At 46.2% G+C, this 115,343-nt stretch carries 87 protein-coding genes, 1 tRNA gene, 3 pseudogenes and 1 riboswitch (1 of these 92 running past the window's edge); of the genes and pseudogenes, 43 read left to right on the top strand and 48 right to left on the bottom strand.

Annotation, left to right across the window (positions count from 1 at the left end):
* On the top strand, nucleotides 1-294 hold the final stretch of the coding sequence (locus tag T411_RS0106560) for a substrate-binding periplasmic protein (protein WP_000464739.1). Its footprint begins 438 nt before the window's first position; only the last 294 of its 732 coding nucleotides appear in the window; its start codon lies beyond the left edge, outside the window; the stop codon is at nucleotides 292-294.
* A 3-nt stretch (nucleotides 295-297) separates the two neighbouring features.
* Here T411_RS0106560 and T411_RS0106555 read toward each other — a convergent pair whose 3' ends face one another.
* The 5 genes from T411_RS0106555 to focA form a co-directional block, all read right to left on the bottom strand.
* Nucleotides 298-2,034 carry a glycoside hydrolase family 36 protein gene (locus tag T411_RS0106555; RefSeq protein ID WP_000018991.1) on the bottom strand — a complete coding sequence of 579 codons (1,737 nt, stop codon included), beginning with the start codon at nucleotides 2,032-2,034 and terminating at the stop codon, nucleotides 298-300.
* Nucleotides 2,035-2,232: 198 nt separating this feature from the next.
* Entirely contained in the window at nucleotides 2,233-4,695 is a 2,463-nt protein-coding gene (torA, locus tag T411_RS0106550) for a trimethylamine-N-oxide reductase TorA (RefSeq protein WP_001018813.1), read from the bottom strand.
* A 23-nt stretch (nucleotides 4,696-4,718) separates the two neighbouring features.
* Complete coding sequence (gene torC / locus T411_RS0106545; protein WP_000838520.1) at nucleotides 4,719-5,903, bottom strand: pentaheme c-type cytochrome TorC; 1,185 nt, start codon at nucleotides 5,901-5,903, stop codon at nucleotides 4,719-4,721.
* Between the two features lie 46 nt (nucleotides 5,904-5,949).
* Entirely contained in the window at nucleotides 5,950-6,132 is a 183-nt protein-coding gene (torE, locus tag T411_RS0106540) for a trimethylamine N-oxide reductase system protein TorE (protein WP_001286267.1), read from the bottom strand.
* Between the two features lie 679 nt (nucleotides 6,133-6,811).
* Nucleotides 6,812-7,654, bottom strand: a complete 843-nt coding sequence (focA, locus tag T411_RS0106530; protein WP_000400843.1) for a formate transporter FocA — start codon at nucleotides 7,652-7,654, stop codon at nucleotides 6,812-6,814.
* A 351-nt stretch (nucleotides 7,655-8,005) separates the two neighbouring features.
* On the opposite strand from focA, the gene T411_RS0106525 reads away from it, so the two are divergent.
* From T411_RS0106525 to T411_RS0106490, 8 genes are all read left to right on the top strand, one after another.
* Complete coding sequence (locus T411_RS0106525) at nucleotides 8,006-8,239, top strand: TIGR02647 family protein (RefSeq protein ID WP_000673327.1); 234 nt, start codon at nucleotides 8,006-8,008, stop codon at nucleotides 8,237-8,239.
* Between the two features lie 103 nt (nucleotides 8,240-8,342).
* Complete coding sequence (locus tag T411_RS0106520; protein ID WP_000832744.1) at nucleotides 8,343-9,173, top strand: NAD(P)H-binding protein; 831 nt, start codon at nucleotides 8,343-8,345, stop codon at nucleotides 9,171-9,173.
* A complete protein-coding gene (locus T411_RS0106515) occupies nucleotides 9,166-9,813 on the top strand; it encodes a YdcF family protein (protein WP_000044450.1) in 648 nt (215 codons plus the stop codon). Before T411_RS0106520 ends, T411_RS0106515 begins: the two co-directional genes overlap by 8 nt.
* Nucleotides 9,814-10,010: 197 nt before the next feature.
* A complete protein-coding gene (locus T411_RS0106510; RefSeq protein WP_000422989.1) occupies nucleotides 10,011-10,235 on the top strand; it encodes a hypothetical protein in 225 nt (74 codons plus the stop codon).
* 232 nt (nucleotides 10,236-10,467) lie between these two features.
* Entirely contained in the window at nucleotides 10,468-11,013 is a 546-nt protein-coding gene (locus T411_RS0106505) for a septation protein A (RefSeq protein WP_000811594.1), read from the top strand.
* A gap of 159 nt (nucleotides 11,014-11,172) precedes the next feature.
* Nucleotides 11,173-11,592, top strand: a complete 420-nt coding sequence (gene yciA / locus T411_RS0106500; protein WP_001077272.1) for an acyl-CoA thioester hydrolase YciA — start codon at nucleotides 11,173-11,175, stop codon at nucleotides 11,590-11,592.
* A 74-nt stretch (nucleotides 11,593-11,666) separates the two neighbouring features.
* Nucleotides 11,667-11,963 (top strand): YciI family protein, encoded by a 297-nt coding sequence (locus T411_RS0106495; protein ID WP_000270410.1) that lies wholly within the window; start codon nucleotides 11,667-11,669, stop codon nucleotides 11,961-11,963.
* Between the two features lies 1 nt (nucleotide 11,964).
* Entirely contained in the window at nucleotides 11,965-12,363 is a 399-nt protein-coding gene (locus tag T411_RS0106490) for a GspS/AspS pilotin family protein (protein ID WP_000725069.1), read from the top strand.
* A gap of 274 nt (nucleotides 12,364-12,637) precedes the next feature.
* On the opposite strand, the gene metE is transcribed toward T411_RS0106490, so the two are convergent.
* A complete protein-coding gene (gene metE / locus T411_RS0106485; RefSeq protein ID WP_000213921.1) occupies nucleotides 12,638-14,923 on the bottom strand; it encodes a 5-methyltetrahydropteroyltriglutamate--homocysteine S-methyltransferase in 2,286 nt (761 codons plus the stop codon).
* 270 nt (nucleotides 14,924-15,193) lie between these two features.
* Here metE and metR point away from each other — a divergent pair, with 270 nt between their 5' ends.
* On the top strand, nucleotides 15,194-16,111 hold the full coding sequence (metR, locus tag T411_RS0106480; RefSeq protein WP_000571235.1) for an HTH-type transcriptional regulator MetR: 918 nt from the start codon (nucleotides 15,194-15,196) through the stop codon (nucleotides 16,109-16,111).
* 6 nt (nucleotides 16,112-16,117) lie between these two features.
* Here metR and T411_RS0106475 read toward each other — a convergent pair whose 3' ends face one another.
* Both T411_RS0106475 and T411_RS0106470 read right to left on the bottom strand, forming a co-directional pair.
* Nucleotides 16,118-16,318 carry a DUF4250 domain-containing protein gene (locus T411_RS0106475; protein ID WP_000366101.1) on the bottom strand — a complete coding sequence of 67 codons (201 nt, stop codon included), beginning with the start codon at nucleotides 16,316-16,318 and terminating at the stop codon, nucleotides 16,118-16,120.
* 116 nt (nucleotides 16,319-16,434) lie between these two features.
* A complete protein-coding gene (locus tag T411_RS0106470; protein ID WP_000967004.1) occupies nucleotides 16,435-17,121 on the bottom strand; it encodes a hypothetical protein in 687 nt (228 codons plus the stop codon).
* Between the two features lie 223 nt (nucleotides 17,122-17,344).
* On the opposite strand from T411_RS0106470, the gene T411_RS0106465 reads away from it, so the two are divergent.
* Nucleotides 17,345-20,113, top strand: a complete 2,769-nt coding sequence (locus T411_RS0106465; RefSeq protein ID WP_000702334.1) for a M16 family metallopeptidase — start codon at nucleotides 17,345-17,347, stop codon at nucleotides 20,111-20,113.
* Between the two features lie 133 nt (nucleotides 20,114-20,246).
* Here T411_RS0106465 and T411_RS0106460 read toward each other — a convergent pair whose 3' ends face one another.
* Nucleotides 20,247-22,703: an EAL domain-containing protein gene (locus T411_RS0106460; protein ID WP_000115823.1), complete on the bottom strand. Its 2,457-nt coding sequence runs from the start codon at nucleotides 22,701-22,703 to the stop codon at nucleotides 20,247-20,249.
* Between the two features lie 279 nt (nucleotides 22,704-22,982).
* Between T411_RS0106460 and T411_RS0106455 the strand changes: the two genes are divergently transcribed.
* On the top strand, nucleotides 22,983-25,352 hold the full coding sequence (locus T411_RS0106455) for a YgiQ family radical SAM protein (protein ID WP_000555507.1): 2,370 nt from the start codon (nucleotides 22,983-22,985) through the stop codon (nucleotides 25,350-25,352).
* A gap of 115 nt (nucleotides 25,353-25,467) precedes the next feature.
* On the opposite strand, the gene T411_RS0106450 is transcribed toward T411_RS0106455, so the two are convergent.
* Nucleotides 25,468-26,052 carry a LysE family translocator gene (locus T411_RS0106450; RefSeq protein ID WP_000386713.1) on the bottom strand — a complete coding sequence of 195 codons (585 nt, stop codon included), beginning with the start codon at nucleotides 26,050-26,052 and terminating at the stop codon, nucleotides 25,468-25,470.
* 107 nt (nucleotides 26,053-26,159) lie between these two features.
* Between T411_RS0106450 and T411_RS01000000119125 the strand changes: the two are divergent.
* A pseudogene (locus T411_RS01000000119125) lies at nucleotides 26,160-26,602 on the top strand (Lrp/AsnC family transcriptional regulator).
* Between the two features lie 81 nt (nucleotides 26,603-26,683).
* On the opposite strand, the gene mukB reads toward T411_RS01000000119125, so the two are convergent.
* Genes mukB through cmoM form a run of 4 tightly spaced genes read right to left on the bottom strand, consistent with a single transcriptional unit; the run spans nucleotide 26,684 to nucleotide 33,990 of the window.
* On the bottom strand, nucleotides 26,684-31,159 hold the full coding sequence (mukB, locus tag T411_RS0106440) for a chromosome partition protein MukB (protein ID WP_000572778.1): 4,476 nt from the start codon (nucleotides 31,157-31,159) through the stop codon (nucleotides 26,684-26,686).
* Entirely contained in the window at nucleotides 31,156-31,878 is a 723-nt protein-coding gene (gene mukE / locus T411_RS0106435; protein WP_000099365.1) for a chromosome partition protein MukE, read from the bottom strand. The genes mukB and mukE overlap by 4 nt, the downstream gene beginning before the upstream one ends.
* The gene (gene mukF, locus T411_RS0106430) at nucleotides 31,859-33,196 is read right to left on the bottom strand and encodes a chromosome partition protein MukF (protein WP_001288884.1); all 1,338 of its coding nucleotides are present in this window, start codon (nucleotides 33,194-33,196) and stop codon (nucleotides 31,859-31,861) included. The genes mukE and mukF overlap by 20 nt, the downstream gene beginning before the upstream one ends.
* 11 nt (nucleotides 33,197-33,207) lie before the next feature.
* Nucleotides 33,208-33,990 (bottom strand): tRNA uridine 5-oxyacetic acid(34) methyltransferase CmoM, encoded by a 783-nt coding sequence (gene cmoM, locus T411_RS0106425; RefSeq protein WP_000133891.1) that lies wholly within the window; start codon nucleotides 33,988-33,990, stop codon nucleotides 33,208-33,210.
* Between the two features lie 116 nt (nucleotides 33,991-34,106).
* On the opposite strand from cmoM, the gene elyC reads away from it, so the two are divergent.
* Nucleotides 34,107-34,928, top strand: coding sequence for an envelope biogenesis factor ElyC (elyC, locus tag T411_RS0106420; protein WP_000462427.1), 822 nt, complete (start codon nucleotides 34,107-34,109; stop codon nucleotides 34,926-34,928).
* A 100-nt stretch (nucleotides 34,929-35,028) separates the two neighbouring features.
* On the opposite strand, the gene torR is transcribed toward elyC, so the two are convergent.
* Nucleotides 35,029-35,733 carry a two-component system response regulator TorR gene (gene torR, locus T411_RS0106415; RefSeq protein ID WP_000120286.1) on the bottom strand — a complete coding sequence of 235 codons (705 nt, stop codon included), beginning with the start codon at nucleotides 35,731-35,733 and terminating at the stop codon, nucleotides 35,029-35,031.
* Nucleotides 35,734-35,957: 224 nt separating this feature from the next.
* Between torR and torD the strand changes: the two genes are divergently transcribed.
* The 5 genes from torD to T411_RS0106390 all read left to right on the top strand — a co-directional run bounded on the left by torD (nucleotide 35,958) and on the right by T411_RS0106390 (nucleotide 40,372).
* On the top strand, nucleotides 35,958-36,620 hold the full coding sequence (gene torD / locus T411_RS0106410; RefSeq protein ID WP_000983169.1) for a molecular chaperone TorD: 663 nt from the start codon (nucleotides 35,958-35,960) through the stop codon (nucleotides 36,618-36,620).
* 406 nt (nucleotides 36,621-37,026) lie between these two features.
* Nucleotides 37,027-38,037, top strand: coding sequence for an HTH-type transcriptional repressor PurR (gene purR, locus T411_RS0106405; protein WP_000201014.1), 1,011 nt, complete (start codon nucleotides 37,027-37,029; stop codon nucleotides 38,035-38,037).
* A 158-nt stretch (nucleotides 38,038-38,195) separates the two neighbouring features.
* Nucleotides 38,196-38,282, top strand: a riboswitch (cyclic di-GMP riboswitch).
* 113 nt (nucleotides 38,283-38,395) lie between these two features.
* Nucleotides 38,396-38,983, top strand: a complete 588-nt coding sequence (locus tag T411_RS0106400; protein ID WP_000360586.1) for a TfoX/Sxy family DNA transformation protein — start codon at nucleotides 38,396-38,398, stop codon at nucleotides 38,981-38,983.
* A 354-nt stretch (nucleotides 38,984-39,337) separates the two neighbouring features.
* Nucleotides 39,338-40,027 (top strand): TVP38/TMEM64 family protein, encoded by a 690-nt coding sequence (locus T411_RS0106395; RefSeq protein WP_000277074.1) that lies wholly within the window; start codon nucleotides 39,338-39,340, stop codon nucleotides 40,025-40,027.
* A 33-nt stretch (nucleotides 40,028-40,060) separates the two neighbouring features.
* Complete coding sequence (locus tag T411_RS0106390; RefSeq protein ID WP_000708710.1) at nucleotides 40,061-40,372, top strand: putative signal transducing protein; 312 nt, start codon at nucleotides 40,061-40,063, stop codon at nucleotides 40,370-40,372.
* A 4-nt stretch (nucleotides 40,373-40,376) separates the two neighbouring features.
* On the opposite strand, the gene T411_RS0106385 is transcribed toward T411_RS0106390, so the two are convergent.
* The 4 genes from T411_RS0106385 to topA all read right to left on the bottom strand — a co-directional run bounded on the left by T411_RS0106385 (nucleotide 40,377) and on the right by topA (nucleotide 47,354).
* Nucleotides 40,377-41,195 (bottom strand): alpha/beta fold hydrolase, encoded by an 819-nt coding sequence (locus T411_RS0106385; protein WP_000097999.1) that lies wholly within the window; start codon nucleotides 41,193-41,195, stop codon nucleotides 40,377-40,379.
* A gap of 187 nt (nucleotides 41,196-41,382) precedes the next feature.
* Nucleotides 41,383-42,837 carry a glycogen synthase GlgA gene (gene glgA, locus T411_RS0106380; protein WP_000434699.1) on the bottom strand — a complete coding sequence of 485 codons (1,455 nt, stop codon included), beginning with the start codon at nucleotides 42,835-42,837 and terminating at the stop codon, nucleotides 41,383-41,385.
* A gap of 1 nt (nucleotide 42,838) precedes the next feature.
* Nucleotides 42,839-44,056 (bottom strand): glucose-1-phosphate adenylyltransferase, encoded by a 1,218-nt coding sequence (gene glgC / locus T411_RS0106375; RefSeq protein ID WP_000929348.1) that lies wholly within the window; start codon nucleotides 44,054-44,056, stop codon nucleotides 42,839-42,841.
* Between the two features lie 667 nt (nucleotides 44,057-44,723).
* Nucleotides 44,724-47,354, bottom strand: a complete 2,631-nt coding sequence (gene topA, locus T411_RS0106370) for a type I DNA topoisomerase (RefSeq protein WP_000520428.1) — start codon at nucleotides 47,352-47,354, stop codon at nucleotides 44,724-44,726.
* A gap of 337 nt (nucleotides 47,355-47,691) precedes the next feature.
* Between topA and T411_RS0106365 the strand changes: the two genes are divergently transcribed.
* Nucleotides 47,692-47,940 carry a YciN family protein gene (locus T411_RS0106365; protein ID WP_001015826.1) on the top strand — a complete coding sequence of 83 codons (249 nt, stop codon included), beginning with the start codon at nucleotides 47,692-47,694 and terminating at the stop codon, nucleotides 47,938-47,940.
* Between the two features lie 90 nt (nucleotides 47,941-48,030).
* On the opposite strand, the gene aroA is transcribed toward T411_RS0106365, so the two are convergent.
* Nucleotides 48,031-49,311, bottom strand: coding sequence for a 3-phosphoshikimate 1-carboxyvinyltransferase (gene aroA, locus T411_RS0106360; RefSeq protein ID WP_000445268.1), 1,281 nt, complete (start codon nucleotides 49,309-49,311; stop codon nucleotides 48,031-48,033).
* Nucleotides 49,312-49,577: 266 nt separating this feature from the next.
* On the opposite strand from aroA, the gene aat reads away from it, so the two are divergent.
* The 3 genes from aat (at nucleotide 49,578) to infA (ending at nucleotide 51,316) form a co-directional block, all read left to right on the top strand.
* Nucleotides 49,578-50,309 (top strand): leucyl/phenylalanyl-tRNA--protein transferase, encoded by a 732-nt coding sequence (gene aat, locus T411_RS0106350; protein ID WP_000158369.1) that lies wholly within the window; start codon nucleotides 49,578-49,580, stop codon nucleotides 50,307-50,309.
* A 3-nt stretch (nucleotides 50,310-50,312) separates the two neighbouring features.
* Nucleotides 50,313-51,014 carry an arginyltransferase gene (locus tag T411_RS0106345; protein ID WP_000093313.1) on the top strand — a complete coding sequence of 234 codons (702 nt, stop codon included), beginning with the start codon at nucleotides 50,313-50,315 and terminating at the stop codon, nucleotides 51,012-51,014.
* Between the two features lie 83 nt (nucleotides 51,015-51,097).
* Nucleotides 51,098-51,316 (top strand): translation initiation factor IF-1, encoded by a 219-nt coding sequence (infA, locus tag T411_RS0106340; RefSeq protein WP_001040192.1) that lies wholly within the window; start codon nucleotides 51,098-51,100, stop codon nucleotides 51,314-51,316.
* Nucleotides 51,317-51,619: 303 nt separating this feature from the next.
* On the opposite strand, the gene fabV is transcribed toward infA, so the two are convergent.
* From fabV to T411_RS1000000121075, 4 genes are all read right to left on the bottom strand, one after another.
* Nucleotides 51,620-52,825, bottom strand: a complete 1,206-nt coding sequence (gene fabV, locus T411_RS0106335; protein ID WP_000584512.1) for an enoyl-ACP reductase FabV — start codon at nucleotides 52,823-52,825, stop codon at nucleotides 51,620-51,622.
* A gap of 198 nt (nucleotides 52,826-53,023) precedes the next feature.
* A complete protein-coding gene (locus T411_RS0106330; RefSeq protein ID WP_000096994.1) occupies nucleotides 53,024-55,306 on the bottom strand; it encodes an acyl-CoA dehydrogenase in 2,283 nt (760 codons plus the stop codon).
* 55 nt (nucleotides 55,307-55,361) lie between these two features.
* Nucleotides 55,362-55,988 (bottom strand): TetR family transcriptional repressor PsrA, encoded by a 627-nt coding sequence (gene psrA / locus T411_RS0106325; RefSeq protein ID WP_001208101.1) that lies wholly within the window; start codon nucleotides 55,986-55,988, stop codon nucleotides 55,362-55,364.
* Nucleotides 55,989-56,255: 267 nt separating this feature from the next.
* Nucleotides 56,256-56,426: a hypothetical protein gene (locus T411_RS1000000121075; protein WP_001881528.1), complete on the bottom strand. Its 171-nt coding sequence runs from the start codon at nucleotides 56,424-56,426 to the stop codon at nucleotides 56,256-56,258.
* A 94-nt stretch (nucleotides 56,427-56,520) separates the two neighbouring features.
* Between T411_RS1000000121075 and T411_RS0106320 the strand changes: the two genes are divergently transcribed.
* Together T411_RS0106320 and T411_RS0106315 are read left to right on the top strand one after the other, a co-directional pair.
* Nucleotides 56,521-57,432, top strand: a complete 912-nt coding sequence (locus T411_RS0106320) for a 1-aminocyclopropane-1-carboxylate deaminase/D-cysteine desulfhydrase (protein ID WP_000909262.1) — start codon at nucleotides 56,521-56,523, stop codon at nucleotides 57,430-57,432.
* A gap of 44 nt (nucleotides 57,433-57,476) precedes the next feature.
* Nucleotides 57,477-57,758: a YnjH family protein gene (locus T411_RS0106315; protein WP_001259524.1), complete on the top strand. Its 282-nt coding sequence runs from the start codon at nucleotides 57,477-57,479 to the stop codon at nucleotides 57,756-57,758.
* On the opposite strand, the gene T411_RS0106310 is transcribed toward T411_RS0106315, so the two are convergent.
* Both T411_RS0106310 and breR read right to left on the bottom strand, forming a co-directional pair.
* Nucleotides 57,739-59,190, bottom strand: coding sequence for an NAD-dependent succinate-semialdehyde dehydrogenase (locus tag T411_RS0106310; RefSeq protein WP_000938025.1), 1,452 nt, complete (start codon nucleotides 59,188-59,190; stop codon nucleotides 57,739-57,741). The two genes, T411_RS0106315 and T411_RS0106310, sit on opposite strands and share 20 nt — an antisense overlap.
* Nucleotides 59,191-59,222: 32 nt before the next feature.
* Complete coding sequence (gene breR / locus T411_RS0106305) at nucleotides 59,223-59,852, bottom strand: bile response transcriptional repressor BreR (protein ID WP_000777169.1); 630 nt, start codon at nucleotides 59,850-59,852, stop codon at nucleotides 59,223-59,225.
* Between the two features lie 226 nt (nucleotides 59,853-60,078).
* On the opposite strand from breR, the gene T411_RS0106300 reads away from it, so the two are divergent.
* The 3 genes from T411_RS0106300 to T411_RS0106290 are packed head-to-tail and all read left to right on the top strand — an operon-like array spanning nucleotide 60,079 to nucleotide 63,161.
* Nucleotides 60,079-60,903, top strand: coding sequence for a hypothetical protein (locus tag T411_RS0106300; RefSeq protein WP_000603461.1), 825 nt, complete (start codon nucleotides 60,079-60,081; stop codon nucleotides 60,901-60,903).
* Between the two features lie 13 nt (nucleotides 60,904-60,916).
* Nucleotides 60,917-62,029 carry a BamA/TamA family outer membrane protein gene (locus T411_RS0106295; protein WP_000856384.1) on the top strand — a complete coding sequence of 371 codons (1,113 nt, stop codon included), beginning with the start codon at nucleotides 60,917-60,919 and terminating at the stop codon, nucleotides 62,027-62,029.
* A gap of 10 nt (nucleotides 62,030-62,039) precedes the next feature.
* Nucleotides 62,040-63,161 carry a DUF4056 domain-containing protein gene (locus T411_RS0106290; protein ID WP_001211065.1) on the top strand — a complete coding sequence of 374 codons (1,122 nt, stop codon included), beginning with the start codon at nucleotides 62,040-62,042 and terminating at the stop codon, nucleotides 63,159-63,161.
* Between the two features lie 15 nt (nucleotides 63,162-63,176).
* Here T411_RS0106290 and T411_RS0106285 read toward each other — a convergent pair whose 3' ends face one another.
* Nucleotides 63,177-64,856 carry a mechanosensitive ion channel family protein gene (locus T411_RS0106285; protein ID WP_001894242.1) on the bottom strand — a complete coding sequence of 560 codons (1,680 nt, stop codon included), beginning with the start codon at nucleotides 64,854-64,856 and terminating at the stop codon, nucleotides 63,177-63,179.
* 257 nt (nucleotides 64,857-65,113) lie between these two features.
* Here T411_RS0106285 and T411_RS0106280 point away from each other — a divergent pair, with 257 nt between their 5' ends.
* The 8 genes and pseudogenes from T411_RS0106280 to T411_RS01000000119110 all read left to right on the top strand — a co-directional run.
* Nucleotides 65,114-66,412, top strand: coding sequence for a paraquat-inducible protein A (locus T411_RS0106280; RefSeq protein ID WP_000359394.1), 1,299 nt, complete (start codon nucleotides 65,114-65,116; stop codon nucleotides 66,410-66,412).
* An 11-nt stretch (nucleotides 66,413-66,423) separates the two neighbouring features.
* Complete coding sequence (gene pqiB / locus T411_RS0106275) at nucleotides 66,424-68,052, top strand: intermembrane transport protein PqiB (RefSeq protein WP_001278820.1); 1,629 nt, start codon at nucleotides 66,424-66,426, stop codon at nucleotides 68,050-68,052.
* Nucleotides 68,049-68,627: a PqiC family protein gene (locus T411_RS0106270; RefSeq protein WP_000805968.1), complete on the top strand. Its 579-nt coding sequence runs from the start codon at nucleotides 68,049-68,051 to the stop codon at nucleotides 68,625-68,627. The genes pqiB and T411_RS0106270 overlap by 4 nt, the downstream gene beginning before the upstream one ends.
* 215 nt (nucleotides 68,628-68,842) lie before the next feature.
* The gene (gene vexC / locus T411_RS0106265; protein ID WP_001069849.1) at nucleotides 68,843-69,937 is read left to right on the top strand and encodes a multidrug efflux RND transporter periplasmic adaptor subunit VexC; all 1,095 of its coding nucleotides are present in this window, start codon (nucleotides 68,843-68,845) and stop codon (nucleotides 69,935-69,937) included.
* Nucleotides 69,937-72,987 carry an efflux RND transporter permease subunit VexD gene (gene vexD, locus T411_RS0106260; protein ID WP_000350250.1) on the top strand — a complete coding sequence of 1,017 codons (3,051 nt, stop codon included), beginning with the start codon at nucleotides 69,937-69,939 and terminating at the stop codon, nucleotides 72,985-72,987. The genes vexC and vexD overlap by 1 nt, the downstream gene beginning before the upstream one ends.
* A 211-nt stretch (nucleotides 72,988-73,198) precedes the next feature.
* Nucleotides 73,199-73,286: transfer RNA gene (locus tag T411_RS0106255), tRNA-Ser, on the top strand.
* A gap of 312 nt (nucleotides 73,287-73,598) precedes the next feature.
* Nucleotides 73,599-74,834 (top strand): tyrosine-type recombinase/integrase, encoded by a 1,236-nt coding sequence (locus T411_RS0106250; RefSeq protein ID WP_000002768.1) that lies wholly within the window; start codon nucleotides 73,599-73,601, stop codon nucleotides 74,832-74,834.
* A gap of 18 nt (nucleotides 74,835-74,852) precedes the next feature.
* Nucleotides 74,853-75,385: pseudogene (locus T411_RS01000000119110) on the top strand (tyrosine-type recombinase/integrase); the annotation flags it as partial.
* 130 nt (nucleotides 75,386-75,515) lie between these two features.
* Here T411_RS01000000119110 and T411_RS0106240 read toward each other — a convergent pair.
* The 11 genes from T411_RS0106240 to T411_RS0106190 all read right to left on the bottom strand — a co-directional run bounded on the left by T411_RS0106240 (nucleotide 75,516) and on the right by T411_RS0106190 (nucleotide 99,318).
* Nucleotides 75,516-78,965 (bottom strand): SNF2-related protein, encoded by a 3,450-nt coding sequence (locus tag T411_RS0106240; protein WP_000424158.1) that lies wholly within the window; start codon nucleotides 78,963-78,965, stop codon nucleotides 75,516-75,518.
* On the bottom strand, nucleotides 78,956-80,407 hold the full coding sequence (locus T411_RS0106235; RefSeq protein WP_000055824.1) for an EH signature domain-containing protein: 1,452 nt from the start codon (nucleotides 80,405-80,407) through the stop codon (nucleotides 78,956-78,958). Before T411_RS0106235 ends, T411_RS0106240 begins: the two co-directional genes overlap by 10 nt.
* Complete coding sequence (locus T411_RS0106230) at nucleotides 80,404-81,138, bottom strand: OmpA/MotB family protein (RefSeq protein WP_001252511.1); 735 nt, start codon at nucleotides 81,136-81,138, stop codon at nucleotides 80,404-80,406. Before T411_RS0106230 ends, T411_RS0106235 begins: the two co-directional genes overlap by 4 nt.
* Nucleotides 81,131-83,251 carry an anti-phage ZorAB system protein ZorA gene (gene zorA / locus T411_RS0106225; RefSeq protein ID WP_000132365.1) on the bottom strand — a complete coding sequence of 707 codons (2,121 nt, stop codon included), beginning with the start codon at nucleotides 83,249-83,251 and terminating at the stop codon, nucleotides 81,131-81,133. Before zorA ends, T411_RS0106230 begins: the two co-directional genes overlap by 8 nt.
* A gap of 44 nt (nucleotides 83,252-83,295) precedes the next feature.
* Nucleotides 83,296-86,355 (bottom strand): type I restriction endonuclease subunit R, encoded by a 3,060-nt coding sequence (locus tag T411_RS0106220; RefSeq protein WP_000253901.1) that lies wholly within the window; start codon nucleotides 86,353-86,355, stop codon nucleotides 83,296-83,298.
* 36 nt (nucleotides 86,356-86,391) lie between these two features.
* The gene (locus T411_RS0106215) at nucleotides 86,392-88,383 is read right to left on the bottom strand and encodes a DUF262 domain-containing protein (protein ID WP_000502256.1); all 1,992 of its coding nucleotides are present in this window, start codon (nucleotides 88,381-88,383) and stop codon (nucleotides 86,392-86,394) included.
* A complete protein-coding gene (locus tag T411_RS0106210) occupies nucleotides 88,376-89,788 on the bottom strand; it encodes a DUF262 domain-containing protein (protein ID WP_000301909.1) in 1,413 nt (470 codons plus the stop codon). The genes T411_RS0106215 and T411_RS0106210 overlap by 8 nt, the downstream gene beginning before the upstream one ends.
* On the bottom strand, nucleotides 89,789-91,117 hold the full coding sequence (locus tag T411_RS0106205; RefSeq protein WP_000592367.1) for a restriction endonuclease subunit S: 1,329 nt from the start codon (nucleotides 91,115-91,117) through the stop codon (nucleotides 89,789-89,791).
* 16 nt (nucleotides 91,118-91,133) lie between these two features.
* Nucleotides 91,134-93,515 carry a type I restriction-modification system subunit M gene (locus T411_RS0106200; protein WP_000350101.1) on the bottom strand — a complete coding sequence of 794 codons (2,382 nt, stop codon included), beginning with the start codon at nucleotides 93,513-93,515 and terminating at the stop codon, nucleotides 91,134-91,136.
* Nucleotides 93,516-93,655: 140 nt separating this feature from the next.
* Nucleotides 93,656-95,719, bottom strand: a complete 2,064-nt coding sequence (locus T411_RS0106195) for a hypothetical protein (RefSeq protein ID WP_000258536.1) — start codon at nucleotides 95,717-95,719, stop codon at nucleotides 93,656-93,658.
* The gene (locus T411_RS0106190; protein ID WP_001912531.1) at nucleotides 95,701-99,318 is read right to left on the bottom strand and encodes a hypothetical protein; all 3,618 of its coding nucleotides are present in this window, start codon (nucleotides 99,316-99,318) and stop codon (nucleotides 95,701-95,703) included. Before T411_RS0106190 ends, T411_RS0106195 begins: the two co-directional genes overlap by 19 nt.
* A 72-nt stretch (nucleotides 99,319-99,390) precedes the next feature.
* Between T411_RS0106190 and T411_RS0106185 the strand changes: the two genes are divergently transcribed.
* Complete coding sequence (locus T411_RS0106185; protein ID WP_001277248.1) at nucleotides 99,391-100,251, top strand: helix-turn-helix transcriptional regulator; 861 nt, start codon at nucleotides 99,391-99,393, stop codon at nucleotides 100,249-100,251.
* A gap of 64 nt (nucleotides 100,252-100,315) precedes the next feature.
* Here the strand turns inward: T411_RS0106185 and T411_RS0106180 are convergent, their stop codons facing one another.
* The 7 genes from T411_RS0106180 to siaP all read right to left on the bottom strand — a co-directional run bounded on the left by T411_RS0106180 (nucleotide 100,316) and on the right by siaP (nucleotide 107,464).
* Complete coding sequence (locus tag T411_RS0106180) at nucleotides 100,316-101,386, bottom strand: YjhT family mutarotase (RefSeq protein ID WP_001008007.1); 1,071 nt, start codon at nucleotides 101,384-101,386, stop codon at nucleotides 100,316-100,318.
* 14 nt (nucleotides 101,387-101,400) lie between these two features.
* A complete protein-coding gene (locus T411_RS0106175; RefSeq protein ID WP_001056548.1) occupies nucleotides 101,401-102,555 on the bottom strand; it encodes an N-acetylneuraminate epimerase in 1,155 nt (384 codons plus the stop codon).
* A 181-nt stretch (nucleotides 102,556-102,736) separates the two neighbouring features.
* Nucleotides 102,737-103,573, bottom strand: a complete 837-nt coding sequence (locus tag T411_RS0106170) for a MurR/RpiR family transcriptional regulator (RefSeq protein WP_001052933.1) — start codon at nucleotides 103,571-103,573, stop codon at nucleotides 102,737-102,739.
* 128 nt (nucleotides 103,574-103,701) lie between these two features.
* Nucleotides 103,702-104,598 carry a dihydrodipicolinate synthase family protein gene (locus T411_RS0106165; protein ID WP_000736956.1) on the bottom strand — a complete coding sequence of 299 codons (897 nt, stop codon included), beginning with the start codon at nucleotides 104,596-104,598 and terminating at the stop codon, nucleotides 103,702-103,704.
* A 37-nt stretch (nucleotides 104,599-104,635) separates the two neighbouring features.
* Nucleotides 104,636-105,919 (bottom strand): sialic acid TRAP transporter large permease SiaM, encoded by a 1,284-nt coding sequence (siaM, locus tag T411_RS0106160; RefSeq protein ID WP_000233105.1) that lies wholly within the window; start codon nucleotides 105,917-105,919, stop codon nucleotides 104,636-104,638.
* Between the two features lie 7 nt (nucleotides 105,920-105,926).
* Nucleotides 105,927-106,448 (bottom strand): sialic acid TRAP transporter small permease SiaQ, encoded by a 522-nt coding sequence (gene siaQ / locus T411_RS0106155; RefSeq protein WP_001889698.1) that lies wholly within the window; start codon nucleotides 106,446-106,448, stop codon nucleotides 105,927-105,929.
* 50 nt (nucleotides 106,449-106,498) lie between these two features.
* Complete coding sequence (gene siaP, locus T411_RS0106150) at nucleotides 106,499-107,464, bottom strand: sialic acid TRAP transporter solute-binding subunit SiaP (RefSeq protein WP_000849284.1); 966 nt, start codon at nucleotides 107,462-107,464, stop codon at nucleotides 106,499-106,501.
* Between the two features lie 214 nt (nucleotides 107,465-107,678).
* Here siaP and T411_RS0106145 point away from each other — a divergent pair, with 214 nt between their 5' ends.
* From T411_RS0106145 to T411_RS0106130, 4 genes are all read left to right on the top strand, one after another.
* The gene (locus tag T411_RS0106145; protein WP_012034277.1) at nucleotides 107,679-108,401 is read left to right on the top strand and encodes a putative N-acetylmannosamine-6-phosphate 2-epimerase; all 723 of its coding nucleotides are present in this window, start codon (nucleotides 107,679-107,681) and stop codon (nucleotides 108,399-108,401) included.
* Entirely contained in the window at nucleotides 108,389-109,252 is an 864-nt protein-coding gene (locus T411_RS0106140) for an N-acetylmannosamine kinase (protein WP_001259414.1), read from the top strand. Before T411_RS0106145 ends, T411_RS0106140 begins: the two co-directional genes overlap by 13 nt.
* Before the next feature lie 3 nt (nucleotides 109,253-109,255).
* Nucleotides 109,256-110,392, top strand: coding sequence for an N-acetylglucosamine-6-phosphate deacetylase (gene nagA / locus T411_RS0106135; protein ID WP_001185226.1), 1,137 nt, complete (start codon nucleotides 109,256-109,258; stop codon nucleotides 110,390-110,392).
* A gap of 422 nt (nucleotides 110,393-110,814) precedes the next feature.
* Entirely contained in the window at nucleotides 110,815-113,160 is a 2,346-nt protein-coding gene (locus T411_RS0106130) for a sialidase family protein (protein WP_001211290.1), read from the top strand.
* 146 nt (nucleotides 113,161-113,306) lie between these two features.
* Here T411_RS0106130 and T411_RS0106125 read toward each other — a convergent pair whose 3' ends face one another.
* Nucleotides 113,307-113,483 carry an AlpA family transcriptional regulator gene (locus tag T411_RS0106125; RefSeq protein ID WP_001211490.1) on the bottom strand — a complete coding sequence of 59 codons (177 nt, stop codon included), beginning with the start codon at nucleotides 113,481-113,483 and terminating at the stop codon, nucleotides 113,307-113,309.
* A 143-nt stretch (nucleotides 113,484-113,626) separates the two neighbouring features.
* On the opposite strand from T411_RS0106125, the gene radC reads away from it, so the two are divergent.
* Together radC and T411_RS1000000121530 are read left to right on the top strand one after the other, a co-directional pair.
* Nucleotides 113,627-114,103 carry a RadC family protein gene (radC, locus tag T411_RS0106120; protein WP_000148675.1) on the top strand — a complete coding sequence of 159 codons (477 nt, stop codon included), beginning with the start codon at nucleotides 113,627-113,629 and terminating at the stop codon, nucleotides 114,101-114,103.
* Nucleotides 114,100-114,231 (top strand): annotated as a pseudogene (locus tag T411_RS1000000121530) (DUF2787 domain-containing protein); the annotation flags it as partial. The gene radC and the pseudogene T411_RS1000000121530, both read left to right, overlap by 4 nt.
* A 101-nt stretch (nucleotides 114,232-114,332) precedes the next feature.
* Here T411_RS1000000121530 and T411_RS0106115 read toward each other — a convergent pair.
* Nucleotides 114,333-115,028 carry a hypothetical protein gene (locus T411_RS0106115; RefSeq protein ID WP_000213836.1) on the bottom strand — a complete coding sequence of 232 codons (696 nt, stop codon included), beginning with the start codon at nucleotides 115,026-115,028 and terminating at the stop codon, nucleotides 114,333-114,335.
* A partial coding sequence (locus tag T411_RS0106110; protein ID WP_027694888.1) for an integrase core domain-containing protein occupies nucleotides 115,025-115,343 on the bottom strand: 319 nt, incomplete at its 5' end. The genes T411_RS0106110 and T411_RS0106115, both read right to left, overlap by 4 nt.

Raw genomic sequence — 115,343 nt, 5'->3', positions numbered from 1 at the left:
AAAGAGCTGAATTTAGGCAGCCAAGTTTATCAGGTCAACTCTGCTCAATCTGCCGCCGAAATGGTCAGCAAATCACGCGTCGATATATGGCTCACGGCCGTTCCAGTTTTCTTCCAGGTAAAAAATCAATACCCTAAACTTAAAGTGGTGAGTAACCCTCTCTTACAAGAGGAGCTTTATCATTACGTTCACCAAACTCAAAAAGACCTCTTGCCACAATTGAGTCAGAGTATTGAAAAATGGCAACAATCCCAAAACCTCTCCATCGAGCCAAACAATAATCTGGTCAAATAACCATTAACCCACTGTAAAAATGGCGCGGCTTTGTAACCCCTTCTCTAAGTTAACGATGAGCAGTTTGGAAGGTTCGCTGCTTAATTGCTCTCCTGTCCAATAGTCATACCATTGCACCGGATGATTGGCGACCAAGGTAAACTCCTGAGCTTTACCGTTGAAGTTAAACAAGCAGTGCAGATCATTTTTATCGGTCAGCGGTAAGAAGGCATGGCGCATACTCAAGGAAGTGATTTTGGCCGCCTTCTGACTGTATTGGAATCGTTTGAGTAAACGTTTCAGGCTCTGTTTTGCAAACGGTGTTAATTTCGGCAGTGGGTCGCCTGACAATAGCAAACCACCACTGGCAAGCAGCAAATTACGGTGGAATTCGTAGCTGGCGCGATCGGCACTTTGATTGGGCAGCGAGGTGAGCGTTAAGCAATCCGGATCGATTTGCCACAGTTGCCGGTGCTGCCAACTGCGCATTAAGGTTTCACGCGCAATTTGGCAAAAGCGATCGGCATTGCGCTCTACATCATCCGACACACGCATTGCATCCACCAAACCCAGTGAAGGCCACATCGGCGCATTACAACCGAGTAGCCACCCATCGCCTGCGCCTTCCGCGATGGCTTGCATGCCCATTCGATACGCTTCTACACCCGTAACACCCGATTGAAAACGCTGGCCTTGTAGCGTTCCCCAGTAGTTGGCATCCAGCTTAAACAGTTCAACGCCCCACTCTTCACGCAGGGTTTTCACCACTTGGGTCAAGTGCTCTTGCACATCCGGATGAGAACCATCCAACACATACCAAGGCGTACAGCGCCAACCGCCATAAGTGATCTCTTCGGCTTTGAGTGGCTGACCTGCGGCATTTTTCACAAACCAGTCCGGATGCTGACGAAAGACCGCTGAATCCGCTTCCGCGATAAAAGGCGCGAGCCAAATGGCGGGCTTTTTACCTTGGGCTCGAATATCGGCAACCACTTGCTGAATACCACTGGGAAATTTTTGGGATGGTGTGAGCCAATCGCCCATAAACGCTTGATAGCCGTCATCCAGCAGCACCCATTCCAATTCTGGGTGACGCTCCGCCAATATCGCGACATTCTCTTTGATATCTTGTTCGGTCACCTCTGCATAATAGGCGTACCAAGAACACCAGCCCATTGGTGCGGGATCTTTGAGATGGGGTCTTGGCGGATGGTGGCGAGAGATCGCCTCGGCATAGGCTTGGTAAAGCTCTGACATGGATTCGCCTTCTAAGCAAATCACCGATTCCAATTGATTGGTGATCCAGTCTTGTGGGCGGGTTTCCTCTCCATCAATAAACGCGCTTAACACCCAATGCTGCGGGTGACGGAGCACTTCAAAAAAGCCCGCAAAACGCTGGCAAGAAGTAAAGCCAAACAACAGATAGCGGCCAGCGGCCTCTATCATCAAGGTATTGTAAAAACGCTTTGGCGCATCATGCGGGTAGATGCGGTAACTGAGATTGTTATCTGGACATCGTCCAACTTCTTGGATATGGCTTAGCGTACCTGAGGCTTGCGACAGCATTTGAAAGCCATCCCCCACTAAGCGGGCATCCGATTCGACATCCAGTAAAGTGCTAAACAGTGGATAACGGCGCTCAAAAGGTCGATTGTGTAACCCGATATACCGAGCAAAAAGCTCATTGCCTGCGATCTCCAGCTCAATATCCGCTTGCTGCACTAGGATTTCTCGCCCATTCGCTAATCTGAGATGGCTCATTGATTCTCTCCTTTTTGCTCTGAGTGTCTGACCAATGGCTTACGCATGACGTTAATTGGTTCACGTTTTGTGTGTTCCAACCGTATCCAACGGTTCATTTGGCGACAGATTAAGCGGATTTACGGATAAAAGAGAAGAAAAAAGCCAGCGTTGAACGCTGGCTTGAGGGATAACGCGCATTTTACGTTAAAGAGATGACTAGATGACTTCGATTGGGCCACCGAATGAAGTTACAGGAGGTACTTCACCACGGAATTTCTCAAAATCAACGATACAGGTATTGGCAGAAGTGGCTTGCGCCAGCTCTGACGTTCCCAGATCCAGAGTCAGAGTATTGGGATCGCCGTAAGTACAGATCGCCCCAACTTTCTCTGTCAATGGGCCATACCAAGCCCCCTCTTCAATGCGGATCACGCCACGTGGATAGCTGTCACTCAGCACCGCTCCCGCCAATAACTGACCACGGTCGTTGAATACGCGCACCAGATCGCCATCTTTAATGCCTTTGGCTTTCGCATCCACTGGGTTGATGTACACTGGCTCACGCCCCTGCACTGCGTAAGTCGCGCGGAATGCTTCGGCTTCACACATTTGTGAGTGCAGACGCTTATCTGGGTGGCATGATTGTAACCAGAACGGATATTTGTCAGAGCCCGGCCCCCCGTGTGAACGTTCGGTTTTCTCAAACCACATTGGGTGTTCTTGGCAGTGTTCATAACCGTAGCGACCGATCTTACGTGACGTAATTTCGATAAAACCAGAAGGCGTACCCAATGCATTGATTTCAGGATCTTTGCGGAAATCCGCATGACGAACCCAAGGTGTGCCTGTACCAAAATCAAGGAAGCCTTTTTCCCAGAACTCTTCGAATTCTGGCATGGCAAATTTACCTTCGTTGGCTTTCTTACACTCGTCATAAAGTGAACGTACCCACTCCATCTCATCCATGCCACGGGTGTACTCTTTTTCACGGCCAAAGCGACGGGTCAGCTCGGTCATGATTTCAAAGTCAGTACGTGACTGGAACAGCGGGTCAACCAAACGATGCATCGCAATCAGGCCTTTACCTGAGTAGGAACCGTAAGAGTCGATGTCGTTACGTTCCCACTGGGTGCAAGCAGGCAGTACGATGTCAGAAAAGCGGCAGGTTGCCGTCCAACTGAAATCAATCGTCACCACAGTCTCCAGTTTCTGGAACGCACGCTTCATTTTGTTGCGGTCTTGATGGTGGTGCCAAGGGTTACAACCCGAAATCACCATCATCTTGAAACCGGGCAGCGTGACTGTATTTCCGTTGTGGTTGATCTTCTTACCCGGTTCGAGAATCGCATCAATCCAGCGAGCAACCGGAATCGTGCGGCTGTAACCGTTGAAGTCATTGTTATCCCACTTCGGCTTCGCACCTTGGTCAAGGTTACGTGGGAAGCCGCCAGGACCCGCAAACCCCGTTGAAGGTACGCCGATGCCTGAATAGTGGTGACCATAAGAGATACCGCCACCCGGCAGACCGATTTGACCGATCATGGCCGCCAGTACCGCGCCCATCCAGTACGGCTGCTCCCCGTGCTCTTGACGTTGGATACACCAACCAAACAGCAGCTGAGTACGACCATTGACCAACATACGGGCGAAATCGCGGATCGCATCGGGTTTCACGCCACAGATTGTCGCTGCCCACTCAGGCGTTTTTTCAACCTTATCTTTGCTCTTACCCAGTACGTAAGGGATGAACTCTTCAAATCCCAAGCAGTAAGTTTCAATGAACTTCTTGTCGTACAGATTTTCGGTATACAACACATGCGCGAGCGCCAGCATAAACGCCACGTCAGTTTGTGGGTTGATGTACAAGTGATCGTTTTGTAAGAAACGCTGCGTTTTGTTTTTCACTGGGTCAACAGAAACCACGTTGATCTCGCCTTTTGCGACTTTCTCTTTCAGTTGATCCAGATAGCCGAAAGACTGGTGCGTTTCACAGTTCCAACCCACTTGCAGGTTTTTCACCGGATCGTTTGCCCACAGAATGATGTTGTCTGAGTTGTCTAAAATCTCGCTCCAAGAGGTACCTTGCGCGTAAACTTCGGTTGAACCCAGTACGTAAGGCATGATGGTTTGACCAGCACCAGTCGAGTAATCCCCGACTTTGGTGATGTAGTTACCGTGCATACCCACCGCGCGTTGCATCATCGCGGTACAGTTGTGGAAAGCACCGGTTTGGTTCCAACCGGTTTGGCCTGCGTGCAGTGCCCAAGGGCCGTATTGCTTCTGCACACGCTCTAATTCACGGTAGAATAGGTCAATCGCCTCATCCCAAGTCACACGGATAAAACGGTTGTTACCGCGCGTTTCTGCACTGTATTTGTGTTTTTTCAACCAATCGAGGCGCACCATTGGGTAACGCACGCGAGATGGGCTGTACAGAATGCCTTGAATGCCGTTCAACATTTCCGTTGGGTGGGTATCCAACTCCAACGCTTTCAGCTCTTGTACCTTTCCGCCGTAGATGTGGGCGCGGAATGCGCCCCAGTGAGAACCGGAGACTTTCCAAGTTCCCGTGGTTTCTGCCGCTTGGGCAGAAACTGAGGTCAGTAGGCTTGGGCCAATGATCGATGCCGCACTGGTGGTTGCGACACCTTTCAGAAAACTTCTTCGTGTAATCGCCATGTTATGACTCCGTATGACGTTGCTTAGTGATGGCCTTCAGCGAAATCTGAAGAGTGTTTTTGCAGATACTTGAGTACCAGCGCTTCACTGTCGGTATCGAAGTTGACGAATGCCAACATACCGTCGAACATGCCAGGCCAAGTGTTGGCATCAAAGTGCGCTTCATCCGGTTGGGTGTGGCAGACAGAACAGTTGGTCTTGTATGCTTCACGCGCTTTTTCCCAAACCGGGTTGATGTCGTTCAGCATGGCTTCTTTTTTCATCCACACTCTCGCGCTCACTTGTTCCCAAGGTAGACCCGTCATATCATCGACTTTCTGCTCACCCGTGGTCACAATCGCATCCGACATGGCGGCCTCTTTCAGTAGCGACGCCACCGCGATGTTCATACCGAAATCTTCTTGGATCACACGGCCAAAGCCTTTCGATTTACGCCAGCCGTTGATCTCCACTTGCATCATGTCGCCTTTTTCAGTCAGCACTTTCACTTCAGAAGCAGGGTTGAGTAGACCCGCTTCCACTTTGGCTTGATCATCTTCATACACAGGGAGGAAACGCACGCTGACTAAGGTTTCACCATTGGAGTATTTGGTGTTGGATGCCATACCTTCGAGCTCACCAATCAAGCCGCTTGAGCTCTCCATGTTTTTCGGCAAGTTGTGGGCAATCCCCTTGTGGCAATCGATACAGCTTTGATCGCGCTCAGCCGCTTGCTTCATTTGGATGCGCGCCGTTGCGGACATCTGATCAAAATCCATCGATTCGTAGTTATGGCAGTTTTTACACTCCAGAGATTTGTTCGCCGCAAAGCGATCCCATTCGTGTTTTGCCAATTCAATTCGGCGCTCTTCAAACTTTTCTGGTGTATCTAAATCACCAAAGATCTGTGCGAATACTTCTTTTGAAGCTTGCATCTTACGTGCGATTTTCGCTGTCCACTCATGCGGGACGTGACAATCAGGACAGGTCGCTCGCACACCAGAGTGGTTTTTCCAGTGCACTGTGGTTTGCAGCTCTTGGTACACGTTGTCACGCATGGTGTGACAGCTGATACAGAACTCTTCCGTGTTGGTCGCTTCCAAAGCGGTGTTAAAGCCGCCCCAGAAAATTACCCCAGCGATAAAGCCACCGAGAGTCAATACCCCTAGGCTAATGTGTACCGCGGGACGCGTCATGGTGCGCCACATTTTTAAAATTAACGATTTCATGCTTTCTTCTCTTAGCTAAGTCATTCAACAGTAGAAATGGAGGTGGTTAGAAACCGCCGTGCAGACCTGGAGGACCAAACACGAACATCTGCAGCATCCACACAATGAATCCATATCCACCCACGAAAGCCACGCTTAAGATGGGAAAAAGAACCACAGTGATGAAGAGGAATGACTTCCACTCCAGAGAGCGTTTTTCACCGCTTTCGACTTTATTAACATCACTCATACATTTGCCTACTTTATTTGCTGAAATTTCCGCCACTCTTATTTTTCAGAGAGGCGACAAATCAAGTTTAATTAAGGCGAATGTTAGACCATACATTTAATAGGGTTCAATCTAAAACCATCGTCCAACCCTTGTTAATCAACACTTTTTTGAGTTAGAACGGAGTTGTGTCTGATTAAAAAATGAGATGAAAAATTATGAACAGTTATGACAAATTAATATTGTTTTTATTTTGTGAATTTAAAACAAAATAAAAACAAACAGCCTATTTTAGCCAAGACATATTTTTCGTTTCACCATTCAAATAATGACAAACCGTAAATATCTATACCCAAACTACTTGGAGTTGCAGATTGGCGATAAAGAGCGATTGGGGTGAATGACACCAGCCAACACCGCTACAGTTTCAGGTGAGAAGGAAATATTGGCATTGCTGCGCCCCAAAAGTAGGCAGCTTGCACAAGAAATGCGCACCGTTCCTCACAGAATTCAATTCGATAAGGTTACACACGGCGTTTGCTCTGAGTTATCCACAGAAAATGTGGATAAGACTACTGGTGTCGAAAAGCGATTGCACCACGATGATAACCTCATGAGTGCAAGGAAAAACAGGTAAAAAAATCCCCGAGTAACACTCAGGGATTGTGGGGTATTGGGGAAGCGCTGATGGTTGTCAGGATTAATCTTTTAGATAGATCAGCCAGTACCACATGCCAACAAACACACCGCCACCAACAATATTGCCTAAGGTCACTGGAATGAGGTTATTGACGATGAAGTTAACAAAGTTGAGATCTGCGTACTGAGCGATATTCGCTCCTGTCATTGCCCAAAAACTCTCTGGCGCAAAATACTTAATCCCAATCGCCATCGGTACTTGGAACATATTGGCAATACAGTGCTCAAAACCGGAAGAGACAAACATGGCCACCGGCAGGATCAAGACCATCACTTTATCAGTTAACGAGCGGGCACTAAAGGTCATCCAAACCGCCAAACAAACTAGGATGTTACACATCAATCCAAGCGCGAAAGCTTGCAAGAAGGTGTGATGCAATTTGTGCTGGGAAATCGCCATCGCATTTAAGCCAAGCTGACCACCATCTTCCATAAACTGACGGGTGGCGAGCATGATAAACACTAAGATAATCGAACCACATAAGTTACCGAAGTAGACCACCGTCCAGTTGCGAACCAGCTCTTTCCACGAAATTTTACCACTCGCTTTCGCCACCAAAATCAACACTGAGCTGGTAAACAGCTCACCGCCAGTAATGACGACTAGGATTAAACCTAAGCTAAAAGCTAAGCCGCCGAGCAGCTTAGTCACCCCGTAAGGCATATCGTGAGCACCAGTCGTGACTACGGTATAAAAAACAAAGGCAATACCGATTTGGATGCCAGCAGAAATCGCCAACAGGAAAGATTTGTACGCCGCTTTTTTAGCTTTACCTTCACCCGTAATGGCGGCACGTTCTGCCATCTGGGGTGGGAGAAGAGAATCGAATTGGTTATGTTCCATGAGCTTGTTACATTTTGACACACAACAGAAGAGGTGGCGGATAATCGCTCTATTTCCCCTTGAGTTCAAGGGCTATTTGTCATGTTCACGAAAAATGTTTAGATACCCGTCCTACTTGGAGTTGCAGTGCCGTTTTCTCGGTCTATTCACCTCAACTCTCGCGTTCGGTGGTCACCTTGAGCTTCACTCCTCTCGCAGTGACTTTTGTGCTGTTGTTCAAAACATTTCCCTCATTTTGCGCTGAAAAAAACACCAGATCGGGTCAAGCTAACAGTTCTGCGAGCACAAGATTGCGTGTTGATGCTGCGCAGCCTATTGTTGCCGCAACAACAGCTTAAAAAGGTAATAGCCATGAAATTCACTCAACAGCACATCGATGAGCTTAATTTACTGCTGCAATTTGATTTGAGCAGCGCAGCGACCGGCATCAAAGTGCACCACGATGCGTCTGAAGCGGTACAAGCCGCTGTGGTTCGTCTGTATAACAAAGGCTTATGTACTCAACCTGATGGTGGTTACCTCACCGATGAAGGCATCGAGATTGCCGAACACGCTGACCGCGTACTGCGTGTACTGAACGCGTAACCCTGTTTTGAATGAGCGCTTTACTGCGCTCATTACCTTTCTCCCTTGATTCCAACTGTGTTACGGTAGCCACCTCATTCGCTCTTAGATAAAGGATGAACTGATGAAAAGAGTTGTCGTGATAGGTGCAGGATGGCTAGGTTTGCCACTGGCACAATGGCTTAAGCAACAAGGCCATATTGTGTATGCGACACGCACTACCCCACAGGCTGTTCAAACTCTTGAAGATCAAGGTATTGAGAGTTTTGTTTGCCAATTAGACCAACCCGATGGCTTAAGCGATGCTTTGCTTGAGCGGCAATGCGATACCGTCATTGGCTGCTTTCCTCCCGGTTTTCGTCAAGGCGCTGGCGAGCACTATGCCAAACATTGGCAAAACTTGGTGCAGCATGCCAAACAGGCCAATATTCAAAAACTGGTGATGATCAGTTCAACCTCTGTGTATCCCGATATCGCCAAAACGATGAATGAACAAGACGCCTCTTTGGCATTGGCACTGGATAATTCCGCTTTTGATGCGAAAGCGCGCATCTTACTCAAAGCCGAACAGTATGTGATCACCTCAGGTATGGATTACACCATTCTGCGTTGCAGTGGCCTGATGGGGCCTAAACGCCACCCATCACGCTTTGTCAGCAAAATGGCACAAGTCAGCCGACTCGCGCCAGCCAATATGCTGCATCTGTATGACGCGATTGGTATCGCTCATTTTTCGATAGAGCAGCTCCCCTACTCGATTATCAACGCCACAACCCCCAACACGGTCAGTAAAGCGGAGTTTTATCAGGCCGCACTCGACGCAGTAGCAAGCGACCTGCCTCTGCCACCGCTGTGTGATAAAGAGGAGAAACGGATTGTGTGCGACAAATTATTGGCAGCTGGTTACCGTTTTCATTTCTCTCACACCTTAGAGGCTGTGCACGGTTATGAGTAAACGCTTGTATCAACAGATTGAAACCCTTTGGGATTACTTGCAATTGCACCAACAACCCGACGTTGCGGATCTGATTTTGGTGCTCGGCAGTAACGATGTCCGCGTGGCAGAACATGCGGCAAAACTCTACCACCAAGGCCTTGCCCCTTATGTACTGTTTTCCGGTGGCTTTGGCCGTTTTACTCAAGGGGTATTTAACCACAGTGAGGCGGAGACTTTTGCTGCGATCGCCAAAGATGCAAGTGTCCCTGAACACGCGATTTTGCTTGAGACACAATCGACCAATAGTGGTGAAAATCTACATTTCAGCCATCAGCTACTGGTGCAACAAGCTTGGCCTGCCAAACGCATCTTACTGGTGCAAAAACCTTATATGGAACGTCGCGCTTATGCGACATTTATGCAACAGTGGCCAGAATCGGTCGAAAGTGTGCAGGTCAGCTCACCCGCAGGCAGTTTTTTTGACTATTTAACTTCAGAGCTCACCAGTGATTTTGTGCTCAATGCCATGCTGGGCGATTTTGAACGCATCCGAGATTATCCAGCGCTGGGTTTTCAAATCACACAACCTATCCCAGAGCCAGTGATGCAGGCCTATCAAGCCTTGTTGCCATTAAAAGTGAATCTTGAAATGTCATGATTGTGGCATCGGTTTTGCTTAGCTATTTTGGGGTATAGGTTACTTTTTTAGATAGTGACTTTTTTAGGTAGATGCTACTTTTTGAATAGAAGTGACTTTGGAAATGGAAGTGACTTTTTGGATAGAAGTGACTGTTTGAGTAAAAATGAACGTTGGGGTCGCCTCCACTTTCCAAACAGCAATCAAGGAGTTTGATTATGGAATTACAACGTCACCACTGCTACGACCTTATTCACATAGGAATGCGTGAATTGTTGGAAGATCGTATGGGCTATTACTCTGCGCTTGATTATCAGCAGACCTTGTATGGCATGACGGGTAAATCCAGCTGTTTAACCATGTCCGATGATGAATTAGCGTCAACCCTCGAAGCCCTAAGAAGCGAAGGCTACCTTCACGAGTTACATGACTTTTCGAACTAGTCTGATGGCTCAGGTAAGTGCACTTATCTTCGTCATGTGTTACAGATGAGGATGGCGAAAGCCATCCTTTGTTTATCTCCGCCTCCCTCCTGACTTCAAATCATTACAGCCTTGAGCATGACTTAAGCGACCGGCGCTTGCCTCTGTAGAGAATCCAAACATCGCTTAACAGTTTTTCTTGCCAAAGAGTTTCGCTACACTGTCGCCACTCATTTGACTGGACGTACCCAAAATGAAACAACTGCTCGACTTTATTCCACTGATCATTTTTTTCGCTTTATATAAGTTTTATGACATCTACGTAGCAACAGGGGCGCTGATCGCCGCCACGACACTTCAAGTGATTGTCACTTATGCTATGTACAAAAAAGTGGAGAAAATGCAGCTCATCACATTCGTGATGGTTGCTCTGTTTGGTGGCATGACCTTAGCCCTGCATGACGATAACTTCATCAAATGGAAAGTGACGATTGTGTATGTGGTTTTTGCGCTCGGTCTAACCATCAGCCAGATCATGGGTAAGCCTGCGATCAAAGGGATGCTCGGTAAAGAGCTCACCTTGCCGGATGCGGTATGGTCAACCATTAACTGGGCATGGGTGATGTTTTTCAGCGGCTGCGCTGCACTCAATCTTTATGTTGCCTACCACCTACCGCTTGATGTCTGGGTCAATTTCAAGGTATTTGGTCTGTTGGCGGCAACCTTTGTGTTTACTCTGCTCACGGGGGGCTACATCTACAAACACCTTCCCCATGAACCCAAACAGAAAAACCAATAAATTGTCCTGATGGCATACCCAAACGATTTGGCACTTCAAGCAGGAAGGAGATTGGCTGGGCATAAAGGGATGATCCAGTGACGAATTTGTGGTTATAATCCGCCCCCTAATCCACAGCGACCGTATTCGGTCGCTGTTTTGTTTGCTGTGGATCCCCAAATGAATCAAACCGTAAATTCACCTAAAGGCCAGCTTCTGCTGCGCACACTCGCAATGCCTGCCGATACGAATGCAAATGGCGATATCTTTGGCGGCTGGATCATGTCTCAACTCGACTTAGCGGGCGGTATTCTCGCTAAAGAGATCTCCTGTGGACGCATCGTGACTGTTTCTGTTTCCAGTATCACTTTTAAAAAACCTGTCAAAGTCGGTGACGTGGTATGTTGCTACGGCGAATGCACCAAGATTGGCCGCACATCGATGTCGATCAATCTCGAAGTGTGGGTTAAGCCGGTCAAAGAAGAAGGGGTCGGCGAACGTTTTCAAGTGTGTGAAGCCACCTTTAACTATGTGGCGATTGATGCAAATGGCCGCCCCAGAGCAATAAGCCTCAGCAATGGATCACAGAAATCATCTTGATAGGCTGTGTTTCACGAGCGAGTTGCGTAGAGTATTGACTTTGCTTTTAGTCAGTTGATAAGGATTAAAGTGTTATGTGGTATGTGATTTTTGCGCAGGATGTCGAGAACTCATTAGAAAAACGTCTGAGCGTGCGCCCAAAACATCTGGAGCGTTTACAACAACTGCAAGATGAAGGCCGTCTGCTCACTGCAGGCCCTATGCCAGCCATCGATTCCGAAAATCCGGGACAGGCAGGCTTTACTGGCTCAACCGTGATCGCGGAGTTCGCCTCCTTAGTTGAAGCACAAGCTTGGGCGGATGCCGATCCTTATGTCGCCGCGGGTGTTTATGCCAACGTCATTGTTAAACCTTTCAAAAAAGTATTCTGATATGAAAAAAATCGTCCTGAGCAGCGTTATCGCCTCGACTCTCCTTCTCGTCGGTTGCAGCTCTGGCTCAGCAGAAAAACAGCGTAACCTTGAGCTATTGGCGGGTAACCGCGCCAGCTTACTCTCGACCGAGTTACCATTGGAGTTTGGCCCACTGAATATTCTCCGTGCTACCGCCAAAGGCAGTACTGTTGAGCTAATGATGGTGTACAACACGGATGCCAATAATGCCAAACCGACCGAGCAAGTACTGCAAAGCGCGGTCAGTAGCTTCTGTGCTAACAAAGACATCCGTTCGAATCTGGATGTTGGGATCAGCTACCGCATCCAAATGCGCAACACGCGTGGTCAATTAATGGCCGATCAGTTGGTCACGAAAGAGAGCTGCAAGCAAGGTTAAGCGAGTTTACAGTCATCGAGCTATACCCAAACGACTTGGAGTTGCAGGTAGGTGGCACGTGAGCTCATCCCCATGAGCATAGATACACTATGTGATTGGGATGAACGAACGTAGCCAACACCGCTGCAGCTTCAAGTAGCAAGGGGATATTCCAGATTGACTCTCGAACAACACAAACGAAAAGAACAAAGGCCTCATAAGAGGCCTTTGCGGTTTCTAACGGTTTACTCAAACTACTTGGCGTTGTAGGTAAACCTCAAGTAGGAAGCGTATATCAAGCTTGCCATTCCGCGCGCAGTGCTTTCGCTGCGTTCACCATGTTGGTGAGTGCCGCTTCCACTTCTGGCCAGTTACGGGTTTTTAGACCGCAATCTGGGTTGACCCACAAACGCTGTGCTGGAATTTTTTCTGCTGCTTTGCGCAGCAGATCTTCAATCCATGTTTGTGCAGGAATGTTCGGTGAGTGAATGTCGTACACGCCTGGGCCAATTTCGTTCGGGTAGTTAAACTCTTCAAACGCTTTGAGCAGTTCCATGTTGGAGCGCGATGTTTCAATGGTGATCACGTCGGCATCCAGTGCCGCAACCGATTCGATGATCTCGTTGAATTCGCTGTAACACATATGGGTATGAATTTGCGTTTCCGGACGCGCGCTACCCGCGGAAATCTTAAACGCTTGCACTGCCCAATCTAAATAGGTTTGATGATCGCGTTTTTTCAGTGGTAAACCTTCACGAATCGCGGGTTCGTCAATTTGAATAATATTGATGCCTGCATCTTGCAAATCCGCCACTTCATCACGCAGTGCCAACGCTAATTGCTGAGCAATCTCTTGGCGGCTGATGTCTTCACGTGGGAAGGTCCAGCATAGAATGGTCACAGGCCCCGTCAACATTCCTTTCATCTGCTTAGAAGTTAGAGATTGCGCGTAAGTTGACCACTCTACCGTGATCGGTTTTTCACGTTCGATATCCGCCACCACAATCGCAGGTTTTACGCAGCGTGAACCGTAACTCTGCACCCAACCAAACTGCGTGGTTTGGAAACCAGCGAGGTTTTCAGCAAAGTATTCCACCATGTCGTTACGTTCCGCTTCACCATGCACCAGCACATCTAACCCTAGTGCTTCTTGGCGTTTAACCGCATCAGCAATATGACCTTTCAGTGCTTGCACATACTCTTGCTCGCTCAGCTTGCCTTGGCGATACGCACTACGCTCAGTACGGATCTCTCCTGTTTGTGGGAAAGAGCCAATGGTCGTGGTCGGTAAGAAAGGCAGACCCAATACTTCTGCTTGGTGATGAGCACGCTCAATATAAGGCGCACTCCGCTCTGCCAATGCCGCCGTAATATTGTTGATACGCGCTTGCACAGAAGCCTTGTTCACCGTGTGAGAAGATTTGCGCGCAACAATTGGCTGGCTGTAGGTATCACACGCTAAAATTGCGGCGGCATCCCCCTCCAGAGCACGGCCGAGCAAGGCGACTTCGGTCACTTTCTGCTTGGCAAACGCAAACCAACTGCGGGTTTCTGCGCTCAGATCGCCTTCCAGATCCAGATCGACAGGGCTGTGCAGCAGTGAACAGGAACTGGCGACCCACAAACGCTCACCCAGCAAGGTTTTTACAGGTTGTAGACGAGCCAGAATGGCACTCAAATCTGCACGCCAAACGTTACGGCCATTAATGACCCCCGCAGAAAGCACCCAATCGGAGGGCAAGCGGTTCACAATAGTTTCGAGCTGCGCTGGAGCGGCCGAAATATCCACATGCAAACCATCGACAGGCAGTTCGACTATCTTATCAAGCGTATCTAACACTGAATCAAAGTAAGTGGTCAGCAGCAGTTTGACGTCACCGCGGATCACCTGATAAGCCAGTTTAAATGCTTCTTGCCAACGGGGTTCCAGCTCTAACGCCAAAATAGGCTCATCGATTTGTACCCATTGCACACCCTGCTTCGCCAGCTTGCTCAGAATCGCTTGGTAAGCGGTCAATAGACGCGGCAACAACGTTAACCGATCAAAACCCTCTTCCACTTCTTTGCCTAAATAGAGGTAACTGATTGGGCCAAGCAGCACAGGTTTTACATCGTGACCCGCTTGCAGCGCTTCATTCACCTCTTCAAACAGTTGTGGCCAGCTCACATTAAACGTATCGTGAGAGCTGAACTCCGGAACGATGTAGTGATAGTTGGTGTTGAACCACTTGGTCATATCAGAAGCCGCGCTACCCGTTCCACAACCACAAGCATTTTGTGACTGACCACGACCGACACGGAACAAAGTATCTAAATCAGGAAAACCGTGGCTATGGCGCTTAGGCACATGGCCCAGTAATAGTGTGGTGGTGAGTACGTGGTCGTACCAAGCAAAGTCACCCGCGGTCACAAAGTCTAATCCAGCTTCTTTTTGCAATGCCCAGCTGTGTTGGCGAATTTGACTACCGACCTGTTTCAAAGCCGCTTGGTCAATCTCACCACGCCAGTATTTTTCAAGAGCAAATTTAAGTTCGCGTTTTTCGCCAATGCAGGGATAACCAAGAATGTGTGTCGTTGTCATGTGAAAATCCTTTATCTGTTCTTAATAGGTCGTAGAAGCTCTAAGCTGCCTCAGCACATCGAAAGATGTCTGGATGGCTAAACTATCGCGTTGTACGCCTTCGAGGACAAGGTTCATTTATTCAACTTGTTTATTAGTAATTTTCATGTTGGCACTGGCGATTATCAATTTACCTTTACCGATTTAGCCATCTAGATGTTTACAGATCTGTAGAATCGGCGTAACTTAGCTAAAAATTCATGTTGGCTTAGGGATAAGTGAGGAGAGTTCATGATAGAGCTGAAACATTTGAAAACGCTGATCTCGCTACGCGATACCGGTTCACTGACCGCCACCGCGACCTCGTTGCATCTCACCCAGTCTGCGCTCTCGCATCAGATTAAAGACTTGGAAGCGCGAATTGGCGGGCAGCTTTTTTTGCGTAAAACACGCCCAGTGCGTTTTACCGCCGAAGGCGAAATTTTGCTGCGTTTGGCGGACGATATTTTGCCTAAGATGTCGCGCGCCGAGAATGAACTGGCAAGCCTTAAAGAAGATGTGAATGGACGCCTGCACATGGCGATTGAGTGCCACTCCTGCTTTCAATGGCTAATGCCCGCCCTGCGCGAATATCAGGTCAGCTGGCCAAATGTGGCGCTGGATTTTTCATCCGGCTTTGGGTTTGAGCCTCTACCCGCGCTGTTAGCGGGGGAATTGGATCTGGTGATCACCTCGGATATTTTGCCACGCTCAGAAGTGCATTATGAGCCACTGTTTGATTTTGAAATGCGCCTTATCACCGCCACCAACCATCCATTGGCTGACAAAGCCGGTATTGAGCCCCAAGATTTGATCGATCAAACCATGCTCACCTATCCGGTGCAAAAGCAAAGATTGGATGTGGTGAAGCACTTTTTGCAACCCGCAGGCGTTGAGCCCGCACGCTGGAAGCAAGCCGACAATACCTTGATGCTGGTACAAATGGTGTCGGCAGGATTAGGTGTTGCGGCACTACCCAATTGGGCAATCAGCGAGTTTTCACGCCAAGGGCTCATCACCAGTAAACCGTTAGGTAAAGGGCTATGGCGTCGCTTGTTTGCCGCCACTCGCCATAGCGAAAAAGACAAACGCTACCTGCAAGCCTTTTTCGCTACCGCACGCCAACAATGCAAAAGCCACCTTGATGGGATCAAGATGGCTTCACTTTAGGCATCACTACCGAGCATAAGCTTTGAACTGGTTGGTAAGAGGATCGTATTGATAACCCAGTACGTCTAACTTACCGACCAGATGCTCAATATCCATTTCATAAGTGCTGATCAACTCATCCAGACTGTCACATTCCAAACGCAGTTTTTCATTGACGATGCCCAGCAAGATCACGCTATCGAAGTTTCGTACGTTGCTCAGATCCATCACATCACTCCTGATTGAATGTTTTCACTCAGCGTTTCCGCTCCCCAACTTCATCAAGCATAGTCGCTATTTGGGTAACGAAAAGTGATCTGTGCGACGCACTTCACTCCACTGCGCTACAACGGCATTTGGTACAAACCGTGGAATCCGGTTGCGGATGCCAGTACCAAAAGCCCTGCGAGCAATAACTGCCATTTATTGACGGTTTTGCCAGAGATCAAATGCCAGCACCACGCTACGACACCTGCAATCAGCAAACCAAAGCTCATCAGAATCGGCATCAATAGTGTTTGCAGTTGCTCGTCATTCAAACCAGAAACATAAGGCAAGAGGCATAACGCAGTGAGCATGGCAGATACAATCCCTACCACAGGCAAGATTCGATGAAAGGCTTGTAAGCGTGAGCGAGCCAGTGTCAGTAGCAAATGTCCGAACATCGCACCCAGCAGGAAAATCGCCGCAAAGATAGTGAGCGATGCGGGCCATGCTGGCGCTTCGCTGATCAAAATCCCGACGTAAGCCAGTGCTAAACCATTGGCTAAATACATCACCCAAAGCGGGCCTTCCTCACGCGTTTTTTTAGTCTGCACTTGCGAATAGAAGTAAAACAGAGCAAACACCACCAGAAACGCTTCAATTTTGATCGACGCCACGGCCAACCAGAGCACCGCTAACGCAGGCAATACTTTGTGGATACGACCACGCTGTCCGGGGCAAATTTCCCCCTTGACCAGCACCAGTGTCAAAATGATTTGCGCGCCCAATAACATAGGTGCGAATACGGAAATCAGAGAATAAAGCATAGTTTGCCAAATCAGAGAGCTGTCGAGGTGGCAGATAATAGCAAACCTCCTTCGAGAACCCCAAGCAGCGGCCGCGAATTTCCTCTGTGGATGAAACTCCGGTGGTGTGAACTACTCAGACCAGATCGCAAAATGGCTAAAAGTGCAGCAAGCCAAACAAAAGTGGAGCGACAAAACATCACAATGCGTTATAGTTTCCGTCCAACTATAACTAGAGAATGATATGAAAATTCGATTATTAGTCAGCATTTTATGCATACTGTTCGCCGGTTGCGCCTTACAACAAACCAACCGCGCACTCCAACCCGATCAACGCTGGGTTACTCAAACACTGCCCAATGGCCTTACTTACCATCTCTACCCAGACAGTGAACAAGAAGTCTCTATTCGTTTGTACGTTCACGCAGGTTCAATGCAAGAAACCACGCAGCAAGCGGGTTACGCTCACTTCATCGAACATATGGCATTTAACGGAACCCGCCATTATCAGCACAATGATGTGATTCGTATGTTTGAGCAAAGTGGTGCCCAGTTTGGTGCGGACTTTAACGCTTTAACCGGCTACGACCGCACGGTTTATCAGCTCGACCTACCTAATGCGCAAAATATCGATAAAGCGCTATTGTGGTTTGCTGATATTGCTGACGGTTTAGCGTTTGACGCTGATGAAGTCGAAAAAGAGAAAGGGGTGATTTTGGGGGAGTTTCGCGCCTCACGCACAGAAAACATGAGCTTAGAGCAGCAGTTTTATCTGCACCAGATCCAAGGAACCTCCTACGCGGATCGCGATCCCCTCGGTTCACGCGAGTTGGTGCAAGCCGCCACTCCAGACAGTTTGAAAGCCTTCTACCAACAGTGGTATCAACCTCAATTAGCGGAACTGGTCATTACTGGTAACTTTACCCTTGAACAAGGCCAACAGTGGGTTGAGAACTATTTCTCCTCATGGAAGAAAGGCACCACCGAAAAGCCAGCTTCGATTTATCACCAAGCCCTGAATAACCAAGACCTAGTCGCTCCGGTGACTGCAGGTGAATCCCCTAGCCTAACCTTGATCTTCCCCCAAGGCTCAGCAGCGATTAAAGACTATGCCAGCCAGCAAGAGTTTTGGCGCGACGATGTCGGCGAACAACTCCTGCACACACGCCTAGTAGCGGCATTCAATGATGCAGCGCAGGCCATAACCGGCATTTACGCAACCCATTATGAAATCGAAGGTCAACGTTACACTCTCATTAGCGTCGGGTTTGCGGCCGAACAACGAGAGAAAGTGCAAGCCTTGTTGCTGGAAACCCTCGCTTCAATGCGTGATTACGGGGTGACCAAAAATGAGTTGGATATCATTTTGCGCGGTTATCGTGAGCACTTAACCTTTTTGCAAGAAGATCGCGAAGCCATAACCCCAGCGAGCCATGCCAATCAAAAAGTCTACTCGATTGTGTTTGATACACCGATCCAAGCGACGCTCGATTACCAAGCGAGCTTGAGCGAGTTTATTGCTTCCGCGACACCAGAAATGATCAATCGTCATATCCAACAGCAATTGAGCCAAAACCCTGTCTGGGTTGTTGGCGTTGCGGCCACTGAAGATGCGCAAGCGTTGAACAAAGCCTTGCCACAATGGCGTAACGACCTAGCGCAACCTGGCAATCAGCCTATCGATCAACAAATCGATAGCCCATTCACCCAGCAATTTACTGCGGGCGAAGTGGTGAAACAACTCGATATCAATGACGATCCACAGGTGACTTATTGGCAGCTTGATAACGGTATTGATGTCTATTATCTGCGCAATATTGAAGCCAAAGATCGCGTCTTTGTTCAATACGCCAGTTCGGGTGGCCAATTCGCGTTACCTGCAGACCTACTCCCTGCAGCCGAGATTGCTACTGCAGTACAGACACGAAGTGGCCTCGATACGTTGAACGGCTCTCAGTTTGATCGCTACCTTCGTCAGAAAGACATTGGTTTCTATAGCTATATTGCATCGACCAGTCATGGTTTCGAAGCCAATAGTAAAGCGCAAGAGTTACCTGAGCTGTTGGAAATACTCCATTTATTGTCAACTCAAGTCAAAGTCAGCCCTGATCAGCTCAATTCAGTGAAAACCGAATTTACTCAAAATCGTAGTGCGTACTTTGATTCCCCTATTGGCGCTTTCTTCCGTACGGTGACCAACCAAAGCTTTATCGAAACAAGTCCCTACAGAATTCGTACTCCAGAGCAGATTGCTCAAGTCACGGCACAGCAAATTGAGCAGGTTCATCAGCGTCTCTTCAGTGAAGGACGCAATAATACGCTGGTCATCGTCGGTGATATTGAGCGGTCTCAAATAACCCCGATGTTGCGTCAGTACGTAGCAAGTATACCTTTGAGCAAGGGAACGCTTTCCCCTATGACCAGCCAGTTGATCAAACCGGTTGCGCCACGCTTAGAGTTAGCACTTAACAATGAAAACTCGACCCAGTATTCCCTGCGCCTGATATCTGAAACGCAGCCGCGTACCGCAAAAACCGTCTTTATCGATGATATGTTGCAGCGTATTGCGACTCAGCGTTTACTGGCTGAAGTTCGCGAGCATCAAGGTTTAGACTACACGCCACAAGTGATCCCATACGTGGTCGATGGAGACATTCTCAATGATTGGGTATTGTCAGCTTTAGTCGACCCCAAAAGTGAACCACAAGTGGCCAAAGTGATGCATGAGGTCGCGCGTGAGCTGGCTCAAGGTGTCACACAGCAAGAGTTGGATGTGGTGAAACAGAAGTTCTTGATTGATATGAAACCGCTCAACAAATCACCGGAGCAGCAAGCTTACTTCATGTTGCGTTATGCGATTCATCACTATGGCGTTGAGACCATCTACAAGGTTGAGGAGCTGACGAAATCCATCACTCTGGATGACATCAACCAACGTGCTCAAACGTTATTTGGCAAAGATACTATGTCACAAGAGCTGATCATGACACCTAAGGCTAATCCTAAAGGCTAAGCGCTGAGCGCACTCATCGAATCAATAATTCGTACAACACTCATTATTCAACCTAAACCAAGCCCGCCAAGCGGGCTTTTTTATGAGTGGCGTTTTGGAGAACCGATATTTCCTCTCAGCCTTGCTGACTGTATCAACTCGCTAAATAAGCGAGCAGACGCGGCGCAGTCACAATCCCTTTGTATTTATTACCCTCGACTAAAACCCAAGGTGGCGGTGGATTAGTTTTGAGCAACGAGGCTAATAGCTTGAGGTCTGTATCATGAGCCAGTTTGACTTGCGGCGTGCGCATGATTTGATTGACGGGTTTGCGCCAAATAGCGGCTTCACGTGCCGTTTCCAATTCAGTGCCCATCGTCGGCGTGAGGTGTAAATTCAACGCGGCTCTATCCACCAAGCCGACACATTCTCCAGCCGTAACGACCGGTAAAACATCGGACTGCACCGCGTTAAAGTATTCCACCGCCAACGAGAGTGGATCTCCTGGGTCGAGCCGATATTGAGTGAAAAACGCTAAACTTTGCAGTGTTGTAATTTCGCTTGATTGCTTATCGGCTTCACGGTTGGTCAGCTTAAGATGTTTACGATAATCCGAGGCATGAATAAGGTTACTCAGTGGCAAAGGCTTGGCGAAAAAGAATCCCTGTAATAGATCTACCCCCAGCGACTTGAGGACATACACTTCATGCTCAGTCTCTACCCCTTCGGCGACAACCTTAACACCCAAAGTATGGGCAAGATCGGTCATCATTTTTACGATGGCATAGCGGCGTGACCCCACTTCGATATTGGTCACAAACTCTCGATCGATTTTCAAATAATCAAACTGACACTCCGTGAGGTAAGAGAACGAAGAAAAGCCCGTTCCAAAATCATCAATCGCAACAGTGACGCCACGATTTCGTAAATGCTGCAGCACTTCGCCTCCCTGTGATTGAGAGTCAAAGTAAGCCGTTTCCGTTAACTCCACCGTGATATTTTTCGCCAAAGTCGGCGTTTCAGCGAGCATGTCAACCACGCTTTGTAAAATCTGCTCAGCACTCAAGTCGCTGTTTAACGAACGATTGATGCTGACTCCCACATGGTGACCAAATAAGGCGTGAATTTTAGGCAGATCCTTTAAGGCTTTGCCGCCAATCAACTCATCCAACTGATTGATCAGCCCCAGCTCTTCGGCTATCGAAATTAACTCTTGCGTTGATGCATGCAAAATCTCAGGAGCTTGAAAACGGCACAGCGCCTCAAACTTCACCACAGACCAACTCTGGCTATCCACAATGGGCTGATAAAACACTTCGACATCGCCATTTGCTATCCATTTCTGCACCCATTTTTCCAGTGTTTTACGACGCTCAATCTGCTGATGGATTGCGCGATCATAAAAGTTGATATGTCGAGTTTCCCCCGCGTGGTGCTCCAACATGGCTTGGATGGCATGGGGAACGAGGCGCTCTATTTTATCGGTATCCACATTTAACACCGAAACCCCTAAACGCCCCTTAGCAACGGCTTGATGAGCTTCCTGCCCACCTCGTTGTCGTAACTCAATAAAAAACTGGCGTAAAGTGCGCTGTAACCCTACCAAAGGCTGAGCTTCTAGGTTTTTCTCCGCATCCAACTGACACAGAAAAATCCCTTCACCGTGATAACCACACAGTTGCACTTGCCGGTTCTGCGCCAAACTGGCAGCCAGCCGGCGGATCTGCGCATAGTATTTATCGCTGCTGAATTTAGGCTGTATCGCCAACACAAATCCAGTGGTGGTTTGATACTTAGGTAAACGCTGTTTCAACTGATCACTGAATTTAGACAGCGTCGGTAATTGTGTCAGCAATTCGACATCGCCCGCTTGCTTATCCAGTACGCGATCCAAATGCGGTGCCAGATCCGTGGTAAAACCGATATAAAAGATCTGCCCTTTCTGAGGACTTAAACGTTTAATGGACAGGTCTTGTGGCCAGACGTCACCAGAAGCGCGCTGAGATAAAATCGTGCCGCTCCAGCCGCCTTGCTCACGCAATTGCTGCCACATATCCACATAGAAATGCTGCGAATGTTTGCCCGAATTGAACATACTGGTTTTTAACCCCAGTAGCTCATTTTGTTGATATCCCGTTTGCTGCTCAAAATAACGATTGCACGCCAAAATTCGCGTTTGATCATCGGTAATCACAACCCCATGATGGTCATTATCAAATAAAGCATCAAATGCAAAGGCGGATTCCATGCCAGAATGGAAAATCAGTAATGGCGTAATCGTCCCTCGAACAAGCTGGCTACTCACTTCGTCAACCGAAAACGCGACTAAGGCCACCAGCTTTTCGGCGCTCACCAATAAGGTATTGAGACTCTGTGGCGCTGAATCTGCTTGTACGAAAAAGCCCGCGGCATGCTCGCGCTGAGTCAAAGGCAAGTACTCAAGAAAATCGTCGGGCTTGGTAATCGAGCGAGAATTTCCCACCAGTGACTGCCACATCACAACATCGTAATCCATATGCTGACTGGCTAACTGGTAACACCAATCGAGTGGTGCATAACGAGTTTGTAAGCCGATACTTTGTGGTTGTACGGTTGATACATTCACACTCATCCGGTATCCCTAAACTGATGATGTTGATTCTGTGACCACCTTAGAATAGCTTGTCACCCCATACAATGAACTTTGACGCATAACGTTAACTTATCCCTAACTAAAGTATTAGTAACTAAACATTAACTTGCCTACTTTTCTTTTAGGCCTTGATTCCTTTCATGGATTATTTCGCAAGTAAGAGTGAAATAATCCCTTAGCAAAATCGGGGCAATGTTACGGTAGATACTGGCCTTGCAAGCCGCTATAATGCCGCCCTCTTAATCTTGAGGCCAAAATATGCACAGCGAAGTTACCCCTATCCACCACTACAAAAAATACTGGGCCGAGTGTTTCGGCACAGCGCCATTCTTACCGACCAGTCGTGAAGAAATGGATCAATTAGGCTGGGATAGCTGTGATGTGATTATCGTGACCGGCGATGCTTATGTTGATCACCCGAGCTTTGGTATGGCGATCATCGGCCGCTTGCTTGAAGCACAAGGTTTCCGAGTTGGGATCATTGCTCAGCCAGAATGGCAAACTAAAGACGCCTTTATGACGCTTGGCAAACCGAACCTGTTTTTCGGTGTAACCGCCGGTAACATGGACTCAATGATCAACCGCTACACGGCGGATAAAAAAATTCGTCACGACGATGCGTACACCCCAAACAATAAAGGCGGCATGCGTCCTGATCGCTGTTCATTGGTTTACTCACAACGTTGTCGTGAAGCCTATAAAGATGTGCCGATTGTGCTTGGTGGTATTGAAGCCAGCCTGCGTCGTGTCGCGCATTACGATTACTGGTCAGACAAAGTTCGCCGCTCCATCCTGCTGGATGCCAAAGCCGATATTTTGCTATTCGGTAACGCCGAGCGCGCACTGGTTGAAGTAGCTCACCGTTTAGCCAATGGCGAATCAATCAACAAGATGATTGATGTACGCGGTACAGCAGTGAATCTGGCTCAGGTTCCTGAGCACTTTAAAGTGATCGATTCAACCCGCATTGATCAGCCAAACAAACCGTTTGTGCCAAGCAATCCGTATGAAGTGGAAACCCAGTGCGCGACCAAAGGTGATGAGAAAGAAGAAGCTCAACCTATCACCATTCGCCCATCACGCCATGATGCGAAAACCACCGCGGTGCGTCTGCCTTCATTTGAAAAGCTGGTTAATGACCGTATTTTGTACGCGCACGCCAGCCGTGTGTTGCATTTAGAAACCAACCCTTATTCAGGCCGTGCGCTGGTGCAGCGTCATGGTGACCGTGAACTGTGGGTTAACCAAGCACCGATCCCGCTCACCACTGAAGAGATGGATTTCGTGTTTGGCCTGTACTACGCCCGTGTTCCGCACCCTAAATATGGCGATGCGAAAATTCCGGCGTACGACATGATCAAAACTTCGGTCAACATCATGCGTGGCTGTTTTGGTGGCTGTTCATTCTGCTCTATCACTGAGCACGAAGGACGCATCATCCAGAACCGTTCACAAGAGTCGATCATCAATGAACTGAAAGAAATCCGTGACAAAGTGCCGGGCTTCACCGGTGTGATTTCGGACTTGGGTGGCCCGACAGCGAACATGTACCGCCTCGGCTGTTCGGATCCGAAAGCAGAAGCGAACTGTCGTCGCCCAAGCTGTGTGTTCCCGGGTATCTGTCATAAGCTCAATACCGACCACAAACACACCATCGATCTGTATCGTGCAGCGCGTGATGTGGAGGGCATTAAGAAAGTGGTGATCGCTTCTGGTGTACGTTACGACTTGGCGATTGAATCGCCTGAGTACGTGCGTGAGCTGGTGACTCACCACGTCGGCGGCTATTTGAAGATTGCTCCTGAGCATACGGAAAAAGGCCCGCTGAGCATGATGATGAAACCGGGCATGGGTACTTATGATCGCTTCAAAGAGCTGTTTGAAAAATACAGCGCTGAAGCAGGTAAAAAACAGTATCTGATCCCTTACTTCATTGCCGCTCACCCAGGGACTGAAGATGAAGACATGGTCAACCTCGCACTGTGGCTGAAATCCAACAACTACCGTTGTGACCAAGTACAGAACTTCTATCCATCGCCAATGTGTAATGCGACCGCGATGTATCACGCAGAAGTGAACCCGCTGAAACGCGTGAAATACAAGAAACCGGAAAAGGTGCCAGTGGCGAAAGGTGAAGCGCAACGTCGCTTGCATAAAGCCCTACTGCGCTACCATGATCCTGCCAACTGGCCGATGATTCGTGAAGCACTGATTGCGATGGGCAAACGTCATCTGATTGGTGATCGCCCTGAGTGTCTGATCCCAGAAAAAGATTCAGACCTAGTCACCCCAGCACAAAGCCGCAAATCAGGTCGTCATGGCGCGAATCGTTTTGCGACCAAGCATACGCATAGCCAACCGGGCTTTGATGCGCTGCGTGGTAACAAATCTGGCGGGCAAGGTCGTCCGAACAGCGGTAATAAATCCAATCAGGGCAAACCTGCCGGCAGTAAACCGACAGGCAGTAAGCCAACGGCGAACAAACCTGCGGGCAACCAACCTGCTCGCGGTGAGCAAAACCGTGGCCAGCAAGGCCAACGGGGTTCAGCGACAGGCGGTAAACCACAAGGCTCTGGCCGTCCTGCCAGTCGTGGTAATACTCAGCGTCAGCCGCAACGCGCACGTTAAACCCTATTTGCCTTCTTCTCTCGCTTCTAGGGAGAGTTACTTCTCCCTCCCCATTCCTAGGGGAGGTCCTTCTTCTCTCCTCCCCCTTTTAGGGGGAGGTCGGGAGGGGGTATTTTCAAAGCATCGGTACCACCGAAAGCAGTAACAATCCCCCCATCGCTCCATTAAACCAACGCACATAATTGGGATGATTCATCCAGTAGCTCAGTTGCTTTCCTGCAGCAGTCCACACACTGACTGAAGGTAAATTCACTAACGCAAAAACCAGCGCAATTAAACCTAACTGCAGCCAGCTCGCATGAGGGTTAAACACACTCACCACCGTGAGCGCCATTGACCAACCTTTGGGGTTCACCCACTGAAACAGCGCCGCCGCCACAAAAGACATCGGCTGATACTCTTGCCCATCTTTGGATGGTCGGCTCAGAGCAATTTTGATCGCCAGATACACCAAATACAGAGTGCAGAGAATTTGTAACCCTTGTTGAAGGATCGGATAACGCTGAAACAGTTCCGTCAAGCCCACTCCCACCAGCAATACCATGATGCTAAAACCAAACGTAATCCCCAGCATGTGCGGGATAGTGCGCAGAAAACCAACATTGGCTCCTGAGGTCATTAGCATGATGTTGTTAGGCCCCGGCGAAAAAGTAGACACAAAAGCAAACGCCAGCAGCGGCCCAAATAAGGTGTAATCCATAACAATGTTCTCGATTAATGTCAGATGCAAAAATATTAATCGCTCTCTGACGCAATTTTGTGTTTATATGAGCGAACAAAACACTGAATGCACAACAAAAGAGAATTATGGACAGGTTTGACGAAAGAATATTGCACGAGCTGCAACTCGATGGCCGAGTCTCGAATGTAGAGTTGGCGAACGCGTAGGGTTATCGCCCTCCGCCACCCTGCGTCGCGTGCAAGATTTAGAGCGTAAGAAAATTATCAAAGGCTATCGCGCGGTATTGGATAAAAACCAGCTTGAGGTTGGTTTTATCGCGTATGTGGCGATTGGCTTAAACAGCCATACCAAGCAATCACAGCTCAGCTTTGAGCAGCATGTACGCTTTGCCAAAGAAGTAGTGGAATGCCACAACATCACCGGTATGAACGAATACTTGCTGCGCGTGGAAACCAAAGATCTGGTGGCTTATAAACGCTTCCATGCTGATGTACTCGGCGAATGTGCGGTAGTGAAATCCATTACTACCATGGTGGTGATGGATTCACCCAAAGATGAGCGACAGTAAACTCACCAACAAGCACAGCTGCAAAAAAAAAGCGCCTTCCATTTGAAAGGCGTTTTCATATCAAGCCCTGATGGGTCTCAACTATTCCGTCAACTCACCTGCAAGTTCTTCGGCGAACTTCTGCTCAGCGGTTTTTGGCTTTTCGGTTTGCGCAAAGCCGCGTAACCCTACCACATGTACGTGTTCGTGATCTTTAAACACTTTACGTACCAGTTTGTAAGTGGTGCCCTTCTCTGGGCTGATGTTCTCTGGCGCTGCAATCAGTAACTGCATATCCAGACGCTCACACAGCTCAAACAAGGTGGCGATGGATTTAGCATCCAGACGCGCGGCTTCATCGAGGAACAACAGACGACACGGCACAATATCTTTACTGCGCAGACGACGCGACTCTTCTTCCCAGCTCTGCACCACCATCAACAGAATTGACTGACCGGTACCGATCGCTTCACCGGTCGATAATGCGCCCGATTCCGCTTGCAGCCAACCATCCGAACCACGGTTGACTTCCACACTCAGCTCTAGGTAGTTACGGTAATCCAGCAGCTCTTCACCCAGCACTTGCGGTGAACGTTGACCCATGTCGATGTGTGGGTTCACACGTTGGAACAGCTTGGCCATCGCTTCTGAGAAGGTGTAACGCGCACTTTCAAACAGATCTTTGTGTTGCGCTTGCTGCTCAGACAATCCTGCCAGCAGGATCTCATGGCTTTCACGCACTTTCACATTCAGGCGCACGCCATTCACCTGACCAAAGGAGATGTTCGACAGTCCTTGGTTGAGCATACGAATACGGTTTTGCTCACGTTGAATGGTTTTGCGAATGATGCTAGCAACCGAATCTGAACTGATCGCCAAACGTTGTTCACGTTGAGTCAACTCTTCGGTCAAACGAGCCAGTTCCACTTCCATCTCTTCAATCGCTTCGACTGGATCGTCCGTGCGAATGATGTCTTGACGAATACGCTCACGCAGATGCTGATACACCGCAATGTAGAACAGCACTTTACGCTCAGGACGCGAGTTATCTTCCGACTGGCGCAGTGCATCACGCAGATCTTCATTGTTAGCGACCGCTAGACGCAGCGCACCCAAGGATTTATCCGACATTGAACGCAGTTCATCGGCAGACAAGTAAGCCAGCTCACGCTTGTGCAGACGACGCTCAACATCATTTTGGCGCGCAAGGCGCAGTACCGAGCACCAACCCGCTTTCGCGTTCACTACGAAAGTGCGCAGATCTTGATAATCTTTCTCGACTTTCTTCATGCGCTTGACCAGCGCTTTCATTTCCAGCTCAGTAGATGTGATGGTGCGTTCGTATTCACTCTTACGGCTGCGCGAAGTGTGTAGACGTTCTTGCAGCTCATCACGACGACGCTGAGCACGTTCAATCGCGCCTTCGTCAGCATGCACGCCAAACTCTTGTAGCTCTTGTTTGAACTCTTGCACCGTTTCTAGCTTAGCTTGGTGTGAACTTTTCAGTGACGCCAATAGCTGATTGTATTGGCTGAGCTGAGCTTGCGCCTGTTTCAGCTCTTCACGACTACGGGTACGTTCACTTTCCGCCTGCACCAATTTGGCTTTGAGCTGTTCACTCAGCTCACTGCTTTGGTTGAGCAGATCCACCGAGTCGGAATAAGCAAAGTGGTGACGGCGTTCAAGCAGATCCGACAGTGCAAAAATTTGCGCTTTGAGTTGCTGCAGTGCTTGGTCCGCTTGCTGGTATTGCTGCTCCAGCGCATCAAACTGCTCTGGGTCGGCATCGAGTACCGCCGCCACTTTTTCCAGCTCGCTGATGGTGCGGCCATGCGCAGCGATAAAGGCTTTTGCCTCACTCAGCTGTTGCAGTTTCTCTTCAAGCTCTTGGTAACGGGCTTCGAGCGTCTCTTCGTCAAGTAGACCCATTTGCGGCGCAAGTTTGTCTAGCGCAGCTAACGCTTGTTTACTGGCTTGCAACTGGCTACGCAGTTGCTGCTCTTGCGCTTCAAATTCGCTGATGGAGCGCAGCAGTTGATTACGCTTATCGCGCGCATTCGCTAAGGCTTGCTCAGGGTCGGCATCAAACGCCACTTGCAAATGCATCGCCACAAACTGGTTGAAGCTGGCGTACAGACGTTGCAGCTTTTGCGAATCGAACGAAGCTTTGGCGTGTTGCTCAACCACGTCATCACGCTCTTCTCGCAGCAGCTCTAAACGCTGCTCACGCGCCGCGCGGCCAAACAGTGGAATGGCTGGGAAGCGCGAGTAGCGCATTTGGCGCTGGTTAAGCTGAACGCACACCGCACCTTCTAGCTCTTCGGCATTGAATGAGCTGTCATCAAACGCATCTACATCGCCTTCGATGAGGTAGAGATCTTCCGGACAGTCATCCAGTTCAACCAGTTTTTCTTTGATGCCAGAGAGATCCGATACCACAATCGCGTGACGCGCAGGACCGTACATCGCACTGAAATACGGCGCATCATCAATGGTGATGTCGTCATAAATTTCCGATAGCAGTACACCGCCTAGCGTATCCGCCAGACCTTTCAGACGCGGATCGTTCGAGCCCCCCGGAGACGCTAAACGCTCAATTTCGCTATCGAGTTTCGCGCGGCGCTCGGCGAGCTTATCTTTCGCCATGGATTGGGCTTTTTCCAGCTCCAATACTTGCTGCATGTGCGCCATGACAGATTGGCTATCGGCCAGTTCTGCACCACTTTGCTCGCGTAGCGTTTCTAACGCATCGTTAGCTTTGATCCATGCTGGCGCAATCGACTCAAAACGGGCGATTTGCGTTTGCAGTTCTTGCTCTTGATGGCGCAGTTGACCACGTTGTTCACGGCAGTTTTCCTGCTCGGTTTCCAGCTCTTCTAGCAGTGCAGAGTGGCGCTCACGCTCTAACTCGACGGTCGCGGCATCATCCAAGGCTACCATATGTTGCTTGTGGTATTGGGTTGCCAGCTCACGCACGCTGCGTTGCTGCTCAAGTTGGCGCTCAAGGTCTCGTTGTTGTGCTTGCCACTGCGCTTCATTTTGCAGCACATTCTGAGCTTCACGCGCTTGGCGGATCACTTGCTGCGCTTGCTTCGAAGCTTCACTGCGCGCGACCTCACCCAACACGCGTTTCACCAAGTCAAACGCATGGTTGAACTGCTGCGCGGCGGCTGAAGACATATCCAGCTTGTGCTTGAGTGCCAACAGTTCGCTGGTGCGCGTTTCCTGCTCCGCTTTCAGTTGAGTTGCTAACGCTTGCGCACTTTCTGCAGTGAGTTCTGGCTTATCCAGTAAGCGGCGCGCTTTATCGAGCGCTTGCACGGCTTGTTGATATTGCAGAGCACGGGTCTGCTGCACATCAAGAGCTTGCTGATAATCGGCCAATTGCGATTTGAGGCTATCCACTTCCTCTTCACTGATGGTGGCGCGCTCTTCGGCCATCATCACTCGCTCATTGGCTTCTTCCACCACCATCATCTGTTCTTCGAGGCGGAAATTCAGCTCTTCGAGATCTTCTTGATAGCGTTCAATTTTTTCTTGCTGACGCAGCGCGTTTTGCACCAATTGCAAGTGGTCAGACGCGCCTTGGTAATCTTGCTCCAGCGCCGACTCTTGCTCAACCAGCAGTTCTAACTCTTCGTGAACACGGTTCAGCAAGCTGTTTTGTTCAATCAGGGTTTCACGAGAAGAGAACAGCTCACCGCGCAGAACCAAAGTTTGTCCCACTTTGTTACGGCGATCATTGGCGTGGCGCATGTAGTCCGCAGCTACATAATTGGTCGATTCGGTGATCAGGTGTTTGAACAGATCGCGATCCGCTTGCGTGGTCTTGATCGCTTCCAGTGTCATGCGGTTTTCACGCAGCGCGGATTCCATATCTTGGAAGGCTTTTTTCACTCCGCCATTTTGTGGCAGCAGATAATCACGCAGTGAACGGGTGATCGCGCTGGAAATACCGCCATAAAGCGAAGCTTCAATCAAACGGTAGAATTTTGAACGGTCTGAGCTGTTACGCAGTTTTTTCGGGATCACGCCAAATTCAAACATCTGCGCGTGGTAGTCGACAATCGACGGGAAAGATTTGAAATGCGCGCCTTCAATTTGACCCACGGCATCTTTCACTTCATTGATTTGGCGAACACGCGCATGTTTGTCGGATACGGTTTCGACCAACACATCGGTCGGTTTAACATGACTTGGCAAACCTTGGATCAAGAAAGGTTTGATGTCGACTTTCTTATCACGTCCCGCCACTTGTTGCAGCTTCACCGCAAACAGTAAACGTTGGTTACGTGAGTTCACCACATCCAGCGCCGCGTAACACGCCCCCGCTTGCAACTTACCGTACAAACCTTTATCGCGTGACGCTTGCGAGCTCCCCGCTTCGGTGGTGTTACGAAAATGGAGCAGGCTTTGGTCTGGGATCAAAGCGGTGATAAACGCCGCCATGGTGGTAGACTTACCCGCACCGTTACCACCAGATAAAGTGGTCACTAAATTATCAATGTCAAAGGTACGCGCAAAGAAGCCGTTCCAGTTGATCATGGTTAGCGATTGATATTTACCTCGTTCAATCATGCTTCATCTTCCCACTCGGTTTGCTCTTCGTCGTACTCAGCTGTTGGGTTTTCCAACAAGCTTTGCTGGCTTGGTTCTGGGGTATGTACCACGGCTTCACCATCACGGATTAGGCGCAGCTGCGCTTCACGCAAATCACCGCCCAAACGTACATCCGCACCAAAACGAAATACCGCTTCAGTGATGCGGAATTTGCCCGTATCACCAATGGTGATCACCATACCGAGGCGACGTAACCGACGCAGCGAGGTTCGCACTTTTTCAAACAGCTTCTCGCGATCCAGATCCGAGCCGCTCGCACGGTTGGTCACCAGCTTCATCAGCTTCTTCTCTTCCACCAGTGTCAGTAGCTCATCGTACAGCTCTTGGTTGGTAAAAATGCCTTCGTGCGCTAAACGCTCAGGGCTCAGATAGAGGAAACAGAGCACTTTACCCACCAGCATATCCAGCTCAGAGAGCACACTGCGGTTGATAAGAGAAGTTGAACGAGGACGCAAATAGAAAAAACCTTCCGGCGCGCGCACTAGTTCGGTGTGGTAGCGTTGATAAAACAGCGCCAAATCCGGTTCAAAATCCGACAGGAAGGCGTGGTTATCCAAATCGTCACTGGAAACATGACGTCCCGCACGCAGCAAACTATCTAGCGCTGGGAATAGCGGGTTCGCAATCGCTTTGGCCAGATTCTCTGGCATGTATTCATTAATATCGGTCGATGACATTCGCTTGTACCTTTGCGCCAAAATCGTTGATCGCCGTCCAGTCAGGCTGGATAGCGCGGTAGTCGGACTCGGAGTAACCCAGCCTTACCGCTTGGTCGACAACCATTCGGGCTAAATCGAAATGATGGGTTCGTGGATGGCTAGCTAGGTAATCACGCAGCACAAGGGCTAAATCAATTGCTGCGCCCTGCTCTTTATGCACTTTCAGCATGTCGCCAATCCGCTGCGCAAGTTCGTCGTTCACTTGTTGCAGCTCTTCGTATTCCACTTCTGTCGGCACATGACCGGTAACTTCTTCGTCACGCAGGGTCAAGGTTTCATCACGCAGATCGGATAGGCGTTCTGCATCGGCGTAAGTGAGATACCAAGGTTGTTCAAAATAGTCGTTCATTGACTGACGCAGACGTTGGCTGAACGCGCGGTTCTGGTCCATATCAATCGCGGTACGAATAAACTTGTGGACGTGGCGGTCGTAACCGATCCAAAGATCAATCGACTGCTGACCCCAGCTCGTAATGCGGTCGAGCTTCATTTGCAGCGCAAACAGCGTCTCTTCGATGAAATCCAATTCCAGATCGCCATACACGCACTCCTGAATATCGAGGATTTGCGTTTGCAACTCATCGCCTGCCGCTTGCAAGGTATCTTGCAGCTCACGCAGTGTGGCGGAAGTCTCAGACAGCAAGGCTTCACAGTTGTTGATCGCATCGCGCCAATCTTTATTCAGCAGATCCGCAATCTGCTCTTTGACCGATTGCTGCTGCTCATCCATCACACGCTGGTTAAGGTCGATGCGATCGAAGATTTCACTCACCGAATATTTGAGCACGCCAAACACGTTTTTGCGCCAATGAGCGACACTGCCACCCTGCTGCGCAGATTCCACGGCTTTCGCCATCTCATCCGCCACCATAGAGAGTTGGATGGATAGTTTGAGTTTGGAAAATTCGCGATGACGCACATAGTAATCGGTAATGCCGATCGCCAACGGAGTCAAACGGTAGATGCTGGCACCTTCCGTCATTTCGCTGGTAAAACGGCTTAGTAAGCGCTGCTTGACCAGATCATTAATCGCATTGTTAGCCCGAAAGGCTGAGGCTTCTCCCGATTCTGCAAACAAGCGCGTCACTATCGCGAATGCATCGTGAAGTTCCCCTTCTCCGAGCTCTTCATCAAATCTTTCATTACTAAGCACAGCAATCGCGAGCAAAAATGCCAGCCGCTCAGTAGGCAGATTCAATGAGAAGTCATACTGTTTTACCCAAGTGACGAGTTCGTCGATGGGCTTTTGCACAGTATCCTGAGTAAACTCACTCATTGTGTTTCCTGTTATTGTTTTTTCTTAGCCCATACGTGAATGTATCGACCCAATGAGAGGTAAGGCTCCTGACGGCAGAATTTGCGCTCCAGTGCCACCAAATCCTCATACTGGTATTCGCCCATGTTTTTCATGTTTCCGATGTAATCACTGAAACAACGAATACCGGATTTCCCGCAGATCTCAAAACCCGATTCTTCGATCCATTGGTAGACTTCTTCGGGGAGCAAGCCTTTCTGCGGTTGTAATTTAAACCGTTTGCGGTGCGGCATATCCTCTAGCACGTGCGGAATGTTGCCACACACGGCGTTTTTGTAAACCAAACCGTGATAGTTGTAAAACATCACCGACACCATGCCGCCCGGTCTGACTTGCGCCAGCAAATTTTGCAACGCTGGTTTAGGTTCCGCTAACCATTCCATCACCGCATGAAACAGCACCAAATCCACGGGCGCATCAAGGTGTGCTTGAATCGTCTGCACTGGTGAATGGACGAAGCGATACTTCTCAAGCAGACCATTGTTTGCAATATCCTGTTCGGCCAATTGCAACATTTCCGAAGAAAGATCACAGAGTGTCACTCGATGCCCAAGGCGAGCGATTTTTTGCGATACTTGCGCCAAGCCGCCACCCGCATCGAGCACGTGCAAGGGAACTTTTTGCGTGTCCAGTTGACTGAGAAGCTGCTCCAAATCTTCCCAAACAATGAATTGGCGGATCTCACCTTTGTCAGAACCGTATATATTTTTTGCAAATTTGTGGGCAATATCGTCGAAATTGCGATCTTCTGTCACAGTAGCTTGAGTTATGATAACGAACCGTGCCTGCTATTCTGTCATACGAATGGCAGGAATAAAGAGGCTTCGACTCTTTTTATACTCAAGTGCTGTTTTTTCGGACTGTTTTCTCTATGTTTGAGCTGAAAAAAATTTTTTCTTCACTGTTGATGCCTCTGCCAGCGCTGCTGATCATTGGTTTCGTGGGCCTGATGTTGATCATGTTCACGGCAAAACGTAAAACTGGCTGCCTAGTAGTGTTATTCTCCCTCACTGGGCTATTTCTGGTTTCCTTTCAACCCGTGGCGACTCGTTTGTTGATGCCACTTGAACGTACTTACACGGCATTTTTACCCGTAGAAGGTACTCTTGACTACGTGATGGTGCTCGGGAATGGCCATGTCATTGATGATGATATTCCCCCCACCTCCGAGCTTACTCGTGCTGCGCTCATGCGCTTAACAGAAGGCATTCGTATTAGTCGTATGTATCCGGGCTCGAAACTTATCCTCTCCGGTTACGCTGGCGGCAGCGAAGTTAGCCATGCTCGGATGATGGCGCGTGTTGCTTTGGCGTTAGGCGTGCCTAAATCGGATATTATTTTGCTGGAAACCGCTAAAGATACTTGGGAAGAAGCGCGCCAAGCGGCCGCTTTCGTGCAACAAAAACGTATGGTGCTCGTCACCTCAGCGAGCCACATGAAGCGTGCGATGCGTGAATTTGAATCGGCGGGCTTAACACCTATTCCTGCCCCGACCAATTACTTAGGCCACCTCAATATTATTCAGCCTTGGGATAAATACATTCCAAGATCGCGTTATCTTGAGCAAACTGAGCAGTATTGGCATGAAACTTTAGGACTGATGTGGCAAACCCTGCGAGATACTGTGGCGGGGGATAGCAGTGAGCCTGTGCTTACTCCACCGGTGGTTGAAGAGGCACCAAGCGCACCTTAGTCTCATCCGCTTTGGGGGATCATAAGTAGCATTAAAAAACTGGCATTTAGCCAGTTTTTTAATTTTTACAATGCAGAAACGATGAGGACACTCTCAGTGTTTAATCCCCAGCGAACATGTACCCTTCGCCGTGAACCGTCACAAAGATTTGCGGGTTTTTCGGATCCATTTCCATTTTGGCGCGCATACGGCGGATCAATACGTCAATCGTACGGTCGTTTGGCGCATCCACACGGTGACTGATCATGTTCAAAATCCGCTCACGACTCATCACTTGATTAGGATAAGAAGAAAGCGCAACCAACAACTCGTATTCCGCTTTAGTGAGCTTGACTGGCTCACCGTTACGGCTTAATGCACGGCGCTGAACATCGAACGTCCACTCACCAAAATGCACCAGTTTGTCATCGTGTTTGTCGGTAATTCTCTCTCGCTGTGCGAGGGAAATTCGCCATAATAAGTTTTTTACACGAACCTGAAGCTCGCGTAGGTCAACAGGTTTGGTGACATAATCGTCCGCGCCCATTTCGAGGCCAACGATTTTGTCGATACTGTCGGTGCGTCCTGTCACTAAAATAATGCCAATCTCCGACTGGCTGCGCAATTCTCGCGTCAATAACAGACCGTCTTCACCGGGCAAATTAATGTCCAGCAAAACCAGATCGATGTCATTGAGCTCTAACGCTTCTCTCATCTGTGCGCCACTTTCTGCTTCCGTCACTTGGTAACCTTCATTTTGAAAGTAACCACTTAACTTACTTCGCGTGACGAGGTCATCTTCAACCACAAGTACGTGATAGCTCATAATGCACCATTTTAAATAACTGGATGTATCGCAGGGTTATTCTATTCATATTTGTTAATAACTCGAGAAAAATCGTGAGAAACCTCACTGTTTCTTGATGCAAAGCAAACTTCATTTAACAGATTAACAACCTATTCTTTTCTTTTCACAAACTGTCACAATCACCGTGATAGCTGTTCATTTTTATGGTTTAGACTAAGCACACATCGATTGGGAGTGCAGAGATGATGCAAGAACTGAAAATCCTCAATGAAAAGCGTGCTGAAATCTATTGGTGGCTGTCGAGCCTGTTTTTTAAAGAACTGAGTGAGCAAGATATTGCTCGCTATCACTCAGCAGAAGTTCGTACTTTTTTAAGCGGACTCGCTGATGAGCAAAGCTTGAGCCGCGAAGTTAAACACTTGGTCGAGGCGCTCAATCGCTTGCAAGATCGCCAAGATGCACAGCTAGAGCTCGCTGCAGATTTCTGTGATCTCTTTTTGAAATCAGACCGTGATTCCGCCCTGCCCTATGCTTCTGTCTATACCGATCAAGGTTTACTCAATGGCAAGCCTGCGCAGCAAATGCGTGAGTTACTCAGCGCACATGGGGTTAAGGTTGAACAAAATCTCAATGAGCCCGAGGATCATCTTGCCATCCAGCTCGATTTTTTAGCGCATCTTGCAATCAGTGCTAACCAAATTGAGCACTCAGCACAACTGAGTTTAGCGCTCCAAGCTCAGTCCGACTTCATAAGTCAACACTTACTCACTTGGCTACCTGCCTTTGCTGAACGTTGCACTCAATTTGATGCTTTCGGATTGTACTCAGCCGCCGCTCGTTTAGCGTTAGCCTTTATTCAGCAAGATAAACACTGTCTTGATGAGCTGATCCAAGAGACCCATTAGCCAGACAGGCAAAGCGGAAAGCCAGCCTATTTTATCTATCCCAAACGGCTTCACGTGGTAGCCAACACCACGGCAGGATCAAATAGGAAGGGGATAGACGAATTAATTGTGAAATGGCTTATAGTTTGGTGAATGAATTTCGTTGCGACGGAGAGATTTGCAGTCTAAAATCCATCCGCAAACGATAAAAACGAGTAAAAATTTCAACCGCTGTTTCTCGGCGGTTTTTGTTTTTTATTACTTTAGGTTTATTACTTTAGGCATAGTGATTGAAGCGCTTTACGTACGGCATAGTGTTGGACATGTGCTCGCACAGAGTGTGAAGATTCGCTCAGTCTCGCCTTACTTCTGCTGATTAAATCCACCGATGTTATTCGCTGGCAGCAGTCATCGACAGGAACACTCTATGGCTACGATTAAAGATGTGGCGCGCCTTGCGGGCGTGTCAACCACTACCGTTTCTCACGTCATCAATAAAACTCGCTTTGTGGCAGAAACCACCCAAGAGAAAGTGATGGAAGCCGTTAAGCAGCTGAACTACGCGCCAAGTGCCGTGGCACGCAGCTTAAAGTGCAATACCACTCGCACGATTGGTATGTTAGTGACGCAATCTACTAACCTGTTTTTCTCGGAAGTTATCGACGGTGTGGAAAGCTATTGTTACCGTCAAGGCTATACGCTGATCCTATGTAACACAGGCGGCATCTATGAAAAGCAACGCGATTATATCCGCATGCTGGCCGAAAAACGGGTTGATGGCATTTTGGTGATGTGCTCAGACCTGACCCAAGAGCTGCAAGATATGTTGGATGCGCACAAAGATATTCCAAAAGTGGTTATGGATTGGGGTCCAGAAACGTCGCACGCCGATAAAATCATCGATAACTCCGAAGAAGGCGGCTACCTCGCGACCAAATACCTCACTGACCGCGGTCACACTGAGATTGCATGTTTGAGTGGTCACTTCGTCAAAGCCGCATGCCAAGAGCGCATTCAAGGTTTCCGTCGCGCGATGGCGGAAGCCAAGTTGACCGTCAATGAAGATTGGATCTTGGAAGGTAACTTTGAGTGTGATACTGCCGTTTTAGCGGCGGATAAAATCATTGCGATGGACAAGCGCCCCACGGCGGTATTCTGTTTCAACGATACGATGGCATTAGGTTTGATGAGCCGTTTGCAACAGAAAGGGATACGTATTCCAGAAGATATGTCTGTCATCGGTTACGATAATATCGAGTTAGCAGAATACTTCTCTCCACCACTGACCACAGTGCACCAACCTAAGCGTCGTGTGGGTAAGAACGCGTTTGAAATTTTGCTAGAACGCATTAAAGACAAAGAACACGAGCGCCGAATTTTCGAAATGCACCCAGAGATCGTAGAGCGCGACACGGTGAAAGACTTGACAAAATCCTAACTTTCTTGACAATTCATAACGCCTATATTTGAAAGCTTGTCACATAAATATGACAAAACATATGTAGTGCGAGTATTATTAGTAGGGCTCATTCTCACATTTGAAATATCAGTATGTGAGAATGACCCAAGAATGATTAATTTTTATCAGGAAAAATGTCACGCACAGGGCAAACCATTCGAAAGAGTGGGACGCAAAGCCTCCGGCCTAAACCAGAAGACGTGGTAGGTAGCGGGGTTACCGATGGCAAAATGCATACACTTTGTTGACTCATCATTGACACTATGAATGCATGCTTTTGCTAATTTTCTCGGACCTGACTTGGTGGCGTATGTAACAATACTCCGAGACTAACAGCATGGATAAACCAGTATTAAAAGATTCAATGCGGCTCTTTGAGCAGCTAGGACGTGTTAAATCTCGTTCAATGTTTGGTGGCTTTGGTATTTTCGTCGACGAAACTATGTTTGCGCTTGTGGTTAACGATACGCTGCACATCCGTGCAGATGACGCCACAATCGAAAAGTATAAACAGCAAGGTTATGAACCTTATGTTTACAAAAAACGTGGCTTCCCCGTTGTAACTAAGTACTACGCTCTACCTGAAGATTGTTGGAGTCATCCAGACTCTATCCTCAATGAAGCGCGTGCAGCACTGGAGGTCGCTAAGGCCGAACGTGAAACTCAAGCACAAGCGAAACCTGATCGTTTGAAAGATCTTCCTAACTTGCGTTTAGCAACAGAAAGAATGCTCAAAAAAGCAGGTATCGACACCGTCGAGTCTCTTCAGACTCTTGGTTCTGTCGAAGCTTATAAAGCGGTTCAACGAACTCACACGGCAGAGGTGAGTTTAGAGTTGCTATGGGCTCTAGAAGGCGCAATCGAAGGTAAACATTGGTCGGTGATCCCACAAAATCGTCGTGATGAGCTATTAAGGCATCTCTGAGTTTCATTTTGAGTTCATCAACGCCTGTAATCATCCTGTGTTTTTACACACCCTATATTTCATAACGCGTCCAAAGTGGCGCGTTATTTTTTTGAAAGAAAAACGGCCTTTGGCCTGTCTTTACTTTTAGGCTCTCTATGTATCTCCAGTAAATTCAGTTACAGACGATATACTTGAGTAATGAGCGATACTCTAATGACTTGGAGTGACAAGTCGGCGGTCACTGTGTGCACCCACATCAAACCAGAGACACTCTATGATTGGGTGAAGAAACGTAGCCCACACCGCTGAAGAGCCAAGTAAAACGGGCAATATCACGCCCCACAAACCATAAAGTAATGACTAGGTACTCGAATGTATAAAAAACTCATCATCGCCATTGTTTTGATTGCCATTGCCGCGCTCTTGGTGACGCAGTTTAGCCAATACCTCACACTGGATGTTGCGAAAGCCAAACAAGCCGAATTAGCGAATTATATTGATGCCCATTTGCTGCAAGCCGCACTGATCTATTTTGTGGTGTATGTTCTCCTAACCGCATTTTCAATCCCCGGCGCAACGGTCGTGACTTTGTTGGGAGCGGCCCTATTTGGCTTTTGGTTGAGCTTACTGCTGGCTTCTTTTGCCAGTACCATTGGTGCCACTCTCGCCTTTCTCAGTAGCCGCTTCTTATTGCGAGATTGGGTGCAAGCTAAATTCGCTGATAAATTGCAAACCATCAATCAAGGTATTGAACGAGATGGCGCGTTTTATTTACTCTCTCTGCGACTGATCCCGATTTTTCCATTTTTCCTGATTAACTTAGTGATGGGGCTAACGCCTATCTCCACTTGGCGTTACTACTGGGTCAGCCAACTTGGTATGCTGCCGGGTACGGCGGTGTATCTCAATGCGGGTACTCAACTGGCGGAAATCTCAAGCCTAGGCGAAATTGTGTCGCTCCCTGTGCTCGCTTCATTCGTTTTGTTAGGCGTATTTCCGATAGTGGTGAAATGGCTCATGGGTAAATTTCAACAGCGTGCCACTCAATCGCCAGTGAAGTAAGTCACTCTTGGTAAAAGTAAGCTAGGAAGGACAATGAAAATCTACACGGCCACTCATCCGCTTGAAGCGCACATGCTGATGCAGCTTTTGCATCAGCAAGGGATAGCGTGTGAGTTGCGTGGAGAAATGCTGTTTGCGCTGCGCGGCGAGATCCCGATGGATTCCAGCAGCGCCCCTTCACTTTGGTTACAGAAACCGGAGCAACAAACCGCAGCGCAGCAAATCATCCGAGAATTTCTCAATCCCCCCCCCGCCGAATGCTGGCAATGCCCAGAGTGTGGGGAGCATCATGAAGGGCAATTTTCCGCCTGCTGGCAGTGTGGTTTTAGCCAAACCACTCAGTGAGGGATTAACGGATTTGGCGCTGGATAAACTCGATAGAACGCTGATTAAACAGCTCAGGCTGCTCGACATTACATACATGACCGCAGTTTGGGATTTCATACAGCTCACTTTGTGCGTGGAGCGCCACCATCTCTTTCACAGGATGGATGAACATGTAGTCCTTCTCTCCCATCAAATATAAGGTTGGGATCGGCAATTCACGGTCGCGGAAATAACGCATCAGCGGATTCACCTCAGCGGTTAACGTAAACCAACGTTTAAATTCTTTCTGACAGAGCTTTTGCGCTTCACGAATAAACAGATGGCGAGACTCTTTTTGACTACGCTGCGGCATCACTATGTAAGCAAATAAACGATACAGCCACATGTACGGGATGAGGTGCTTACTCAAATGTCCTAGCTTAACCAACACTTGCGAACGCGCATTAAGTCGTGTGACCGCGCCACCAAGCACCATAGAATTGACCCGATGCGTGGCAAGCTCAGCAAGGTTACGCACTATGATGGTACCCAGCGACATGCCCACAAAATGCGCCGACTGGATTTTCAAGTGATCAAGCACTTTCAGCACATCCAGCGTCACAGTCTTAAACGTATAGCGATTGGCAATCCAGTCTCTGAGTAACTGATTGGATTTCCCATGGCCGCGCAAATCAATCAGCAATAAATTGAAATGCTGCCGATACGCTTTGATCTGCTTGAACCATATGGATGAGCTGCCCCCCGCACCATGAACGAACACCACCCACTCCTGACTTGTCGGGTGAAGATAAGTTTTGTGAAACAGCACTTTTTCGGCAATGGCAGTCATAGGGGAAGACATTGAAACCTCTTAATTACGCAGGCCAAGACTACCATAATCTTAGTCAAGAGAATCCCCCCAGTTGTAAGAAACTGTTGAGTGAAACAGAAAAAAGGCACCTTGCGGTGCCTGAGAGATGCTTCATAGACCCAAACGACTTGGAGTGGCAGCCAACACTGCTGCCGCTTCAAATCGGACGGTGATATCGTTAGCCAAATCGCGCGAGTCGATACATCTTCATATATTCTTGGGCAGACTCTTCCCAACTGAAGTTTTGCTGCATGGCACGTTGTTGCACTTTCAGCATCTCTTCTGGCTGCTGCAGATAAAACAAGAGTGCCCGCTGCATCGTGATCAATAGAGCTTCTGGCGTGGGCTCTTGGTAACCAAAGCCTGTCGCGCGCTCCGGGAATTTATCGTAATCGTTCACCGTATCTTTCAAGCCACCCACTTCACGAACAATAGGCAGAGTGCCATAAGCCATGCTGTAAATCTGATTGAGCCCACAGGCTTCAAATTCAGAAGGCATTAAGAAGAAATCCGATCCCGCTTCAACCCAGTGCGCTAAACGCTCACTGTAGGTTTCGACAAACGCAAACTTGGCTCGATGATAATGAGCGATCTTATTCAACCGCGCAGCAACTTCCGGCTCACCAGTACCAACAATAACCACTTGAACGTTATTGCGCAGGAACTGCTCTAAAATCGGCAACAAGTAATGAAAGCCTTTCTGATGCGTTAAACGGCAAACCATACCAAACAGAGGTACATCGGTAACCGGCAGGTGTAACTCTTCCTGCAGCGCCGTTTTACACAGCGCTTTCCCCTTGCGCATCGACTCAGGCTCATCGCTGTAGGTTGCTGGCAGATAGTGGTCGGTTCTTGGATTCCACTCGCTGTAATCACAACCGTTGACGATACCGTGTAAATCGCGCGCTCGGCGCACAAAATCATCCACCAGCCCGTGAGCCCCAAGAGGCGTTAAAAGCTCAGCCGCATAATTAGGACTCACCGCATTCACTTTATCCGCAAAAGCGATCCCCGCCCGCAGCATGCTCACATGATCGTGACCGTATTGCAGAAATTCCATACCCGATAAATTGAGCTCAGGAATGACTTCTAACTGATGGTAGGAAAAGATCCCTTTAAAAATCGCGTTATGCACCGTCAGCACACTTTTGACTTGCTCAAAAAAGCTGTCATAGCGATAACGGGTTTTCAACAAAAAAGGCACTAAGCCTGTGTGCCAATCATTCGCATGAATGATGTCAGGCTGAATACCGAGTTTCGGCAGTACGTCCAAACACGCTGCAGAGAAAAAACCAAACCGTTCACCATTATCGGCATAGGCTTGATTATTCTCAGCATACAGCGCCGGGCGGTCAAAATAAGCAGGGCAATCAATTAGATAGATTGGCACACCGTCTAGATCGCGTTTTAAAACACGATACTGCGTGTGCGGCCAGTGTGTCAGCTCTGTTTCCAGTACTAACTCTGCGTCTTCCTTTCCCGGTACTGAACGATAAGCAGGCAGCGCAATGGCTACCTGCTGATGCAACGCTTTCAACGCTTGTGGCAGCGCTTTTGCCACATCGGCCAGGCCACCACTTTTTACCAGCCCCTGTACTTCTGAAACGGTAAACCAAACGTTGAATTGTTCCATTCTAGAATCCTACCTTACTACCTTTCGCAATCACCACAATCCCTTCATCGGAAACGTGGAAACGCTTTCTGTCCATTTCCAAATCTTCACCAATGATGGTACCGGCGGCGATCTCGACATCTTTATCGATAATGGCGCGCTTAATCGTGCAGCCAGCTCCAATTTTCACGTCGCCCAAGATAACAGATTCACTGATAAAAGAGCCAGCAGCAATGTTGCTACGGAAACCCAGAACTGATTTATAAATGGTTGATCCTTGGATATAACTTCCCCCAGAGATCAAGCTATCTGTGATTTTGACTTTCTTGTCTTTGACATCCACAAACGTCGCAGGTGGCAAAGGAGGATAGTAGGTGTGCAGCGGCCAACTACGGTTGTATAGCGAAAATTCTGGATCTTTGTCGAGCAAGTCCATATGTGCCGACCAATACGATTCGATGGTTCCGACATCACGCCAGTAGGTCGATTCCTTCTCTCCCTTAATTTTGTTGGTCGTGAAGTCATACACATAGACTTTACCGCGCGGGAACATTTTCGGAATAATGTCTTTGCCAAAGTCATGGCTGGACTGGTTATTTTCAGCATCTTCACGCAGTTCTTTGCTGAGCGTTTCCGCTTCGAAGATGTAGTTACCCATCGAGACCAGTGCCCACTCAGGCTCACCGGGGATCGATTTGGGATTGCTCGGTTTCTCTTCAAAACCGACCATTTTGCCGTTTTCATCCACTTCAATCACCCCGAACTGAGAGGCTTGGCTGATCGGCATACGCAGTGCAGAAACGGTCAACTCCGCTTCCATACGGCGATGAAAATCGAGCATTTGGCGAATATCCATCTTGTAGATATGGTCTGAACCAAAAATACAGACTTGATCCGGCGCGACGATCTCAACAAAACGGAGGTTTTGATAAATCGCATCGGCAGTGCCTTCATACCAACGTTTTCCATCACGCATCTGTGCTGGAATAATGTCGATAAAACGGTCTGTGATCCCGGAAAGATTCCAGCCCTTTTTCATATGAATGTATAGCGATTGCGATTTGAACTGCGTCAGAACATAAATCCGCATTAAATCGGCATTCACGAAATTATTGAGTGCAAAGTCGATTAAACGGTAGCTTCCACCAAAAGGAACTGCCGGCTTGGTACGGGTTTCAGTCAACGGCTTCAAACGTGACCCTTCTCCTCCCGCCAAAATCATGCCTAATACTCCAGCCATGTGTTGTTCTCCATTCTTTTATAATATTTGCCGAACCACGAAATTTTTGCTTTGGGGGTCCTGGCTCGGCGCTCCATGCTAACCGACAGCAACATCAGTACGACAGCCAGCACAAATGTGCTGAATAAACAATGCAATCGGTTGGCTATACGTTATCGAATCCTTGGCCGAATACCAATCAATTTCTTAAAATCTCAGTGGTGAAACAAAACGAGATGGAAAAGACTTATTCCAACTCACACTCTTTTGGTGGTTCAATGACATAAACCTCATATTCAGCCATCACGGCACATTAACTGCCTGAATGTCAGCTCACCTCCTAAATAATAAAAATGATGATTTAGCGAAGAAAATCGCTCAATACATAGAAAAGAATACGTAGCGGATAAATATCGGACTGAGAAAGAGCGTTGGGTTCTGGGGCGCAAAGTTTGCGAGAAGGTAACGCCAGAACTCGCTAAAAGGACTCAGATTGAGTGGTTAATCTCATAGTAGGCAGGATCAAAGTGTAAGACTCTTTCGTGAGTCACACTCTGGCAAATTGATGATGAAAAGCATCAATACCAATCTGGTATTTCTCAGAACTGCTTCGCAAAGCCTGATACAAAAATAAGACAAGGCAGCGAGGCTGCCTGTCTTATTTTGATTGAACAAAGGATGAGTCGGATTATTTCGCGTTTTTGCGTTTATCCGTGACCAACCATTTACCCTCTTGGTAAACCGCCATCCAACCGGAAGGTTTACCCTCTGTCTCGGTACGCACGTAATGCTCTTTCTCTTTACGAGAGAAGCGCACCACAGCAGGTAAGCCATCAGGATCATGTGCGGGTGCAGAAGTCAGATACTGGTATTTTTCTGGCAAACGCTCAGCAAAACGTTTCAACTCTTCCACCAAAGGCGCGCGCGTTTCACGCGATTTAGGGAAATTGCTCGCCGCAAAGAACAAGCCAGATGCACCATCACGCAGCACAAAATACGCATCCGAATTTTCACAAGGCAGTTCAGGGAAATGCACTGGCTCTTCTTTCGGTGGCGCAACTTCGCCATTTTTCAGGATCTTACGCGTATTTTTACAAGCATCGTTGGTACAACCCATGTACTTACCAAAGCGGCCATTTTTCAGCACCATGTCTGAGCCACATTTATCACACTCGACGGTTGGGCCTTCATAGCCTTTGACTTTGAACTCGCCTTCTTCAACGATAAAGCCTTCACAGTTCGGATTGTTACCACAAACATGCAGCTTACGCTTATCGTCAATCAGATACGCATCCATCGCCGTTTCACAAATTGGGCAACGCTTCTTAGCACGCAGTGCTGCGGTTTCGACATCCTCTTCGAGAACGTTGATCACCCCTTCTTCGTCACCTAAGTTGATGGTGGTTTTGCAGCGCTCTTTCGGCGGTAATGCATAGCCAGAACAGCCTAAAAACACCCCTGTCGATGCCGTGCGGATCCCCATCGGACGCGAGCAGGTCGGACACAAAATATTGGTCATCACGATGTGATTAGGCTTCATGCCACCTAAGCTTTCATCTTGCTCCGCCGTTTCGAGGTCGCGACTGAAATCAGCAAAGAACTCATCCAGTACTGCGGTCCAGTTCACTTCACCTTCGGCGATTTGGTCGAGTTTCTCTTCCATACGCGCGGTAAAGTCGTAGTTCATCAAGTCGTCAAAATTCTCATCAAGACGATCGGTGACAATTTCGCCCATTTTTTCCGCGAAGAAACGGCGCTGATCGACTTTCACATAACCGCGGTCTTGAATGGTGGAAATGATCGATGCATACGTCGATGGGCGACCAATACCACGCTTTTCTAACTCTTTCACCAATGCCGCTTCCGTGTAACGCGCTGGCGGTTTGGTAAAGTGCTGTTTCGGATCTAGGCTGACGAGCTTTAGGCTATCACCGATCTTCACCGGAGGCAGGATCTGATCTTCGTTTTTACCCAACGGGCGCTGTACGCGAGTCCAACCATCAAACTTGAGGATACGACCTTTCGCTTTCAGGGTGTACTCTGCCGCTTTTACACTGACTGTCGTGGAATCGTATTGCGCAGGTGTCATTTGACAGGCCACAAACTGATTCCAAATCAGGGCATACAGCTTGTGTGCATCCGCTTCCATTCCTTCCAGATCGTCGGCGGTGACAGTCACATCCGAAGGACGAATCGCTTCGTGCGCCTCTTGGGCATTTTGCTTGCTGCCATACACATTTGGCTGGCTCGGCAAATACGCCTCACCGTAATGCTTGGTGATGTAGCCACGCAGATTCTCAACCGCTTCCGCACTCAAGTTGGTTGAGTCGGTACGCATATAGGTGATGTAACCCGCTTCATACAAACGCTGAGCGAGCATCATGGTCTTTTTCACCCCATAACCAAGGCGAGTACTCGCGGCTTGCTGCAGGGTTGACGTAATAAAAGGTGCACTCGGTTTACTGGTGGTCGGTTTGTCTTCGCGTTTGCACACTTCGTACTGCGCTTTATTGAGCGCAGCAACCGCCGCCAAGGCTTCCGTTTCGTTCACAGGCTTGAAAGCTAAACCGTCTTTTTGGGCCACCAACAGGCGAAAATCTTGCTTGTCTGCGGTCAAGGTATCGGCATTGATGTCCCAAAATTCTTCCGGAACAAATGCTTTGATTTCGCGTTCACGCTCAACCAGAAGTTTCACGGCGACAGACTGTACACGACCAGCGGAAAGGCCTCGCGCCACTTTTTTCCACAGCAGTGGCGAGACCATAAAGCCCACCACGCGGTCCATGAAACGGCGTGCTTGTTGAGCGTTCACGCCATCCATATTCAGTTCACCAGGCTGCTTAAAAGCCTGCTGAATGGCGTTTTTGGTGATTTCGTTAAATACCACTCGTTTATATCGCTTTTCATCGCCACCGATGATCTCACGAAGGTGCCAAGCGATGGCTTCTCCCTCGCGGTCCAAGTCGGTTGCGAGATAAACGCTGTCAGCGTCTTTCGCGAGCTTTTGCAGCTCAGCCACCACTTTCTCTTTACCGGGCAGAATTTGGTAATTGGCTTGCCAGCCGTGATACGGATCGACACCCATCTTTTTGATCAGCGCTGCGCGTTCTTTTTCACGCTTTTGCTGCTCTTTATCAGTAGTAGATGCTTTCTTAGTCGATGCTGCCGCCGCTTTACCGGTCGGTGTGGCCGTTTGCCCTGCTGTAGGCAGATCACGCACGTGTCCCACACTGGATTTCACGATAAAGTCTTTACCAAGGTACTTATTGATGGTTTTAGCCTTGGCTGGCGACTCGACGATAACGAGTGATTTACCCATATTGACTCAATTGTCCTTCATCATTTGGCGCGATTTAAATCGCATGACGTTCTAAAATGTAATTCTTTTTTTTACTATCGAGCCAGATAACAAGAAGATCAACTTGTTTTTTCTAAAAGCTTTTTATTTGCTCGACAAATCGACGAAATGTTGTTCTGCTGTCAAAAACGCGCCCATACTAAAGTGAAGCGCGGTATACCGCGACCCCAAAACGACGAAATATGCAATAACTCACAAATTCATCTAGAGAACAAATCGCCCTTTTCCTGCTTTCTGTCAAGGTTGTCACCGGTTACCTACTTATAATGCCTGCATCCAATGGTAAGGAGTTATCACCATGAACCATAAAAAACCGATCACTGAATTTGAACTTTTACTGATTGCTAACCAATTAATTCAAGATCATGAGTGTTACATCGAAGGCATGCGTGCCACTCAAGTGGAAGAGAAAGAAGGCGTGTTAGTGTTTAAAGGTGAGTATTTCCTCACTGAACAAGGCCTTCCTACTGAGAAAACCACAGCGGTATTTAATATGTTTAAATATCTCGCTCATCATCTCTCACCGGAATTTACCCTACAAAAATAATAAAAGCCTCGTAATGAGGCTTTTTTCAATCACTTACATCTACTCCAAAACCGATTTTATCGCCATCGGTTTTGGGCAGGGAGTGACACTTTAGCGGCTTAATTGCGCAAACTTATCAAAGTAATCGGGGAACGTTTTTGACGTGCATTTCGGGTCATTGATCGTCACTGGTGTATCGCTCAACGCAACCAGAGAAAAACACATCGCCATCCGGTGATCGTCATAGGTATCGATTGCCGCATGGATGAGCTTAGTTGGAGGCGTAATCACAATGAAATCTTCCCCCTCTTCGACTGTCGCGCCCACTTTACGCAGTTCGGTGGCCATTGCTGCCAAGCGATCCGTCTCTTTTACACGCCAGTTGTAAACGTTACGAATGGCCGTGGTACCTTTGGCAAAAAGTGCCGTCGTCGCAATCGTCATCGCCGCATCTGGGATATGGTTAAAATCGAGATCCACCGCATTCAGTTCACCACGGCGAGCAATCACATAATCATCGCCCCACTCAATTTGCGCGCCCATCTTTTCTAATGCATCCGCAAATTGAATATCCCCTTGGATGCTGTTTTTACCAATACCGGTCACTTTTACCTCACCGCCTTTAATGGCAGCCGCAGCAAGGAAATAGGAAGCAGAAGAGGCATCACCTTCGACGAGGAACTGCCCCGGAGACACATAAGATTGCCCCGCTGGGATCACAAATTCTTGATAATCGTGGTTGATCACCTGAACACCAAACTGCTCCATGATGTGCAGTGTAATGTCGATGTAAGGCTTAGAAACCAGCTCACCGACGATCTTGATGGTCACTTTGCCCTGCGCCAACGGTGCCGACATAAGAAAGGCGGTCAAAAACTGACTAGAGATAGAACCATCGATAGTCACCGTTCCTGCTTGTAAGCCCGTCCCTTGAATACGCAGTGGAGGAAAGTTTTCCTGCTCCAGATACTCAATCTGTGCGCTGGCTTGACGAAGAGCATCCACTAAGTGGCCAATCGGGCGCTCTTTCATGCGCGGTTCGCCAGTCAGTACATAGTCGCCTTGTCCAAGACACAACGCCGCCGCCAGCGGACGCATTGCAGTACCTGCGTTACCTAGAAACAGCTCTAATGGCTGAGTCGTGTGAAAGGCTTGGCCCAAACCTTCTACTTCACAGGTGGTTTTATCGGCCGAGAGGCGATAGTTCACACCCAGCTTGGTCAAAGCATTGAGCATATGGCGAATATCGTCGCTATCGAGCAAGTTAGTAAGACGAGTCGTGCCTGAGGCTAGCGCAGCCAGCAAGAGCGCACGGTTTGAAACGCTTTTGGAACCGGGAAGATTCACTTCCCCAGAGATGAGTTCAATCGGTTGTAGAGTCAAGCTTTCCATTGGATGTTGTGTTTCCTTGCGCCGCTGAAAGTCCTTGTGGTAATGGGTCGCGGCGAAAATTCTTCGTATCCGCAGACTAACCAAATTCATGCGCTAGCGCTAGCCTTTATCTTGCTCGCAATGAATTTTTATTTCTGTTTATGCAATCTCGACCAAGCCAGGGATTTCCCAAGCATCAAGATTGGCAAACTTCATCAAAATCACTAAGATCGCGGCTCATTCACTTTCGGAATGGCTCACAGGGACTTCTAAGGCAAACCAATACGATGACTATTTATCTGACTGAATTATCGCCGGAAACGTTGACATTCCCCTCTCCTTTTACTGCGTTAGATGACCCTAACGGCCTGCTTGCATTTGGCGGCGATCTCCGTCCTGAACGAATTTGGGCGGCTTATCAACAAGGCATTTTCCCTTGGTATGGCCCTGAAGACCCGATTTTGTGGTGGAGCCCTTCCCCACGTGCCGTGTTTGACCCTACTCGGTTTCAACCTGCCAAAAGCGTGAAGAAGTTCCAACGTAAACATCAGTATCGGGTTAGCGTGAATCACGCGACGTCGCAAGTGATTGAGCAGTGCGCGCTCACTCGCCCTGCGGATCAACGTTGGCTCAATGACTCAATGCGCCATGCGTATGGCGAGTTGGCGAAACAAGGTCGTTGCCATTCTGTTGAGGTGTGGCAGGGCGAACAACTGGTGGGTGGGCTTTATGGCATTTCCGTTGGCCAACTGTTTTGTGGCGAATCCATGTTTAGCCTCGCAACCAATGCCTCGAAAATTGCGCTTTGGTATTTTTGCGACCATTTTTCTCGCCATCAAGGGCAGTTGATTGATTGCCAAGTGATGAATCCGCATTTGCAATCTTTAGGCGCAACGACCTTGAGCCGTGAACAATTTATCCAATCGTTGCTATCTTTTAAGGAGAAGCAGGTGCTCAGTGGCTGTTTTGAAACTCAGTGGCTCGCCACCCCCACTTCGCCATGTGCCTTTGAGGATTGATGCATGAGCTCAGATATTCAGCAAATTCGTATTGGCTTAACCAATAACCATCCTTGTAGCTACTTAGCGGATCGGATGGAGCGCGTCGCCGTGGCGATTGATCCGCAGATGCAAACCCCCGAAACCTATGAAGTGCTGATGGCAAATGGTTTTCGGCGCAGCGGCGATACCATCTACAAACCGCATTGTGATCATTGCCAGTCTTGCCAAGCTCTGCGAATTCCTGCGCCCGATTTTGTGCCAAGCAAAAGCCAAAAACGTTTACTCAAGCTGCTCAGCCAAGAGTTTCATTGGCAGTTGAAACCAGAACTGGATGAAGATTGGTACGCCCTTTACGCGCGTTATATTTTCGCTCGTCATCGCCACGGCTCCATGTACCCACCCAATAAAATGGAATTTGCCAAATTTGCCCGTGCAAAATGGCTTAATACCCAATATTTACATCTTTATCAGGGCGAAAAGTTGGTCGCGATTGCCGTCACCGATTTACTCCCAAACAGTGCGAGTGCGTTTTACACCTTTTATGACCCAGATATTTCGATCTCTTTAGGCACCTTAGCGGTACTTTGTCAGCTCAATTACTGCCAACAGACCAAAAAGCAGTGGCTTTATTTGGGATATCAAATCGATGAATGCCCAGCTATGAACTACAAAGTCCGGTTCAATCCACATCAAAGGCTAGTAAATCAACGTTGGCGAGGGTAGAATACGCCGCAACTTCCCATATTGAACGTTTAATGGCAGAATCCTGCGCCGTTAAAGATCGCCAAATTTCTAAAGAGGATTAAATGGCTAAAGAAGACGTAATTGAGATGCAAGGCACTGTCCTTGATACTCTTCCTAACACAATGTTCCGTGTAGAGCTTGAAAATGGTCACGTAGTGACAGCTCACATCTCTGGAAAAATGCGCAAAAACTACATCCGCATTCTGACTGGTGACAAAGTCACTGTAGAGATGACTCCTTACGATTTGTCTAAAGGTCGCATCGTCTTCCGTGCTCGTTAATCTCTGATTTCCGAACGCAACAAAAAGCGGAGCTTATGCTCCGCTTTTTGTTTTGCTACAGCACTTATCAATCAATGCGTTCGCAAAATATCGACGGCGTTCAACCAAGAATCCATATACCCTTCCTACTTAAAGCGGTCGCGGTGTTGGCTGCCACTTCAAGTGATTTGGGTATAACAAAGAATCAAGCTCAACTATAGCGCCGCTGCTCTTTATCACTGTAGCAACCTGCTGTATTCATGCTGTACTCCGGACACAAAAAAGGCGCGATAACGCGCCTTTTTAAGATAAGAGTTAATTCTCTTACTCGATATCAATCACATCAAATTCGACTTCTGGATTGACGTCAGCATCGTAATCAATGCCTTCAATGCCAAAGCCAAACAGCTTGATGAACTCTTCTTTGTACATGTCGTAATCGGTCAGCTCACGCAGGTTCTCTGTGGTAATTTGTGGCCATAGATCACGGCAGTGCTGCTGAATGTCATCACGCAGTTCCCAGTCATCCAAACGCAGACGATTGTGATCATCCACTTCCGGCGCTGAACCATCTTCTTTGTACAGACGTTGACTGAACATGCGGTAAATCTGCTCCATACAGCCTTCATGCACGCCCTGTTCACGCATCTTCTTGAACACCATCGCGATGTAGAGCGGCATCACAGGAATCGCAGAGCTTGCTTGAGTCACCACTGATTTCAAAACTGCAACGTTCGCGGTACCGCCTTTCGCTGCCAGCTTTTCGTTCAGCGCTGTCGCTGCGCGATCTAGGTCCATCTTGGCACGGCCTAGAGCGCCATCCCAGTAGATTGGCCAAGTCAATTCAGTACCGATGTAGCTGTACGCCACGGTTTTGCAACCTTCAGCAAGAACACCCGCCTCTTCCAGCGCTTGGATCCACAGTTCCCAATCTTGGCCGCCCATCACGGTGACAGTGTCAGCGATTTCTTGCTCGGTCGCAGGTTCAACACTGGCTTCGATGATCACATCTTTATTGGTATCTACCGCGGTAGAGGTGTACGTTTCACCGATCGGTTTCAGTGCAGAGCGCACTAGCTCACCCGTGTCTGGCATCTTACGTACTGGAGAAGCCAATGAGTAAACCACCAAATCAATCTGGCCGAGGTCTTGCTTAATCAGCTCAATCGCTTTTTGCTTCGCTTCGTTCGAGAACGCATCGCCGTTCAGGCTTTTTGCGTACAAGCCCGCTTCATGCGCTAGCTTGTCAAACGCTGCTGCATTGTAGAAACCCGCAGTACCTGGTTTTTTGTCAGTGCCCGGCTTTTCGAAAAATACGCCGATTGTCGCCGCACCACCGCCAAACGCCGCAGCGATGCGTGATGACAGACCATAGCCGCTAGACGATCCGACAACCAACACGCGCTTAGGTGCGTTTTTGATCGGACCTTGTGCTTTTGTGTAGGCAATTTGTTCTTTTACGTTCGCTTCACAACCCACTGGGTGCGTTGTTGTACAGATAAATCCACGAATTTTAGGTTTGATGATCATATTCAACTTCCTTAAAAAATCGTCGCTAGGATAAAAGGTTCAGACACAAACCGCATCTAATTTCTCTCAATTTCGCCGAAAATGGCCAGTGGTTGGAGCACTCATTGGGGGATTTTTCCCGTTATGCTCACAAAAAACTCAATCAATAAAAATAAAGAGGGCTTCTGATGAGAAGCCCTCGATACTCTATTTTATTTGTTACGCCACACTGTTTAACTTAGGTTTGGTGGTCTGATGGGTATGGATTTGCGAGAAATCATGGCTGAAATGATCGACCTGAATCGCACGGCTACGCAGTTTTTCTGCCGCCAGAATCGAGGCCACTTCATCTGCGCTCAACACATCCGCTTGCTCTGCTTGTGCCAAGCGATCAACCAGTAGTCCTTTGCGCGCCACTTTACCCTCTTTCACCCCTTGTTGCAGTTTACGCTCTAAGCCTTTAACGCTATACATGGCCAAAAACGCTTTTTCCATCAAGCCTACGCTGTCATCTTCACCTTTACCTATGTAGCACAGCGCGGTTAAACGATCACGATGCGCTCCAGGGGTCATCAGACTTTCTGCGAGTTTGACCGCTAACTCATCACTCGGTGGTGCAAAGTGGTTGCCTAGCGGGAACAGCAGCCCTTTCAAGATGGCTCCGACCCCAGTCACAGGGTAGTTACGATACGCTTGGTTAAGCGATTTCGCCGCGTGATGTAAACAGTACTGCATCGCATAGTGTACGTAGTCTAAATCCGCTTGATGGCGGCCTTCATCTTCATACTTTTTCAGTACCGCCGAGCCCATGTACAGATAGCTCAGTGCATCGCCTAAGCGTGCTGAAATCATCTCTTTACGTTTGAGCTCGCCACCCAAGGTGAGCATTGCCACATCCGCACTCACCGCTAAAGCGCGGCTCAGGCGAGTCATCTGCTTATAGTAGTCTTGTGTGGGGCCACTCATGTTCGCTTTAATAAAGCGTGAACCCGTCAGTGCGGCAAACAGAGCACCAAAGCTGTTTTTGGTCGCGTGGGCAATGTGCTTGAACAGCAGTTCATCAAACGCTTTTGCCCCTTCTTGTTGATCTGGGTTGGCCGCCGCTTCCATCTCTTTGAGAACATAAGGATGGCAACGAGTCGCACCTTGACCGAAGATCATCAGGTTACGCGTCAAAATGTTCGCCCCTTCAACCGTGATTGCCACGGGTACGCCGAGATAGTGCGTCGCCAGATAGTTCATTGGTCCATCTTGGATAGCACGACCAGAATGGATATCCATCGCATCATTCAAAATGGTGCGCGCGATTTCCGTCATGTGGTATTTGGCAATCGCCGTGACAATCCCTGGTTTCTCTTTGAGATCCAAAGAGGTGGTGGTCAAAGTACGGGTCGCTTCCAGCAAGTAGGTTAAACCGCCGATACGTCCCATGGCTTCCGCCACACCTTCAAATTTACCAATCGACATCCCAAACTGCTTACGCACATAACCATATGCGCCTGTGGTACGAGCGGTGAGGTGGCCAATCGCGGTACCCAATGCAGGTAGGGAGATCCCACGTCCTGCCGAGAGACACTCCACCAACATGCGCCAGCCTTTACCTGCGTAATCCGCCCCACCAATCAGCCAATCCATTGGGATAAACACATCTTGGCCACGGGTTGGGCCGTTCATAAAGGCCAAACCTAGTGGGTCGTGGCGTTCGCCAATCTCTACGCCTTCATGGGAGGCAGGGATTAGCGCACAAGTAATACCAATCTCTTCTTTATCGCCAAGCAGATGCTCTGGATCACTCAGTTTGAAAGCAAGACCCAGCACAGTCGCCACTGGTGCCAGCGTGATGTAACGCTTGTTCCAGCTTAAACGGATGCCCAGCACGTCTTTGCCTTCATGCTTGCCGTAGCAGACCACGCCTTGGTCAGGAATGCTGCCCGCATCCGAACCCGCTTCCGGCCCTGTCAATGCAAAGCAAGGAATATCGGTGCCATCGGCCAAACGTGGCAGCCAGTAATCTTTCTGCTCTTGGGTACCGTAGTGTGACAACAGCTCACCAGGGCCCAATGAGTTCGGTACCATGACTGTTACTGCGGTGCTGATGCTGCGCGTAGCAATGCGTGACACTATGGTCGAGTTCGCCAGAGCCGAGAACTCACGGCCACCATACTCTTTGGAAATAATCAGCGAGAAGAAACGCTCTTTACGTAGGTAGTCCCACACCTCTTTGGGGAGATCGCGATCTTGTTTGACTATCTTGTAGTCATCCAACATAGCGAGCAGAGTTTCCAACTCGTTGTCGATGAAAGATTGCTCCTCCGCTGACAAGGTCGGTTTCGGATAATGGTGCAGCTTGGTGAAATCAGGCTTACCAGAGAACAGTTCGCCATCCCACCATACACTGCCCGCTTCCATCGCTTCTTTCTCGGTTTGTGACAGAGGAGGAAGCACTTTCTTAAACATTTTGAAAGCGGGATCGCTGATCCATTTTCTGCGTAGAGAGCTCATATTCAGATCCTTTTGTTCACTGGTTACACTGTTATTTTTGTTATGAATCGGTTAGTTATTTCGCCGCCACACCGGCCGCGAGGTATGGAATCAGTTGATCGACCACAGACTTAGGATCAACTTTGCTTCCAAAATCATTTTCTGCAATCTCTGCCAACGCTTGACTCGACGCCATGGTAAAGACGCAGGTACCTAAGGTGAAATGCAACCGCCAAAACAAGGTTTCGCGAGTCAAGTTGGGGTTCGCCTTAAGCACGGAATCGGTAAATAGGGTTAGCACATCATTATAGCGATTGGTAATAAACCAACGGAGATGGCCCTGCACATCGGTATAACCCCGGCCAATCAGCAGCATAAAACGGCTGGTGCCATTGGGGCGCAATTCGCTTAACGAACGCAAGGGAGCACGTAGCGCTTCAAAAACTTCAGCCATATCGTAATCGTCCCGCTCGTTAAGCCGCTCAAGCGACTGTTTCATCTCCGGCATGAAAGCTTCGAGATAACGATTGAGTACCGCTCGAACTAAGGTTTTTTTGTCACCAAAATGGTAGTTGACCGACGCAAGGTTCACCCCCGCTTTACTGGTGATCGTGCGCAAAGAGGTATCATTGAAGCCGTATTCCGCAAACAGCCCTTCTGCTACATCCAATATTTTTTCCTTAGTACTACTGCGTAATGCCATTTCAATCACTCGTATCAAACAACTGTTTGAAATATACTCTCGCCACATTTGATTAACAAGCGATTAACATCACATTTTCTCGCCATGGTCTGACCAGATGCAGCTAAGTGCTTGCAGCACGATGAAAAGTCTTCCACAAAAAAATTTAAAAATAATTTGCGAACTTTTGGAACTCTTTGCCAAACGCCCAGTCTGAATAGACGTGATTGACAGAGCTTTGAGAGTTTTACTGGCCGTCAAATTTGGTTCTCGACCCGCTGTCACCAATTACGCTGCTTTTTCCTTTTTATTAACTCCTATACTTGTGTACGCCCAAAGCCAGATTGTTTTGGGCGTTTTTTTATCTGGTTTATTTTGTTCAAGTCGGTTCATTGGCGATTTTTCAGTCAAAAATTCAGGACTTAGAGCACGGCGATAAGTGGTTAGGCCGCCAGTCATAAGGGTGGTCACTCGGAGAGAGTTTGATCCAAACCCTAGTCGTTGCGATCGAACTGCGTATAATGTGCGACCCCATTCAGAGCTCGATTTTCTTATGCTGATCACTCAATCACCTATCACTGAACACCGTTTTGCAGGGCAAACCTTTTACCTCAAACGGGATGACAAACTTCATCCACATTTCAGTGGTAACAAAGCCCGCAAATTGATGGCGTTGCTTGAAGGGGATTTTCCCGGCATCACCACCTTAATCAGCTACGGTTCGGCACAAGCTAACTCGCTCTACTCTTTTGCAGCCCTTGCTAAACTGCGCGGTTGGCGCTTGGAGTTTTACGTTGACCATATTCCCGCGTGGCTGAAAAGTTATCCAATCGGTAACTACCGTGGTGCGCTGGAATTGGGAGCGACCATTATTGAAACGCGCTCACTAGGGGCTAAGCATCCACGAGAATTTATTCAGCAACAACGCATGCCCAATACCGATTGCTTGGTGATTGAGGAAGGTGCGCGCAGCCCATTTGCAGAGCCGGGAATCAAACAACTAGCGTTAGAAATGCTCGAATGGCTCCGCCACCAAACCCAGCCAGATTGGGTGGTCGCCCTGCCTTCCGGCACCGGAACCACGGCGCTCTACTTACACAAATATTTGCAACCACACGGTGTTGAAGTCATTACCTGCCCTTGTGTGGGTGACGAATCCTACTTACGTGAGCAGTTTTTAATGCTCGGTGAAACCTCTCACCCGACGGTTCTGACCTCTACGACTAAGCACTATTTCGGTCATCTTTATCCGGAGGATTATCAGATATGGCAAGCGTTACTGGCACAAACTCATATTGAATTTGATCTGTTATACGACCCGCTGATGTGGCGTTTATTGTCAGCTTGGCGTACCGAGAACCCAGACCGAAACTTGCTTTATCTACACCAAGGCGGTTTACTGGGAAATGAAAGTATGTTGCCGCGTTATCAGCGGCAGTTTAGCGAATATACCCTTGCTACTTGAAGCTGCAGGTAGTTTGGGTATAACCAGAGGATGGAGAGTTTTCAATGCGTACTTTGATTGGGGTAGTCGTGACATTAAGTTACAGTGTCGCGTTGCATGCTGCACCGACGCCAGCGAAACTACCGATCGTGATCGGCGATGATATTGCTAAACGGGTCTGCTATTACCAAGATCAGGCTTATTCAGAAGGCGCCGTGATCTTAGTCGGTGAAGTGTATCTCTCTTGTCAGCGCGCCAATGATTTTGAAACCAATGGCCCGCTGAAATGGTTACCTCTGAACGTGCAGAGCAATCAAACACCCAAACCTAAGCTAGTCCACCCATAAGGGTATATTTGACTTCAAGGTACTCTTCAAGGCCGTGTTTCGCCCCTTCTCTACCAAGACCCGACTCTTTGATGCCACCAAAAGGCGCTAACGTAGTGGAAATCAACCCTTCGTTGATGCCGACAATCCCCGCTTCAAGTGCTTCACTCATATGCCATGCCCGGCGCAAAGATTGGGTATAACAATAAGCGGCCAAACCCGAATCGGTCGCATTGGCTCGCTCGATCACTTCTTGCTCAGAGCTAAAACGAAACAGTGCGGCCAAGGGGCCGAAGGTTTCTTCGTCAGCAACGCGCATTTCGTCGGTCACTTCGGTTAACACGTGTGGCTGGAATAAACGGCTGCCCGCTTCAGGCAACGCACCAAACATCACTTTCGCTCCTTTGCTTTGGGCATCCACTATATGTGATGTGACTTTAGCAACCGCGGCATCATTAATCAGCGGACCGATGTTTACACCGGCATCCAAACCATAACCGACGTTGAGTCTGCTGACCCGATCCACCAACTTGGCAGCAAATTGATCATATACCGCGTCATGCACATAAATCCGGTTAGCGCACACGCAAGTTTGTCCAGCATTACGAAATTTCGCCACCATCACACCATCAATCGCGGCATTAATGTCCGCATCTTCGAACACAATAAACGGCGCATTTCCTCCCAGCTCAAGCGAGAGTTTTTTCACGTTATTGGCCGATTGTGCCATCAAAAGCTTGCCAACCCCGGTTGAGCCAGTAAATGAGAGTTTGCGTACCGTTTTGCTTTCCGTCAGTACACGCCCGATTTCAATCGCATCGCCCGTCACCACTTGCAATAAACCATCAGGGATTCCCGCTTGCTGCGCAAGATCGGCCAAAGCTAAAGCCGTGAACGGCGTATCCGGCGCTGGTTTTAAAACCACAGCGCAACCAGCTGCAAAGGCAGGGGCACATTTACGGGTAATCATGGCGGCGGGGAAATTCCAAGGCGTAATCGCGGCAACAACGCCAACAGGCTGACGTGAAACCATAATTCGCGCATCAGGTTTATGGGATGGGATCAGCTCGCCATATGCACGTTTGGCCTCTTCGGCATACCATTCAACAAAACTGGCGGCGTAGTGAATTTCTCCTCTGGCTTCTGCCAGCGGTTTACCTTGTTCAATAGTTAATAACTTCGCCAATGATTCATGATGCTGTTCAATAAGCTCATACCAACGGCGCAAAATTTTTGCTTTATTTTCAGCGGGTTGCTGGCACCATAAAATTTGCGCCGCTTGCGCACCGGCAATCGCTTCTTGCACCTGAGCCGCACTCAATAAAGGAACAGAGCCAATGAGGGAGCCATCAAACGGATTGGTTACCGTTTGCCTTGCCTGTGGCTCACCTAAAATCCACTGCCCATTAATAAAGGCGCTTTGGTGAAAAAATGGAAAATCGGTCGGTAACATGGCAAGACTCCTCATCAGTGATCCGTTAGCCTCTAAGGCTTTAGTTCTATACTCAAATGACTTGGAGAGGATACACCGTAGCTCAACACAAACACACGAATGATTTCATCCATCATGATTTGCTGCTGTTTGGCATCAGGCAGCTCCACCGCGGCCAGCAACTGCGGCCATAAAAACTGACCATGAAAGAGATTCATCAAGGTTGTCGCCATGGGAGCCACTTCTTTCTCAATCAGTTTTCCATCCTTAATGGCAGCTTGCAGCCACGCAGTCAGCGCCGTATCTTGAGTCCCCATCAACGCGAGATATTGCTGCGTTAAGGCTGGATCGCGCACAAATTCCCCCACAATCATCCGCAGCACATCAAGGCCAATCGTTCGATACAGTAGGTCAATTTTTGCCGCAAAGTAGTCGTGCAACTGATCCGCAAGAGAACGGGTAGATTGATACTCAAAACCAACCTTGTGCGGCTGTGCCACCAGAAGATTGATCACTTCAATAAAGAGCAACTCTTTACTGGTAAAGTGGCGATACAAGGTGCGTTTTGAGGTACCTGCGCGTTCGCAAACGCGATCCATATTCGCTGCATGGAATCCAAACTGGGTAAACTCTTCTTTTGCTGCTTCAATCAGCGCCAACCGTTTTTGCTCACTGAGTTTCATACCACGATTTCCTCAATTTCATCGGTTATCAATATCATCCGCTATCACTATAAGTCCGACGCACAAAAAAGTACACCAACGAGTTTACTTTGTGCTAAAAATAAAGGTATTATCGCCTCAAAATGGCATTCAGGGATCAGAAACCATTAGGGGAAATCTGCCATCAATCAAACAGATTCATTGCTCCCCAAGTATCTGGATACGATAACACTGCTGAGCACTCTGAATGATATTACGAACACTACTGACACTCACCGTTTTCTGTTTTCCATTCACCACTTGGGCCAGTGAGTTTTCACTGCCGATTTGGAAAGAAAAAGCCGAAGCTCTCGGTTATGAATTACCCAAACCGATTGGCTTTAATCTCAGTTACATGACGATGGAACAAGGGATCAACGTCGATTCAATCGCTATCCAAGGCCTGGGTAAATTGCCACTGCAATTACAAGCGGATCCAGGTAGACAATATACCGAAGTGTTGACTCTGCGCGCCGACGTGTGGCTATTCCCCTTTCTTAATCTGTATGGCTTAGTCGGCAAGCTAGACGGTTACTCCACGACAGATGTGAATATGAAGTTTTTAGGGGCACAACACACCATCAACAATTTTCGTCTCGACCTTGATGGTTACACCACAGGGGTCGGTGGTGTACTGGTTGGCGGTTATCAGAACTGGTTTGCCTTGGTCGATGCTAGCCTAACCGAAAGCCGTCTCACGGTCATCGATGGCAGTATTGAAGCCATAGTGATTTCTCCGCGAATCGGTTACGACTTCCATCGTCATGGCCATCCATTGCGACTTTGGGTGGGAGCTATGTATCAAGATGTCGAACAAACTTTACAAGGTTCCCTATCGGATCTTGGCCTTCCGGGCTCACTCACCGCTTTACTCCCTAAAGATGCGGGTTTTGAAGTGAAACAACATTTGCAAACGTCATGGAATCCACTGGTTGGGATGCAGTATCAACTCAATGACAGCTGGTATTTGCTCGGCGAGTTCGGTTTTGGCGATCGCCAAAGTCTATTTTTCTCTCTCGATAGACGTTTTTAATCAGTCATCTGCGATGAAAACAAATACTCTGATTTTTCTAATCACCTTAGGTTTTTCACTGTTAGCCGAAGCATCAGATAATGTATTGGATAAAGTGCTCGAAAAACTGGGGGCAAGTGAAACGGTCGATGTGAGTAAAACCATTGATTGGGGGATACTCCCTGGACCATTTGTTAATCCTGAGCAAGGCCTAGGCATTGGCATCGCGGCAGTGGGGCTCTATGCGCCACCAACGTGGCAAGAGGGGCATCCATTTTCAACCGTGACCATCACCTCCTACACGTCAACTTCAGGTTCTTACGGTTTAGGCCTAGTAAATCGTACTTATCTCAATAACGATCAATGGAGAATGCTCATCGATGGTTGGATTAGCCATGCGCCGAGTGACTATTGGGGTATTGGTGCCAAGGCTGCGGAACAGGAATCCAATAAAACACACTATGACGCGAAAAGGTTACAGTTTAACCCATCGCTGGCTTATGAGCTGTTTCCAAGCACTTACCTTAAAGTTGGCTGGCAATGGCAGAGTTATCGTGCGATTGCAGTGAAAAAAAAGGGGGATGCGGCTGCGGAGCTTAAGCCTGGGGTAAGTAGTGGAAGCTTAATTGGGCTTGAATATGACAGCCGAGACTTTGAACCCAACCCGCAGTCAGGAAGCTATATCAATCTTGAATGGAGTGATTATCGAGACCGCTATGGTAGCGATTTTGACTATCAACAATGGGTGTTTAACTTACGCCATTATCAGCGATTAACGCCTCAAACTATCTTTGCGATGGAATGGTTTAATCAATCTTTCACTGGTGAAGTACCTTGGTTCGACCACGCAATGCTCGGCGATGATCAAAGAATGCGAGGCTATTACCAAGGCCAATATCGTGACAAACACTTCGCTACCGCACAATTTGAAATTCGTCATAGCTTTAACGCAAGACACGGCATGGTGGCGTGGTTAGGTAGTGGCAGCACAGCTTCACAATTTGCTGACTTAGCGGAGAGTGAATGGCTGCCAACTCTTGGTATCGGTTACCGCTTTGCCTTTAAAGCAAGAATCAATGTGCGCATTGATTTAGGTGTAGGTAAGCAAAACAACGGATTTTATTTTCAGATAAACGAAGCATTTTGAGGAAAAAGAGATGAGATTCATCACTACTCTACTGTGTTTTCTATTAGCCATACTTCAACCTGTACAAGCCATACCCACTCCACCTATAGGGCTTCGTCCATGTTGTGCCTTTGGTTACAATCTCCACGCACAAGTCGCCGGTATTCCTGTTCCCTTTTTCTCTGTGGATAACGTTATCGATGTTGATGCGCTTGGGGGCCATCACTACAACCAAGGAGATCAATCTTTATCAACCAGCTTATTAGGCTTAAGCGAGGAACATAATGGCCTGATTTTTACCAAACGAGCTGGATTTATTGATACTGCACACGTCAGAGACACCGCAGATTTCACCTATTACTTGTTTAAATTAAACTTGGCCCAGCTAGGTCATGAAGCTCAGATCACCTTACCCACTGAGTTACGTTCACGCCAAATACATTGGAAAAACCAATCTGTCTCTCTAGACCCCAAAGAAAGGGTAATACGCAGTGCTCAAGCCGCGGCTTTCATCGCATTTCAACTGGCCCAGTGGCATGAAATTGCTCAGTGGTTTGGCCTAACCTATGTCAGTGGGTTTCATGAGCAGGCCTCCGCTTTTTCACCCGAAGACCTTTATTCCAATATGCTCGGGGCAAACTTGGCGCGTGACGTATTGCTGGCTAATCCAGACGCCAACAAACAGGAGTTTGAAAAAATTTTTGCTCATCTTCTTGAAGATGAACTTCGGAAATTAAAAGCACAACCTAGCAGTGTGACTCAACAAAAAATCCAGCAACTCGAAGGTATTTGGTGGGACAGCCAACGCCGTCTACCAGATAAATGGCTATTACTCAAAAGAGACTATCATTTGGCTTATGCACTGTTACCCAATGAACCCACGGCTGATCACGTTCTATCATTGGAGGAGAGTTTCCATAACGACGAGCGAATTGAAGATTGGGTCGAATTAAGGTTAATTTCTGATCAGCAGGATAGTTATTTCAATCCTTTATTAAAAACTGTAGATATGCCGGATATCTGGACAGCGAAACAGTTCCATCTCTTCGCACTGTTTGCTAAATGCCAAGATACCAATGCTCATCCTTTAAAGATCTCGCCCTCCGTTGAACCTAATGGCAGAGCGACAACATCGCTCTGCCAAACAAAATAGTCACACTTACCAACACTAAGAAGTGGGCTGTGTAGGTGGGATAAAGGCTTTTTGATCCACCAGATGCAAATGCACATCTTGTTGTGGGAAAGGAATAGAAATACCTTCCCGGTCAAAGCGCAGCTTAACTTCTTTAGTGACATCCCAATACACATCCCAGTAATCGTCGGTTTTCACCCAAGGACGCACGATAAAGTCAATCGATGAGGTGTTAAGCGTATGCACTTTGATATTCGGCTCAGGTGTTTTTAGCACTGCGGGATGCGACTTTACGATATCGGTCAGTACTGCTTCTGCTTTAAGCAAATCATCGCTATACCCAATGCCAAACACCATATCGACTCGTCGGATCCGTTCATGGGTAACGTTTTTGATCACATCCCCCCAAATTTTGCTATTGGGCACAATAATGATCTGGTTATCGAACGTACGAATCGTGGTATTGACCAAACTCATGTGGCTCACTTTGCCATCCACACCTCCCGCATGCACAAAATCCCCCACATCAAATGGTCGGTAAATCAGTAACATCATGCCTGCTGCGAAGTTAGACAAAGTATCTTGCAACGCGAAACCAATGATCACCCCTGCAATACCAAAACCGGTTAATACTGGCGCGAGATTGAGACCAATCTGCGATAAGCCGACCAAAATCCCGATAACCCACACTACTTTGCCGGACATAGAAACAAAGAAATCCTGCATCAAATGAGAGATACGGATGTTTTTCGAGTTCACAGCAGAACGTACTACAGTGCGAGTCACTTTCGCTCCGCCCTTCGCCGCCAGTAGAATCAATAAAAAGATAAAGAGTTGGAATAGGTGTTGAACCGCATTACTTGCCAGCCAGTTGACCAGCGAATTTGACCAGTGACGAACAATTGAAAATACCACCTGAGTGTTCAACAAATCCTGAGTAATACTGCCCGTCACTTGGAAAATCTGTCGCTTATAGTCGGCGGTTTCTATCTCAAATTGATCGGCAATCCCCACCACTGAACGTAGGCTTTTGGTGACAATATCCAGCCGCTGCTGAGTAAAAAGGAGCGCCAATTGTAAGTTGGCCTTTTCAGACTCTGGGCTTGATTTGATCTGGTTATTGATCACACTGATTTGTTGCTTTAGATACTCTAATGAAGCCGACAGTAGACGTAAGCGTTGATTGATTCGCTCTCTTAATGTCTTCTCAACGTCACGGGTATCGATATCCAAACTACTGAGCCAACCAATATTTTCTGCGCTGGAATGGTAAGTCACGTCCAGATATTGCTGTAACTCCCGATAGGTAGTGATATAAGAGAGTTTCTCTTCATGGGATGCCTTGCCGAGACTGTCATCCAACGAATTCAACCGTTCGGAAATGTAGTGATTCGCCTCTTCGGTATACCGTTGTTGGATATTCACCAGCTCGACGAGCTTTTCTTTGGCAATTGTTTTTTCTTCCACCGCTTTGGAAAGGCTCTTTCTTAACTCGGCATTTTTTTGAAACAGCTGAAGTTGCAAAGCATCACGTACATCGCCTGTTGCTTGCTTTAGCGTCACCGACAACTCACTGATATATTGCTTTATCTGATCAATCTCATTTTCAAGCTCAGAGGGCGACTCTGCCGTAGTCGTTATCTCAGTAGTAGTCTCGATTTGGGTATTCTCTTGCGACGTGTCACTCGCGAAAGCACTGGTTGCCATCAGAAGCAATAATGCTACCCAGCTCCAACGTGGTTTCATCGCGTATCTACACTTTTTGGTTATCATTGTTAAACCTAACCTCATCAAATTTTGCTAGCGGTAATCTAGCTGAAAATTAAAAACTTTTCTTTAGTCATGCGAATAAATCGCTACAATAAGGCTGCGATAAATCCCAAATGTTACAAGCTCTCAACCTTTAACATCGGCTTGTTATCAATCCTCGTGGAATGATTCCAACCCACTAACGATAAATAAAACCAATGACTATGGACAAACTAAAGAATCATTTGATTGGTTGTGACGAGTGTGGGCTAATAACCAACGTACCACTTTTAAGCCAAGCACAAACTGCGCAGTGTCCTCGTTGCGGGCATACGCTCACCCAAACACCTCAAAAACCGTACCAAACCGCTGTCGCATTAACCATCAGTTGCCTGATTTTATTGGTGCTCAGCCTGACGTTTCCTTTTATGTCATTTAGCGTGCAAGGAATGACCCAAGAAATTACGCTGTTAAATGCAGCCAAAATGCTCGGTGAATTTCAAAACGTTTTATTAGCCATTTTACTCTTTACCACCGTTATCCTTTTTCCGGCGCTCTACATCACCATACTTCTTTTTGTCTCTTTTAAAGCCGCGCAAAGCACACAACGACAACTTTCTTCATCCGAGATCCAGCGCGCGAAGCTATTGTGCAAAACATTACTCACAGTTCAGCCGTGGTTAATGGTCGATGTCTTTTTAATTGGCGTATTAGTCAGTCTCATAAAAATAGCCTCACTAGCCGAGGTAGCGATGGGTTACTCCTTCTGGGCATTTTGCTTTTTTGCCATGTTGGTTGTGAAAACCGTTTCGCTAGTCGATCGCTATTGGTTGTGGCAACACTTTATTCCCGCCCAAACTCCCCAAGGAGTCAACGCTGGGCAAACTCATTGCACACACAACTCGGTCAGTTGCCACACCTGTCAACAGATTAACTTGCTCAGGCCAGATCAAAAAAAGCCCACTTGTTTACGCTGTGGTAGTCGTTTACACGCTTATCATCCACAGTTGAATTTGCAGTGGGCTTGGGCACTGTTACTGGCTGCCATCATTTTTTACATTCCAGCGAATCTTTATCCAATGATGTATACCGTGAGCCTCGGAAAATCAGAAGGCTCAAGCATTATGCAAGGGGTGATCCTTCTGTGGCACCTCGGCTCTTATCCGGTGGCGATGGTGATTTTCTTAGCCAGTATTTTTATCCCTATGGCCAAAATGTTTGCACTCGGTTGGCTCTACTGGCAGGCCGGAAAACTCAATGTATTTCCAGAGCAGCAGAATCTAAAACGTCTCAAAGTGTATCGCGTAACCGAATTCATTGGCCGCTGGTCAATGATTGATATCTTCGTCGTGGCTATTTTGGTGTCTTTAGTACAGTTGCATAATCTGATGGCGATTTATCCCGGCCCGGCAGCGCTCTCTTTTGCTGCAGTAGTATTATTGACTATGCTCTCAGCCATGGTTTTTGATTCGCGAATCTTGTGGCATGAGCCGCCAGAATCCCCACCAACAAAAATAAAATGAGAAAACTGTCTATGAGTGATGAACCTCAAGTTAATGCTGAAATAACTGCGCAAAAGCAGCTCTCTGCAATTTGGATCATTCCTATTCTGGCTCTTGCGATGGGGTTATGGATGTTATTTCAGTACGTCAATAGCACGGGTCCCAAGATAACGCTCATCTTACCGACAGCTGATGGGCTCGAAGTAGGGAAAACCCAAATTAAAGCCCTTAATGTCAATGTTGGGGTAATAACTGAGATAAAACTCAGCGAAGATTACGATCACATTGTGGCAACGGCGCAAATGAGCAAAGATGCCGATCGCATGTTGCGCGAAGATACGCTCTTTTGGGTAGTAAAACCTCGCATTGGCCGAGAAGGCATTTCTGGTCTCGATACCTTACTTTCTGGCGCTTATATTCAGCTCCAACCGGGAACCGCTTCGAGTGCTCAAGACCATTTTAAGGTCATGGACTTACCACCGATTGCACCGCCTGATGCTAAAGGGTTGCGTTTAGTGCTCACGAATAAAGAAGCCGGAAAACTCAACGTGGGCGATCCAGTCATGTATGAAGGATTCACCGTCGGCCGAGTGGAGAGTGCCCAGTTTGATGTGGAAAGCAAAAAGGCTCAGTACCAACTCTTTATCTTTGCCCCTTACGATAAATTGGTGAATACACGCTCCTTCTTCTGGCTCAATTCCGGGATCAACCTTCAACTGAATGCCGAAGGGCTTGAGTTCAGCTTAGGGTCGATAGAAAGCCTACTCAAAGGCGGAGTCACTTTTGGCCAGTTACAAGAAGAGGATTCTGGCCAGCCGATTACTCAGCAGCTGACCGAGTTTCGCTTGTTTGATGATGTAAAACAGATCCGTGAAGGCATGTTTGATGACTACATCGAGTTTGTGATGATGTTTGATGAATCGGTACGCGGGCTCAAACCTTCCGCTCCGGTCGAATATCGTGGTCTACGTATCGGTACGGTCAGCAAAGTACCTCTGCGTACTCGTACCTCAAACATTGATATCAGTACTAATCGTATCCCCGTCCTAGTGCGAATTGAGCTAGGTCGTTTGTACGATAATTTTAATAAAGCCGATCTCCCCGCATTGAAGTCACGTATGCAACAGGAGTTTTTCAAAGGGCTCAAAGCCTCGTTAAAAACCGGCAACTTAGTGACTGGCGCTTTGTACATTGATACCGATTATTACCCAGAAGAAAAAATAGATGGCTTGAAACACTTCGATGGGTATCCCCTATTCCCCACCAAACAAGGTGGATTTGCTGAAGTGCAAAAACAAGTTACCGAATTGCTGAGAAAACTCAACGGGTTGCCTATGGATGATACTTTGGCATCACTCAACAGCACGTTAAAAACCTCAGAAGCGCTGTTGGCTTCGGCAGAACGCATTCTCAAAAAACAAGAGACACAAAATCTGCCAGCGGATATTCAAGCAAGCCTAAAGCAACTGGAAACGACCCTAGGTGGTTTTGGTCCTGAGTCGACGGTGTATCGTGAGCTTGAAACCACGTTAAGAGAACTCAACCAAGTGATGGCCGAATTTAAACCTGTGCTGCGCACCATTAATGAAAAACCTAATGCCTTGATTTTTGGTGAAAGTAATACAGCAGATCCGATTCCCGCGAAAGGAAAGCAAGAATGAAACCCTGGTTATTGATGATGTTAACCACACTGTTGGTCGGCTGCGGAGGAACGCCACAGCCCAAAGTCAGTTTTTATTTACTGCCAAACAACCCAGAACTTAGCGAGCATATCCAGCCCAAAACATTGCCTTTGCTGGTGGTTCAACCCGTGGAATTGGCGGCTTATCTAGATACGCAAGGGATTGTTTATCGTCAGTCGGAAACGCAAGTGATCCAAGCCAGACAAAACCAGTGGGCACAGCGGCTTAGCCCACAACTGACACAACGTATCACCAATGATCTGCGCCGTAAGCAATCTCGCTACTGGCCTGCACCTTTGAATGCTTCATCCATCCAGCAAGAGCACTGGAAACTACAGGTAAGATTGCAGCGATTTAATGGTGTCTACACGGGCAATGCCGAAGTGGCTGGCAATTGGGAACTGCTCAACCCAAAAGGAGAAAGCATGTTAAACCAAGAGTTTAGTTTTCAGGTGCCGCTCAAAGATACGGGTTACCCCGCTCTGGTTGAAGCACTCTCTGCGGGTGTAGATCAACTTTCAACTCAGATCGAAACCCAATTGGTAACTCGCTGAGCAGACACTCAGATTATCGATAGAATAAAAAGCCCAACACAAATGTACACCCGAAAGTTTACTTTTTATCATTACTCAAGGTATGATGCGCGACAAGTTAACCACATGGTGGTCAAGGTGCCTGCCGATTTGAAGTTGCAGGTATAAAACGTCAAAGGCATGGGGATTCGTACAGACTCCCCTTTCCCAATTGTGAAATTGAGGAGCAACACACTATGAATCCTTCTTTTACTCGTTCAATGGCTGCAAAGCGCTCCTTGCTTAGCGCGGTGATCGCCTCGGCTTTATTGTTGGCTGGCTGCGGTGAAGCGCCACAAATCAGCGCCCCCGCTCCTGTGGTCAAACCCGCATTAACCGAGATTGTCGCAAGTCAACGCGCTTCCGATCTCACGTTTAATGGCGTAGTGCGCGCCGCCCAGCGCGCTGATCTTGCTTTTCGCATCAGTGGCCGCTTAACGGATATCGCGGTAAAAGAAGGCGACCAAGTGAAAAAAGGCCAATTACTGGCGAGCCTCGACTCACGAGATGCCAAAACGGCGCTGGAAGCTGCGCAACTTGAGCTAAAAAATACCGAACAAGAGTACCGCCGCGCCAAAGCCATTTTTGAGAAAACCCAAGCCATTTCTAAAGCCGAGCTGGATAAAGTCACCAATCGCTACGACCTTGCCAAAAACCGCGTTGAAGAGGCCAAACGCAAACTGGAGTACACCCAAATCACCGCCCCGTTTGATGGCGTCATCAGTGAAAAAACCATCGAGAATTTTGCTCAAGTGCAAGCCAATCAAGTGATCATGATTTTGCAAGATCTGAATGATTTGGAAGTGGCGATTGAGATCCCGCATCGTGTCATGCTCTCAGGTGTGCGCAATACCCGCGCGATCGCCGAGTTAAGCGCGATTCCCAATCAGCAATTTGATTTAAAGCTGCGTACCTACTCCACTCAGCCAAGTTCGGATTCACAAACCTACTCTGTAGTGCTTGGTTTTGAAGATTTGAAAGGCTTTCGCGTGATGCCCGGCATGTCAGCTAAAGTGATCCCGGTTGCCGACAAACCAGCCGATGAAAACACGCTCATCACCCTACCACTGACCGCCCTAGTGCCAGATAACCAAGGCAAACAATTTGTGTGGGTAGTCAATGCGCAAAACCAAGCGGAAAAACGTTACGTCGACATCGGAACTACCTACAAAGATCGAGTGGTGATCACTCAGCATCTCAAACCGGGTGAGCAGGTTATTATCGCCGGTGTTTCGAGCGTACGCGAAGGCATGACCGTTCGTCCCTACACGGATAACAACGGAGCCCAATAATGGATATTGCACGTTATACCCTTGCCAAACGCACCAGCGTTTGGGTGCTGATAGCCCTAACCTTGATTGGCGGCTACATCAGCTACCTCAAATTGGGTCGTTTTGAAGACCCTGAGTTTGTGATTCGCCAAGCGGTGATTGTGACGCCTTATCCGGGTGCCACCGCGCAAGAAGTTTCCGATGAAGTGACCGATGTCATCGAAGGTGCGGTGCAAGCGCTGCAAGAGCTAAAAGAAGTCAAATCGGTTTCGATGCAAGGCCGCTCTGAAGTGACGGTAGAAATCAAACTCGAATTTGCCAAATCCTCCGCGCAGTTGCAGCAGGTATGGGACAAATTACGCCGTAAAGTCGCGGATGCGCAGCGCCAACTGCCTCCCGGTGCCGGCGCTTCAATCGTTAACGATGACTTCTCTGACGTGTACGCGCTGTTTTATGCGGTAACTGGGGAAGGCTTTAGCGACAAACAGCTCCAAGACTACGTCGATACGCTACGCCGTGAACTGGTTCTGGTGCCGGGTGTGGCCAAAGCCGCTACGCTGGCCGAGCAGCAAGAAGCAATCTTTATCGAGATGTCCAGCGAACGCATGGCGGAATTTGGCCTTTCGGTTGAACGCGTATTGCAAGTGCTACAAAAGCAGAGCCTAGTCACCGTTGCAGGCAGCGTCGATGCTCAGCAGATGCGCATTCCGGTGATCCCTAAATCCAACATCAGCTCCTTGGCTGACCTGACTAATTTGCAAGTGGCGGTCGGTAGCAACAATGCGGTGGTACGCCTAGGTGATATTGCCAACATCAGCCGTGGCTACACCGAGCCAGCATCGATGCTGATGCGCTATAACGGTCAGCGTGCAATTGGCTTTGGTATCTCGAATGTCACCGGCGGTAACGTGGTCGAGATGGGCGATGCCGTCAAAGCACGCTTGGCTGAACTTGAAAGCCAGCGTCCACTGGGCATGGATCTGCATGTGATTTCGATGCAGTCTGACTCGGTGCGCGCTTCGGTGGCCAATTTTATCGATAACCTGATTGCCGCTGTCGCCATCGTGTTTGTCGTGCTCTTGCTGTTTATGGGCGTACGCTCAGGTGTCATCATCGGTTTTGTTCTATTGCTTACCGTTGCCGGTACCTTATGTGTGATGCTGATTGATGACATCGCCATGCAGCGGATTTCGCTCGGCGCGCTCATCATCGCCCTCGGCATGTTGGTGGATAACGCGATTGTGGTTACCGATGGCGTACTCGTGCGGTTTCAGCAAGAGCCGAACGCCGATAAACAGCAAGTGGTCTCTGAGGTGGTCAATGCCACAAAATGGCCACTGCTGGGCGGTACGGTGGTGGGCATTTTTGCCTTCAGCGCAATTGGCCTCTCCCCTTCCGATATGGGCGAATATGCTGGCTCACTGTTTTGGGTGATCCTCTACTCGATGTTTTTGAGTTGGGTGTTTGCGGTGACCGTCACCCCCATGCTGTGCCATGACTTTCTACGCGTTAAAGCTCCCACCAAAGAGGCGAAACCGTCTAAATTGGTGACGGGTTATAAAGCCGTACTGCAATGGGTGTTAAGCCACCGCGTGGTCAGCTGTGCGATGCTGCTCGGCACCTTAGTAGCTGCGGTGTGGGGCGCTCAGTTTATTCCGCCGGGCTTTATGCCAGAGTCGCAACGACCACAATTTGTGGTGGATGTGTACTTGCCACAAGGCTCGGATATTCGCCGCACCGAACAGGTTGTCGCCAGCATTGAGAAAGACGTGACGCAAAAAGACGGTATTACCAATATCACCAGTTTCATCGGCGGTGGTGGCCTGCGTTTTATGCTGACCTACTCACCCGAGGCGCGTAACCCAAGTTACGGCCAACTGCTGATTGATATTGATGACTACACCAAAATTGCCCCATTAGTAGGCGAGTTGCAAAATGAGCTGGATGCCAAATACCCTGATGCCTCAATCAAGGTGTGGAAGTTTATGCTCGGTCGCGGCGGCGGCAAGAAAATTGAAGCCGGTTTCAAAGGCCCAGACAGCCACGTGCTACGCCAATTGGCCGAACAAGCCAAAGCAATTATGCATAACGACCCGAACTTGATTGCGGTGCAAGATGACTGGCGTCAACAAGTGCCGGTATTGCAACCCGTGTATTCCGCACAAGAAGCACAGCGCCTTGGCTTAACCACGCAAGAAATCAGCGCCGCGATCGCGCAAACGCTCAATGGCCGTAATGTTGGGGTGTATCGCGAAGGCAATGACTTGATCCCGTTGATGGTTCGCGCACCAGAAAATGAACGCCACCACGAACGTGCGATTGAAAACAGTGAAGTGTTCAGCGCGCAAGCTGGCCGTTACATTCCGGTGAGCCAACTGGTGGATTCGGTCGATACTGTCTATCAAGATGCCTTACTGCGCCGTATTAACCGCATGCCGACCATCTTGGTACAAGCTGACCCAGCGCCGGGTGTGATGACGGCCGATGCGTTCAATAATGTGCGCGAAAAAATCGAGCAGATTGAGCTACCAGCTGGCTATGAGCTGATTTGGTACGGTGAATACAAAGCCTCGAAAGACGCCAATGAAGGTTTGGCGCTCTCCGCTCCTTATGGCTTTGCGGCGATGATTCTCGCGGTGGTGTTTATGTTTAACGCGCTGCGTCAGCCACTCGTGATCTGGATGACCGCACCCTTTGCCGTTGTGGGTGTCACCATTGGCCTTATCGCCTTTCAAACTCCGTTCGAGTTTATGGCGATCCTCGGCTTTTTAAGCTTGATTGGTATGATGGTGAAAAACGCGATTGTGTTGGTTGACCAAGCGGATGCGGAAATTCGAGCAGGTAAAGAAGCTTACTTCGCGATCATTGATGCGGCGGTGAGCCGTGCACGCCCGGTTCTGCTCGGCGCATTCACCACGATTTTAGGGGTAGCGCCTCTGCTGGTAGACCCATTCTTTAAGAGTATGGCGGTCACCATTATGTTTGGTTTGCTGTTTGCTACCATTCTGACCTTAGTCGTGATCCCGCTCTTCTATGCCGTGCTGTTTAGAGTGAAAGTCGCCAAAGCATAATCAGGCGGTTAATTTCACCCTTCCCAACCAATAAGGCTCCGCAAGGAGCCTTATTATTCTAGAAAACCCAGCACAATTGTCGTGATTTTGCCCACTCCAGCTACTTTGTAAGCAAACGCACTCAATGCGCGAGTTTTTTTCGGATTTCTGCTTGACCATCCACAGTAGAATCATTAAATTAGCGCCTCGTTAGCCAAGCGGTTAACGATTCGGTGAGTTGTCCGAGTGGCTGAAGGAGCACGCCTGGAAAGTGTGTATACGGCAACGTATCGAGAGTTCGAATCTCTCACTCACCGCCACATTCAAGTTTAAAGACGTCCTAGGACGTCTTTTTTCTTATTTGAAATTCATGAAAATCAAATAGTTACTATTTAGTAGTATTCCACAAGATATCATAAAAGCGTTCGCTTTTCGTAATACCTAAAGTAATACCCAGCTACCCACTCTAGTGCTAGTATTACTTTTGAGCACCAGTCCAGGTATTACTTTATGGTCAAACCGCCCACCAAAGCAGGCTGTAACTTAATGTAAATTAAGTAGTTATTAGCCAAAAGTAATACCTATTTTTTGGAGTCCTCATGCTCTAGCCAGGTATTACTTGAGGGATTGAAATGGCAAATAATCTAACCGCAAGGCAAATTCAAACCGCAAAACCTAAGGATAAGCTTTATCGTTTATCTGATGGCGGCAATCTCTACTTTTGCGTACGTCCAAGCAATTCTCGCTCATGGCAATTCCGTTATAAACGACCAGGACAAGATAAGATCACTTATCTTTCGTTTGGAACCTATCCCGATATGTCTTTGGCGGAAGCTCGAGAGAAAGCCCTTGAGGCTCGCAAGCAGTTAGCGGATGGTATTGACCCTCAACTCGCTAAAGAAGAACAAAAAGCAAAAACCATTACTGAACAAAATGCGACGTTCAAGTTTGTCGCTGAGCAATGGAAGGCTACGAAGGAAGGACAAATAAAAGAGAAGACACTGGAAGGGAATTGGCGAAAACTTGAACTTTATGCCTTTCCCAAATTGGGCTCGATACCCGTTAGTAAACTTACTGCGCCGATGGCCATCGCTGCATTACGGCCAATAGAGTCTCAAGGATTACTAGAAACTGTAAAACGCACCGCCCAACTTATGAATGAAATCATGAACTATGCGGTAAATAGCGGTGTCATTCATGCTAACCCATTAGCTGGCATCCGTGATGTGTTTAAAAAACACAAAGTGGTGCACATGAAAGCCCTGCAACCACATGAAATGCATGATCTTATACGCACCGTTGCTACAGCAAATATCCAGCATGTGACACGATTTTTAATTGAATGGCAACTTCACACCATGGTTCGGCCTAACGAAGCCTCTGGTGCTCGTTGGGAAGAAATCGACATGGTTAATAAGCTTTGGATTATCCCTAAAGAGCGAATGAAGATGAACCGCGAGCACGTAGTCCCACTGACAGCACAAACATTGGCTATTCTTGAAGCGATTAAGCCCATCAGTGGTCATAGAGAATTCATTTTCCCATCTAGCCGTAATCCAAAGGTACCCACCGATTCTGAAACCGCTAATAAAGCACTTGGCAGAATGGGATTTAAGGATAGAACGACCGCGCACGGTCTTCGTGCTTTGGCAAGTACCACTCTTAATGAACAGGGCTTTGAACCTGATGTCATTGAAGCCGCATTGGCTCATACTGACAAAAACCAAATACGCAAAGCATACAACCGTACCGACTATTTAGACTCTCGTCGAAAGCTTATGAGCTGGTGGAGTGAGCATATCGAAAAATCTAGCTATGGAAGTTACAGTGTGGCTGGTACTGGATATTTGCACTTACTGAAAGCCTAAAATAAGTAGTAACACACCAGCATGCCTAGGCCATCTAGTGCGCGATGGGACCACATTGATTGGGATGAGAAAGTTTGAACCATTCCTGCGAGAGAATGAAAAAAAGAAGAGAGCACCGCATTCCGCTCAAAGAGCAGATGCTGGCGCTATTGGAAGTAATGAAACCGATAAGCGGCCATCGAGATTTTATTTTTCCGTCGGATAGAGACCCGAAAAAGCCCTGTAACAGCCAAACGGCTAACATGGCATTGAAACGTATGGGGTTTGCTGGAAGGCTAGTTAGTCACGGTTTACGCTCGCTAGCGAGTACCACACTCAATGAACAAGGCTTTAATCCTGATTTAGTAGAAGCCGCCCTAGCCCACGTTGATGATAACCAAGTGCGTAGCGCCTATAACCGTACTGACTACTTAGAACGCAGAAAGCCAATGATGAGCTGGTGGAGCGGACATATAGAAGAGGCCGCCAAAGGCAGCCTTTCTGTTACTGAAACTAGGCAATTGAAAGGGATAACAGAATGCCCATATCAGACAATCTTGTCGACCAGTTGATCGAGAGCTGCTCCAGCTCTCAGAAAGTACCCTCAGCGAAAGTGGTTTGCTCTGGGCTAGATTCTTTTGTATTAGTTCAGACTAGATATGACAATACATTTTAAATTACATCCAAAACTAATCAACGAAATTAAACTCTTAATCGATCTTTCCCCAACCTTGACAGAATGTCTTTCAGTGTAATGTCATATTCTTCAAGGTAAGTTAACAGCTGTGTTCTGCCCAAAACTTCAATACCACATGTGGCAGCAATTTCATGAGTTCGCTTAGCTAACAAAGGTGAATTAGTAACAAAAATCAAACGCCCAAAAGAACTTCTCATTGCTGATTCATAAATAGGTTTAGCAGAATGAATCTCCTGTATCCCTTTATAACCATCATATTGTCGTTGCGTAAACTTAGCCTGAAGCAAAATATTACCACTGTTATTAAGTAGTACACCATCAGCACCATGATCAGCACCATTGTTCGTCAACCAAGCGCTTTCACTATCCGTAATCTTTGCAAGCAATTCTACACATAACGCTTCAAATTGCTGCCAACTTAACTTATCAAGTTCAGCCGCTGTAATACGTTTATCAATCAAATCACCAGAAACTACTCCCCCGACACCTGCTGGCTGTGGAATAACATCTTCTGGTGTAACAACAGCATCCTTCAGCAACGTTTTTTGGGTAAGTAGCCTATGTAGGTTTACATCAAATGATTCAAATTCAGGGTGATGCAACAGAGGGATGTAGATATGAACCTCTTTTTCCTGTCCGATACGATAAACCCTATCCGTAGCTTGAGCTTCTTTAGCTGGGTTCCAGTACCGCTCTAAATGAACCACATGATTCGCACCGACCACAGTTAAACCGACACCAGCCGCGACTGGAGACATTACAATTAGATTAAAGCCTTCTTTTGCTTCGAAGTCTGAAATCATTGATTTTCGAGTTGGGACAGATTTACGCTTTGCTACGGCTTTTGCATCACCATTAATAACTGAGAGCGGACCTAGGTTATAGATCTGCCCCAAAGTCACACTTAAGAAACTTTGCAGTCGTTTGTTAACCGCAAAAATAATGCACTTTTCTTGTTTGCTTCGTACTCTGTCTAAAGTCTCAAGCAAGGAAACTAATTTTCCTGATTCTCCGTATAGAGCTCTAGCTGATTTTGCATTTTTGGGAATATCAAGGCGACCTCCATCACTTAACCGAGGATGTAACGAACTATCTCTTAGCCGCATCAAAGTGGTAAGCGCGTGACTTTCTTCATTCTCGAGTTGATGGCTAATCGCTCCTTCGTAAACATCTCTCTGGTAGCCAACCATTGTCGACTTAAGTTCTTCTAAATACTTCCAGTTTTCAAATTCTCCACCAGCATACATATGTTTTAGAGGTAACCCTTTAAGGTTGTCCTCTTTAATGCGCCTAAGCATCAATGCCCCGACAGCTATACGAAGTTCTCTTCCAAGCCTAGCTCTTATTTCTTCAACTTCATCACCAGCAGCTTTAAGAATTGGTGAGATATAACGAGCACGAAATTCTTGATAGCTACCCAGATGTCCTGGGCAAGCTGTATCCATTAAACACCAAAAATCGGCTAAGCTGTTTTCTACAGGCGTACCCGTAGCCACTAGTTTGAAATCCGCTTTTAGGCCTTTCGCAGCACGAGTTTGAAGTGCATTTGGATTTTTAATGTTCTGGGCTTCATCGAAAACCACGATCCCCCAATCAATCAAACACATGGAGAACTGGTAATCGCGCAAAGTTTGATAAGTAGTGATTACCAATCGCTCTGGTAGATCTAAACGGCTAGGACCAAAGTATTTCCCAACTTTCAAAGAATATTTGGGTTCTAAACAATCATCAGATGCGCTCTGGCCTCGAATCTCTACGCCCCCCATGCGATACTCATTTAACTCAGCGGATGATTGCAAAATAACTACATCTTTGAATGGTGAGTGTTTAAAGGTTTTATCTACCTCATCCTTCCAGTTTTCCAATAAACTCAAAGGAGCAACTATCAACGCAGGTTTCTTCGTTTCACCACTAATTTGTTGTCGTTGATAAATATGTTCTATTGCTGAGAGGGCCATAAAAGTCTTACCTAACCCCATGTCATCAGCTAGCAAGGCTCCACTAACTTTCGAGTCTGATAAGCTTTTTTGTTCAACGCCTAAAATCCAACGAACACCAATATCCTGGTGTGGGAATGGTGTCCGCTTGTGGTTTTCCCAATTTAACTCACCATCCCATGAAATATCAGAAATCAGTTGTTCAACTTTAGGAGAATTTTCAGACAGCTCTTCGTCATTTAGATCAATATCAACAACATGTATTTCTGAGCCTTCTGATTCAGTCTCGGCGTCTTCTGCCTCTCCGTAGCTAGAAAGATCTGTATTAGGGCTAGATATCTTGTGACCTATTTCGTTTAGAACTTTTTCAACAGCTGCAGGATCGCTGATATCGTATGATTGTCCTTCATAATCAAAAACGGTTGCTCCGGTTTGTCGTGCATCTTCAATCTTCTTAGCTACGTCCTCAAGAGTTGTTTTATCGCGAACTCTATCAGTCAGCTTGGATATTGGATTAATCAAATCAGATGTGGGGGAGGCTCCGAACCAATCTATACCTGACTCGTCCGTTTCTCCAAAATAAGCATGTTTAAAAACTGTCGCACCATGAACTCTGATAGAAAAACCTAAATCAAGATCGACTAAACTCGCATCAATATATGCTGTAGGGTTTTCCAGGAACGCTTTAACTTGCTGTTGGGGAATTACCCTGTTGCTAATAACTTCTTTTACAGCCATTAGCTTTTCTTCAGAAAATAAGACTATTTCATCACCCACTTTCAGAGTAACTGCGTTGTCGCTTTGCAACTGCCCCAAAACCTTTTGAATCGACTCATGACTCGCACTTTGCCCCATGTTTGGCGTCAATATTAGCTCGCCTTGAGAATTCAATTCTGCTTCTACTGTGATTTTATTTGGTGTCAATATTCTTAGCCTTTCAAAGTGCTTTAGATTCAGCTTACAACCATTCTTTTGGGCCTCTTGCAAAGAGTGTAAGTACAGTAAGTTATCATATTCAGACCTATCAGACCTTACATGGGTTTTATGCGCAATAAATACCATAAGCTGCTCGGGTGTTAGCAGGTACTGCTCATTTTGACTAAACCGAATGAAAGGCCCATCCACAGTGTAATTTAGTGTTGTTCGACCTTGTTTGGTTGTGACCGAAAGATCAATTTTAAAGGTGGGTGTACTAGCTTTTCCTTGAATATCAGCGTCAATGACTCCTTTCCAAACCGGGGGCAAACTAAACAAATCCCTCAACTCAGAATCGAGTCTGACAGCTGTATCGGCAGGCATAATGAAGCCATCTGGAAATGAGCTTACATCCCCCTGCTCTTCAAGCATTTTAAGTGCAACATACTGCGCTGTTATCCACTCATCAGCTTTACCAGCTTTAATTTTCTCTAGAGTTTTTCTGGAAGTTGCAAAATCAAGACTATCATCACAAATGAGTTCAAACTGAGACGTTTTATCTGAGCTAGAGAAGAACTTGCTGATTAAAGAGGTTAACTCCACTCTCGCACCCCATAACGTTGTTTAAAATCAATATAATCTTCATTCGAAAGCACATCTTTCGGCGTCAATTTAACACCTAACTCTCTTAGTGCTATAAGTGCTTTTCGTTGCCATGCGTAACCACTCGGAGAGTGCGTTATTTTAGCAACTGCACCAGATGACAATCTGGACATTTGATTGTTTATACCGATTGTGAGTTGTGAGTACGTAGGACTATCAATGTTATAGTTAAACACACAAACGGAAGGGTCAAGATACCGGTACAACCACAAATAACAACTATGGCTCCCCTCAACCATGTGAGCGCCGTTCATTTGCACATAAATTATCGATTTGTCACCATCTTTAACAGTAGAGAAATTTGGCAAGTGCTTAGGGTCATAATTTCTCTTCAAATACCTTGCAGCATCCAGACTCAAATAAAGCCGGGTATTTGAAATAACCCCCGCATCGAACATCCCCTCTAAGAAACTTTTCCGAGATGGGTACATTCTCTGTAGCTCGTAATTAGCTGAAGAGTAAGAATAATCCTCCAACGCTTCCAGAAACAACTTCAAGTCTAGTTTTGATAACCATCCGAGAACAGCTTGAACCAGATTTGGTTCTAAACTCTTCCACCACTTAATATATCTTGGATTTGAACTTGGTACTCGTGGGTCACCGCCAATTGCTAAGATCACATTCATCCAAGGCTCACTGATGTGAGAACCTATCGATCGGCCAATCAAAATTCTAAGAATTTGATGCCCTAACAAACTTTCAGAGTCATATCGAGAATCAAAAACCACCGTTTTTTGAACCTCCTCTAGGAGAGGATGATCTTGGCCTAATGGTATAGTGTTTAACTGCTCAATATAGTAGATGCCTTTAGCCGCCGTTAAATATCTGCCATTTGCATAACGTTCCAGCTTCATCTCCGCAATTAAATGATCAAAATCGACATTATTTTGAATAGCCCTTTCCGCAAGCCACTTGAGGCCATTGGTTGACAATATATTTTCATCAAACTGCTCATCATTGCCTCGCAGCCTTTTAGCCTCCAACAACCAGTCTGCTGTAGCTTCCAAGTCTGCCAGTCGGTCATACTCTGATAAGAAATGCTGATAAAACGACTCTATGACTAAAGAGCTTGGTTTTTTTACAATTTCTGTAATTTTATTAAGCAATCTGCGCGTAAAGCTGACATTTTTCTTCGCATCCGTATGTAGCGAAAGAGCTAAGGCGCGAACGTGTACAGAGCTATCTATAACGTCCTCAACTCTTTTCTTAGAGGCAAGCGCATTACATACTTCTCCATATGCAGTTCGGAACTTATTGTTTTCAATACCGGCACTCTTAGAAAGCACTTCTAGCTGACTCGATAGATGTGCAAAGTCCTTGATGGCTTGACCAAAAGGATTAGCAGGCAAACTAACTTTGAGCTTTTTTATATTTAGACTCACGGTCCAACAATCCTCTCGAGCTCAGCAATAGATGGTTTCTTAACTGTAAATCGAATATCAATGCGCCTATTCTGGCTCTTTTCTTGCTGATTCGCCTCATGTAGATTGGCACGTCTTGTCGCCGCATAACCACTAACAGAGAACAGCTTTGCATGATAAGCGTTTTCTAAGTCACCGAGTTTAGGCGTTAAGCTCAGTTCATTTTGCCAGACATTCCAGACAGATATTGCTCGATCAGTAGATAACCCCCAATTCCCTTTTCCTCTGTAATGGATACTATCGCTATCGGTATGCCCCTCAATAAAAATGGTATCGAGATATTGAAATCGGTCTTTCTTCTGAATTGCAGAATGAAGAACAACACCTATGTCCTTAACTGCTTGCTGTATTGTTGCATCGTTCGGAATTGATGATTTACCTGATGCAAACGTCAGTGTGCTTTCTGGAATCCGAATTACCGTATCGTTATCAGCAATTTCAACAATTACGTTTCTTTTAGCCAGTTCGTCTCGAACATCATAAATTATATTCTTTCTTGCTAACTCAGCTTGCTTAAGCTCTTCAATACCAGCTTCGACATCATTGGTCTTTTGAGTTAATTCAATAATCAGAGCAACAGCTGCAAGTATAAATATAACAAGCAAAGCAGACATTAGATCGGAAAATGAAACCCAGTAGGGATTTTCTTCATCTACTGAGTTTTGTGTATGCGAACGAACACCTCTACGCATGTTGGCTCACTTTATCTTGAATTTCATCGACAACACTAGAAATAGCTCTAACTGCTGTATTCATGCTCTCTGCATATTGTGTGCTACTATTGGCCCAAACTTTGAGGTGCTCGGCGGTTTGTCCATTGGCTTGCTCTGCGTAATCTTCAAGCAGTTGAGCCATTTGCTCCGTCAACTCTTTCACATTACGTTTCATTTCTGAAGTGAGTTCGTTTAGATTACCTTTTTGTTCTGCAAGGAACTCATTTTGGGTAGTACGAAGCGTGCTAAACGACTGTTCTGCACTAATCAGCATATTGTTTATCTGATCTGCAATCGCGCTAAACTTACTTGTATCTTCCAGCAACTGCTCCCTCAACGCTTGAACTTTCACTGCGCCTAGATGGTTTTGTTCCGCTAAATCCTTCGTGCTGTTAACCGCTTCAGTAACAGCACCAGATAGTTTGTTGCCCGCATCTTTGATGTTGGAACCAAACACATTCATACTATCAGCGGCAACTCGTAACTCATTCGCCGACTGCTGCATACTCTCCGTAGCTCGAGCAGATGCCGAAACAGAGGAATCGATACTATTTTGTAATTGTTTACCTTGCTCAATAATACTATTAGTTGTGATTTGTTGTGATTCAGTCGCCGCTTTCACTTGAGCAAGAAGCTCATCCGTTCCAGCTTTCATCGCCTGCGTTTGATTCACAAATATATCATTACGCTCTTTTTCCATCTGACTTGCCATTCCATCTCGTTCGGAGAACGTTTGGGTAAGTTGGACAACTTGATTCTGAACAAAATCGGTCAAGACTTGGCTTTGTGCTGAAACATTTTCTACTAAATCTTTAATCGTACTTTCCATTGAGGAAGCCAATTTCTGTTCACGTTCAGAAGCAGCTAATTCTCTTTTAGTAAGCTGCTCACCTAACTCTGAGACTTGTTTTTCTACAAACTCTGTTAGAACACGCTTCTGCTCATTACCCTGAGTAACTAGCTCAGAAACTTGAACTGAAATAGTTGAGATCAGTTCTTTCTCTCTTTCTGAAGATGCGTTTTGCTGAACTTCCAACTTATTGACGAAAGCAGCCATCGAAACGCTCATTGATTCTAGCGTCTTATTTACGTTTTGAGACGCAGAGTCCATCGCGACACGTTGTTGTTCGCCTTGTTGACCAAAACCCTCCATGAAAGATTGAAGAACGCTTTCCAGTGCTTTTTGATTCCCGTCAGATGTTTCGTCAACGAGCTTATTGATAGCCGGAGCCATGATTTTTTCCAGACTACTCTCGAGACCTTGTTGAATACCCTGAGTTGCCTGAATGAGTGACTCCTGCATTTTCTCGCCTATTTTCTCAGCAAGTCCTTGTAGGCTTTCTCGAGATTGCTGGCTGTTATTTGCAATAGATTGCAGTTGATATTCCGCACTTAATCGAGGGAACATCCTGTCAATACGGTTTTGCAAAGACTTAATTTTCTTTCTAATAATTTGCTCAAGTATCTTCTCAATGAAATTAAATGCAACACTGAGTAGCACGCCCCAAACCGATGTCATAAATGCGATTTTTGCACCATTTATAACTCCAGCAACGCCATTTTTCATTTCATTGACATCAACGTTGCCCGCGATATTGAGATCTGAAAGTCCTAGCTGTAAACCGACAAAAGTACCAATAACACCCAGAGCCGTTAAAAAGCCTGGAACCACCGCAATCATTCTGTTTTCAGTACTACCACCAGCTAAACTAGAACTATTAAAAAAATAGTCAGCATCAAATGTGTTATGCAATCGAACAACGTCATCAGCACCTTTTACTTCAAGCAATGTTTCATCAAACTCGAGCCATAAATGCCCTACTGAATCTTTTTTTTGTTCAGCTCTAGAAATTAAATCATTTCGAACACCTGACAGAGTCGATTTCTCCGCATCATCCAAAGATTTGTTAAGCCAAACTACTCGTTGTCTTGCGCGAATAAATGCAGCAACTGACCAAATTAAGAAAAATAGAGCGACACCCCATAAAATAACCACAAACAAAGCACTCAATTGCTCAGGAGTTTGAGGTGGCATTACATTTAGACTGCTCAAGTCTGGCCATAAGCTGGAAAGATTAAGGCTATCGGTCATTCAAATTTAGTTATTTAATAAATATGTTCTTCAATATTGGGACTTTACATCCCAACCATACGCTGCATGCTCTGCGTCCAAGACGCTTTAAAAGCTGGGTCTTGGGCAAACAGCTTGTAGAGCTCTAACTCGTCTTTACGACGTTGAAGCATGATTTCTTTCAACATCTTTTCAAACGCTAACTCTCGCGTATGAGGGTCTGCGTTGTTTTGGTATTTAGCTTCGAAATCTGGGTGATTTCGGATGCTCTCAGCAATGTTCACAAACTTAACTCTCTGCTCTTCTGGTGTTGCGCTCCAGCCTTGGAACCAGCGTTCGTTAAAGATTTTGATGATCTCATCTAACGGATCTTTCTCAGCTTCAGGACCATAAGCCCCGCGCGGGTTCGGGTTTTGAGGATCTAACTCAGTTTCAGAGTCATCTAGCTCGATGGAATGGTTAAGCTTAACCCTTTGTAATCCATAAGAGCTCAAATCAACTGAATCTAGTAATGAGTCTAGTGCTTCTTTATCTGGGTCTTCGACGGAAAGCTTCGGAATCAAAAATTTCAAGAACCAGAACAGTTTTTCCCACTGAACGACCTCATAAGGCATGATAGATGCAATCTGGCCGTAGATTTTCACAAACTGCTTGGCTTTCACTTTGAAATCGACTTTAAACTCGTTCTCTAGTTCTAACTCGTGGTTAAAACGCGCAGCTGCGATGTCAATGATTGGGCTTAGGTCCTGAGCCTCTCGTCCTTCAAAGAAACGCTTGTTGAACTCCTCAACTTCAAACCACTCATAAACATCTGTGTCGTCCATATCATCTTTTAGCTCATGAAGAACATTGACATCTGTCGCTTCAGAAAGCGTTGTGGATGTATAGAAAGGGTCGAATGCGGTTTTGATATCATCCACTGAGTTGAAGAAATCCAACACAAACAGATCTTCCGTTTTCTTACCGTACTTTGGCGCTGAACGGTTTAAGCGTGACAGAGCTTGGACACACAAAACGCTAGCCAACTTTTTATCCACGTACATGGCACAAAGTTTCGGCTGATCAAAGCCTGTTAAATACTTATTCGCCACTACCAGCAACCGGTAAGCATCTTGGTCTACGTGCTTAGGGATTGGAGAGTCCGGCTCCTTACGCTTGTAGTTCACATCAAAGTAATCTTTGGTATCACCTTCTGGGAAACCATTAATGTCAGCTTCTGTGTACTCAATCCCATCGACTTCTTTTGAGCCAGAGAATGCAATGGCAACTTTAAACGGATTGCCCATTTTATTGAGCTGTCTGGTTAGTGCCCGATAGTAACGTATGGCTGACTCAATGTTTTGAGTCACCACCATACCTTTGCCTTTACCTTTTAGCTTCTTGCCGTTAACGACATGCTTGATGAAATGCTCAAGCATGATCTCGGCTTTAGTGTCTATCGTCTCTTGGCTTGCCTCTACATACGCTCGTAAGCGCTTCTGTGCTTTTTTGCTGTCAAACTCAGGGTTATCTTGGATTGATTTTTCAATCTCGTAGTAGCTCTTATAGGTCGTGTAATTGGCAATAACATCGAGGATAAACCCTTCTTCGATGGCTTGTTTCATCGAGTACAAATGAAAAGGAACATAAGTTCCGTCTGCTTGTCGCTGACCAAACTTTTCTAGAGTGGTGTTTTTGGGCGTTGCGGTGAATGCAAAGTAAGATGCATTTGAGCGCATCTTACGATTTTTCGCACTTTGTAATGCTTTGTCTAAAACATCCTCCGAAACAAACCCCATTGCTTCATTTAACTTATCTTGGTTATGCCCATCCTGCGAACTGTGTGCTTCATCAATGATGACAGCAAAGCGCCTATCACTTAAGTCTGCAATACCATCGACAATATAGGGAAACTTTTGAATGGTGGTAATGATGATTTTCTTACCATTCTCTAATGCTGACTTTAGTTCTGACGATTTAAACGCAGGCGCAACAATGTTCTTCACTTCAGAGAACTCTTTTATATTGTCGCGTAACTGCTTATCGAGCAATCGGCGGTCAGTAACAACGATGACCGAATCGAATAGAGGCATTTCTTTTCCTCTACTTCCTGGTAGATCATCGCTAATAGGGTAAGTTTCGATGAGCTGATACGCCGCCCATGTAATTGAGTTAGATTTACCTGACCCCGCTGAGTGCTGTATCAAATACGTTTGCCCAACACCATTAACTGAGCAGTGATCAACCAAGCGACGTACGACATCCATTTGGTGATATCGAGGGAAGAACAAAGTTCGTTTGTCCAACTGCTTTTTACTGCTGCCATCAAGACGAATAAAGTGCTGAATAATATTGGCGATGCTTTCTTTGCGGAATACCTCTTGCCACAAGTAGGCCGTCTTGTGCCCATGTGGATTAATCGGGTTACCTTTGCCAAAGTTGAAGCCTTTGTTGAACGGCAGGAAGAAGGTATTTTTGCCTGCCAGCTTAGTCGTCATATAGACTTCATCGGTATCGACCGCCATGTGAACCAAGCAACGAGCAAAGTTCAACAATGGCTGATTTGCATCTCTATCATCGCGGTACTGCTTTTGACCATGATAAACAGCGTTCTGGCCCGTCCATGGGTTTTTAAGCTCAAGGGTAATCAGAGGGATACCATTGATAAAAAGCACCATGTCAATTTCTTCCAATGGATTTGCATTGGAATAACAAACCTGGCGAGTCACACTAAACAGGTTGGCAGAAAAATCTTTTTTTACCTTCTCAGAACTACTGGCGAGTGGTGCCGGGTACATCAACGATAGAAAGGCATCGTCAACGTCTAGCCCTTTTTTCAATAGTCGCAAAACACCATGGCGCTTGATCATACGATCGAAACGCTCAAGGATTTTTCTCTGCCAATCGTGAGGGCTGGTGCGCTTAAGTTTTTCTAACTCACTCGCTTGAGTATCTTCGAGGAATTGCCAAAACAAACGGGTATCTAAAGCGTACTGCTTGTCAAAGTCACTTGGAGAGCCAATAAGATAAAGATCATTATTGTAATTAAGAGGCGCTTCACCCAGCGCTAACTCTTCTTTACAAATACCTGCTAAACCTTTTTCGATTGCGGCCTCTAGCGCCTGTTCATTTGTTTTACTAACCATAAATACCACGTTGTTTAGTTTGATGACTCGAAGTTTTTATTGATGTTTATAGTGCTGAGCAAATACTGCCATCATGTCTTCTAGATGGTTATCTATCTGCTGTTTGCCCCACAGTCCCTGACCTTTCACACCGAATATCTCTCTTAATTTCAGTGCGTCAAAGTGGGATTTTCTCTCGAAGTCGATGCGTTTCTTGTCAACATCTTGATTGCTATAAGACGAGTTTTCACCTGGACTCAGTAGCACTAGATTTCCAAATGAGTTTAACGTTTCACAGTCTAACCTACTGTTATACTCATCATTTTGAGGATGAACATGTTCTACTGAGTTTTTGGATGTAATCCGGTACTTTTTAAACTTATTCAATTCTTCAGAAGGCAATGAAGATTCTGACGCCTTCATTTTCTTCCAAATCAAATATTCAAGTTTTTGAAACCAGTAATGCTCAAAGCTCGTACCTAACGACTTTGCAAAATATGTCGATTGAGATTGCCAACTCTGGCAGTTTGGCTCTATGCCTTCAGCGAGTGCAAAGCTGGCCTCTTTTTGAGTATCAACAGACAATGACATTTTGTTGTCAATGTTTTCTAGTAGCTCTAACGCGACAGAGTCTTGCTTGATACTCGAACGGATCAAGCCTGAAAGAAATGGTGTTAACCAATACTGGGCGCTGCGCTCACCGGTAAAGTTGCGAACACTTTGCAAAAGCACAATATCCGTCAGCTCTTTCTGCGTTCGGTTGATGTAGTAAGTGTCATTCGACTTGCTGCGAGATTGATACGTTAAGCCGAGCTGCGCATCTGTCGCATCATCACATTCAACCCATTTTACAACCCAACGGTCAAACTGGTAGCGAACCTGCCATAGCGTTTCAATAAACAGCTTTACCGATTGCTCATCACCGTTGATAAGTGGGTCGAATATCTCCAACAAGCGATCGCTATGCAGACGTGGTTCAATATCATTATGATCATTAAGCGCTAAGTAGACTCGATAAGCGTGAATCAATAACAGCGGGAACTTGATGATCGGGCGACAATAAACTGTTTCAACGTCCAAGTCGTAAGTTTCAAACTTCTCTTGCTCGGTGTTATCAGGAATTGAACTTGCTTTAACTTGTGACGCTAGCTCAGCAATCGACAAGCCAGACAACGCCTCTGACGTTTCATCTTTTGCAGCGAAACGTTCAGCATCAAAAGACGCCAAATGTTCGGGTTCAATATGGTACCAATCCGCATTAGGAAATACTTTGCGTACATTGCGTTCAAAATAGTTTTCCAGATGCTCACACGCCACCCACATTGCATCATACTGTGCTTTGTCAGTATGGATATGCTTGAACAGCTTCGCCTTTAGAATGTCCGCTTGTTCTAATTGAATGCCAGCGGTATTCATGGTGGCAAACAATCGGTTTAAGTCCATTTGTGTTGGCACAATGTTATTTACCCATTGAACTTGGCGGTAGAGGTAATCCCCCATAGCTTCGGCGCTCACCCCATCGTCTGATTTGAGCTTCTCTACTTCTTTGGTCAATACGTCTAACGCCACGCCCATCTGTTTCAAATAAGCATTGTCAGCGATCGTTTCCTTAGACGGCACTTGATAGTTCTTAAGCCCCGCTAGACCACCTAAAAGCTGCTGAACTTGCTCACGAATTGAAAATTGGAGACGTGGCTTATCTTCACCATCACTCGATGTATAAACAGCAAGCCCTGCAAGATCGGATTTAATGCCTGCGTACTTGAAAGCAATGGTCATGAGCATTAGCGTTGTCGTGCGTTGCTGACCATCGATCAACTCATAGATCCGCTCTCCATCTTGTTCAATGCGAGACGACAGGATGGTGCCGATAAAGTAGTTTGGCTCTTTTAATCGACACGCTTCTTTAATATCTCTGAACAGCAGCAAGACATCATCATCTGACCAGACATAAGGACGTTGATAGCTGGGAATAGAGAACTGGTAGTTGTCGGTGTAGATTTTCTCAAGCGTCAGAAGCTCAGTTTGCACCGATAAATGATCACCCATGTTTTGCTCCTAACGCAGAGATGTGTTGGCTAAATGCAGGGCCAAATTGATTGGCATAATCTTGCTTGTCTATATCAAGGCCAAAGTATTGAGACACTTTTTCGACGAAACGTTTTTTAACGCTGTTTTTATCAAAGCCACTCTTGTCTACCGACAGCTTAAAACCATCAAGCTGTGCGAAACACTGCTCTGGGGTATAGCTCATCGCAATCCAATCCAGCACTGGGGTTTCTTTGACAAAAGCAGGAACCGATTTCTCTTTTACTGCTTTTTGGTTCTCTACACGTCGAGAGTAAACCACGCGGAAAAGTTTTTTCGCTGCTACCTCTAGGCTTTGCTGCCCATGCTGACTGATGTAGAGCAGCAGGCAAGCGTCATAAAGCTGTTTGAGATAGCCGCAGCCATCAAGTTTACACACCAGCTTTTGATAGAACTCGTAAAAGCCTGCAAGCTCACCTTGCGTTGAGTTTTTCAGCAAATAGGTTTGGCGCAGTTGCTCAAAATATTGCAAATAGTGAATGGTATTAGCGCCACTGTTTAGCGGCTGGCGCAATTCATAGCCAACTTGAGGCTGTGCCAAGCTCTCTCCACCGTTGGGCATATAAGTACGAGCAATTCTACCAAAGGCAATATCGTCGCCTTTGCCTGTGTGCTCTGCCAGTTCGGTGACAATACTATTTCGCACTTGCTGAGTTTGGTTGTGCAGCGGGTAGTCTCGGAAGTTCAGATATTGCCAATAGCGACCACGTAGCAAAATATCGACCACGGGGTTTAAATCCCCCAGCGCTTCCCAACGTGTGGCAAAGGTGTTTACCGCAGACTTATCTTTCTCATCAACCGCTCTAAGATGGTGCGCTTTAATAATATCTGGCCCGGCTAATCGCACGCCGCCCGTGTTTTGGGTTTCAAAAAAGCGGTAGGCTTCATCTTCACTGTCTGTCACCACCAAGGTAATATTGATTTGAGCAAAATCGATATCAGCCAAAGAGGCTTCATTTCTATACAACCAACCAAGATTGTGTTTGATTTGCTGCTGACTCTCAGGCGATTCGTAAACTAGTTTAAGATCGACATGTTTATTTGCTAGATAAGACATCAACGCCATTGTGGTCAAACGTTGCTGACCATCGATGATATTCAGCTTGTCACCCTGCTGATGCAGAATCACACTACCTAAATAGAATGGGCAATGCTCTGTTTCAAGCTTGTCATTTAACTCTTGCTGATGAAGCTTGAAATCTTTCAATAGACGGGTGATTTGCTCTTCATTCCAGCGATAGGGACGCTGATATTCAGGGATGGCAAGCATCCCGTGAACGTTTTTTTGAACTTTACCGTCAGAAGCTAAAATCGACTCATTAGAAAACAGCTTATCCAGTGTGCAACTGGCAACAACAACCGCCATTTACGCCAGCTCCGTTACTTTGATTTTGCCGGTTACAGCGCTGTTGATGAGAGTGGTTTTGTATTCTTTGAGCTTACTTACTTGCTCAGCCTGAACAGTTATTGCTTCATCAACTTTCGAACATTCTCTGCTTATGTATTCAACAATTTGTGTTTGTTCTTCATAAGGAGGAAAGCCCAAAGCCATATCAAACAACATGTGCCCATAAAAACGTAATCGAGAAGAATGAAGTCCTGTAGAGACCTTGTTGTAGTATTCAACATACTTAGTTGATTTCAGCAACATCTCCAGATATTTAGGTACAAAAGTGCCCTCGCGCTGTTCACGGAATACGCCATATGATGGGCTCACAATACCAGTTCTGTCAGATACACCTAACGCTCCCATCCATGCCCACATTATGTTGATCACTAGATCACCAGAGTGGCAGAGCTTTGAACCTGTGTAGTCTTCCGCCATGAACATGGTGACGTTTTTCTCGGATCGTGGAGTTACGCCAGTCATGTGGGAAACTGAAAGTAGCTCTTCAAGCCCTGTCTCTGAACGCTCATTGATTTCATCTAAAAGGTATTTAGCTCTTTTGACGATCCAATGCCCTGGAATAGCTCCTATCCAATCCACACCTGAATATTTCATCGTTGCATCGGGATTCAAACCTTGTGTCACTGCTTGCTGAATGATGATTTGTTTGCGTTCTTTTAGCAGCTCGATTTGCTTTTGTTTGATTGCGATTGCTTCATTTATCTGTGTCGTTTTGTTGTCGAGAAACTTAGCTATTTCATATTGCTCCTCTTTTTGAGGGATACAAAATTTTTCATTTAGATATGAGCTAGCATCGAGATTCTGTATGCCAGTAGTTTGCTTTATAGAAAGATAGTTAACTCCATTATTGTATAAAGCAGAAAATACGTACTTCAAGAATCCAGATATAACCCACTCTTTAGGTGTCATTTTTGCGACAAAATTAGATGTTACTGCTGGGTATTGTTTATCAAACAATACTACTCTTCCGACTAGAGTTTTATCTCCCCCACCAGATTTTTCGATCAGCAAATCTCCATTTTTTAACAGACGCCCCTGGCGCTCTTTTGCTGGAATTGAGCGATAAGTAAGTTTTTCATCTGATATTTTGAGTTTGTGATCATCAAAGTCAGCAACCCTCAGCACGACTATTTCGTCCCTACCGTTAGGATCACTTCCCCAAATACCATTTGAGCACTCATATACAGCGCTTTTTAACCTATAAACTTCCCAATGAGCGGGGATGTCACCAATCCATTGCTCACAAGAGTCTTTGTAAGACTCGTATTTGGGCATCTTCTTAATCATAGTATTGCTCATCAGCTTACCCCTGAACCTTAGCCACAGAGATGCCCAAAATGTCAGCAATTAAGCCTTCCGCTTTTTGTTCAAGCGCAATAATGTCACCAGCGACCTCATCCATTGAGCGCAGTGGCTTATGGCGATAGAAGTACTTGTTAAAGCTGATCTCATAACCAATCTTGACTGATTCAAGATTTATCCAAGCTTCATCTACATGCGGCTTTACTTCATCAAGGAAGTATTGGTAAATGCTTTGCTCAAGTGGAACGGATTCGCTATCACGCAAGTCTGAACTTGATTCATAAGTCACGAACTCGTTGTGGTTGCCCGTTGGGTAGTACCCGAAATCTGGCAAATCTTGCAGTTCACATTCGTAGTTTTCTAGCAGTTCGTCTAACTTATCTTGCTTTAGCTTGGCGACTTTCTTGATGACTTTTTCTGCATTTTCGTCATACCAGCTTACCGCATCCAAGATGGCTTTCTTTTCTGGTGCTGAAAGCTTAAGGCCGAGTGATGTAAGTTCTGCATCTACTAATTGTTTGAACTGGTTAAAGTCGTTGTAAACTTCGTCACCGATCTTTTTGTGTAATTGACTCGCTACATTCACCAGTGTGCGTTGTTTAATCCAGTTTTTCGTATCCAGCAACTTGGTTTTTGCCGCTTTGTTTAGGCTGATATCATTTTCTTCACACCACTTGGTGATCTCTTTTTCAATCCCTTTAACAAAACCTGCGTCATAGACTTGCTCGCCATATTCGGCGTACAAGTACTCCATGACTTCACGCTGTGAGTTTTCAAAACGTAACGGCTCAATTAAGTCAGCGCGGAATTGGGCATTTCGGCGATCTGGGCGCTCAATATTGACTTTGTAGTAACCAAAATCTTGGTTCTTGAATACTTGCGCGGCAATACCGACCGGATCGCCTTTCTCATCAATAGCACGTTCAACAGATTGATTCTCAAGATAGGTCGAGACAATTTCCGCAATGTGCTCTGGCGAAAATTCGCAGTTTTTATTACCCAAGTTCTTACGCAACTTACGGAACAGTAAGCTAGCATCAATCAGCTGCACTTTGCCTTGGCGATTTTCAGGTTTGTTGTTATTGAGCAGCCAGATGTACGTGGTAATACCCGTGTTGTAGAACAGGTTGTTTGGCAACTGAACAATCGCATCCAGCATGTCATTTTCTATGATGAAACGACGAATATTACTTTCACCACTACCCGCATCACCGGTAAACAAGCTTGAACCATTGTGAACGGACGCAATGCGTGAACCCAATGGGCTGTCTTGCGGCGACTTCATTTTGGTGACCATTTCCATCAGGAACAGTAACTGGCCATCACTTGAGCGTGGTATCGCTTCTTGCTCGCTCTCTACACCCCAGTAATCTTTTAACTTCACTTTAAAGCGACCATCAACGACTTCTTTGCCTTCTTTGATGTGCTTTTGCTCACTCGCCCAGCTCTTACCATAAGGCGGGTTAGAGAGCATGAAATCGAAGCGATTAGATGAGAATTCGTCAGTGGAAAGGGTTGAACCTACACGGATGTTTTCTGGGTTGTTACCTTTGATCATCATATCTGACTTACAGATAGCGTAAGTCTCATCGTTGATCTCTTTACCGTAAAGGTAGATATCACGGTTTGATGCTGGGTATTTCTCTTCAACAAAGTTTTGCGTTTCTGTCAGCATACCGCCACTACCACATGCTGGGTCATACACTGTGATAGAAAGTGGCAAGTTATCTTTGATTGGATCGAAAACAAGGTGCGTCATCAGCTCGATCACTTCACGCGGAGTAAAGTGCTCCCCCGCCTCTTCGTTGTTCTCTTCGTTGAACTTACGAATCAATTCTTCAAATACATAGCCCATACCAAGGTTGCTGAGTGCTGGTAGTTTGTTACCCTCAGGATCTTCTTTAACCGCTGGCGTTAAGTTGATGTACGGCGAGACGAATTTCTCAACCACATCTAGCAGAACGTCTTTCCCTGCCATGTGACGGATTTGGGCTTTCAGGTTAAAACACTCAACAATCTCTTTTACGTTTTCGCTAAAACCGTTGAGGTAATCTTCGAAGTTAGCCAGCAGAATCTGTTGGTTGTTAGTCGCTGTACTGAATAGCGTTTGCAGAGTCCACTTGGACGTGTTGTAGAACACATAACCTGATGTAGCGCATAATGGTGCGTCATCAAGCTCAATTTCATTCATCTCTTCTTTTTGGAATCTGACTTCTTCCAGTACTGCTTCTTTTGATGGCTCCAAAAGCGTATCCAGACGGCGTAGCACCACCATAGGCAAGATAACGTCGCGGTATTTACCACGAACATAGACATCACGAAGACAGTCGTCGGCAATCGACCAAATAAATGAAACGAGTTTGTTATGTACTGAGTGGTCCATAATTTTCTTCTTAAAGCAATAGTTGCTTGAAATTCAAACAATAATAGGGATGATTGGGCAGAATTTTACTGACTTTTGGCACTAGTAGCGAATAAAACATGCGTTTCTGCTCGTTACTAGCACCGTGGTTTAGTCTGCTATCAAGATCTAAAACGCTGCATCTCAACATACTCACGTAGATGCTTAAATGGATAAGGCGTTACGGTTGGTAAGCGATGCCTTAAGTGATAAACGTCAAACAAGTTTTCTACCTCTTCAGGTAGTGCATCAAACGAATGTTTTATCAGGTATAAATGGCTAAAGGTCTCGATTTTACTTTGTGGGCTGCCTTTACCACCAGCAAAGTACATCCCCTGCTCTCGGTTATAGAAGAATCCTAAAGATGCATTAAAGAATCCCTCACTTTGCCCTCTTATCGATGTTTTTAAAAAGAATCCTTGTTCACGCAGCCAATCATAGAATTGTTTTTCATCACTGCTTTTGTACGCGATTGTAGAAAACTCATCAAACGGTAGAGGTGCTACATCATCCCACTCTGACAATATCGCTCTCAGTTTGTTTATTACTTTACTCTCTGGGTTTTCTTCAATGAACTGAGCCAACAATGCAATCGGGACATCTTGTGATCGCCCTTCTTTGAGTTCACGCAATCGCTCTGCAACCGCTTCAAATTCCGGAAGCATTTGAATGCCAGTGTCAATGAAAATGGCATAGTCCCCCGTCTCCGGCCAATAAATAACAGGAGAACGTTCAAACCCATGAAATACATGCCTTTTATCATTACCTAAATCGAGTTCAATATCTTCAAGCTCCTCTTGGGTCGCTTGTGTATATTGCCATTCATCGCCAACTAACTTAGACGCATACACTGGCCACGGCTCGTCTCGAACCTCTGAAGACTCGTCTTTTGGTCGCTGAGGCATGTAATACACACATCTTTCAGGCCCACTTGGGTACTCAATCAAATGTTTTCTTGTATGGACTTCTAGCTTGATAAGTAGTTCTTTTAACAGCACTTCCACCACATGGCGGTTTGGCTGGCCTTGACGGTTCCATAAGCGCTCTGGGTAACACGACTGGAAAACCGTATCTTGGTACTTCTTGCGATAAACCTGATACGGGTCTTCTTCATCTGACTTGTAGGTGTCTTTATTACCAACAATTAGGATATTCAATGCCCCACGAATCGGAACTTCAGCTATTTCTGCATTTATATCTAGATGCTCGATACCATGAAGCAAGGTTAATGCAGCGTCTGTGTCTTGGTTTTCGGTTAAATCACAGATCACCAAACGATGCTCTTTCAACGCATCAAACAGCCCTACATAGTGATTTTTGACAATCGTATCTGAAACAAATCTGTGCTTTTCCCCGGGAATCCGCTGCAACTTCACGGATACTGAATCACCATAAGCTTGCTTAAGATCTTGCATAAACTGTTCAAGAATACCGACCTTAGATAATTGAAAACCGCTATAAGATTCTTTGGTGATATCAATTGCCTGAATTCGATTCTTCGCATTAGAGTAAAGCGGCTTCTTGATGTAGTCGCCCTTTATGGATTTACTGACCAACTTCCCAACATCGTCAAGTTGATAACGTGTAGCAAACCTTGCCTTTTTTTGTACTTCTCCGTTCTCTAGCGTAAACCAAGACAAGGGAGAAAATGTTTTAGTGCCCATTGAAAGTGTTTGTTTGAATCCAAGTGCTGCACATGGAGCTAAGTCGATTTCGACGGTCGTTAATTCATAGCCAGAGTGATCTTTCGGTAACTTTTTGCTTTTGACTAAATAATACAAACCTTCACTTTCAAAGCGCTTTATCTCAGGCATTGTGCCACTCAATACTTTGGGTATCGCTTTAATCAATAAACGAGCCAACTGCCATGTAGGTAGCTCGGCAGCACTACTTGGTTTAATGGCCAAAGACGTATCTTTGAGATCTAACTTTGAATCCTTTGGTAACAACACCCAATAACACGCTTCTTTATTGGCACCTTTGACTAAGCAATAGACACTTCCTGATTTATAGGTTTCAGACGCCAATGTCACCAAACGCTTAGGTCGTTCTGAGAAGTCTATGCCTTTATAACTGACACAGTAAATCGCGAAGCTTCTATCAACCCAATCAGTATCAATTGATATTTGTTCAATTAAGGTTGATAAGGGCCCCTGCGAGGAAGGTTCTAGCTGTGGTGTAACCATTTTATCAACTCCTGTACTGCTGTTCGGTTGGTGTCGGCATTGCTATCATCAATTAGTGCCGGAATCTCAATAACTTTAGCTAACTGTGGTGAGGTTTCTACGAAGCACGAGTTCAAGTATCTAATGGGTTTTGAAGTATCCCCTAACGCATTCACATAAATAAACTTCGAAGGTCCAAACTCTTCTTCTACCAATGCAATTTTCGAACTGTAGCCTTCGCTGCTTTCATTACCTTCATGCTTCCAGTATTTGCTGTCTAGCCAGATCGGTTGCTCAATCCCTGCAAATATGACTCTATTGTCAAATCGCTCGTAAATAGAATTTGGAACTTCTTCAAAGGTAAAATCGAATGCTGTTAGCACTGCCTCTACCGCTTGCTCGCCCAAGGCTCCCTTATAAATGTTGGTAAACATAATTGGCGTCATCACATTCGCTTCTTTTTGCCACGAACAGGCAAAGCCTTTGCGTTCAAACCACGGCCTCACATATTGGTTCTGTACTAACGTCGCTAGGCTGCAATCTTCCTCTGACACCATGTCGCCATAAGGCACCCTATCAAAGAACTCGAAGCTATTCGGATCACCATCTAAATTACCTTGATAACGGTAATACCCTTTTGTCATAGACTGTAAGTACAATCGATTGAATCGCTCCGGTTGAAAGGCCACCGTCGGATATCGGAGCAACTGAGTTCTAATGTCTTGCCACTCTTGAATATCACTCTTAGATGCTGGTTGATTATGTAGACGATGAACTAGGGCTTTGATTGATAGCATACCGTCTTTATTGTTTCTTTGAGCAAGATTGAATAAACGTCGAACAGCTCGGTCCTCAACAATAGACTTACCAGCTGATTTCGCTTTATTAACCAAAGCAACATATTTGTGCGAAAACAAACTTGGGTCTCGACTCTCTTCCGCCAGAATTTCTTTCAAACCAGAATCAACAAACAAGAGAATTTGTTTTCGTTTCAGGGACGTTCTTCCTGCTCTTCCTACCGCTTGCTCAATGTATTTCCTTACTGCACTTTGGTAGTCACTTGTTTGGTGGTATTGCTGTAAAGAACGCTCTCTGCTCATACCCATAAGTTGCTGGCGACACCAGTTTTCAGCGCTTTTCGGTGACAACTCGCCGTTCTCTTGCAAAGATAAAATTTGGTGGAATTGACAAAGCTGGTTGGCAGTATGCGAGTAATCATCTGACAGGAGTAGCTGAGTAGGCTTTTCAAGATAAATACTGTCTATATCGCTTCGCAACTGCGTGCTATAAGTGACATCGGCAACAGATATTAAGCTTTCACCTTCCAAAGCTAAATTAACTGCATAATCAGGGTTTTTGCCTGCTCCCATTGAAGCGTATGTGCTAAATACAACGACTTTTCCTAGCTCAGTATTTAGGTGCTTGGAAATTTCATCGTAGCCAACTAATCTCATCCAATCAGCATTCACACCAAAAAATGTCTTGGTTTTAACATTAAATTCTTTTGCCCATTTATCACAGCAGAACTGAATGAAATCGTTAATGTTCTGACGTGTTGTATCTAGGGTGCGGTTTAACAACGACAGCATATAACGATTATCAGGGGATGAGATAAACGCTTTAATGCTAGCTAAGAGCTTAGACAACCAACTACGAACAAATGCCTGCTCTGATTCCGCAATACCGAGATAGTGATTTAGGATAAAGTGACTTGATCGAGCTTCCGGCTTATATTCCTCCAACAAAGCATCAAGAAACGCATCTCGGCTATTGAGATATTTGACTGTCAAAACTACGCCGTTATCTTTATAGTTGCGTCTACTATGGTAATAATTATTTACCCGCTGTTTTTGCTCTCTCGACAAAGATAGAAGCTTGTTACCCAAACGCTCATTCAAGTATTTAAAATCAAAGTTATGTATTACGGTGTCTGCTCTCGCTGTTGCACTTATGCCGAGAATAACGGCACCTGCATCAACCATATCCGCTAAAACACCCGATGGTGAAGTATTTAGGAATGACGCTTTACAATTTACGGTATCGCGAGTCCCCTGATTATGAGCCACCTCTACAAGTTTTAGCCCTGTATGATGGTAACTCTTGCTAGAACTTAACTTGTTCGCTTTACCACCTGCAGATTGCCGTAACCCCCGCGTATCGAAAGACTCGTAAACTGCAGACTCAAATTCTTGTAAGTTGAAGTGAGTAAGCAGGGATTGAACAGCTTCTTGAAACGTTCCTTCTAGACTTCTATTTTCGCGTACTTCGATTTCTAAGCCACGAACGTTCTCCCAGTACTGAAACACGGCTTTACGCATTGTGCCAAGAAACCACTGATATATAACATCTGCTTCATTGACAAAGCGGGTTAAAAGGCCGTGTTTTTCGATGAGAGAGCCTTCTACTTTCTCATCGCTGAATATGAGATTTTTCCGTCTCAAAAAATCTGACTTTAATGACAGCTTATGAGTGGCACTACTTACATGCGTGAAGCTTCTATCCGAAAACAACCGAACAGGCCGCTCATTCAAGTTAGCACCTTCCGTATTAAATGCGAACGCTAGATTCCAATTGGTGCCAAACTCTTCAAGTCGCTCACGGAGCGGTTCAAATAGATCTTCAATTTTGTCGTAGCGAGGCGAGCTCTCAAGTTGATGGTCTCGAAAGTTTGCTCTTAAAGTTCTGATTGCCCAAATTAAGTCCTGCGCTTGTTGCTTACACAACTCAGAAAGGATGACCTGATTCTGCTTGTCAATTTCATCAATTATAAGTACAGCACCACTTAGATCGCGCAATGGACTGTAACGCGAACGAGTATTGTGGAAGCCTTTCAGAAACTTACTTGTCGTTAAAAAAGCAACATGAGCACTTCCATTACGAATTTTTTCACCCGGCAATAGTGTTTCAACGGATGCTAGCAACGAACCGCTCAACAATACTCTATCGGCCCCTTTTTGTTTCTTTTGCAAACGGTCTATTAAATTACGGTAGAAGTAACCCGCTTGCCTATTTAAAGAGATTTTAACTTCAGGGTTACTCGCATGACGTCTTAGACCTGATATGGCACTCCACTCTGCTTGAACATCACGCTCAGCGTTCAAGTTAAATCCGATTAACACGTCATTCAATACCGCATCAGAACATTGCAATAGCTGCTCTGACTGGTTGGGAAGGTGTACTATTTGCGCTTTAAGGTACTCTTGTTGTTCTAAAGTGAAGCGAGGCTCACCCTTGACTGTCTGCTTTTCAATTAACTTCAACAAGTCTGCTTTCGCGCTTACCACGTTATCTACTGAATCAGTAACGTAATACAGCAAGCGTTTGGATTTTTTGCCGGTATTTTCTTCTTTCAGCTCGCTTCGTACTTGCTCTAACATCTGCTGGAGTAAGAAATTTAGTGCCGTGTAAGTTTTCCCGATTCCAGTCTGAAATGGTAATGGGAGCAAAGCACCAGATTTAACGCCATTTACTTCAATGTGATTTTTGAGCGACTCTGTAATTACCAGATCAAGCGGCGAAGGCTCGGGAACAAGCTGAAAATCAAAATGAGTAAACTCTTCTATCGATACATTCATACAATATTCCCCCAGCAGTTGTTGATGTTTTATTAATCGGACCATAATGTAACGCCAATAGCGACAGGTAAATACTGAATACATGAACATGTCGAATAACTAGACAGGAATCTAACAATGAGTGCATGGCCAATTCGATGGGATCTGCTGTTTCGATACCGAATGATTGAGATTATTGCTTTATGGGAAGGGCGTTTGACCACCAACCATCTGATCCAGAGCTTTGGTATCGGGCGTCAACAAGCTTCTAAAGACATCAATACTTATCTTGCGGATATTGCACCTGGCAACTTGGTTTACGATAAGCACCTCAAAGGCTATAAGCCCAGTGATAGCTTTAGCCCTAAACTCACCTCCGGCCATGCCGATGAATACTTGCATATTCTTTCGCGTAGTGAGGATATGACGGTCACTTTTAATGAGCTCGATATGGGCTTTGAACATTCCACTATGGTTCGCCCAGTAACACGCAACATTTCGCCACAAGTATTACGTCCTTTGGTGCAGGCGATACGAGAGAAAAAACGTGTCGATATTTGCTACACATCGCTAAAAGATGGTGAGCAATCTGAGCGCATTATTTCCCCGCATACTCTTGTTTGCACACCATTACGCTGGCACGTTCGCGCTTATTGTGAACAGGCTGGTGGCTATCGTGATTTTGTCTTAAGCCGCATACAAGGTATTCCTGACATCAACAATAATGCGATACACGGTAAACGTGACGATGTACTTTGGAATACCAAAGTGAACGTAGAACTCATCCCCGATCTTCGCCTAAATGAAAAACAACGCGCGGTGATAGAAAAAGATTATGCGATGAGTGACGGCGTTTTGCGAATTGCCACCAACGCGTCACTCGTTCGCTATGTGCTTGATACCTATAACATTGATATCCATGTACAAAAATCTAATCCTCAAGGACAACAGATTGTGCTGGGGAATCGGGATGAGCTTATATCCTACGTTTTGGAGTAGGTTCATTGAAACATTTAATACATTCATTCCCATTGTTAATGACGAAGCGCATAACTATAAAAAATTAATCCATTAATAATGATAAGCATCTTGTCATTGCATCACCATTAGAGTTTTCTCCCCCTAAAACATACATAGCTTTTCCGTTTGAAGCGGAAACGCCATAGGCAATACCTGCAGCATCTAATTGGCATTTATTCTCCCAGGATTTACCATCAAAAATCCAAACATTCGAACTAAAGTGTTTAATGAGGCCATTATGGGCATATAAGTTTCCTTTTATAAATGCGTCTTGACTACCAATAAAATATGCCCCACCAATAACAATTATCTTATTGTCAATTTCACCGAAAAAATGCCCAGCTAGTCCTTCATGATTTTTACATATATCAATAATAGAGGCACTACTATCAGAATATTCCAGTTTTCCTTCTTTAAACAAGTAGCGCTTAGTTTCTAAGCTTCTCAGACCAGGCTTTACTTCGCCTTCAATCAAAGTTACAACGTTGTTTTTATGAATTATTCCAGAACCACAATTAGGCTTAAATGGGTTTTCACCAACAACTGACCAGTGTTCATTGCATGGTGTAAATGACCAAACATTTTTATTCCAATTATAGTTATCGATTGGCTGAGACATGAATATAGTAATAAGCTCTTTATATTTATTAGGCTCTTTTGTTACATCAATTTTTGAGATTTCAGAAAGGAAGTTATTAAAAGTATCCTTATCATACCCTCCGAAAAAAATGATCTCCGTCGGTGATAGACTACAACAAGATGCACCAAGAAATCCGGTAGGAAGTGTTCTCTCTAATCGTTTCCATTGATTGATTTGACTATCAAATACATAACCATCCATTAAAACTGTTGGAAAGCTGTTATTGCCCTCTATCCCTGCACCTGAAAAAACATAAAGCTTGTTACCACAGACTGTATAGGCAGCATCATTTCGAGCAATTCCAGGAAAGTCAGCAGCCGACTTCCAACCACTATTCATATCTTTTAGGTCTAAAACAAAAAATGCATTTCCAGAACTACCAAGCCCTGCATACAATTTTTGACCTATTATTCCACCCACTCCGTGTTTAACTCCTACTGGAAGCTCAGGGAGTAATTGAAATGAGATTGCCATAATGCTCTCCTTAATTAGTCTATCACTTCAACAGTAGAGCCATTCCAAGCCAACATATAAACCTTATGACTCATTTCTTTACCACTTTTTTCTCCACCAACAATTAAAACACCCTCTGATGTAGTAAATGAAGCCCCATATGCCAAGCCCTCAGGAAGCGAATTTACCGTTGACCAAATGCCCTCTTTTTCTACATAAATTTCGGAATTAAACGCCTTAGGCAGCCCTTCATGTGCGAACATTTTTCCGTTTTCAAATGCTTGTTTCGCACCATGGAAATTCGCTCCACCAGCAACAACTACAACTCCATTTGTCTTCCCAGAAAATGCACCTGCAACACCCTCTTGGATATTGCTCGTTTGGGGTGCAGGTAAGGGCAACAAACTTTTCCACGGTTGATCCATTCCAAATTCATATTGCTTAACTTCAGCGGTGCGTAAACCCGGTTTTATCTCACCACTGATGAGAGTTACTTTGTTCCCTTCAATAACGGTTGCGCTACCACAATTAGGGAGATACGTAGACACGCCTAAATCACGCCACTCTTGTTTTTCAGGCAAATAACTGATCACGTTTCGGTTCCATTTATAATCCGTAGGCGTCATTCCCATATAATCATCAACAATACGTTGCCATACTTCAGGATTTACTTGCTTGTCAGTGGTCGATATATCTCGCAGATAGCGATCAAAATAGGCTTTGTTATAACCACCAAAAAAGAGGATCTGTCTATTGTCCGGAGAATAAGAAGAAGCACCAAGAAGTCCTACAGGCGAGGTCGTATTCATTTTCTCCCATGAATCTTTCTTGGTGTCGTAGCGATATACCGAATCAAACAAAATAGGCGATGGATCAGACGGTTCTGCTTTGCCGGAGCCACCAAAGAGATAAATATAATTTCCTATTACAGATGCCGTCGCTCCACTTCGTTCAGCACCGGTAAAATCAGCAATCTTTTGCCATCCTTTCGATAATGCATTCAAATCAAGTACATAAAAGCTTTTCCCCAGAGATCCAAGTCCTACATACACTTTTGAACCAACTTGTGCACCAACCCCATCTTTAAATCCAGTAGGTAAATCAGGCCATTGATTATCGGCATAGACCACATGACTAAATGCTGTCACAGAAAGTAACGTAGCGTAAGTCAATAGAGTTTTCATATTCATTAATTTGTCCTTATTAATTGCTATCCATACTTTTGTCAGGTGTTCAATGAGAAACTGAACATTAACACCTTGTTTTGAAGATTAATTTCTTCACCATTAATAAAAGTAAAAATTATCTTCACTAAATGCGCTAAAAAAACCCATCGATATCCTGATGGGTTTCAAACTTGTTAAATACTGCTTAACTATCCATTAAAGGTAAAATCACTTCCGCAGTACCAAATACGGAGGCTGAATATTCAGGATATACATCTAAAAGTGTGTTAATCAAAACATCAACAAGCAACAAAGCACCAACTTTAGAAGAAAAAGCACCGCCAGTGAGAGGGCCTTCAGGCCTTGCAGCCACTAACATTTCATCTGAAATCGAAGAAAGTGGGCTATGGCTAATATTCGTAAGAGATACAACTGGCACACCGCGTTGATGAGCCTGGGTGGCCGCATGAACCACCTCTTTTGTAGAACCTGAGCTCGATATTGCAAACCATGCATCCCCGACAACACTCTGTCCAGCACTCATTGCCGCCAAGTGTGTATCTTCATACATGATGGCTTTTTTACCTATTCTCACTAATCGGTACGCCAAATAGCGACCGACGATACTGGATGCTCCCACACCAACACACCCAATAAACTTAGCCCCATGAACCAACTCACATATTCTATTTAAGGCAGCTCTGTCTATCAGTTTTGCAGTATCCATTAAACTATCTACCGCGCTTTGCGCAGAAACTTCGCAAATATCGCCATCCATTTTGGGCTGAGATTGGTTTGCAGACTGACTAAGATCAACCGCCAATGCCATTCTAAAATCCGAATAACCTTTGTAGCCCAAATCACGGCATAGCCTGACTACAGTGGCTTCGCTTGTTTTTGTATTAAACGCTAGATCGGTGATCGTCTGATACTGAACTTCATGTGCATTTTCGAGCACATAATCAGCAACAACTCTGAGTTTTTTGCTCAAAGGTTCGGTATTCGAGCGCAATCGAACCATCAGATTTTTAGGCAAATTCACTTGGAGTCCTTAATATTCTTTTGACTACCATAAAAGTACCAAAGACCTAGATCTATTAATACATCATCATGATAATTTGTTCTTAAATCTTCTTTTAGGGAGGATGAATATTCCTCCCTAGCCTTTATTTAGATCGACAGGAACCCAGCATCACGCATCTTCGCAAGCACATCCGCTTTCTGTTTGTCATTCAATGAACGAATAGGTAAGCGGGGATCCCCAGCATCAATACCATGTAACTGCATGGCAACTTTACCTGCCGCAACACCGCCGTATTCGACCAATACTCGAATAATCGCAATCACTTTATCCATCAACGCTGCGACTTCATCATGTTTACCATGGTTAAATGCTTCAATGATTTTCAAATACAATGGAGCAGCATAGTTATAAGTGCTACCAACTGCGCCTACCGCACCGACGGCTAAACCAGCAGGTAAAAACTCATCCACACCAAATGGAATATCAAATTTGCGATTCGATACTCGCACGCAACGCTGGTATTCATACAAATCAGCATTATTGAATTTTGCGCCATAAAGATTAGGAATGCGCTGTTCGCCTTTAATCAAGAACTGCTCTAAATCTAGATTCACGCCCGACATTCCTGAGTGGTAGTAATAAAAACCTTTTGAAGGAGCTGCGGCAGCAACTTGAGCACAATACTCAACTAAATCATCAACACTTCCCGGTTTGAAAAAGCATGGGCCAATAGCGGAGGTAGCAAAGATATCCAGTGTTTCAGCGTGCTCTGTCAAGTTGATGGTATCAACAATACTTAAAGCGCCTGTATGTAAAATAACATCTAACTTCCCATCAACGGCTTTCACCCAACGTTCTGCAATTGCTTTTCTTTCTTCGACAGAGCAATGGATCCCCTCACCTGTCGTTCCGCAGACATAAGCACCTTTCACTCCTTGTTCAATCAGAAGCTCAGCAATTTGGTCAATCGCCGCAAAATTAACCTTGTTATCTTTTGTGAAAGGCGTATGTGGAGCAGCAATCAAACCTGTTAATTTTTTCATTTTGTTTACCTTTAAATTCTATAGTTCGCTAGTTCAACTACTGTCCGTATCCGAGGAATAATTCCGGTAGTAGCAGAGTAAATTGAGGGAATACCGCCACCAGCGCCAACACGATGAATAGCGGCACCAGTAGTGGTAAAACACCACGCGTAAGCGTATGGAATGGGATATCTCCGACTCGAGAAACCACATATAAAGCCATTCCCATTGGTGGGGTAAGAATGCCAATCATTAGGTTAAGAATCGCCATAACACCGAAGTGAACAGGATCGATACCCACCGCTGAAGCCACTGGCACCAAGAATGGAACTAGCAGCAACAGCAAGGCCAATGACTCAATAAACGTGCCCAAGAAGAGGAGCAACAAGTTGATCAACAGAAGCAGTACGAGTGGGTTATCACTGATTGTTAAGAAATAATCAGCCAACATCTGTGGTAACTGTTCGCGAGCCACAATCCACCCAAAAACAGTCACGCCCATAACCATCAGAGCAACCACGGCTGTGGTATTGACCGTTTCTTTCAGAATTTCGATGAACCCCTGTAACGTGAGCGTGTTATAAACAACTGTACCTAAAAATAGTGCGTAGAGAGATGAAACAGCAGCCGCTTCAGTTGGCGTAAATTTACCAGAGAAGATCCCACCAATGATAATGACTGGTGTCAGCAACGATAAAAATGCTTCTTTAAGTGATTTAAATTGCTCACGTCTGCTCGCTTTAGGCAATGTCATATATCCGCGCTTTTTGCAGATAAAATAACTCATCACCATCAAGGCAATACAACACAGCAAACCAGGTATCGCACCCGCTAAAAATAATGCGCCAATAGAGGTATTGGAAACCACACCGTATATGACTAGTGGTACTGATGGCGGCACCAGAGGACCAATGATGCAAGATGCCGCTGTCAGCCCGCCCGCGAAATCATCGTGATACTTCGCATCACGCATGGATTTGATTTCAAGCTGACCTAACCCACCTGCATCTGCCAATGCTGAGCCAGACATTCCAGAGAACAACAAGCTTGCCATGATATTTACATGACCCAAGCTGCCCGTAATATGGCCAACGAGAGACTTCGCGAAGTTGAAGATTCTTTCTGTAATACCGGCACTATTCATTAGATGGCCAGTTAACACAAAAAATGGAACGGCTAGCAACGTGAAGTTGTCGATCCCACCCAGCATTTGCTGAGCCGCAAAATTAATCCCTGTACTATTGGTGAGAATGAGGAAAGCTAATGCAACAAAAATAAGTGAAAAACCTACTGGCATGCCCGCAAATAACAATCCTAACCAACCAAAAATTGAACCAACCATAGTCCTACTACCTCTCCGTTACTTGCTGATCAATTAATGAAGCAGATGAGCTAACACCCAGTAGCAGCTTCATAAGGTTAAAGATTTTTTCGAGTTGTCTAAACACCATAAACACGCCACCCACAGGTAAGCTATAATTCATCCAGCTACTCGATATCCCTAATGTGATCAATTCAAAGAATGCATTACGCTGGGCATGTTGATAGCCGAGCACAATGATTGCACCAATAGAAACCAGCACGGCAATCTCTAACGATAGGACTAAAGACAAGCGCGCCTTTTCAGGAAGTTTGTCAGAGAAAAAAGTGATATTGACGTGAGAACTTCGTTTAATGGCGATAGCACATCCCACTAAACACATATACATGAAGAGTAATCGGGCAAGCTCTTCACTCCACAAAGAAGGATCATTGAGAAGCCAACGGGTACCAATTTGCCAAGTCAAAACAGCAAGCAAGGCCGCCATTAGAGGCACAGTAATGATTTCTTCAATATTATTAATTATCTTACGTAACATCTTAAGCTCCATAGCTGACCAGTCCTGGCCAGCTAATTTAATGAGACAGAGAACCCTACCCTTTACATTGCTGCCAATTTCGACACAATCGGCTGACCGATGTTACTGTCAAACTCCTTGTAAAGTGGTTGCATCGCTTCTCGGAATGGCTCCAGATCTGGGTAAGTCACGTTGATACCTTCACTCTTGAAGAAGGAGACCAATTCTGCCTCTTGAGTTTTAACGGTCTGTGTATGAGCATCTCCCACTTTCTGCACGGCTTTCTGAATGATGTCTTTATCCGTATCAGAAAGCTTCTGCCAAGTAGATTCCGAAATGATCACCATTTGATCGTTAACAATATGATGTGTCATGGCTAAGTTCTTTTGCACTTCATAGAACTTCATTGTTTTAATTGTTGGTAGCGGGTTTTCTTGCCCATCTACGGCATTGGTCTGCAGCGCTAAATAAACTTCAGAGAATGACATCGGGGTTGGCGAGGCACCAGACAGCTTTGCATAGTTGAGGTTTTGCTTAGCATTCGGGACTCGAAGTTTTAACCCTTTAAAATCTTCAATCGAATTGAGGGGACGGTTTGAAGTGGTTTCACGGGTACCGTTATACCAAGTGTCCAAAGCACGCCAGTTGAACTTCTGGAGCATTTCATCACGAACACCTTGACCAAAGTCAGATTCAAACATGCGGCGTAAATGGTCAAAATCTTTCGCGACATAAGGGAGCATGACCGCTTCTGCTCGCGGTATCCAAAGCCCCATACGACCAAACTCAGCATAAGTTATATCGAGATCTCCCAGCGTCAATTGCTGAAGCATGGCACGATCATCACCAAGCTGGGCGCTTGGGTACAAAGCGAGTTTGATCTCTCCTTGACTCATTTCTTCTAATGTGTCGGCAAGCATTTTTGCCGAGTTATACTCTACAGACCCCACAGAAGCTTGCATCCCCATCTTTAAAGTCGTCGCAGCATTGACAGAAGCAGCAGCACTCAAAGTAAGTATTGCGATAGTAATCTTATTAATGGTTTTCATATTTTTCCCTTTGTTCTTTCCTGTTACGCCTTGTCTCACCATTTTCAAAAAAAACTTTTATTTCGTTTGAAAAAAATCTTCGTTATGAATTATCATTGCGGTGGAGATTATTTTCAAACCACCTTTTTTCAAAGTGTGATGGCGAACAAAATTTGGTTACAAGAGTCCTTTTGTTCATCAAGTCAGGAATTAAAAACGTTTTTAGAAAAGAAAAATGAGGCCCGTCGTGAGAAAGAATTTTTTGAATATCGAAGAGTTAAAGCGATTTTTAAACGGCCAAACTGTCGTTTCCATACAACCTGTAACAGGCAGCCCACTCGATAAAACAGATTTCATTGTGGCGATGGCGATCGCCGTCGAACAAGCGGGTGCAAAAGCGCTGCGCATTGAAGGTGTGAATAACGTGGCTGCTGTATCCGCCGCAGTAACAATTCCGATTATAGGTATCGTTAAGCGTGACTTGCCTGATAGCCCAATTCGAATCACTCCTTTTGTTTCAGATGTTGATGGCTTAGCAAATGCTGGCGCAACGGTCATTGCTTTTGATGCCACCGATAGAACACGCCCTGAAAGTCGAGAACGTATTGCGCAAGCAATCAAAAACACGGGATGTTTTGCGATGGCCGATTGCTCCACATTCGAGGATGGATTATGGGCTAACTCACAAGGTGTTGAAATTGTTGGATCAACACTGTCAGGCTATGTCGGAGATATTGAGCCCACGGTTCCAGATTTCCAACTTGTGAAAGCGTTTTCTGAAGCCGGCTTTTTTACCATGGCGGAAGGTCGATACAATACGCCTGAGTTAGCAGCGAAAGCTATTGAGTCTGGTGCGGTTGCCGTAACGGTTGGTTCTGCATTGACTCGATTAGAAGTGGTTACTCAATGGTTCAATAACGCAACCCAAGTTGCGGGAGAAAGGAAATGCGCACACTAGCCATCGATATCGGCGGAACAAAAATAGCATTAGCGATTGTAGAAGAAGGTACGATCATACAGCGTTACCAGATAGCAACGCCTGTGGTGCAGGACGTCACCAAGTTTGTTCAAGCGATTCTCGAAAAGGTCACTGAATGGCTCCCTTCTATCGATTATGTAGGCGTATCAACAACAGGTTATGTAACGCCAGAAGGCATCACATCGATAAATCCAGAGACTCTTAATTTCCCTGTACCTTTTCCATTAGCTCAAACGCTAGAACAACTCACTAATAAACCAGTCTCCATTCTTAATGATGCACAGGCCGCGGCATGGTTTGAATTTGTGCAGTTAAAAAATCCTAGCTTAAATATGGCTTTTATTACGGTTTCAACAGGGGTTGGTGGCGGAATCATCATTGATGGCAAGCTTCACAAAGGAAACAGCGGTTTAGCGGGACACATAGGTCACATGTCGGTGGCCATTGAAGGTCCATTATGCGGATGTGGTCAGCGAGGTTGTGTTGAGTCCATGGCTTCAGGTAACGCGATTCAAAAAGAGAGCGAAGCCACTTTTACCGAGACAATGAGCAATGTTGAGTTATTTAAGCAAGCAGCGTTCAACCCGAAAGCAGAAGCGATCATCAATCGCAGTGTGCAAGCAGTAGCCACATTATGCTGTAATCTTAAAGCATGCTTAGATCTGGATATTATTGTTTTGGGTGGTGGAATTGGTCTCGCAGAGGGCTACCTTGAACGCCTCAACAAAGCTATTCAATCTAGGCCATCCGTATTTCACATCCCTGTCACTCCTGCTCATGGCGATTATGATGCTTGCCTACTCGGAGCAGCATTTCAGTTTAAGGAGTAAACGATGGCATTAAAGGCAATTTCAGCCACACGGCTTTTTGATGGAATTCAGTATTACGAGAATGCGGCAATGGTTTGGGAAGGTTCACACATTCACTCCATTGTTCCTATTGAGTCTCTGACGGAGGATATTGAGCATCAACATTTTGATGGTGCATTGATCGCTCCAGGATTCATTGACTTACAAGTTAATGGCGGTGGCGATGTCATGTTCAATAATGACATGACTCTTGCGGGTATTGATTCGATCTGCCGAGCACACAGAACTCACGGCACCGCCTATCTGCTTCCAACCTTAATCAGTGCAACACCGGAACACATCAACCGTGCACTTGATGCCATTCAATCTGCAATCGAAAATCAAGTCTCGGGTGTGTTGGGTATTCACTTAGAGGGGCCTTGGTTAAACCCAGAAAAGAAAGGCGCTCATAACCCAGATCTGTTCTATTCCCCGACACCCGAACAACTTTCACAGTTTCACTGGCCAACCAAAGGCAAAGTTCTTGTAACGGTCGCGGCTGAAAACCTCTCCATCGACTCACTAAAGTGGTTAAAGGATCATCATGTTACTCTCTCGTGTGGTCACAGTAATGCCACTACAGCCCAATTAACCACTGAGAAGTTAGCTCTCATTGATGGATTTACCCACTTATTTAATGCCATGTCGCCTTTTGAGAGTCGTGAACCCGGAGTTGTCGGTACAGCATTGAATACCGATCATGCTTGGTGTTCAGTAATAACTGATGGAATTCATGTCCATCCACAAAGTTTTTTACTCGCTAAGCGAATCAAACCTAAAGACAAACTTCTTATTGTTACCGATGCCATGGCTAGCCTTGGCAGTGTGACTAGCCAGTTTGAATTGGATGGGGAAACCATTCGCGTCATCGATAATAAACTGATTAATAGCAGAGGCAATCTTGCGGGAGCACACATCGGGATGGATGAATCGGTTGCCAATGTTATTCGTTGGGGAATCGCGGAAGATGAAGCATTAAAAATGGCCTCGTCTTATCCGGCTCAAGCAATTCAATGTGATGATTTAGGGCAACTAAAACCCAATTATCGAGCCGCCGCCACTGTATTAAACTCCAAATATGAAAGCTTGGCTGTAGTCAGTGAAGGCGTGCTCTACAACTGAGCTATCGATCAAACATGCCTATCCGTTATTGACCAGATCGTTCACTATTCCAATGTTCAGCAGAGATCATTGGAATAGCTCTTCCCAAAAAATCTATATGCCTTTAGGCATTAACTGTACTTCCGTCGCTTCTATTCCTACTTCAGTAGCCTCCTCTAACCCAACTACACACATCTAAGTACGAACATAACTGCAACGTGTTGATGTCTCATCGATTAAACAACACACAAAAACATTTATGGAAATTATTTTTTTTGCGATCGCAGTTCATGAAGAAAATATTTTTTAATGAGAATCTACAACTGGAAATGTGAACGTTTCCAAGCCTTACATTCGATGGAGACTTGTCAATCAAGATGACTTCACAACGAAGAAGAGCATCGATTCACAAGGAAACAGATTCTAATATAAAGGGAGTAGATATGCGTTTCAAAAACGTAAAGAAAACCGCTTTAATGCTTGCAATGTTCGGTATGGCGACAAGCTCAAACGCCGCACTTTTTGACTATAACGCAACGGGTGACACTGAGTTTGACAGTCCAGCCAAACAGGGATGGATGCAAGACAACACGAATAATGGCAGCGGCGTTTTAACCAATGCAGATGGAATGCCCGCTTGGTTGGTGCAAGGTATTGGAGGGAGAGCTCAATGGACATATTCTCTCTCTACTAATCAACATGCCCAAGCATCAAGTTTCGGTTGGCGAATGACGACAGAAATGAAAGTGCTCAGTGGTGGAATGATCACAAACTACTACGCCAACGGCACTCAGCGTGTCTTACCCATCATTTCATTAGATAGCAGTGGTAACTTAGTTGTTGAGTTTGAAGGGCAAACTGGACGCACCGTTTTGGCAACCGGCACAGCAGCAACGGAATATCATAAATTTGAATTGGTATTCCTTCCTGGAAGTAACCCATCCGCTAGCTTTTACTTCGATGGCAAACTCATTCGTGACAACATCCAGCCGACTGCATCAAAACAAAATATGATCGTATGGGGGAATGGCTCATCAAATACGGATGGTGTCGCCGCTTATCGTGATATTAAGTTTGAAATTCAAGGCGACGTCATCTTCAGAGGCCCAGACCGTATACCGTCCATTGTAGCAAGTAGCGTAACACCAGGGGTGGTAACCGCATTTGCAGAGAAACGTGTGGGGGGAGGAGATCCCGGTGCTCTGAGTAATACCAATGACATAATCACTCGTACCTCACGAGATGGCGGTATAACTTGGGATACCGAGCTCAACCTCACTGAGCAAATCAATGTCAGTGATGAGTTTGATTTCTCCGATCCTCGGCCTATCTATGATCCTTCCTCCAATACGGTTCTTGTCTCTTATGCTCGATGGCCGACCGATGCCGCTCAAAACGGAGATCGAATAAAACCATGGATGCCAAACGGTATTTTTTACAGCGTCTATGATGTTGCATCAGGGAACTGGCAAGCGCCTATCGATGTTACCGATCAGGTGAAAGAACGCAGTTTCCAAATCGCTGGTTGGGGTGGTTCAGAGCTGTATCGCCGAAATACCAGCCTAAATAGCCAGCAAGACTGGCAATCAAACGCTAAGATCCGAATTGTTGATGGTGCAGCGAACCAGATACAAGTTGCCGATGGTAGCCGAAAATATGTTGTCACACTGAGTATTGATGAATCAGGTGGTCTAGTCGCTAATCTAAACGGTGTTAGTGCTCCGATTATCCTGCAATCTGAACACGCAAAGGTACACTCTTTCCATGACTACGAACTTCAATATTCGGCGTTAAACCACACCACAACGTTATTCGTGGATGGTCAGCAAATCACAACTTGGGCTGGCGAAGTATCGCAGGAGAACAACATTCAGTTTGGTAATGCGGATGCCCAAATTGACGGCAGACTGCATGTGCAAAAAATTGTTCTCACACAGCAAGGCCATAACCTCGTGGAGTTTGATGCTTTCTATTTAGCACAGCAAACCCCTGAAGTAGAGAAAGACCTTGAAAAGCTTGGTTGGACAAAAATTAAAACGGGCAACACCATGAGTTTGTATGGAAATGCCAGTGTCAACCCAGGACCGGGTCATGGCATCACCCTTACTCGACAACAAAATATCAGTGGCAGCCAAAACGGCCGCTTGATCTACCCAGCGATTGTGCTTGATCGTTTCTTCTTGAACGTCATGTCTATTTACAGTGATGATGGCGGTTCAAACTGGCAAACCGGTTCAACACTCCCTATCCCCTTTCGCTGGAAGAGTTCGAGTATCCTAGAAACTCTCGAACCTAGTGAAGCTGATATGGTTGAACTCCAAAACGGTGATCTACTCCTTACTGCACGCCTTGATTTTAACCAAATCGTTAATGGTGTGAACTATAGCCCACGCCAGCAATTTTTGAGTAAAGATGGTGGAATCACGTGGAGCCTACTTGAGGCTAACAACGCTAACGTCTTTAGCAATATCAGTACTGGTACCGTTGATGCTTCTATTACTCGGTTCGAGCAAAGTGACGGTAGCCATTTCTTACTCTTTACTAACCCACAAGGAAACCCTGCGGGGACAAATGGCAGGCAAAATCTAGGCTTATGGTTTAGCTTCGATGAAGGGGTGACATGGAAAGGACCAATTCAACTTGTTAATGGTGCATCGGCATATTCTGATATTTATCAATTGGATTCGGAAAATGCGATTGTCATTGTTGAAACGGATAATTCAAATATGCGAATTCTTCGTATGCCTATCACATTGCTAAAACAGAAGCTGACCTTATCGCAAAACTAAGAGCAGCTTAACGTGTTAAAGCTGATAGCACATCAAATGATGCTATCAGCTTATTTCTCGTCACCGTTTCAAACCAGTACTCAAATTGACAAATCAGGCACCTTACACTCTCAGCTATAGTACATGACGCATGTATAATCACGCCATCATCGCTGTTTAAGACAAAAGTCCATCCACTCATCCACTTCGCTTTCCACCCAGGCAATAGCCCTTTCTCCCAAGCTCACCGACTGTGGAAACTCGCCATCATTCATTTTTCGGTAAATTGCTGAACGGCTTAGTGCGGTCTTTTCCATTACTTCTTTTAGTTTCAGAAATCTCATGGGATGTTCTCCTATGTCTTGTTGTCCCATGGGATGAACTGACTCTGTAAAAAATAGTTAAATCAGTCCCTTACCTATATTCAAAGCCAATTTAGATATATGTCATCACTGTGAACCTTCCCACTATTGTTAAGGAGCAGGCTATGACTCATTTCCCTCGCCACCGCTATCTACTCTCGCAACGAGCTTATGAGCATCGAGTACTGGAAGAAGCAGCAGAGATCCTTGAACAGCGTTATGTGCGCGGTGAAACCTTTGCACGTACGGAAAACACCACGGAATACTTACGCTGTAAACTTGCTGGATATGAGCACGAAATCTTTGCCGTACTGTTTTTGGATAACCAGCATCGGCTAATTGAATTTAAGGAGCTATTTCGCGGTACGGTCGATGCCGCCAGTGTCTACCCAAGAGAGGTATTAAAGGAGGCACTAAACGTTAACGCAGCAGCGGTGATCTTTGCCCATAACCACCCCTCTGGCGATCCTGAGCCTTCACAAGCCGATAGGCGTATTACTCAGCGCTTAAAAGACGCCTTATCACTGGTAGATATTCGTGTGCTAGACCATGTGGTCGTTGGCAAAAGCAGTGTGTCATTTGCAGAAAGGGGCTGGCTATGATTGTGGAAAGCTATCAAACGATCCAGTTAGCTGACAGCTTTTGTCATGCGTTGAGCGCGATACTTCGCCGTTTTGACATCCCACAAGAGGCAGAGCGAATAGTCCTCAACTGTCGAGATCCAAACTATTTGTAGCGCGCCAAGATAAAACGCTTAAAATTTCAAGATAAATAAAATTCAGAGAATCCCATAGTATGAGATGGCGATTTCATTTTATCGATAGTTTTCACCTAGTTGATACCAGTATCTGGATCTACAGAAAATCCTTTTGGAAGGTAAGTAGGCGTCACTTTTACCCTATCGTCCGAAACCTCTACTTTTAATTTCATCTCTCCTGCTTGAGCTGCAAGATAAGAACTAGGAGTTGATATCGGACTCCTATTATACCCGCCTGTCATGTATTCGGGGGGAGACATTGGCTTGACTTCATACTTTGCAGGGTCAGCTCCATAATATTGAACATCTTGAGCTTGAGCCTCCTTATCACCAAAAAATGCTTTCATCTTCGTAGTGAACTTTGCATCAGCCTCTCTATAGCCGTCAAAATTGGATGACAACACACTATCAGTTAGATCTGCTAGTTCGTAAGAAGCCCATCCAATCAATGGAATATTTGCTAAATTACTTGCATTAAAGAGTGATTTATTGGGCTTTTTGTTATCTGGAAAGTTTACGTCAGGACCACCAAGACCGCCATTAGGCATATTCACGACATAGACTGGAGTTGCGCCTAAAGCACTCAACGAACCAGCTCCCGCAGCCCCTTTCTTTCCGCCAAGAACCATATCTCCAATCATGGCTCCACCTTTGAGAAGGGGTGAGCCTATTCGCAGCATTTTGTTAATGGCGTAAATTGAAGCCAGAATTTTTGCTAGATTTCCGTAACCTCCCACAGTCTCTGCCAAACTATTAGCTGTAGTGGTCAACTAAAATTGGCCACGGTTTTAGAGTTTTCCCAATATAATCGTTCTGATTCATTGGGAGTTAGACCACCGTTATACTGATGTGGCCTGAGTTGGCAGTAATATCCGATAATGTAGCGGGTGATCTCTTGTTGAGCCTCAGCGAAGCTACGATAACCCACAGTTGGCACCCATTCCGTCTTCAGACTTCTAAAGAAGCGCTCTATCGGCGCATTATCCCAACAGTTTCCTCGGCGAGATAAACTCTGTTTTATTTGAAAGCGCCACAGTAATTGACGGTATTTACGGCTAGTATAATGACTGCCTTGATCGCTATGG

This window comes from Vibrio cholerae ATCC 14035 (assembly GCF_000621645.1).
Taxonomy (GTDB): Bacteria; Pseudomonadota; Gammaproteobacteria; order Enterobacterales; family Vibrionaceae; genus Vibrio; species Vibrio cholerae.
This window is presented reverse-complemented; position numbering and strand designations above follow the sequence as displayed.

Coding starts and splice junctions, on each gene's coding strand:
- T411_RS0106555 (WP_000018991.1), bottom strand. CDS start 2,034: ATGAGCCATCTCAGATTAGCGAATGGGCGAGAAATCCTAGTGCAGCAA.
- torA (WP_001018813.1), bottom strand. CDS start 4,695: ATGGCGATTACACGAAGAAGTTTTCTGAAAGGTGTCGCAACCACCAGT.
- torC (WP_000838520.1), bottom strand. CDS start 5,903: ATGAAATCGTTAATTTTAAAAATGTGGCGCACCATGACGCGTCCCGCG.
- torE (WP_001286267.1), bottom strand. CDS start 6,132: ATGAGTGATGTTAATAAAGTCGAAAGCGGTGAAAAACGCTCTCTGGAG.
- focA (WP_000400843.1), bottom strand. CDS start 7,654: ATGGAACATAACCAATTCGATTCTCTTCTCCCACCCCAGATGGCAGAA.
- T411_RS0106525 (WP_000673327.1), top strand. CDS start 8,006: ATGAAATTCACTCAACAGCACATCGATGAGCTTAATTTACTGCTGCAA.
- T411_RS0106520 (WP_000832744.1), top strand. CDS start 8,343: ATGAAAAGAGTTGTCGTGATAGGTGCAGGATGGCTAGGTTTGCCACTG.
- T411_RS0106515 (WP_000044450.1), top strand. CDS start 9,166: ATGAGTAAACGCTTGTATCAACAGATTGAAACCCTTTGGGATTACTTG.
- T411_RS0106510 (WP_000422989.1), top strand. CDS start 10,011: ATGGAATTACAACGTCACCACTGCTACGACCTTATTCACATAGGAATG.
- T411_RS0106505 (WP_000811594.1), top strand. CDS start 10,468: ATGAAACAACTGCTCGACTTTATTCCACTGATCATTTTTTTCGCTTTA.
- yciA (WP_001077272.1), top strand. CDS start 11,173: ATGAATCAAACCGTAAATTCACCTAAAGGCCAGCTTCTGCTGCGCACA.
- T411_RS0106495 (WP_000270410.1), top strand. CDS start 11,667: ATGTGGTATGTGATTTTTGCGCAGGATGTCGAGAACTCATTAGAAAAA.
- T411_RS0106490 (WP_000725069.1), top strand. CDS start 11,965: ATGAAAAAAATCGTCCTGAGCAGCGTTATCGCCTCGACTCTCCTTCTC.
- metE (WP_000213921.1), bottom strand. CDS start 14,923: ATGACAACGACACACATTCTTGGTTATCCCTGCATTGGCGAAAAACGC.
- metR (WP_000571235.1), top strand. CDS start 15,194: ATGATAGAGCTGAAACATTTGAAAACGCTGATCTCGCTACGCGATACC.
- T411_RS0106475 (WP_000366101.1), bottom strand. CDS start 16,318: ATGGATCTGAGCAACGTACGAAACTTCGATAGCGTGATCTTGCTGGGC.
- T411_RS0106470 (WP_000967004.1), bottom strand. CDS start 17,121: ATGCTTTATTCTCTGATTTCCGTATTCGCACCTATGTTATTGGGCGCG.
- T411_RS0106465 (WP_000702334.1), top strand. CDS start 17,345: ATGAAAATTCGATTATTAGTCAGCATTTTATGCATACTGTTCGCCGGT.
- T411_RS0106460 (WP_000115823.1), bottom strand. CDS start 22,703: ATGAGTGTGAATGTATCAACCGTACAACCACAAAGTATCGGCTTACAA.
- T411_RS0106455 (WP_000555507.1), top strand. CDS start 22,983: ATGCACAGCGAAGTTACCCCTATCCACCACTACAAAAAATACTGGGCC.
- T411_RS0106450 (WP_000386713.1), bottom strand. CDS start 26,052: ATGGATTACACCTTATTTGGGCCGCTGCTGGCGTTTGCTTTTGTGTCT.
- mukB (WP_000572778.1), bottom strand. CDS start 31,159: ATGATTGAACGAGGTAAATATCAATCGCTAACCATGATCAACTGGAAC.
- mukE (WP_000099365.1), bottom strand. CDS start 31,878: ATGTCATCGACCGATATTAATGAATACATGCCAGAGAATCTGGCCAAA.
- mukF (WP_001288884.1), bottom strand. CDS start 33,196: ATGAGTGAGTTTACTCAGGATACTGTGCAAAAGCCCATCGACGAACTC.
- elyC (WP_000462427.1), top strand. CDS start 34,107: ATGTTTGAGCTGAAAAAAATTTTTTCTTCACTGTTGATGCCTCTGCCA.
- torR (WP_000120286.1), bottom strand. CDS start 35,733: ATGAGCTATCACGTACTTGTGGTTGAAGATGACCTCGTCACGCGAAGT.
- torD (WP_000983169.1), top strand. CDS start 35,958: ATGATGCAAGAACTGAAAATCCTCAATGAAAAGCGTGCTGAAATCTAT.
- purR (WP_000201014.1), top strand. CDS start 37,027: ATGGCTACGATTAAAGATGTGGCGCGCCTTGCGGGCGTGTCAACCACT.
- T411_RS0106400 (WP_000360586.1), top strand. CDS start 38,396: ATGGATAAACCAGTATTAAAAGATTCAATGCGGCTCTTTGAGCAGCTA.
- T411_RS0106395 (WP_000277074.1), top strand. CDS start 39,338: ATGTATAAAAAACTCATCATCGCCATTGTTTTGATTGCCATTGCCGCG.
- T411_RS0106390 (WP_000708710.1), top strand. CDS start 40,061: ATGAAAATCTACACGGCCACTCATCCGCTTGAAGCGCACATGCTGATG.
- T411_RS0106385 (WP_000097999.1), bottom strand. CDS start 41,195: ATGTCTTCCCCTATGACTGCCATTGCCGAAAAAGTGCTGTTTCACAAA.
- glgA (WP_000434699.1), bottom strand. CDS start 42,837: ATGGAACAATTCAACGTTTGGTTTACCGTTTCAGAAGTACAGGGGCTG.
- glgC (WP_000929348.1), bottom strand. CDS start 44,056: ATGGCTGGAGTATTAGGCATGATTTTGGCGGGAGGAGAAGGGTCACGT.
- topA (WP_000520428.1), bottom strand. CDS start 47,354: ATGGGTAAATCACTCGTTATCGTCGAGTCGCCAGCCAAGGCTAAAACC.
- T411_RS0106365 (WP_001015826.1), top strand. CDS start 47,692: ATGAACCATAAAAAACCGATCACTGAATTTGAACTTTTACTGATTGCT.
- aroA (WP_000445268.1), bottom strand. CDS start 49,311: ATGGAAAGCTTGACTCTACAACCGATTGAACTCATCTCTGGGGAAGTG.
- aat (WP_000158369.1), top strand. CDS start 49,578: ATGACTATTTATCTGACTGAATTATCGCCGGAAACGTTGACATTCCCC.
- T411_RS0106345 (WP_000093313.1), top strand. CDS start 50,313: ATGAGCTCAGATATTCAGCAAATTCGTATTGGCTTAACCAATAACCAT.
- infA (WP_001040192.1), top strand. CDS start 51,098: ATGGCTAAAGAAGACGTAATTGAGATGCAAGGCACTGTCCTTGATACT.
- fabV (WP_000584512.1), bottom strand. CDS start 52,825: ATGATCATCAAACCTAAAATTCGTGGATTTATCTGTACAACAACGCAC.
- T411_RS0106330 (WP_000096994.1), bottom strand. CDS start 55,306: ATGAGCTCTCTACGCAGAAAATGGATCAGCGATCCCGCTTTCAAAATG.
- psrA (WP_001208101.1), bottom strand. CDS start 55,988: ATGGCATTACGCAGTAGTACTAAGGAAAAAATATTGGATGTAGCAGAA.
- T411_RS1000000121075 (WP_001881528.1), bottom strand. CDS start 56,426: ATGACTGGCGGCCTAACCACTTATCGCCGTGCTCTAAGTCCTGAATTT.
- T411_RS0106320 (WP_000909262.1), top strand. CDS start 56,521: ATGCTGATCACTCAATCACCTATCACTGAACACCGTTTTGCAGGGCAA.
- T411_RS0106315 (WP_001259524.1), top strand. CDS start 57,477: ATGCGTACTTTGATTGGGGTAGTCGTGACATTAAGTTACAGTGTCGCG.
- T411_RS0106310 (WP_000938025.1), bottom strand. CDS start 59,190: ATGTTACCGACCGATTTTCCATTTTTTCACCAAAGCGCCTTTATTAAT.
- breR (WP_000777169.1), bottom strand. CDS start 59,852: ATGAAACTCAGTGAGCAAAAACGGTTGGCGCTGATTGAAGCAGCAAAA.
- T411_RS0106300 (WP_000603461.1), top strand. CDS start 60,079: ATGATATTACGAACACTACTGACACTCACCGTTTTCTGTTTTCCATTC.
- T411_RS0106295 (WP_000856384.1), top strand. CDS start 60,917: ATGAAAACAAATACTCTGATTTTTCTAATCACCTTAGGTTTTTCACTG.
- T411_RS0106290 (WP_001211065.1), top strand. CDS start 62,040: ATGAGATTCATCACTACTCTACTGTGTTTTCTATTAGCCATACTTCAA.
- T411_RS0106280 (WP_000359394.1), top strand. CDS start 65,114: ATGGACAAACTAAAGAATCATTTGATTGGTTGTGACGAGTGTGGGCTA.
- pqiB (WP_001278820.1), top strand. CDS start 66,424: ATGAGTGATGAACCTCAAGTTAATGCTGAAATAACTGCGCAAAAGCAG.
- T411_RS0106270 (WP_000805968.1), top strand. CDS start 68,049: ATGAAACCCTGGTTATTGATGATGTTAACCACACTGTTGGTCGGCTGC.
- vexC (WP_001069849.1), top strand. CDS start 68,843: ATGAATCCTTCTTTTACTCGTTCAATGGCTGCAAAGCGCTCCTTGCTT.
- vexD (WP_000350250.1), top strand. CDS start 69,937: ATGGATATTGCACGTTATACCCTTGCCAAACGCACCAGCGTTTGGGTG.
- T411_RS0106250 (WP_000002768.1), top strand. CDS start 73,599: ATGGCAAATAATCTAACCGCAAGGCAAATTCAAACCGCAAAACCTAAG.
- T411_RS0106230 (WP_001252511.1), bottom strand. CDS start 81,138: ATGCGTAGAGGTGTTCGTTCGCATACACAAAACTCAGTAGATGAAGAA.
- zorA (WP_000132365.1), bottom strand. CDS start 83,251: ATGACCGATAGCCTTAATCTTTCCAGCTTATGGCCAGACTTGAGCAGT.
- T411_RS0106220 (WP_000253901.1), bottom strand. CDS start 86,355: ATGGTTAGTAAAACAAATGAACAGGCGCTAGAGGCCGCAATCGAAAAA.
- T411_RS0106215 (WP_000502256.1), bottom strand. CDS start 88,383: ATGGGTGATCATTTATCGGTGCAAACTGAGCTTCTGACGCTTGAGAAA.
- T411_RS0106210 (WP_000301909.1), bottom strand. CDS start 89,788: ATGGCGGTTGTTGTTGCCAGTTGCACACTGGATAAGCTGTTTTCTAAT.
- T411_RS0106205 (WP_000592367.1), bottom strand. CDS start 91,117: ATGATTAAGAAGATGCCCAAATACGAGTCTTACAAAGACTCTTGTGAG.
- T411_RS0106200 (WP_000350101.1), bottom strand. CDS start 93,515: ATGGACCACTCAGTACATAACAAACTCGTTTCATTTATTTGGTCGATT.
- T411_RS0106195 (WP_000258536.1), bottom strand. CDS start 95,719: ATGGTTACACCACAGCTAGAACCTTCCTCGCAGGGGCCCTTATCAACC.
- T411_RS0106190 (WP_001912531.1), bottom strand. CDS start 99,318: ATGGTCCGATTAATAAAACATCAACAACTGCTGGGGGAATATTGTATG.
- T411_RS0106185 (WP_001277248.1), top strand. CDS start 99,391: ATGAGTGCATGGCCAATTCGATGGGATCTGCTGTTTCGATACCGAATG.
- T411_RS0106180 (WP_001008007.1), bottom strand. CDS start 101,386: ATGGCAATCTCATTTCAATTACTCCCTGAGCTTCCAGTAGGAGTTAAA.
- T411_RS0106175 (WP_001056548.1), bottom strand. CDS start 102,555: ATGAATATGAAAACTCTATTGACTTACGCTACGTTACTTTCTGTGACA.
- T411_RS0106165 (WP_000736956.1), bottom strand. CDS start 104,598: ATGAAAAAATTAACAGGTTTGATTGCTGCTCCACATACGCCTTTCACA.
- siaM (WP_000233105.1), bottom strand. CDS start 105,919: ATGGTTGGTTCAATTTTTGGTTGGTTAGGATTGTTATTTGCGGGCATG.
- siaQ (WP_001889698.1), bottom strand. CDS start 106,448: ATGGAGCTTAAGATGTTACGTAAGATAATTAATAATATTGAAGAAATC.
- siaP (WP_000849284.1), bottom strand. CDS start 107,464: ATGAAAACCATTAATAAGATTACTATCGCAATACTTACTTTGAGTGCT.
- T411_RS0106145 (WP_012034277.1), top strand. CDS start 107,679: ATGAGGCCCGTCGTGAGAAAGAATTTTTTGAATATCGAAGAGTTAAAG.
- T411_RS0106140 (WP_001259414.1), top strand. CDS start 108,389: ATGCGCACACTAGCCATCGATATCGGCGGAACAAAAATAGCATTAGCG.
- nagA (WP_001185226.1), top strand. CDS start 109,256: ATGGCATTAAAGGCAATTTCAGCCACACGGCTTTTTGATGGAATTCAG.
- T411_RS0106130 (WP_001211290.1), top strand. CDS start 110,815: ATGCGTTTCAAAAACGTAAAGAAAACCGCTTTAATGCTTGCAATGTTC.
- T411_RS0106125 (WP_001211490.1), bottom strand. CDS start 113,483: ATGAGATTTCTGAAACTAAAAGAAGTAATGGAAAAGACCGCACTAAGC.
- radC (WP_000148675.1), top strand. CDS start 113,627: ATGACTCATTTCCCTCGCCACCGCTATCTACTCTCGCAACGAGCTTAT.